Raw genomic sequence first — 97,296 nt, forward strand, 5'->3', positions numbered from 1 at the left:
ACCACCACGTCATCGCGCGGAACTGGGCGCCGGTGTCGAGGTAGCGCAGGCCGAGTGCGGTGGCGACTCCGCGGCACGTGCTCGACTTACCCGAACCCGAGGTCCCGTCGACGGCGACGACGATCGAAGACGAGACAGCACTCACGGGCGGTGAGCCTACCGGCGAGTCACCCTTCGTCGGGAACCGAGCGCGTCCGGGTGAGGTCGCGACGCAGCGCGGCTGCGCCGTGCAGATAGACGTGGGTGACATCGGCACGCGCCAGATCGCTCTCGACATGCGCCAGCATCCGCACCACCCGCGGCATCGAGCCCTCGATCTCGAGCTCGCGTGCGCAGATCAACGGCACGTCGCTGAAGCCCAGCTGCCGAGCGGCGTAGGCCGGGAACTCACTGACCAGGTCGGCGGTCGCGGTGAAGATGACGGAGATGAAGTCGTCGACGTCGAGCCCGTTGGACTCCATGGCGTCGGTCACCATCTCCGCGACCCGCTCGAGCATCTGCTCGCGGGTGTCGGACTCGAGTTGGGTCGCTCCCCTGACTGCGCGTACGGCCACAGGCCGACCCTATCGAGCGGCACGCCGATCCTCGACGGCGGTGGACGCGCCCGAGTCAGGAGCGGACGGCGTCCAGGAGTGCGCCCAGCTCGTCGGTGGTCAGGTCGCGGAGCGCGCCGTCACGCAACTCGCCGATGCGCACGGGGCCGAACTGGGTGCGGGTCAGGCGGGTCACCCGGTGCCCGACGTGATCGAGCAGACGGCGCACGATGCGGTTGCGACCCTCGTGGATCACGAGCTCGACGATCGAGCGACCACGACCGGTGCTGATGATGCGGACCTGCGACGGCTTCACCGGGCCGTCGTCGAGCTCGACGCCGTCGAGGAGACGCTGCACGGTACGACGGTCGACGACGCCGACCACCTCGGCCACGTAGGTCTTGTCCACCTCGAAGGATGGATGGGCCATCTTGTGGGCGAAGTCGCCGTCATTGGTCAGGATCAGCAGCCCGGACGTGTCGGTGTCGAGACGCCCGACGTGGAACAGCCGCCCCGCCTCGGGGGCGTTCTCCTCCAGGACGTCGCTCAGAGTGCGGCGTCCTTCCGGGTCGGCCATGGTCGAGACGACTCCACGCGGCTTGTTCAGCACCAGGTAGGCGAAGTCCGACAGCGGCGGAAGGCGGTTGCCGGAGACGCGGATGACCGCGCGGCGGGGGTCGACCTTGGTGCCCAGCCGGGTGACGACCTCGCCGTCCACCTCGACCTCGCCGTCGAGCATCAGCTCCTCGCACTTGCGCCGGGAGGCGACGCCGGACTGAGCGAGCAGCTTCTGAAGCCGGATCAGGCCGTCCTCGTCGGTCTCGATCTGCCTCACGAGGACGTGCTCTCGTCGGGTGCGGCCTGGTCCGGCGCGGCGTCAGCCGCCTCCGCGACAGATCGCTCGGGGGTGGCGCTGGTCGCGTCGCTGGTGGCCGCGGCGAACTCGGCGAGCTCATCCTCCAGATCGTCCATGTCGGGCAGGTACGGCGCGAGCTCGGGCAGGTCGTCGAGCGCGGTGACGCCGATCCGCTCCAGGAAGTACCCGGTCGTGCGATACAGCGTCGCGCCGTGCTCGCCGTCGCGCCCGGCCTCGTGGACGAGTCCGCGGGAGAGCAGCGTGCGCATCACGCCGTCGACGTTGACGCCGCGGATCGCGGAGACACGGGCCCGCGAGATCGGCTGCTTGTAGGCGACGACCGCGAGCGTCTCGAGGGCGGCCTGCGTCAGGCGGGCCTGCTGGCCCTCGAGCACGAACGCCTCGACGACCGGGGCGTACTCCTCACGGGAGTAGAAGCGCCAGCCGCCTGCCACGTTGCGCAGCTCGAAGCCTCGACCCTGCTCGTCGTACTCGCGCGCCAGTGCGTGCAGCGCCGCGGCGACGTCGGCAGGCGGATACCCGACGGCGGTGGCGAGGACGACCTCGTCGAGCGGCTGGTCGGCCACCATCAGGACCGCTTCCAGGGACGGCGCGAGCGCGGCAGCGTCCACGGCGGGGACGGCGATCTGCTCGTCCGGGACTGTCTCGCTCATCGGGGGCCTCCGTCGGCTGGGATCCCGGCTGAGGTGTCGACCGGGATATGGGTCGGGGCATCGGACGAGGTGTCCGCGGCGGACTCCGCCTCGGAGACCGCGTCCGGATCTGTGCCCGGTATCGGTGGCGCACCATCGAACTCGTCGATGTCGACGATGGACTCGGCGTCGAGATCGTCGCCGGTCCAACGCACGGTCAGCTCCCCCAGCGCCTGGACCTGTTCGAACGCCACGGCCCCCTCGCGGAACAGCTCGAGCAGCGAGAGGAAGCGGGCCACGGTCGTCAGGGTGTCCGGCGAGTCACCGCACAGTGCACGGAAGGTCATCGTGCCCTGCCGCCGCAGGCGCTCGACGACCAGCGCCGCCTGCTCCCGCACCGAGACCTGCGGAGCGTGGATGTGGTGGAGGGTGAGCTCCAGTTCCTTCTTGGGCTCCAGCGCCTTCGCCGCGAGCGACGCGAACTGCTCGAGCCCGATCCCGATCAGCACCTCGGGCAGGAGCGTGGCGAAGCGCTCCTCGAGCCCGACGGCCCGCGCATGACGACGGGACTCGTCCGCCAGACGCCCCTCCAGCACCGCCGCGACCTGCTTGAAGGCCTTGTACTGCAGCAACCGGGCGAACAGCAGGTCACGCGCCTCGAGGAGGGCGAGGTCCTCCTCGTCCTCCACGTCACCCTGCGGCAACAGTCGCGCGGCCTTGAGATCGAGCAGGGTCGCGGCGACCAGCAGGAACGACGTCGTCTGCTCCAGGTCCCAATGCTCGCCCCCGGACTTCACGTGGGCGATGAACTCGTCGGTGACCGTGGAGAGCGATACCTCGGTGATGTCCAGCTTGTGCTTGGAGATCAGCTGCAACAGCAGGTCGAAGGGACCCTCGAAGTTGTCCAGGCGCACCACGAATCCCGGCGCGCCCTCACTCGCCGACTCGCCCGGGATCTCGTCCGGGAACCGCTGAGGCGTCCCGGGACCGCCGTCGAGCGCGGGGGCGACGCCGGCCTCGGCGGGTGAGCTCATCCCTCGAGGAGACGGCGCACGAGCAGGCTGTCCTCGCCGTTCTCGTCGAAGTCAGCGAGCACCAGGTCCAGCGCCTCACGCACCAGTCGCCCGCGATCGATGCCGAGACCGTGGGTGCCACGTAGCTCCAGACGGGTGCGCTCGATGTCGAGCAGTTCCTGGGCGGTGACGTAGACCGTCATCTTCTCGTCGTGGCGGATCCGCCCGCTGGCACCCTTCTTGGACTCGTCGGGTGCGTCGGGCACCGCGCGGACGGGCGCGTTCGCAGCGGTCGACCTCGTGGTGCGCGCCTTCGGCTTCCCCTCCGTGGGTGCGCTCTGCGGTCGTGCGGCTGTGCGACCGGCACGCCGGGCCGGACTCTCCGTTCCCGACGTCTCGGCCGGTGGCGACGTCGGCCGGAACAGATCGTCCGCCGCCGGCAGGTTCACTCGTCGAGGCATCGCGCGACGACCTCCTTGGCCAGCTGGCGGTAGGCGTCGGCTCCTGCCGAGGAGGAGGCGTAGGTCGTGATCGGTTCGCCGGCGACGGTCGAGTCGGAGAACTTCACCGTGCGCCGGATGACCGTGTGGAAGACGTCGTCGCCCCAGGCCTGCACGAGTCGCTCCATCACCTCGCGGCTGTGGAGGGTGCGCCCGTCGAACATGGTGCCCAGCACGCCGTCGATCTCCAGGCGGGGGTTCAGGCGCTCTCGCACCTTGTCGATCGTCGTCTTGAGCAGAGCGACGCCTCGCAATGCGAAGTACTCGCACTCCAGCGGCACGATGACCCCGTCGGAGGCGGTCAACGCATTGACGGTCAGCAGGCCGAGCGAGGGCTGGCAGTCGATCAGGATGACGTCGTAGTGGGCCAGTGCTGGCGCCAGCACGCGCTGCAGGGTCTGCTCGCGGGCGACCTCGTGCACCAACTGCACCTCGGCGGCGGAGAGGTCGATGTTGGAGGGCAGCAGGTCCATCCCCGGGACACCGGAGGGGACCACGACCTCCTCGAGCGTGACGTCACGCTCCATGAGCAGGTTGTAGATCGTCAGCTCCAGGTCGTGCGGGTTCAGCCCGAGCCCCACCGAGAGCGAACCCTGCGGGTCGAAGTCGACGAGCAGCACCTTGCGACCGAACTCGGCCAGCGCCGCCCCGAGGTTGATCGTGGTCGTCGTCTTGCCGACGCCGCCCTTCTGGTTGCACATCGAGATCACCCGCGCGTTGCCGTGCTCGGTGATCGGCTTCGGCTCGGGCAGCACCGGCATCGGGCGTCCGGTGGGCCCGAGCGGGGCGTCGGATGCTGCGTCGACGGCCGGCCGTTCGAACGGCAACGTGCTCGCGAACTGCTCGGTCCCGACCTCGGGAATCGCCACCCGTGGTGGCTGTTCGGGCGCGCTGCTCCCACCGGAAGGAACGAATCCGTTGCTCATGCCGTTCATGGACACTGCCTCTCTCGCCGACCCGTCGCTGACGTCCAGTCTTCAATGTCGACACAGCGACTTTGGGGACGACTCGCCGGGCGACTCTAGGGGGCTGCGTCGCCGCGCGCACCGGTGGGAGAGAAACCCCCAGGCCCGAAGCACGATCTGTTGACAGAGTGTGGACGACTTACGCCCACGACTCACAGGTCGCCGGGTTATGTGGAGGAATCTGTGGACAACCTCGCGTCCGACGCACCGGTCGGGCCGTCGCGGAACTGGGTGCGGTAGAGGTCCGCGTAGAGGCCGGGTTCGTCGACCAGTTCGTCGTGTCGACCGAACTGCACGATCCGGCCCTGGTCGAGCACGAGGATCTGATCGGCGTCGCGCACCGTGGAGAGTCGATGGGCGATCACCAGTGCCGTTCGTCCGACGAGTGCGGCGTCCAGTGCACGCTGGACGGCCGCTTCCGACTCCGAGTCCAGATGTGCGGTCGCCTCGTCCAGCACCACGATCGCGGGCTGCTTGAGCAGCACGCGGGCGATCGCCAGGCGCTGGCGCTCCCCACCGGAGAGTCGATAGCCGCGATCGCCCACGATCGTCTCGAGACCGTCGGGCAGCGCGCGCACGAGACCGGCGATCTGGGCGGCCTCCAGCGCGGCCCAGATCTCGTCGTCGGTGGCGTCGGGACGCGCGTACCGCAGGTTCGCGCCGATGGTGTCGTGGAAGAGGTGGGCGTCTTGGGTGACATAGCCCACCACGGCCTCGAGCGACTCCAGCGTCACCTCGCGGACGTCGTGCCCGCCGACGCGCACCGCACCGCCGTCGACGTCGTAGAGCCGGGCGACCAGCTGCGTCACCGTGGTCTTGCCTGCCCCCGAGGGGCCGACGAGCGCGACCATCGATCCTGGCTCGGCGACGAAACCGATGTCTCGCAGCACAGGTCCGCCGGGCCGCGATTCACGGCGCGCGAGCGTCTCCAGCGAGCCGAGCGAGACATCCTCCGCGCGCGGGTAGGTGAACGACACGTGGTCGAACTCCAGGCGAGCAGCCGTGCGCGGGAGCACGTGCGCTCCGTGCTTCTGACGCACCAGGGAGGGCAGGTCCAACACCTCGAAGACCCGCTCGAAGCTGACCAGGGCGGTCATCAGGTCGACGCGGACGTTCGAGAGTCCCTGCAGCGGGCCGAGCAGCCGCAGGAGGAGGGTGGCCAGCGCCAGCAGGGTGCCGACGCTCAATGACTCCTGGATCGCCAGGTGACCGCCGACCCCATAGACCAGGGCCGTCGCCAGAGCGGGCACGGCCACCATCGCGGCAGTGAAGAGCCTGCTGATCAGTGTGATCCGCACGCCCAGGTCGCGCAGCCGCGCGGCCTTGGTCGCGAACATCGCGTCCTCCTCGGCACGGCGCCCGAAGAGACGCAGCAGCAGAGCGCCGCCGACGTTGAAGCGTTCGGTCATCACGTTGCCGAGGTCGGCGTTGCCGTCCATCTGCTCCCGCGTGAGCGCTGCCAGTCGGGCACCGACCCATCGCGAGCTGACCAGCAGGATCGGGAACAGCGCCAGGCACAGCAGCGTCACCTGCCAGCTGAGGGCGATCATCGCGATTCCGACCACGATCACTGCGATGGCGTTGGACACCGTGCTGCCGAGCGCCGAGGTGAACGCGCGCTGGGCTCCGACGACGTCGTTGTTGAGTCGGGAGACCAGGGCGCCGGTCTGAGTGCGGGTGAAGAACGCGATCGACTGACGCTGCACGTGCGCGAACACCTGGGTCCGAAGGTCGAGGATCAGTCCCTCGCCGATCCGTGCGGAGAGCCAGGACGCCACGACGCCCAACGCCGCGTTCACCAGCGCCACACCGGCCATCGCCAGCGCCAGCACCGTGACGAGCCCGCCGTTGCCGGCGACGATGCCGTCGTCCACCAGGTGCTTGATGAGCAGCGGGGTCACCACGACCATGGCGGCGTCGACCACGGTGACGGCCAGGAACCACGCGATCACCACCCGATGGGGGCGCGCGAACGCCAGGACCCGACGGATGGTCGCGCGCTCCACCCGTCCCTTGACCGTCGATCGGTCCGTCCGCAGATTGCGCCACGTGGCGCCGTTGGGGGCCAGGGAGTTCATCGACCCGCCAGGGGCGACCAGAAGTGCGTAGGCGCCGCGCGCACGCCGTCAGGAGCCCGCGAGCAGAGCGACGAGCTCGCGGAACCGGCGCACCTGGGCCTCGCGCTCAATGCGGCGCTGCGTGTCCAGGTCATGTGCGATCGCTCCCTGCAGTACGCGCTTGGTCTCCGAGACCGCTCCGGGGAGTGGCGCGGTCATGGTCGCGACCAGCTCGGCGAGCGCGTCGTCGAGTTGGTCGCCGGGCACTGCACGAGTCGCGATGCCGAGCGCGGCGGCCTCGGCGGCCGGAACCATCCGCGCGCTGACGCAGATCTCCAGTGCCCTGCTGTAGCCAACCCGCTCGACCAACGGCTTTGTTCCCGTCAGGTCCGGCACCAAGCCGAGAGCCGACTCCTTCATGCAGAACCGGGCGTCGTCTGCGGCGAGGATCAGGTCGCACGAGAGCGCCAGTTGGAAGCCCGCACCGACGGCGTAGCCGCGCACAGCGGCGATCGAGACGAAGCGCGGGTCGCGCAGCCAGGTGAAGCCCTGCTGGTAGGCGTCGATGGCGGCCGACGCCTCGTCGTCGCTGAGCGTCATCAGGTCCGCCACGGACTCCTGCCCCGCCGAGGCCGTGGGGTCGAGGACGCGACGGTCGAGTCCTGCGGAGAACGACGGCCCCTCTCCGGTCACCACCACGACGCGCACGTCGTCGGCGAGCGAGGCACCGATGCGAGCCAGGGTGCGCCACATCAGGGGCGTCTGGGAGTTGCGGGAGTCAGGACGGTCCAGTGTCACCGTCGCGACCGGGCCGGCCACCTCGAGCCGGAGGCCGGCGGCGTCGAGCTCCTCGGTGGTCAGCGGTGAAGCGGCAGGAATCTCCGACGTCGTCATGGCCGGTGAGTCTAGTGAGCCCGCCGCACCACCCCACGGTGGTTGGGGAGCCCCGCGAGGAACGAGCGGCGCGTCACGAAACCGCGACCGGCCAAGGCATACGCCCGCCTCACCCGGTCTCGAGACGGTCGCTGAGCGACCTCCTCGACCACCGTGATGAGCGATCAGGCGAGGGAGACGAGATCGGCGTACTCGTCGTTCCAGAGGTCCTCGACGCCGTCGGGGAGGATCAGCACCCGGTCGGGCTGCAGCGCGTGGACCGCGCCCTCGTCGTGGGTGACGAGCACGATCGCGCCCTCGTACTGACGGATCGCACCGAGCACCTCCTCCCGCGAGGCGGGGTCGAGGTTGTTCGTCGGCTCGTCCAGCAACAGGACGTTCGCGCTCGAGACGACCAGCGACGCCAGCGCCAACCGCGTCTTCTCCCCACCCGAGAGCACGCCGGCGGGCTTGGCGACGTCGTCGCCGGAGAAGAGGAACGAGCCGAGCACCGAGCGTGCCTCGGTGTCGGTGAGCTCGGGCGCAGCGCTCTGCATGTTCTCCAGCACGCTGCGCGAGGTGTCCAGCGTCTCGTGCTCCTGGGCGTAGTAGCCGAGCTTGAGGCCATGCCCGGGTACGACGCGACCGGTGTCGGCGTCGTCGACACCGCCCAGGATGCGCAGCAAGGTCGTCTTCCCTGCGCCGTTGAGGCCCAGGATCACGACGCGTGAGCCACGGTCGATCGCCAGGTTGACGTCGGTGAAGATCTCCAACGACCCATACGACTTCGAGAGCTCCGCCGCCGTGAGCGGCGTCTTGCCGCACGGTGCGGGCGAGGGGAACTTGATCGCCGCGACCTTGTCGGACTGACGCTCGGCCTCCACGCCGGCCATCAGCTTCTCGGCACGCTTGAGCATCGACTGCGCGGCCTGGGCCTTGGTGGCCTTGGCCCGCATCTTGTTGGCCTGGTCGGTGAGGGTCTTGGCCTTGTTCTCGGCGTTCATGCGTTCGCGCTTGCGACGCTTCTCATCAGTCTCTCGCTGCACGAGGTACTGCTTCCACCCCATGCTGTAGGCGTCGATGACGGCGCGGTTCGCGTCGAGGTGCAGCACGCGGTTCACCGTCTGCTCCAGCAGACCGGTGTCGTGGCTGATCACGACGAAGCCGCCGCTGTGCGACTTGAGGAAGTCGCGCAGCCACACGATCGAGTCGGCGTCGAGGTGGTTGGTCGGCTCGTCGAGGATCAACACCTCGGCGTCGGAGAAGAGGATCCGCGCCAGCTCGACGCGGCGGCGTTGACCACCCGACAGCGTCGAGAGCGGCTGGCCGAGCAGACGCTCCTCGATGCCGAGACTGGCGGCGATGGTCGCCGCCTCGGACTCCGCGGCGTATCCCCCGGCCGCGTGCATCTCGTCGTCGGCCCGCGCGTAGCGCTTCATCGCGCGCTCGCGGACGTTGGCGTCGTCGCTGCCCATCTGCTCCTCGGCCTCGCGCAGACGGCGGACGACGTCGTCGAGGTGGCGGGCGGACAGGATGCGCTCGCGCGCGAGCACCGACGGATCGCCGACACGCGGGTCCTGCGGCAGGTAGCCGATCTCGCCGGACCGCGTCACCTGGCCGGCGGCCGGCTGGGAATCGCCGGACAGGACCTTGGTCAGGGTCGTCTTGCCGGCGCCGTTGCGGCCGACGAGACCGACCTTGTCGCCGGGGCCGATACGGAAAGACACGTTCTCCATGAGGAGGCGAGCGCCCACACGGACTTCGAGCTGATGGGCGGTGATCATGGCGAGGCCTATTCTCGCAGCATGCGGTTCAACCCGAAGGCCCGGCTCGACTCCAGCCGCGTCAAGGACGCCGGCCGTGGCGGCGGTGGTCGTGGAGGGGGCGGGGGCCGGATCCCGATTCCCGGTGGTCTCGCCGGTGGCGGCAGCGTGATCGGCGTGGTCGTCGCGGTCGTGATCCTGCTGGTGCAGATGAACGGCGGCGGGGGCCTCGGCGGATCGTTCGGCACCGGTCTGGACGCCGGCCGCTTCAGCGACACGGGCCGCTACAGCGACTGCGAGACGGGAGCGGACGCCAACGAGAGTGCCGACTGCGCGCGAGTGGCGGTGGAGAACTCGCTGCGGGACTTCTGGGCCGACGAGCTGGGGCGCGACTTCCGACCGGCCGAGCAGATCGTCACGTTCACCGGCGGCATCCGAACCGGGTGCGGCGGAGCGACGTCCGACGTCGGGCCGTTCTACTGCCCGTCCGACGAGTCGATCTACCTCGACGACTCCTTCTTCGACGACGTGCTGGCGGGGCAGCTGCGCGGGCCCCGTGGTGCCTTCGTCGAGCCGTACGTGCTCGCGCACGAGTACGGACACCACCTCTCGAACCTGCTCGGCAACCTGGGCAGGGTCCGCGGCGACACCGGCCCCCAGAGCACCGGCGTGCGACTGGAACTGCAGGCCGACTGCTTCGCGGGGATGTGGGCCCAGCATGCGACGCAGACCGAGGACGCCCAAGGCAACGTGCTCCTCCTCGAGCTGAGCCAGCGCGACATCGACACCGCCATCGACGCCGCGAAGACGGTCGGCGACGACTACATCCAGCGCCGATCCGGCGGCGACGTGGACCAGGAGGTCTGGACCCACGGCTCCTCGGCTCAGCGCCAGGAGTGGTTCATGACCGGCTACACCCGCGGGACGCTTCAGGCCTGCGACACGTTCGGCGCTCGCGAGGTCTGACCGCTCGGTGGTCGAGCTTGTCGAGACCCCACCGCATCTCGACAAGCTCGATAACCGACCGGCCCGGTGGTCCAGCCTGTCGAGACCCCCACCACCGGGGTCGCTACCAGCCGAGCAACGCCTCGATGTTGGCGAACTGACGCTGGAGCGCGAGCAGGTGAGGTGCCACCGCGGGGTGGCGGTACTTGCCTGCGAGTGCGCCCTCCCCTCCCGCCACCCGAGCCAGTGCCCACTCGGCACGGCTCATCGCCGTGTAGACACCGGTGATCCGCGCGCCCAGCAGGACGTCGTCGCGCGCAGCGAGCCCCTCGGGGAGGCCGATCAGGTAGGAGTCGAGCAACGGCTCGAACTCCTCGCGGGCCGTGAGCGAGAGGAACCCGAGGTCGCCACCGACCGGTCCGATGCCCACCGTCGCCCAGTCGATCGCGATGCCGTCGTCACCGTCGCGGCCGGGCACGTTCGACAGGCTCGGGTCGCCGTGCTGCGGCACCTGCGGAAGACCGTCGAGCAGGTCCAGCATCGTGCTGCGCAGCCTCCACAGGTGCTCGGCGACGTCGGCGACCGTCGTACGCGCCAAGGTCGGCCACCCACCTGCGAGGCGGTCGGTGCGAGCGAGCCGCTGACGGAGGACGTCGTGGGCCAGGAACGCGGTGCGGGCGAGGTCGCTGCCCGCGAATCGACCGAGCGCATGCGCCACGAAGAGACCGCTCTGCGCGGCGTCCTCGACCCATTCGCGGGTGATCGTCATGCCCGCGGCGTCCTCCTCCACCGCCGCGGCCAGCCCGCGCAGGCCCCGAGTACGCGCCACGATGCCGGTCTCGAGGACGTCGGCCTCACGCCGCCAGTACGCCGCATGACGCGGATCGCTGAACTCGGCGGGGTCGCCGGGATCGGGTCGTGCCAGCCGCTTCACGACGATCGCACGGTCCCCGCTCGCGGCGCGCCACACTCCGATGGTCGACGGCCCGGTCCCGCCCGGGAGCGGATGCCAGCCGTCCTCGGGCTGCCACATGGCCCGAAAGTTAGCCGATGTCGCGCTGTGTGTCGTGCACATCCACACTGATCGCGCAGGAGTCGCGGATCGCCTGCTCGAGCACGCCGCGTCGTGGATCCGGCACGGGCAGCCACCGCGCGACGCGCGCCGCACTCGCCGTCGTCAGGCGCGGATCGCTCAGTGTCTCCTCGACCGCGTCGTGATCTCCGCCCGTCACGAGCGGGCCGCGGAGGTCGCCCAACACACGGACGGCGTGGTCGGCGGCCGCCTCGAATGCCTGACGGGCCTGGTTGTCACGGCGCCGGGCGAAGCGTTGCTGCGACTGCCCGCCTGCCTTGGTGCGCCCCTGGACGTGACGCTGACCGACTTTCGAACCGATCATCTCGCCACCGTGCATCAGGGCGACCGCGAATCCACCCTTGCGCACCAGCAGTACGCCCCAGTCCCCCGGCGGAGCCGCGGCATCGGCGAACCGTGCGACGTCGCCCTCGTAGGTCCGGTCGAACGGCAGGGCCGCGGTGAAGCGCGAGCCGTCGCCGCTCACGCCGTGCAGCCCGCCGTCGACCGAGGCCACCACGGTGGCGTCGTGCCGCTCGGCGAAGTTGGCGAGCCAACGCTCCCACCGATGAGCCGGCACGAGGACGACAGGCATCGGACTGCGCTCAGCGAGTCAGACGGTCGACGCGGGCCGACGCTCAGACGTTGAAGCCGAGAGCGCGCAACTGCTCGCGGCCGTCCTCGGTGATCTTGTCCGGACCCCACGGCGGCATCCAGACCCAGTTGATCGCCACGTCGTTGACCATGCCCTCCAGAGCGGCGTTGGTCTGATCCTGGATGACGTCGGTGAGCGGGCAGGCCGCGGAGGTCAACGTCATGTCGAGCACGACGTTGGTGCTCTCGTCGATGTGGACGTCGTAGACCAGACCGAGATCGACGACGTTGATGCCGAGTTCGGGGTCGACGACGTCCTTCATCGCCTCGGTGACGTCCTCGACGGTCACCGCGCCACTGGACGCCGGCGCGGGCGCACCGCTCGCCTCGGGGACGTCGGGGAGGTCGCCGTGGTCGACGGCGCTGTCGGTGCTGGGGTCGGCGGTCATGTCAGGAATCCTCCTGGGCTCGGGTCACGGCGTCCTGGTAGGCCATCCAGGACAGTAGGGCGCACTTCACGCGGGCGGAGAGACGCGCGGTGCCCTGGAAGGCCACGGCGTCCTCCAGCACGTCTTCGTCGGGCTCGTACTGGCCCTTGCCGCGCATCATCGCCAGGAACTCCTGCACGACGGTGTCGGCCTCGGACAGCGTCCGACCGATGAGCAGGTCGGTCATCACCGAGGCCGCCGACGTGGAGATGGAGCAGCCCAGCGCGTCGTAGGAGATGTCGGCGACGGTCGCGTCCGGCCCTTCGCCGTCGAGGTGGACGCGCAGCGTCACCTCGTCGCCGCAGGTCGGGTTCACATGGTGCACCTCGGCCTCGAACGGCTCACGCAGGCCGGCGTTCAACTTGCGCTTGGCGTGATCCAGGATCACGTCCTGGTACAGGCTGTCGAGATCGCTCATGCTCAGCCCACCTTGAAGTAGCTGCGGGTGTAGTTCAGCGCGTCGATGAGTGCGTCGATCTCCGCAGGCGTCGTGTACAGGTAGGACGACATCCGCGTCGAACTCTGCACGCCGAACCTGGCGTGGGCCGGCTTGGCGCAGTGGTGTCCGGCCCGGACGGCGACCCCGCGCGAGTCCAGCACCTGCGCGATGTCGTGGGGGTGCACTCCGTCGAGCTCGAAGGAGATCGCCCCTCCGCGCTCCTCGGCCACCTTCGGTCCGATCACGTGCAGTCCCGGCACACTCGCCAGGCCCTCCAACGCGTACTCGGTGATCGCGTGCTCGTGGCGACGGATGTCCTCGAGTCCGACCGCGGCGAGGTACTCCACCGCAGCGCCCAGGCCGACCGCCTCCACGATCGGCGGCGTGCCGGCCTCGAAGCGGTGCGGGATGCCAGCGTAGGTGGAGCGCTCCATCCGCACCGTCTCGATCATCTCCCCGCCACCGAGGAACGGCGGCAGCTGGGAGAGCAGGTCGCCCCGACCCCACAGCACGCCGATGCCGGTCGGGCCCACGACCTTGTGTCCGGTGAAGACCACCACGTCGGGCCGCTCCGCCTCCGGCATCGCTGCGAGGTCGATGGGAAGCTGTGGCGCTGCCTGCGAGGCGTCGACGACCACGATCGCGCCGATCTCGTGCGCCCGGCGGGTCAGCTCCGCCACCGGGTTGATCGTGCCGAGCATGTTCGAGACCCACGTGAACGCGACGACCTTCGTGCGCTCGTCGATCAGCTCGTCGACGCGCGAGAGATCGAGGTGGCCCTCGTCGGTGAGGCCGAACCAGGCGAGCTCCGCGCCCGTGCGCTGCGTGAGCAGCTGCCACGGCACGATGTTGGAGTGGTGCTCCATCTCGGTGATCACCACGCGATCACCCGGCCCGGGACGCAACGACCCCTCAGCCCAGGTGAGCACGTTGGCGACCAGGTTCAGCGCCTCGGAGGCGTTCTTCGTGAAGATCACCTCGTCGCGACTCGGTGCCCCGATGAAGGCCGCCACCTTGTCGCGGGCCTCCTCGAACGCTGCCGTCGACTCCGCGCCCAGCTGGTGCATGGCGCGGGCGATGTTGGCGTTGTGCCGCTCGAGGTGGTCGACCATCGCGTCGATCACGACCTGCGGCTTCTGCGAGGTGTTGGCGCTGTCGAGGTAGACCAGCGGGACACCGCCCGCGAGGGTGCGCTCGAGGATCGGGAAGTCCTTGCGGACCACCGCGAGGTCAGGCAAGAGACCCTGGATCACCGGGGCTCCCTTCAGAAAGATGCGTAGCGGTGCGAGAAGTGGTGCGGGGCAAGGCGGAGGAGCGAAGGCGGCCCGGGAGGCACAGCGGCCGTCGAGCGACGACAACGCCGCCCCGTGCCGCTTATCGCGCCGCGACGAGGTACTTGTCGTAGCCGTTGGCCTCGAGCTCGTCGGCGAGCTCGGCACCACCGGACTCCGCGACCCGGCCGTCGACGAACACGTGGACGTGGTCTGGCTGGATGTAGCGCAGGATCCGGGTGTAGTGCGTGATGAGCAGGACGCCCTTGCCCGGCTGCCCGCGGAAGCGGTTCACGCCCTCGGAGACGACCTTGAGCGCGTCGATGTCCAGCCCCGAGTCGGTCTCGTCGAGGATCGCGACCTTGGGGTCGAGCAGTTCGAGCTGGGCGATCTCGTGACGCTTCTTCTCGCCACCGGAGAAGCCCTCGTTGACCGAACGATGGGAGAAGGTGGCGTCCAGGTTGAGGTCGCCGAGTGCCTTGTTGACGTCCTTGACCCACGTGCGGAGCTTGGGAGCCTCGCCGTCGATGGCGGTCTTGGCGGTGCGCAGGAAGTTCGCGACCGAGACGCCGGGCACCTCGACCGGGTACTGCATGGCCAGGAAGAGACCGGCGCGGGCACGCTCGTCGACCGACATCTCCAGCACCTCCTCGCCGTCGAGGAGGACCGAGCCGCCGGTGACCTCGTACTTGGGGTGGCCGGCGACCGAGTACGCCAGCGTCGACTTACCCGAGCCGTTCGGGCCCATGATCGCGTGGGTCTCGCCGTCGGCGATCGTCAGCGTGACCCCCTTGAGGATCTGCTTGGGGCCGTCCTCGGTGGCGACCTGCACCTGCAGGTCCTTGATCTCCAGCTTGCTCATGCGGGAACTACTCCGTTCAGGGTGGTGGTGGTGTCGACGAAGACGGCGGCACCATCGGGGGTGTCGCGGACCTCGGTGCGGAAGGTCGCGACGGGCTCGGTGGCCGGCAGGCCGGTCGGCGCGCCGGTACGCAGGTCGAACTTGGAGCCGTGCAGCCAGCACTCCACGGTGCAGCGGCCGCCGACGGTCTCGACCTCGCCCTCGCTGAGGGCGACGGCTGCGTGGCTGCAGAGGTCCTGGACGGCGAACATCTCGTCGCCGTCGCGGGCGATGGCGACGGCGTAGCGACCGATCGTGACCCCGAGGGCCTCGTCGGTGGGCACGTCGTCGACAGCGCAGGCGAACTCGAAGGCCACGGGTCAGGCACCCGGGCCGGGCTCGCGCAGCACGTTCTTGGCCAGTTCGGCCTCGACGGTGACGCGCAGCTTGTCCTCGACCTCGGCGATGCCGATCCGGCGGATCAGGTCGTCGAAGAAGCCGTGCACGACCAGGCGCTGGGCCTCCTTCTCGGAGATGCCGCGCGAACGCAGGTAGAACAGCTGCTCGTCGTCGAAGCGGGCGGTGGCCGAGGCGTGACCAGCGCCGGCGATCTCGCCGGTCTCGATCTCCAGGTTCGGCACCGAGTCGGCCTGCGCCCCGTCGGAGAGGATGAGGTTGCGGTTCTCCTCGTAGGTCTCGATGCCCTCGGCGACCTTGCGGATCAGGATGTTGCCGATCCAGACCGTGTGCGCCCTCTCGCCCTGCAGCGCGCCCTTGTAGACGACGTTGCTGGAGGTCTTGGGCTGGTTGTGGTCGACGAACAGTCGGTGCTCGATGTGCTGCCCCGCGTCGGCGAAGTAGAGACCGAAGCCCTCGAACGCGCCGCCGGTGCCGGAGTAGGCCACGTTCGTGGAGGTCCGCACGACGTCGCCACCGATGGTGACCTCGAAGTGGCGCACCTCGGCGTCGCGGCCGACCAAGATGTTGGTCTGACCGGTGTGGACGGCGTCGTCGGCCCAGTCGTTGATGGTGACGAGATCGACGCGGGCGCCGTCCTCGACGATCACCTGGACGAACTCGTTGTAGTGCGCGGAGCCGGAGTTCTCGAGCAGGAGCCGCGCCGAGGCGTGCCTCCCGACCCGGATGACGGTGTGCTCGGCGACCGCGTCGGCCGTTCCGGCACCGATCGCCCGGACGCGGATCAACTCGGTCAGCTCGGTGTCGGCGGGGATGTCGAGCACGCCCACCTGAGGCGCATGCAGCGCAGCCAGGGCGCCGAGGCGGTCCAGCGGTGCGATGCCGCCGAGGGCCGCGGCCTCGTCGGCGGTCACCGTCGACCACGCCACGCCAGCGGGGACGTCGGCCTGCAGCTCGATGCGGCCGCCGGGCGCGACGTCGTCGAGCAGGCTGCCGAGACGGCGCAGCGGGGTGAAGCGCCAGATCTCCTCGCGGCCTGACGGCGTCGGGTGCGCCGCGAGGTCGAAGGTCGGCGTGGTGTGGAGGTGGCTCTCGACGTGGTCGTTGCGGACCGTCTCGAGAGCCTCGGTCACGAGGGTGGCCATCAGCCGACGGCTCCTTCCATCTGCAGTTCGATGAGGCGGTTGAGCTCGAGCGCGTACTCCATGGGCAGCTCCTTGGCGATCGGCTCGACGAAGCCGCGCACGATCATCGCCATCGCCTCGTCCTGCTCCATGCCGCGCGACATCAGGTAGAAGAGCTGGTCGTCGGAGACCTTCGAGACGCTCGCCTCGTGGCCCATGGACACGTCGTCCTCGCGGATGTCGACGTAGGGGTAGGTGTCGGAGCGGCTGATCTGGTCGACCAGGAGGGCGTCGCAGAGCACGTTCGACTTCGAGCCGTGCGCACCCTCGTTGACCTGGATCAGGCCACGGTAGGACGTGCGACCGCCTCCGCGCGCGACGGACTTGCTCAGGATCGAGGACGAGGTGTGCGGGGCGGCGTGCACCATCTTGGCGCCGGCGTCCTGGTGCTGCCCCTCGCCGGCGAACGCGATGGAGAGCGTCTCGCCCTTGGCGTGCTCCCCCATCAGGTAGACGGCGGGGTACTTCATGGTGACCTTGGAACCGATGTTGCCGTCGACCCACTCCATCGTCGCCCCGGCCTCGCACACCGCGCGCTTGGTGACGAGGTTGTAGACGTTGTTCGACCAGTTCTGGATGGTCGTGTAGCGGCAGCGGCCGCCCTTCTTCACGATGATCTCCACGACGGCGGAGTGCAGCGAGTCCGAGGAGTAGATCGGCGCGGTGCAGCCCTCGACGTAGTGCACGTAGGCGCCCTCGTCGACGATGATCAGCGTCCGCTCGAACTGACCCATGTTCTCGGTGTTGATCCGGAAGTAGGCCTGGAGCGGGATGTCGACGTGGACCCCCTTGGGCACGTAGATGAACGAGCCACCCGACCAGACCGCGGTGTTGAGCGCGGCGAACTTGTTGTCGCCGACCGGGATGACGGTGCCGAAGTACTCCTGGAACAGCTCAGGCTGCTCCTTCAGGGCCGTGTCGGTGTCGAGGAAGAGCACGCCCTGGGCCTCGAGGTCCTCCCGGATGGAGTGGTAGACGACCTCGGACTCGTACTGGGCGGCGACGCCGGCGACCAGGCGCTGCTTCTCCGCCTCGGGGATGCCGAGCTTGTCGTAGGTGTTCTTGATGTCCTCGGGCAGGTCCTCCCACGAGGTGGCCTGCTTCTCCGAGGAGCGCACGAAGTACTTGATGTTGTCGAAGTCGATGCCCGAGAGGTCCGAACCCCACGTCGGCATGGGCTTCTTGCCGAAGAGCTTCAGGCCCTTCAGGCGCAGGTCGAGCATCCACTGCGGCTCGCTCTTCTTCGCCGAGATGTCGCGGACGACGTCCTCGTTCAGACCGCGCTTGGCGTCGGCGCCGGCGACGTCGGCGTCGGCCCAGCCGAAGTCGTAGCGGCCGATCCCCTGCAGTTCAGGGTTGAGCTCTTCGATCGAGGTCACGACATGACCCCTTCCTTGGTAGACGCTGGATTCAGATGCTGGGACTGGTGGGGACGGGGATGCACGTGGTGCACACCCCGTCGCCGTGCGCGATCGTGGCGAGACGTTGCACGTGTCGATCGAGGACCCGGCTGATCGCCGCCGTCTCCTCTTCGCAGAGCTGGGGGAACTCGTGCGCGACGTGCGAGACCGGGCAGTGCTGCTGGCACAGCTGCTCGCCGACGGGCGACTCCCGAACGGCGGCCGCATAGCCCTCGTCGGTGAAGACCTTCGCCAGCACCTCGGCCGCACCGAGCTCGGGATGCTCGGCCTGGGCACCCTCGAAGCGCTCCTCGACGAAGCTCATCCGACGGCGGGCGAACTCACGCACGGCCTCCTCGCCGCCGGTCTCTGCGACGAATCGAAGAGCCTGGACCGCGAGGTCGTCGTACTGCTGGTCGAAGCCGTCACGGCCGGCGCTGGTGAGCGCGAACTCCTTGGCCGGGCGGCCCCGGCCACGACCCGCCGTCTGGCGCGGCTCGCGCGACTCGACGTGTCCGTCCTCGACGAGCTGGTCGAGGTGGCGCCGCACGGCTGCCGGCGTCAGGTCGAGCTGCTCGGCGAGCACGGCGGCGGTGGACGGCCCGTTGACCAGGATCGACCGAGCGACGCGCTGGCGCGTCGACTCGTCGGTGCCTGTCGTCACAGACCGGGAGAATTCCACAACGCCAGTGTGCCGATATTGAAGTTCACCATTCAAGCAAGGTGAGACTAACTAAGGGTCGCCTCTGTGACATGGCCCATAGGGGGCCCTCCAGGATGGTGCCGTGCCCCGCGCGATCGAACCTGCCCCACCCCTGGCGAACGACGCCGCGCTGCCGTGGCACGCGCCCGTGGACGACGCCGTCGAGGTGATCGCGGCGGCCCGAGAACGCCACGGCGACACCTTCCGCATCGAGCACACCGATGCGCACGGGAGCGACCGCTACCTCTTCACCTTCTCCCCTGTCGGCGTGGCCTCGTTCTACGCACTGCGCGAGGAGGAGGCGAGCAAGGGAGTCGCCGACTACCTGATGCTCCGCCGCAAGCTGCCCGGCGAGATCTTCGACGGGCGCCGCACGCTGCCCGGGGCGCTGTTCGGTCGCGACGACGTCGCCCGCTACCTCGCGAACCTCGACCTCGCACTCGACCGCACGGTGGAGGAGCTGGCCGAACTCAGTGCCCGCGGCACCGACGAGCACGACGTCTTCGCGCTCACGCGGCGGCTCGGCCACCGCTTGGGCCTGGCCTCCTGGGCCGGGCGCGGCGCGCTCGAGCCCGCCGTCTTCGAGCGGCTGTCGGCTGCCTTCGACGAGCTCGACGGAGCCGACGCGTTCGTCCGCCCCGAGGCGATGCGGGCCGTGGAGGCCAGCGGTCACGCCGCGGAGCGCGCAGCGCTCGACGACATCGTCGCGGTGGTCGGCGAGCTCGTGCCGACCGAGGACGACGTCCTGTTCGGGCGCATCGTCGACGCCTGGAGCGATGAGCCGCCGGCGGATCGCGCTCGGGGCGTCGGCCTCGACGTCGCGCTCGTGCACGTCGCGTCGATGTCGAACATGCACGCAGCGCTCGGCTGGATGCTCGTCGATCTCCTCGAGCATCCGGCGGCGCTCGACCGCGTGCGCAGCGGCGACGCCGCCTACGCGAGCAGCTGTGCCCTGGAGTCGACCCGTCTGGCACAACGTTCGATCATGGCGCGCACCGTGATGAGCGAGGTCGACCTGGACGTCGGCGACGCGGTCTACCGCGTGCCGCCCGGCTGGACCATCGCGACCTTGCTCCCCGTCCTCAACACCACGGCCGCGCCGGGGCTCGAGCAGTGGGACCCCGAACGCTGGCAGGGCCACCGGCTCGCGCCGACACCCGGGCTCGACGACGCGCGCCTGGTCACCGCGTTCGGACACGGTCGACACACCTGCCCGGCTCAACCGTTCTCGCTCACGGCGATGGCGCGGGCAGCCCATCGCATCACCGCGGAGTTCGACATCGCCCCAGCCTGGGACGGTCGTCCCGTCCCGCGCCCCGCCCAGATCGGCGGCGTCGCTCGTGCCTCAGCCCTCGCGCCGGTCCGGTGCGTTCCGCGCGGCGTCTGAACGGAGCCAGGCAAGACCCAGGAACGGGAGCAGGAGCGGGAGGAACCCGTACCCCTGCCCGAAGTGCGACCAGACCGTGCGATCGGGGAACAGAGCCGTGTCGAGGTAGGAGAGGGTGCCGACGCCGAGCACGCCGACCAGTTCGACCGTGCAGGCGGCAACGGCGATGCGCCGGGCGCGCTCTCCGCCCAGCAGCAGGCACGTCGTCGCGACCAGGTACACGATCGCGGCGAAGAGCGAGAGCGAGTACGCCAGGGGCGCACGCTCGGCGTCGACGCCGAGCTGCACCAACGACCGCCCGGTCGCGGCGACCGCGAACACGCCGTAGACGAAGACGAGCACCCGTCCCGGCCCCGACGAGAGTGCGACGGGCGAGCCCGGTGCGCCGTCCGCGTGCTCAGGCACCGACACCACTCCAGATCTGGTCCATCCGAACCTCCAGCGCCAACACGGTCACGACCGCCACTCCCAGGAGGATCGTGCCCCATCGGGAGCGCTCTGCGAGCGAGAGGAACGCACCGATCGGGAGCACCAGCGCCACGGCCACCAGATAGCTGACGAAGGTCACGCCGTCGACGTCCCGGTCGGTCCGAGCCAGCGCGATGGAACCCGCGATCACCTGCACCACCAGCACCGCCTCGATCACGGCGAGGAGGAGGAAGGTCCGATCCTGCGGCTCGGTGTCTCGTGCGGCCTGGACAGCCACGACCGCGGCGGCGAGCAGGCTCAGCGCCACCACCACACCCAGTAGCCAGTCGTTCACGGCCCGAACCCTAAACTCTGCACGTGCCCGCTGCTGAACCCGCCGTCGTGGTCGACGGTCTGGTGATGCGCTACGGGGACAAGGTCGCCGTCGACGGGCTCTCCCTCGACGTCGCCCCGCACACCATCACCGCAGTGCTCGGACCGAACGGAGCGGGCAAGACGACGACGTTGGAGACCTGCGAGGGCTATCGGCGCCCGCAGGGCGGGACCGTCCGCGTATTGGGCCTCGATCCCGTCCGCGACCGACGTGCGCTGCTCCCCCGGATCGGGGTGATGCTGCAGAGCGGCGGCGCCTGGAGCGGCGTCCGCGCGGTGGAGATGCTGCGGCACGTGTCGCGCCTGCACGCGCATCCTCTCGACGTCAGCATGCTCGTCGAGCGACTCGGTCTCGGTGACTGCGGCGGCACGCCGTATCGCCGCCTCTCCGGCGGACAGCAGCAGCGACTCGGCCTCGCGATGGCGCTGGTGGGACGCCCCGAGCTCGTCTTCGTCGACGAGCCGACCGCAGGCTTGGATCCGGCCGTCCGGCGCGCGGTGTGGGAGCTGCTGGAGGAGATCCGGTCCGACGGCGTCACCGTCGTGCTGACCACGCACTACATGGACGAGGCCGAGCGCCTGGCCGACCGCGTGCACATCGTGGATCGTGGCCAGCTGGTCGCCTCCGGCTCACCGCTCGAGCTCACCCGCGGCGGCACCGTCGCGACCATCCGGCTCGTCGTGACCGAGCCGTTCCCACCCGGGGCCCCGCCATCGCTGGCAGCGACCTTGGGCGAGGGCACCGAGGTCGCGCAGTTGGACGCGCTCAGCCTGCAGATCACCGGCCCGGCCGATCCCTCGACCCTCGGCAAGGTCTCGCGCTGGTGCGAGGAGTTCGGCGTCGTCCCCGAGTCGCTCACCCTGGGCCAGCGCAATCTCGAGGACGTCTTCTTGGACCTCACTCGCCGCGAGCAGCTGGCACCTCCCGCATGAGCACCTTCACTCCCGCCCCCGGAGCGGCCCCGATCACCAGGCAGGTACTCGCCCAGGCCTCGATGGAGGCGCGCCTCATGCTGCGCAACGGTGAGCAGCTCCTCCTCGCCGTCGTCATCCCCGTCATCGTGCTCGTCGGCGGCGTGCAAGGCGCCGAGCGCGTGGATCTCTCCTACGGCGTCGACACTTTCGTGCCCGGCGTCCTGGCCCTCGCCGTGATGTCGACGTCGTTCACGGCGCTCGCCATCGCGACCGGGTTCGAGCGCCGCTACGGGGTGATCAAGCGACTGGGCACCTCTCCGCTCTCGCGGACCAGCCTGCTGGCGGGCAAGGTGCTGGCGCTGCTCGTCGTCCAACTCCTGCAGGCCATGGTGATCTCCGGCGTCGGGCTGGCTCTCGGCTGGGAACCCGACGTCGCCGTGCTCGGCGTCGCCCTGGCCGTCGCGCTCGGCACGGTGGCCTTCGCCTCCCTCGGTCTGATGGTGGCCGGCGCTCTGCGCGCCGAGGCCACCCTGGCCGCGGCGAACCTGATCTACCTGCTCCTGATGGCCGGCGGGGCGGTCGTGCTCCCGGCGTCGGCCTACGGCTCGTTCGGCGACGTCGTGACCTATCTGCCTTCGGGGGCCCTGGGCGAGGCGATGCGCGCCGCCCTGATCGACGCCGCCATCGCATGGCGACACCTCGTGGTGCTCCTCGTGTGGGGCACCGGCGCGGCCCTGGTGACCGCGCGCACCTTCAAGTGGGAGTGATCGACGTGGGTTTCCCTGATCTCGGCCGATTCGTGCGCGCCTTCGGCTGGGCGACGCTGGTGGCGAACATCGGCATCGTCGTCACCGGCGGCGCTGTGAGGCTGACCGGGTCCGGGCTGGGCTGCCCGACGTGGCCCCGATGCACCGACGAGAGCTTCCGCCCGCATGGCGAGCTGGAGTTCCACAGCGCGATCGAGTTCGGCAACCGGCTGCTCACCTTCGTCCTGACGGCGATCGCGATCGCGACCTTCGTCGCTGCGTGGCAGACCGGACGACGTCGGCTTCGGGTGCTGGCGACGGTGCTCGCGCTCGGCATCCCGATGCAGGCGCTGATCGGCGGCGTCACGGTGCTCACCGACCTGAACCCGTGGGTCGTCGCGCTCCACCTCCTGCTCTCGATGGGGATGATCGCTCTCGCGGTGCTCTTCCTGCATCGCATCGACCACCCGGACGCCCAGTGGCGGAGCGGCGGTCTGCCCGCCTTCGCCTGGACGCTCTTCGGAACCTCGTGGCTCGTGCTCTACCTCGGCACCGTCGTGACGGGCTCCGGGCCGCACGCCGGCGACGAGGACTCCCCCCGCAACGGTCTCGACCCGCTCCAGATGAGCCAGCTGCACGCGGACGCGGTCTTCCTCTTCATCGGTCTCACCCTCGGACTCCTGCTCTGCCTGAAGGTCGCGGGCGTGCGCGGTCCGGCGCTGCGCGCCGTCTGGGTGCTGCTCGCCGTCGAGCTCTCCCAGAGCGTCATCGGCTTCGTGCAGTACTTCACCGACCTGCCCGAGGTGCTCGTCGGCCTGCACATGCTGGGCGCGGCACTGATCTCGGCGGCCGTGATGCACGTCGTCGTGCGGCTCGCGCTCACCGACCACGGCTGATCCCGCCGCGATCGCCACCTGTCAGGAGAGCAGCGGGTCGAGTGCGACGGCCACGAACAGCAGCGACAGGTACAGGTTGGAGTGGTGGAAGAGCCGCATCGGCTGGATGACGGAGAGGTCCTCCGTGCCGCGAGCACGCTGCCACATCCGGTGCGCCTCGAGCAGGAAGACCGCGCCGAGCACCGCCGCTGCGATCGGATACACCGGGCCGGTGCTCGCGACGGGCCACAGCGCCAACGAGGTCGCGACCATCACCCAGCTGTAGAGCACGATCTGCCGACCGACCTCTCGGGCCGGCTTGACCACCGGGAGCATCGGGACGTCGACGTTGGCGTAGTCCTCGCGGTAGCGCAACGCCAGGGCCCAGGTGTGCGGCGGCGTCCAGAAGAAGACCACCAGGAAGAGCACGATCGGAACCCAGGAGAGCTCGCCGGTGACCGCCGTCCAGCCGATCAGCGCCGGGAAGCAGCCGGCGATGCCGCCCCACACGATGTTCTGCGTCGTGCGGCGCTTGAGGAGCATCGTGTAGACGAAGACGTAGAAGGCGTTGGCGCCGACCGAGAGCACGGCGGAGAGGGTGTTGACCCACAACGCCAGCACCACGGTGGAGAGCACGCAGAGCGTGGTGGCGAAGACCAGGGCGGCACCCGGCGTGACGACGTGGCGCGGTAGGGCGCGCCGCCGGGTACGACGCATCTGCTCGTCGATGTCGCGGTCGTAGACGCAGTTGAAGGCCGAGGCGGAACCGGCGGAGAGCGCACCTCCGACGACGGTCGCGAGGACGAGACGCAGGTCCGGCACCCCACGCTCGGCGAAGAACATCACCGGGACCGTCGTCAGCAGGAGGAGCTCGATGACCCGCGGTTTGGTCAGGCCGACATAGGCCCCGACGACGTCCTTGAAGCCGGCGCGCCCCCCGTCGGGGTCGGACGCATCGTCCTGCAGGGCAGGACGGGATTCGCCGACGTACGTCACTACGTTCCTTGGGTGTCGGGTGCTGGAGACCGATCGGCCACGCGGGAGGGCGGCGGCGCGCTGACGCGGTGCCGGTCTCACACGCCCGGAGGCGGTGTGAGTCTAACCCGCGACCTCGGTAGGCTCGTGATTGCCCGCACCCCCTCTCCGGACCGTGCGCCCCGACGCCGTTCCGGAGCCCTCGAAGGAGACTCGTGACCACCACCGTGCCGCCCCTGACGCCGCTGGACCAGCCCCTCGACTGGACCGAGCTCGACGCCAAGGCGGTCGACACGGCTCGCGTGCTCGCGATGGACGCCGTGCAGAAGGTCGGCAACGGCCACCCTGGCACGGCGATGAGCCTGGCGCCGGTCGCCTACCTGCTGTTCCAGAAGGTCATGCGCCACGACCCGGCCGACCCCGACTGGATCGCGCGGGACCGGTTCGTGCTCTCGTGCGGCCACTCGAGCATCACGCTGTACACCCAGCTCTTCCTCGGCGGCTTCGGTCTCGAGCTCGACGACCTCAAGGCGCTGCGCACGTGGGGCAGCAAGACCCCGGGTCACCCCGAGTTCGGACACACCGCCGGGGTCGAGGTGACCACCGGGCCGCTCGGCCAGGGTGTCGCCAACGGCGTCGGCATGGCGATGGCGGCGCGGCGAGAGCGTGGGCTCTACGACCCTGAGCCGGCGCTGGGCGAGTCACCGTTCGATCACCAGATCTACGTGCTGTGCTCCGACGGCGACCTGCAGGAGGGCGTCAGCGCCGAGGCGAGCTCGATCGCGGGAACGCAGAACCTGGGCAACCTGACGCTCATCTACGACCGCAACAAGATCTCGATCGAGGGCGACACCGACATCGCGTTCACCGAGGACATCCCGGCGCGCTACGCCGCCTACGGCTGGCACGTGCAGGAGGTCGACTGGACCCACGGCGGCACCGAGTACCACGAGGACGTCCCCGCGCTCTACGAGGCGCTGCAGAAGGCCGCCGCCGTCACCGACCAGCCCTCGATCATCGTGCTCGACACGGTCATCGCCTGGCCTGCCCCCAACGCCCAGGGCACCGAGGCGGCCCACGGCAGTGCGCTCGGCGCCGAGGAGGTCGCGGCGACCAAGAAGATCCTCGGATGGGATCCCGAGACCCACTTCGACGTCCCCGCCGACGTGCTCACCCATACCCGCGGCCTGGTGGCGCGCGGCGCCGCGTGGGGCGCGCAGTGGGACACCGCGGTGAACGCCTGGGCCGAGAGGAATCCGGAGCGACACGCCCTGCTCCATCGCCTGAAGTCCCGGTCGTTGCCCGACGGCATCGCCGAGCACCTGCCCGCCTTCGAGGCCGACCCCAAGGGCGTCGCCACCCGTGCGGCGTCCGGCAAGGTGATCAACGCACTCGCCCCGCACCTGCCCGAGCTCTGGGGCGGCTCGGCCGACCTGGCCGGGTCGAACAACACCACGATCAAGGACGTGCCCTCGTTCGTCCCCGCCGAGCGCTCCACCCACGACTGGACCGGTGACCCGTACGCGGGCCGCGTGCTGCACTTCGGCATCCGCGAGCACGGCATGGGCGCGATCATGAACGGCATCGCCGTCCACGGCCCGACCCGCGTGTTCGGCGGGACGTTCCTGACCTTCTCCGACTACATGCGCGGGTCGGTCCGCGTCGCGGCGTTGATGGGAGCGCCCGTCACCTACGTGTGGACCCACGACTCGATCGGTCTGGGCGAGGACGGCCCGACCCACCAGCCGGTCGAGCACGTCGCCTCGCTGCGTGCGATCCCGGGTCTGGACGTCGTGCGTCCGGCCGACGCCAACGAGACCGCGGCCGCCTGGATGACCGTGCTGTCGCACACCGACCGGCCCGCCGGGCTGATCCTCTCGCGCCAGAACGTCCCGACGTTCCCGCGCGGCACCGACGACGACGGTCAGCACTGGGGCAGCACCGACGGCGTCCAGCGCGGCGGCTACGTCCTGCTCGACACCGAAGGGGTTCCCGACGTCGTGCTGGTCGCGACCGGCTCGGAGGTCCAGCTCGCGGTCGAAGCACGTCGTCAGCTCGCCGAGGACGGCGTCGCCGCGCGCGTGGTCTCGATGCCGTGCCGCGAGTGGTTCGACGCCCAGGAGCAGGCCTACCGCGACACCGTGATCCCGCCGATCGTCAAGGCGCGCGTCTCGGTCGAGGCCGGTGTCGCGCAGGGCTGGCGCGAGGTCGTCGGCGACCACGGTCGGATCGTGTCGATCGACACGTTCGGCGCGTCCGCGGACGCCGCCCGGATGTTCCGCGAGTACGGCTTCACCGCCGAGGCTGTGACGCAGGCCGCGCGGGATTCCGTGGCCGCCGCCAGCGCCTGACGTCGATCCCGGGTACCGGTCGTCGACGAACGCCGCACCACCAGACCTGTCAGCGCAGTTCGAGGAGGAACCATGAGTGACCGACTGAAGGCTCTGGCAGATGCCGGGGTTTCCATCTGGCTCGACGACCTCTCCCGCGAGCGCATCGAGACCGGCAACCTGGCCGACCTCGTCCGCACGCACTCCGTCGTCGGAGTCACCACCAACCCGACCATCTTCGCCGGGGCGATCGCCGACGGCGAGCGCTACGACAGCCAGGTCGCCGACCTGGTCGCCGACGGCGCCTCGGTCGACGAGGTGGTCTTCGCGCTCACCACCGAGGACGTGCGCAACGCCTGCGACGTACTGGCACCGGTCACCGCCTCGACCACCGACGACGGCCGCGTCTCGATCGAGGTCGAGCCCACCCTCGCTCGGGAGACGGCCGGCACGATCGCGTCCGCGCAGCAGCTCTGGCAGGCGGTCGACCGGCCGAACGCCCTGATCAAGATCCCGGCGACGCCCGAGGGTCTCCCGGCGATCACCGCCGTGATCGCTCAGGGCATCAGCGTCAACGTCACGTTGATCTTCAGCCTCGAGCGCTACCGCGAGGTCATGGACGCCTACCTCACCGGCCTGGAGCAGGCCCGGGAGGCCGGCCTCGACCTGGCCGAGATCCGCTCGGTCGCCTCGTTCTTCGTCTCCCGCGTCGACTCCGAGGTCGACGCTCGGCTGGAGAAGATCGGCGGCGACGCGCTGGGCCTGCGGGGAAAGGCCGCGCTCGCCAACGCCCGGCTGGCCTACGCCGCCTACGAGGAGGTCGTCGCCTCCGACCGCTGGCAACTGCTGGCGCAGGCCGGGGCGAACCCGCAGCGGCCCCTCTGGGCCTCCACCGGGGTCAAGAACCCGGACTACTCCGACACGCTCTACGTCACCGACCTCGTCGTCGCGGGCACCGTCAACACCATGCCCGAGAAGACGCTGGAGGCCTTCGCCGACCACGGTGAGCTCGTCGGTGACGCCGTGACGGGCACCGCCGCAGAGGCGCAGGCCGTCCTCGACGACGTCGTGGCCGCGGGTGTCGATTGGGCCGACGTGCTCGACGTCCTGGAGACCGAGGGAGTCGACAAGTTCGTCGCGTCCTGGCACGAACTCGTGGACACGGTGACCGCACAGATGGAGAAGGCCCGGGCATGAGCCGACGGCCGGTCGATCCCACCACGACGCCGGCCTGGTCACGGCTGCGCGCCCTGGCAGACACGTTCTCCCCCGACCTCCGCGGCTGGTTCGCCGCGGACCCGTCCCGGGTGGAGCGCCTCACGTTCGACATCGCCGACCTCCGGGTCGACCTGTCGAAGAATCTGATCACCGACGACGTCACCGAGCAGCTGCTCGGTCTCGCCGGCGCCGTCGGTGTCGCCGAGCGGCGCGACGCGATGCTCCGCGGCGAGCACATCAACGTCACCGAGGACCGGGCCGTCCTGCACACGGCGCTACGGCGTCCTGCCGGCGACGAGCTCCAGCTCGAGGGCAGCAACGTCGTGGACGACGTCCACGAGGTACTGGCCCGGGTCTACGCGTTCGCCGATGACGTGCGCACCGGCACCTGGACCGGCGCCACGGGCGAGCGGATCCGCACGGTCGTCAACATCGGCATCGGCGGATCCGATCTCGGTCCTGTGATGGCCTACGAGGCACTCGCACCGTTTCACCACCCCGAGATCGAGTGCCGGTTCCTCAGCAACATCGACCCGACGGACGCAGCCCAGACCCTGGCCGGGCTGGACCCCGCGTCGACGCTGTTCATCGTCTCCAGCAAGACCTTCGGCACGCTGGAGACCCTCACCAACGCCCGCCTGTGCCGCTCGTGGCTCCTCGAGGCCCTCTCGGACGCAGACGCGGACGACGCGGTGCGTCGCCATTTCGTCGCCGTCTCGACCGCGCTGGACAAGGTCGCCGACTTCGGCATCGATCCGGCGAACGCCTTCGGGTTCTGGGACTGGGTCGGCGGACGTTACTCGATCGACTCCGCGATCGGCACCTCGCTCGCCGTCGCGATCGGGCCCGAGCGGTTCGCGGAGTTCCTCGACGGCATGCATGCCGTCGACACCCACTTCGTGCACACCCCTCCCGAGCGCAACGTCCCGCTGCTGATGGGTCTGCTGAACGTCTGGTACGCCGATCTGCTCGGAGCGCAGACACACGCGGTGTTGCCCTACGCCCAGCTGCTGCACCGGTTCCCGGCCTACCTGCAGCAGCTCACGATGGAGTCGAACGGAAAGCAGGTCCGCTGGGACGGCGCGGCAGTGACGACCGAGACCGGCGAGATCTTCTGGGGCGAGCCCGGCACCAACGGCCAGCACGCCTTCTACCAGCTCATCCACCAGGGCACCCGGCTGATCCCGGCCGACTTCATCGCGATGGCGAACCCCTCGTTCGCACTGACCGACAAGGTCGACGGGCGCGAGGTCGACGTCCACGAGCTCTTCCTGGCCAACTTCCTCGCCCAGACCCGGGCGCTCGCGTTCGGCAAGACTGCCGACGAGGTCCGGGCAGAGGGCGTCGCGGACCACCAGGTCGCAGCACGGACGTTCCCCGGGAATCGTCCCTCGACGTCGATCATGGCGCCCGAGCTCACCCCGTCGGTGCTGGGCCAGCTGGTGGCGCTCTACGAGCACATCACCTTCGTGCAGGGCGTCGTGTGGGGAATCGACAGCTTCGACCAGTGGGGGGTCGAGCTCGGCAAGAAACTCGCCCAGGAACTCGTGCCCGCGCTCGGGGGCGACGAGGACGCCATCGCGGCGCAGGACGCCTCGACCCGGTCGTTGCTCGCCTACTACCGGGAGCACCGTCGATGAGCTCGCCGCGCACCGTCGTCCACGACACGCCCGAGGCGCTCGCCGCGACCGTCGCGGCCGACGTCCTCGATCTGCTCGCCGACGTCCAGGCCGCGGGCGGAATACCTCAGATCGTGCTCACCGGCGGCACGATCGCCGAGGCGATGCATCGGGAGATCGCGCGGCAGGCACCGGCGTCCGGCGTCGACTGGGGCGCAGTGATCATCTGGTTCGGCGACGAGAGGTTCGTCGCCGCTGACTCCCCCGACCGCAATGCCGGTCAGGCCCGTGCCGCGTTCCTGGACGCCGTCGGAGCGCACCGGGTGCACGAGATGCCGGCCTCGTCGTCCGTGGCGACCGCCGAGGAGTCCGCTGCGCTCTACCGCGACCTGCTCGGCGGCGAGGCCACCGGCCGCTTCGACCTCGTGATGCTCGGGATCGGGCCCGACGGACATGTGGCCTCGTTGTTCCCCGAGCACCCCGAGCTGGCGGTCGACGACGTCGCGGCGGCCGCCGTCCATGATTCGCCCAAGCCGCCCCCGGACCGGGTGACCATGACGTTCGCCAGGCTCAATGCCGCCGACCGGATCTGGCTGCTCGCCAGCGGCGAGTCGAAGGCCGAGGCGGTCGCACGAGCCCGGGCCTCGTCGGGTTCGATCGCCGAGACGCCGGCGCGGGGCATCCTCGGCTCAGCTGGCACCCAGATCGTGTGGCACCTGGACCAGGACGCCGCGCGGCCCCACGGCGATTGAGGACGAACCCCGCGAGGAACGAGCGGGGCGCCTCGAAACCCTGCCGGGCGAGGCAGGCGAGGTAGGTCAGAAGATGATCTCGCCGGACTTGCGGCGCGAGCGCAGAAGCTGGATGGCCTCGTCGAGGATGACCTCGGCCTCGGCGTCGGAGCGCCGCTCCTTCACGTAGGCGAGGTGGGTCTTGTACGGCTCGATCTTCGGAGCCGGCGGCGGGTTTTCCGAGTCCACCGACGCGGGCAGACCGCACTTGGGGCAGTCCCACGACTCCGGGACGACCGCCTCGATCGCGAACGTGATCACCGAACGGTGATCGTGAGAGCAGAAGTAGGTGATCGCCTGACGCGGAGCCGCCTCGCCGCGCTCCGCCTCACCCATCGGACCGGCGCCGACCCGACTACCTCGGATTGCGCTTCCTCCACCAGCCATGTGCGTCTATCTCCTGGGATCGTGCGTGGGGGTACCCGCGGCGGGAGCGGCCGCGGGGCTCAGCGGATGAGCTCAGTACGCCTTGAGAAGGCCGAGAGCGATGACCGTCGCGAACCAGATGACACCGGTGCCGATGGTGAACCGGTCGAGGTTGCGCTCAGCCACCGACGAACCGCCGAGAGAGCTCGAGACACCGCCGCCGAACATGTCGGACAGACCGCCGCCGCGCCCCTTGTGCAAGAGCACGAGCAGGATCATCAGCAGGCTCGTCGTGATGAGCAGGATGGTGAAGAGCAGTTCCACGGTTGGGAATCCTATGTCAGGGAGTGGCGCGGGGAAGAACCGGCTCAGATCACGGGGAGGTCGTAGTAGCGGCAGATGCCGCCGAACTCGTCGGCCTGGAGGCTCGCACCGCCCACCAGCGCGCCATCGACGTCGTCCTTGATCATGATGCCGGCGATGTTCGCCGCCTTGACCGAACCGCCGTACAGGATCCGGATCCCGTCCGCCGCAGCGTCGCCGTGCACCTCCCGGATACGTCCGCGGATGGCGGCGCACACCTCCTGGGCGTCCTCGGGGGTGGCGACCTCGCCGGTGCCGATCGCCCAGACCGGTTCGTAGGCGACGACGAGCCCGGCGACCTGCTCGGCCGTGAAGCCCTCGAGCGAGCCGTCGACCTGAGCAAGCGTGTAGGACACCTGCTCCCCGGCCTTGCGAACCTCGAGGCCCTCGCCGACGCACACGATCGGCGTCATCGAGGACTTCAACGCCTGGTGTGCCTTCGCGCTAACGACGGCGTCGGTCTCGCCGTGGTACTCGCGGCGCTCGGAGTGGCCCACGACGACGTAGGAACAGCCGAGCTTCGCCAGCATCCCCGCCGAGATCTCACCGGTGTAGGCGCCGGAGTCGTGCAGCGAGACGTCCTGGGCGCCGTACTTCACCGAGAGGCGGTCGCCGTCGACCAGCGTCTGGACCGAACGGAGATCGGTGAAGGGCGGGATCACGGCGACCTCGACCTTGGCGAAGTCGTGTCGCTTGTCCGAGAGGGTCCACGCCAGCTTCTGGACCAGCACCACCGCCTCCTGGTGGTTCAGGTTCATCTTCCAGTTGCCCGCCATGAGCGGGACCCGCGCGAGGTCGGCGTTGCGAGCCATGACTCAGTCCTCCAAGACCGTGATGCCGGGCAGTTCCTTGCCCTCCAGATACTCCAGGCTGGCGCCGCCGCCGGTCGAGATGTGGCCGAAGGCCGACTCGTCGAAGCCGAGCGCTCGCACGGCGGCGGCCGAGTCGCCGCCACCGACGACGGACAGTCCGTCGATCTGCGTCAGTGCCTGCGCCACCGCTCGCGTGCCGTCGGAGAAGGACGGCACCTCGAACACGCCCATCGGCCCGTTCCAGAACACCGTCTTCGCGTCGGCGAGCGCGGCGGCGAAGTCGGCGCCCGATGCCGGGCCGATGTCCAGCCCGAGTGCGTCAGCGGGAATGGCCGAGGCCGCGACGACGCGCGGCTCCGGGGTGCGTTCGCCCGCAGGGAACTCGGTGTCGACCACGATGTCGCCCGGCAGCAGGATCTGGACACCCGACTCCTCCGCGCGCGCCAGGTACGCACGGCAGGTGTCGAGCTGATCCTCCTCGAGCAGGCTCTTGCCGACCTCGTGGCCCTGGGCCTTGAGGAAGGTGAACACCATGCCGCCGCCGATCAGCAGCTTGTCGGCCTTGTCGAGCAGGTTGTCGATCACGCCGAGCTTGTCGGAGACCTTCGAGCCGCCGAGCACGACGACGTAGGGCCGAGTCGGCTCCACCGTGAGACGACGCAGTACGTCGATCTCGGTGGAGACGAGACCGCCCATGGCGTGCGGGAGCCGCTGGGCCACGTCGTACACGCTGGCCTGCTTGCGGTGCACGACACCGAACCCGTCGCTCACGAAGGCGTCGGCCAACGCGGCGAGCTGGTCGGCGAACGTGCCGCGCTCGACGTCGTCCTTGCTGGTCTCGCCGGCGTTGAAGCGGACGTTCTCCAGCAACGCCACCTGGCCGTCGGCCAGCCCGGCCACCGCGGCCCGAGCCGCGTCGCCGACCGTGTCGGAGGCGAAGACGACGTCCTGGCCGAGCAGCTCACCGAGCCGGACGGCGACCGGGGCGAGCGAGTACCGCTCCTCCGGCGCACCCTTGGGTCGGCCCAGGTGGGCTGTCACGACCACGCGGGCGCCGGCGTCGGCCAGTGCCTTGATGGTCGGGACGCTCGCCCGGATCCGGCCGTCGTCGGTGATGGCGGCGCCGTCGAGCGGCACGTTGAGGTCCGACCGGACGAGGACGCGCTTGCCGCTGACCTCGCCCAGCCCGGCGTACTCCCCCACCGTCAGAGGGTCTTGCCGACGTAGTCGATCAGGTCGGCGAGGCGGTTGGAGTAGCCCCACTCGTTGTCGTACCAGCCGACGACCTTGACCTGGTTGCCGATCACCTTGGTGAGCGGGGCGTCGAAGATGCACGACGCCGGGTCGGTGACGATGTCGCTGGAGACGATCGGCGCCGTGGAGTAGCGCAGGAACCGGCCGTCGGCGGCCTTCTGCACCACGGCGTTGACCTCCTCGACGCTGGTCTCGCGACCGGCCTCGAAGGTGAGGTCGGTGGCCGAGCCGGTCGGGGTGGGCACGCGCAGGGCGTACCCGTCGAGCTTGCCCTTGAGCTCGGGCAGCACCAGGCCGATGGCCTTGGCGGCACCGGTCGAGGTGGGGACGATGTTGAGGGCGGCGGCGCGGGCGCGGCGCAGATCCTTGTGGATGTTGTCCTGGAGGTTCTGGTCCGCGGTGTAGGCGTGGATGGTGGTCATCAGGCCCTTGACGATGCCGAACTCGTCGTTGAGCGCCTTCGCCATCGGCGCGAGGCAGTTGGTCGTGCACGACGCGTTCGAGATCACCGTGTGCGCGGCGGCGTCGTAGTCGGTGTGGTTCACACCCATCACGACGGTGATGTCCTCGTTGGAGGCCGGCGCGGAGATGATGACCTTCTTGGCGCCGCCCTGGTCGACGTGCGCGCGGGCCAAGGTGGCGTCGGTGAAGAAGCCGGTGGACTCCACCACGACGTCGACGCCGAGGTCGCCCCACTTCAGCGCAGCCGGGTCGCGCTCGGCGAAGGCCTTGATCTCGGCACCGCCCACGAGGATCGCGTCGTCGGTGGAGGACACGTCGGCGTCGAGACGACCCAGGATCGAGTCGTACTTCAGCAGGTGCGCGAGCACCGCGTTGTCGGTGAGGTCGTTGACCCCCACGATCTCGATGTCCAGCCCGGAGGCGCGGACCGCCCGGAAGAAGTTGCGGCCGATCCGGCCGAATCCGTTGATACCAACGCGAACGGTCACTGCGAATGCTCCTGCTGAGAGGCGTTACGGGACAGCCCGACCCTACCGGTGGCCAGGGACCGCTCCGACACGTCGTCCGGGGTACGTACGGGTAACCCCGCTCCGGACGGTCGCCTCTGTCACAGCGGCGGGCGTGTGTGCTGGTGCCGATCAGTCGTCGACGAGCATGTCGGGCGTCAGCGAGGCCTCGGTGTCGGGGATCCCCAGCTCCTCGGCGCGCTTGTCCGCCATCGCCAGCAGGCGGCGTATCCGGCCCGCGATCGCATCCTTGGTGAGCACCGGCTCGTGCAACTGGCCCAGCTCCTCCAAGGAAGCCTGCTTGTGCTCGAGGCGCAGGGTTCCGGCCATGCGGAGGTGGTCGGGAACCTCGGCACCGAGGATCTCCATCGCCCGCTCGACGCGTGCCCCTGCCGCGACGGCAGCTCGCGCCGAACGACGCAGGTTGGCGTCGTCGAAGTTCGCCAGCCGGTTCGCCGTCGCGCGGACCTCGCGCCGCATCCGACGCTCCTCCCACGCGAGCAACGTCTCGTGCGCGCCGAGCCGGGTCAGGAGCTGGCCGATGGCATCGCCGTCGCGGATCACCACGCGGTCGATCCCCCGAACCTCGCGCGCCTTGGCCTGGATACCCAGCCGACGAGCCACACCCACGAGGGCCAACGCCGCTTCCGGGCCGGGGCAGGTGATCTCCATGGCCGAGGACCGGCCGGGCTCGGTGAGCGAGCCGTGGGCGAGGAAGGCGCCGCGCCACGCGGCCACGGCGTCACAGCTACCGCCGGAGACCACCGCTGGTGGCAGACCGCGCACCGGACGCCCACGCTGATCGAGCAGACCCGTCTGGCGTGCGAGCGACTCGCCGTCGCGGACGACGCGGACCAGGTAGCGGCTGCCCTTGCGCAGGCCGCTGGCCTGGACCATCACGACCTCGGACTTGTGCCCGTAGACCTCGTCGATGTCCTTGCGCAGGCGGCGTGCGGCGGCGCCGGTGTCCAGTTCGGCCTCGACGACGACACGGCCGCTCACGATGTGCAGGCCGCCGGCGAAGCGCAGGGTCGTGGCCACTTCGGACTTACGACAGCAGGTCTTGGTGATCTGGGTGTTGGCGAGCTCCGCCTTGACCTGCGCTGTCATCGCCATGGCGGCGATCCTGCCACGCGCGTCAACAACCCTCGCGAGGTGGCGGACACCCGTGGACCGGCCGTCCCACTCAGGAGATCGGCGGCGCGGCCGCGATGATCCGCGCGTAGGCCTCGGCGAGCTTGCGAGGGTCGTGTCGCGGCGTGCCGTCGTCGGCCGCGACGTCGTCCAGGACGAGCACCGCGCTGGTCGCGCGCACGACCTCCCGGAGCTCGACGAGGTGGTCGCCGGTCAGCCGGGAGCGGTCGGCGAGTACCGCGTAGACGGGCAGGTCGGGAGCGTGCTCGAACAACACCGCCAGGTGGTCGGCAGGGCCGAAGCCGCCCGTCTCTCCGTCCTGCTCGTCGAGGTTGAGCACGACCACGATCCGACCCTGGGTCGCGGCGAGCGCCTGGCGCAGCGCAGGCACCCGCAGGTGCGGGATCACCGAGGTGAACCAGGAACCCGGCCCGAGGAAGAGCCAGTCGGCCTGCTCGATCTTCTCCACCGCCACCGGGCTCACCGGCGGGTCGGCGGGTTCGAGGTCGACGGCGGTGATCACGCCGGGCGTCGTCGCCACCTCGACCTGGCCGCGGATCGTCGTCAGGACGTCGGGATCAGGGTCGAGGCCCCGCACCTCGGCGCGGATGTCCATCGGGACCAGGGCCATCGGCAGCACGCGACCCTTGGCCCCGAGCAGACGACCGACCCAGTCGAGAGCGTCGACGTGGTCACCGAGCAGCTCCCAGAGGCCGACGATCAGCAGGTTGCCGACGACGTGACCGCGCATGTCGCCGCTCCCGGCGAACCGGTGCTGCAGGACTCGCGCCCAGGTGTCACCCCAGGTGTCGTCCCCGCACAGTGCCGCCAGTGCCATCCGTAGATCGCCCGGGGGAAGCACGTTGAACTCACCGCGCAAGCGGCCCGAGGAGCCGCCGTTGTCGGCGACGGTGACGACCGCTGCGAGGTCGTCGACCGTCAGGTCGTCCACGAGGAGTCGCAGGGCCGAGAGCGAGGCATGGAGTCCGTGACCGCCGCCCAGGGCGACGGCCGACTGAGCGCGGTCGTTCATTCGCGTCCGAGGTCCCGGTGGGTCGCTCTCGCGTCGAGCCCACCGGCAGTCAGGCGCGACACAATCTCCTCCGTCATCGCAACACTGCGGTGCTTGCCGCCGGTGCAGCCGATCGCGATCCGCATGAAGCGCTTGCCTTCCCGCAGATAGCCCTCGGCGACACCGATGAGCACCGGCACGTAGCCCTCGAGGAACGCGTCCGCACCGACCTGCGCGGTGACGAACGCTGCGACGTCGGCATCGCGGCCCGTGTGCGGCCGCAGCTCCGGCACCCAGTGCGGGTTCGGGAGGAATCGCATGTCCGCGACGAAGTCGGCGTCGACCGGGATGCCGTACTTGAACCCGAAGCTGATCACGGTGACCTTCAGACCTGTGGTTCCGGGCGTGCCGAAGGCCTGGGCGATCCGGTCGGTCAGCTGGTGGACGTTGAGCGACGAGGTGTCGATGACGAGGTCGGCGTCGCTGCGCAGGTCCGCCAGCACAGTGCGTTCGCGGACCAGACCGTCGAGCAACCGCCCCGAGGCCTGCAACGGATGCGGACGTCGCGCGGCCTCCTGACGCCGCACCAGCACGTCGTCGGCGGCGTCGAGGAAGACCAGCGTGGTGCGACGTCCGGAGAATCCTTGCGCCAGCTGTGTGTGCAGCCCGGCGAAGAAGGAGCCCGAACGGACGTCGATGACCACGGCGATCGGCTGCGTCGCTCCGTGGCTCCGGTCGACCAGGCGCACCACCTCGGGCAACAGGCTCGGCGGCAGGTTGTCCACCACGTAGTAGCCGAGGTCCTCCAACTCCTTGGCGGCCGTGCTGCGGCCGGCGCCGGTCATGCCGGTCACGACCACGATCTCGCCCTCGGCGGGCTCGGCTCTCGGTGGGGTGTTCGAGACGCTCACGTGCTCTCCTCCGCGGGAACGGTCGCCGGGCCACCATCTTGGCGGGTCGGCGTCGGCGGGGCGACCGCGGCCTTGATCGCGGCGGCGGTCTTCGGGCCGATGCCCGACACTGCGGCGATCTCGGACTCCTCGGCGGCGCGCAGTTTCTTCAGAGACCCGAAGTGCTTGAGCAGCGTGCGCCGTCGGACCTCGCCGAGCCCCGGGACGTCGTCGAGCGCGCTCTCGACCATCGACTTGGAGCGGCGCGAGCGGTGGTGGTTGATCGCGAACCGGTGCGCCTCGTCACGGACCCGCTGCAGGAGGTAGAGGCCCTCGGAGGAGCGCGCGAGGATGACCGGATCCTCCTGCTCGGGCAACCAGACCTCCTCGAGCCGCTTCGCCAGGCCACAGACCGGGATGTCGACGATCCCGAGCTCGTGCATCGCCTGATGGGCGGCCGCGACCTGCGGTGGCCCGCCGTCGACGACCACCAGGCCCGGTGCGTAAGCAAATTTGCGGGGGCGGCCCGTCTCCGGGTCGATCAGCATCGGACCGCTCGTGACACCCTCGGCACTGCCCGCGGTGGCTGCACCGTTGCCGACCGCCTCCGAGGGCGGAGCCTCGTCGAGGAGCCGTTTGAAGCGACGGGTGATCACCTCGTGCATCGAGGCGACGTCGTTCTGACCGTCCACGCCCTTGATGATGAAGCGCCGGTACTCGCTCTTGCGGGCCAGGCCGTCTTCGAAGACGACCATCGAGGCGACCACCTCGGTGCCTTGTAGGTTGGAGACGTCGTAGCACTCGATGCGCAGCGGCGCGTCGTCGAGCTCCAGAGCCTCGCGGATCTCCTCCAGCGCCCGGTTGCGGGTAGTGAGGTCGCTGGCGCGCTTGGTCTTGTGCAGGGCCAGCGCCTGCTGGGCGTTGGCGGCGACCGTCTCCTGCAGGGTGCGCTTGTCGCCGCGTTGCGGCACGCGGACCTCCACCCGGGATCCGCGCAGATCGGCCAGCAGCGTCTCCACGGTGACGAGGTCTGGCGGTGCGACAGGGACGAGCACCTCCCGCGGCACCGACTCGGGCTCACCGGCATAGAGCTGGAGCAGGAAGTCCTCGACGAGCTGGGCGGTGTCGGCCTCGGTCACCCGATCGGCGACCCAGCCACGCTGGCCCTTCACCCGTCCGCCGCGCACGTGGAAGATCTGGACGGCGACCTCGAGCGGGTCCTCCGCCAGCGCGATCACATCGACGTCGGCACCGTCGCCCAGCACGATCGCCTGCTTCTCCAGGGCCCGCTCCAGCGCGCCCAGATCGTCGCGGAGGCGACCGGCACGCTCGAACTCGAGGGCGTCGGAGGCCGCGTACATCTCTCGCTCGATCCGGCGCATCACCGGGCGGGTCTGGCCGGCCATGAAGTCGCAGAAGTCGTCGACGATCGCGCGGTGCTCCTCCTCGCTGATCTGACCGACGCACGGCGCCGAGCACTTACCGATGTAGCCCAGCAGACAGGGACGGCCGACCTGCGCGGAGCGCTTGAACACGCCGGTCGTGCACGAACGCATCGGGAACACGCGGAGGAGGATGTCGACGGTTTCGCGGATCGCCCACGCATGGCTGTACGGCCCGAAGTAACGGGTGCCCTTGCGCTTGGCTCCCCGACCGACCATCACGCGGGGGAACTCGTCCCCCACCGTCACGGCGAGCCACGGGTAGGACTTGTCGTCGCGGTACTTGACGTTGAACCGGGGATCGAACTCCTTGATCCAGGAGTACTCGAGTTGGAGCGCCTCGACCTCGGTGTTGACGACGGTCCAGTCGACCGACCGCGCCGTCGTCACCATCGTGGCGGTACGCGGATGCAGACCGGCGATGTCCTGGAAGTACGAGGAGAGACGGGAACGCAGGCTCTTGGCCTTGCCGACGTAGATCACGCGGCCGTTCGCATCGCGGAACCGGTAGACGCCGGGACGCGTGGGGATGGTGCCGGGCTCGGGCCGGTAACTCAATGGGGATGACGAGATCGGCACGGAACCACCCTACGGAGCGGTTCCGACAATCGCGGACGGTGGCGGCACCGGCCGGCAACTGCCCGATCCGCGGGATCGCCTAGGCCGCGAGGATCTCCTCGCCCTCGACCTTCACCGCGACCTCCGAGAGCGCCGTGGACGCCGGGCCCTGCGTGGCCGAGCCGTCGTCGATGGAGAAGACGCTGCCGTGCAGGGGGCAGGTGATGCCGTCGGCCGACACCGCGGTCAGGGCTGCGCCCTCGTGGGTGCAGACGGCGTTGAAGGCTTTGAACTCCCCCGCGCTGGGCTGAGTGATGACGATGCCCGCGCCCGCCAGGATCAGCCCCCCGCCGACGGGAACCTCCGAGGTCGTCGCGAGCGCCTCGCCGGCGTCCGGCTTCTCAGCCGCGGCGCCGTCCGACCCGCCGGACCCGCCGGACCCGGCGTCGCCGCCCGCACAGCCGGCCAGGGCCGCCGCGACACCGAGGAAGCCGAGGCCCTGGAAGACGATCCGGCGATTCGCCTGGATGGGTCGGCTGGAACTGGTGGGGGCACTCTCGTCGGGGCGAACGGACTGCGACATGGGGATCCTCCTGCTGGGTGGGGGATGGCACCGGGTGGTTGAACGTGACACTACCCAGCGCAGGCCCACCCTGGATGAGAGGAACGTGAGAGTCCCCCCTGAGTCCGGACCTGTCACTCACAGGCGCCGGGCTAGCCCCTCTTCGCAGCCTTCTTTGCCGCCGGGCGCTTCACGGCGGACTTCTTCGCCGCGGTCTTCTTCGCCGCGGTCTTCTCCGCCGGTGCCTTGGATGCGGCCTTCTTCGCTGCGCCACGCAACGGCACGGTGTCGACCGGCGCCGCCCGCGGCGGTCCGGGCTGCTCGGCAGAGCGGCCCTCTAGCATCGGCGCGAGGAAACGACCGGTGTGACTGGCCTCGACGGCGGCCACCTCCTCGGGAGTTCCCTCGGCCACCACCATGCCACCGCGCGACCCGCCGTCAGGCCCCATGTCGATGAGCCAGTCGGCGGTCTTGATGACGTCGAGGTTGTGCTCGATGACGAGCACCGAGTTGCCGGCGTCGACGAGTTTGCCCAGCACGAGCAGCAGCTTGCGGATGTCCTCGAAGTGCAGACCGGTCGTCGGCTCGTCGAGCACGTAGACCGTGCGCCCGGTCGATCGCTTCTGCAGTTCGGCCGCCAGCTTCACCCGCTGCGCCTCACCACCGGAGAGCGTCGTGGCCGGCTGCCCGAGTCGGACGTAGCCGAGCCCGACCTCGACGAGGGTCTTCATGTGCCGGGCGATCGCCGGGACCGCGGCGAAGAACTCCACCGCCTCCTCGATCGGCATGTCGAGCACCTCGGCGATGGTCTTGCCCTTGTAGTGGACCTCGAGCGTCTCGCGGTTGTACCGAGCGCCGTGGCAGACCTCGCACGGCACGTAGACGTCGGGCAGGAAGTTCATCTCGATCTTGATCGTGCCGTCGCCGGTGCACGCCTCGCACCGGCCGCCCTTGACGTTGAACGAGAACCGGCCCTGCAGGTAGCCCCGCATCTTGGCCTCCGGGGTGGAGGCGAAGAGCTTGCGCACGTGGTCGAAGACGCCGGTGTAGGTCGCCGGGTTCGAGCGGGGAGTGCGGCCGATCGGCGACTGGTCGACGTGGATGACCTTGTCGACGTGCTCGATTCCGGTGATCCGCTGGTGCCGCCCGGGAACCGCCCGGGAGTGGTAGATCTGCTTGGCCAGCGAGGTGTAGAGGATGTCGTTGACCAGCGTCGACTTGCCCGAGCCGGAGACGCCGGTGACGGCGACGAAGAGGCCCAGCGGGAACGTCACGTCGACGTTGCGCAGGTTGTTCTCACGGGCACCGACGACGGTGAGCTCGCGGCCCACGGTGCGCGGACGTCGTACGGCGGGCACGGGGATCTCGCGCCGGCCCGAGAGGTACTGCCCGGTCGCGGAGTCGGGGTGGGCATACAGGTCGGCCACGCTGCCGCTGTGCACGACCTGGCCGCCGTGCTCCCCCGCACCGGGGCCGATGTCGACGACCCAGTCCGCGGTGCGGATGGTGTCCTCGTCGTGCTCGACGACGATCAGGGTGTTCCCGAGGTCGCGGAGCCGGACCAAGGTCTCGATGAGCCGCTGGTTGTCGCGCTGGTGCAGACCGATGGACGGTTCGTCGAGCACGTAGAGGACGCCGACCAGGCCCGCCCCGATCTGCGTGGCGAGTCGGATGCGTTGCGCCTCGCCACCGGACAGCGAGCCCGACGGACGATCGAGGGAGAGGTAGTCCAAGCCGACGTCGAGCAGGAACTGCAGGCGCTCCTGGATCTCCTTGAGCACGCGCTCACCGATCTGACGCTCACGCGAGGTCAGGTCGAGGTCGGCGAGGAACGCCGCGGTCTCGCCGAGCGGCATGGCGCAGATGTCGGCGATGGTGCGGCCACCCACGAGCACGGCCATCGAGACCGGCTTGAGACGACTCCCCCGGCAGGCCGGGCACGGGACCTCGCGCATGAAGCCCTCGAAGCGCTCGCGACTCGTGTCGGACTCGGCCTCGCGGTGCCGACGCTCGACGTAGGTGCGCACACCCTCGAACTGCGCGGAGTAGGCGCGCTCGCGGCCGTAGCGGTTGCGGGTGACGACGTGGACCTTGGTGCGGTGGCCGTCGAGGATCGAGCGCTGCGCCGCTGCGGGGAGGTCCTCCCACGGGGTGCCGAGATCGAACCCCATCTCCTGGCCCAGCGCGTCGAGGAGCTTGAGGAAGTAGTCGGCGACGTGGGCATGGCTCCACGGCTGGATCGCGCCGTCGGCGAGGGTCGCGGTCGGATCGGGTACGACGAGCTCGGGATCGACCTCCATCCGGGTGCCCAGCCCGGTGCACTCCGGGCACGCGCCGTAGGGCGAGTTGAAGGAGAAGGAGCGCGGCTCGAGCTCGTCGGTGTCGATCGCGTGCTCGTTGGGGCACGCCATCTTCTCGCTGAACCGCAGTTCGCGCTCGGGGTCGGCGTCGGGCAGGTCGACGAAGTCGATGAGGACGAGCCCGCCGGCCAGCCCCAGCGCCGTCTCGACCGAGTCGGTCAGGCGTCGTTTGGAGGATGCCTTCACCGCGAGACGGTCGATGACGACCTCGATGGTGTGCTTCTTCTGCTTGTCGAGCTTCGGCTCGCCGGTGGCGAGGGCGTCGAGCGCGTGGGTCTCGCCGTCGACCCTCGCACGGGAGAAGCCCTGGGTCTGCAGCTGCTTGAAGAGCTCCAGGTACTCGCCCTTGCGGCCACGGATGACCGGCGCCAGCACCTGGAAGCGGCGCCCCTCCTCCAGACCCAGGATCCGGTCGACGATCTGCTGCGGCGTCTGGCGTTCGATCGGTGCACCGCACGTCGGGCAGTGCGGCCGGCCGGCCCGGGCGAAGAAGAGACGGAGGTAGTCGTAGACCTCGGTGATCGTGCCGACGGTCGAGCGCGGGTTCTTCGAGGTGGACTTCTGGTCGATCGAGACGGCGGGCGAGAGCCCCTCGATGAAGTCGACGTCGGGCTTGTCCATCTGCCCGAGGAACTGGCGCGCGTACGCGGAGAGCGACTCGACGTAGCGACGCTGACCCTCCGCGAAGATCGTGTCGAAAGCCAGCGAGGACTTGCCCGAACCGGAGAGACCGGTGAACACGATGAGCGCATCGCGAGGCAGGTCGAGCGAGACGTCCTTGAGGTTGTGCTCGCGGGCTCCGCGGATGATGAGCTGGTCGGCCACGTGCTCCCCTGGGGCTGCGGTGCGGATCGGTACAGATGTCACGGTCAGACTTCGAACACATGTTCGTTGCCCGGGCAAGCGTAGCGGGCGCGCCACGCCGTCCCCCCACCCTAGGAGCGAGCGCCGACAGTCCTGGTTTCGGGCGCGTTCCGAGAGCGCTTCGCGCCCCCGTTCCCGCAGATCTCGGACCGGACCCGCGTCCTGATCTGTGCGAGGCTGCCACCGTGACCTACACCGGAGATGTGAGCGTCGGCGACGCAGCCGACGTGCGGACGCTCGAGCACCTGACGATCGCCAAGATCGCCGTGGACCCGCAGATGAGCAACAACTGCTACCTGCTCCGCTGCACCGAGACCGGCGAGCAACTGCTCGTCGACGCCGCCGACGACGCCGCGACCGTGCTGGCCCTCGTCGGCGACTCCGGTCTCGGCACGGTCGTCACCACGCACCAGCACTGGGACCACCACCGCGCACTCGCCGACGTCGTCGCCGCGACGGATGCCGAGGTGGGCGCCGGGGCCCCCGACGCCGACGCGATCACCGAGCAAACCGGTGTCGCCGTCGGGCGCCGGGTCGAGCACGGCGACACCGTGATGGTCGGGCAGTGCCCGCTGACCGTGATCGCCATCGCCGGCCACACGCCCGGCTCGATCGCGCTCCTCTACGACGACAGCCCGCACGGGGGCCACCCACACCTGTTCACCGGCGACTCGCTCTTCCCCGGCGGCGTCGGCGCGACCTTCGGCGACGCCGAGGCGTTCGCTCAGCTCATCGACGAGGTCGAGACCAAGGTCTTCGGCACGCTCCCCGACGAGACCTGGTTCTACCCCGGCCACGGCAAGGACGGCGTCCTGGGAACCGAACGCCCTCACGTGGCGGAGTGGCGCGAGCGTGGCTGGTGACCCGGGGTTCGCACTAGCCGGGGTGAGATTCACCGGGTACCCGGTGAATCTCCTTGATGCCTGGGCGAAACGTCACGACACGCCGGCAGCCCAGCCCTTCGTCCGGGAGTTTCGTCAGTGCGTCGATCAGCGCGCGATCGACGACGGCGTCGACTCGCCGTAGAGCCCGTTGAGGCGTGCGAAGAGCTCGAGCTCGGCAGGGTCGATGGCGGTCGCGTTGGCCAGGTGATGGAGCAGACGACTCCCCTGGACCTCCGCGGCGAGCACGAGCTCCAGCGAGCCGAGGCCGTGGGTGGTGGCCCACAGCCACATCGTGAGGGGAGTGACCTGCTGGAGCTCGGCGAGCTCGACGAGGACGCGCGATCGCTCGGCATCGACCCCGTGGTCGAGCAGCATCCCGCGGATGTCGTCGGCCGTGGCGAGGGTGGGGTCGAAACCCGGGCCCTCCACGACGTCGGTGCGACGCAAGCGGCCCAACGAGACGCCCACGACCGCGGACGCCGCGACGACGACCAGACCGATGACCAGGCCGGTGACGTGTGCGCTCATGATTCCTCCCCCGTGACCCGTGGTGGTCACTCGGAAGGAACAACGACGACGAGCTGCACGGGTCACGGACCCGGGCTGTACGCCAGATCACGTGCCGAACGGCTCAGGTCGCTCCCGACCACAGGACCTCGAACCCGCGTGCACCTCAGGAGTAGGTCGCGCGCACCACGTCGGTCGTCGGGGTCGCCTGACAGGCCAGACGGATGCCGTCGCCGAGGTCGTCGTCGTCGAGGACGTCGTTGTGGGCCATCTCGACCTCGCCCTCCAGCAGTCGGACGGCGCACGCGGAGCACTCACCCTCGCGGCACGAGTAGGGCGCCTTCACACCCTTCTTCTCCAGGTGCTCCAGCATCGACGTGCCGTCGCCCCAGTCGTCGAAGACGTGGGTCTCCCCGTCGAGCTCGACCTCGAGCCGGACCGAGCCGGTGGCCGCGGGGCCTGTGGGCTCGACGGCAGCATCGTCGGAACCGTCGGCCGAACCGGCGTCCGCCTCGGCGTCGGCGATCTCCTCCGCCGCGACGTCCTCGGTGTGCGGGCCCACGACGTCGCCGAAGGGGTTGCCGCCGAGCGAGACGAACTTCTCCTGGTGCCGCAGCTCCCGCGGGATTTCCAGCTCCTTCAGAGCGCTCATCACCAGCTTCATGAACGGCGCAGGGCCGCAGGTGAAGCAGTCACGACCGGGGTGGTCGGCGGCGAAGGACCTCAGCTGCTCCTGCGTGGGTAACCCCTGGACGCTCTCCAGCCAGTGGACGACGTGCAGCCGCTCGGGGTGCGCAGCCGCCAGCTCGGTCAGCTCGCGCGCGAAGATCACCGACTGCTCGTCGCGATTGGCATAGAACACCGTGATCCGGCCCGACCCCTGCGCGAGCGCCGTGCGGGTGATGGACATGATCGGGGTGACGCCGCTGCCGCCGGCGAAGAGCAGCAGGTCGGCGTCGAGCGAGGCGGGCGTGAAGATGCCGCTCGGAGGGAGAACCCTGATCGACGACCCGGGCACGAGGTTGTCGCAGATCCAGTTCGACGCGTAGCCCTCGGCGGTGCGCTTGACCGTGATCGTCACCGTCTCGGCGTCCCCGACCGGGCTGCTGCTGAAGGAGTAGCACCGGGCGGCCACGACCGTCTGGTCGCTCGGGACGGCGAGGGTGAGGAACTGGCCCGGCTTGTACCGGAACTGCTCGGCGAGTTCGGCGGGGACGGCGAAGGTGATCGAGTGCGCGTCGGGCGTCTCCTGGACGACGTCGACGACCTCGAGCACGTGGGAGTCGGACAACGGATCCTCTTCGTTCTCGGGGGTTCGGTGCGGCGGGAAGGCTCAGTAACCGTCCTCGGCGCCGAGGGGAATCCTGCCGTCCCGTGACGCCGCCTCGATGCTGGCGACGAGTCGTGGACATCCCTCGTGGATGGCGCGGCCGTTCGGCCGGCCGTCGATCCGGTTCAGTTCGGGGCACTCGCGGCGGGCCGTCTCGCTCCACTGGATGGAGGTGTGATGCTCACTGTTCTTCTTGACCCCGACCACGGCCAGGCAGTCGAGGCACGCGACGTCGACCAGCCGTGCCTGGGTGTAGAGACGCTGGTCCTCCAGCGTCTCCTCGCTGGTCGGGACGAACGAGGCCATCAGTGGTGCGCGGGAACGCCCGCTGCCTCGTCCTCGGCCGCCTTGACGCGCAGGTTCTCGGCGACCTCGTCCTGCCAGAACTCGTTGGCCTTGGTGGTGTCGACCTCGAACTCGAAGCGATCGGTCATCTCGGCCTCGACGTCGGCGACGTCGACATAGAACTGCTCGTACCAGCGACGCAGCTGGTAGACGGGGCCGTCCTCCTCGCACAGGAGCGGGTTCTGGACCGGCACCTTGTTCTTCCAGATGTGGACGTCCTGGAGGAATCCGTCGCCGAACATGTCGGCGTACTTCTTGCCGATGAAGTTGGCGGTCGCGTCGTCCATGCCCTCGGGCTTCTTCACGACGATGCCGTACTGCAGCAGGAACGAGTCCGGGCCGGTGGGGATGTGGCAGTTGATCAGCACGACCTCGGTCTGGAAGCCGTTGTAGTCGGTGTCGAGCCAGTTGATCATGTACGAGGGGCCGTAGTAGGTCGCCTCGGACTTCAAGAAGAGCTCGGCGCTGCCGTAGCCACCCGCCATGTCGGGGCGGCCCTTGGACTCCATGAACTGGGTCGCCTGCTGGCCCTCGAACACGTTGCGGAAGCTCGTCGGGAAGGCGAAGTGCACGTAGTAGAAGTGCGCCATGTCGACGACGTTGTCGATCAGCTCGCGGCAGTTGGAGCCCTCGATGTGCTCGGCGACCCACACCCAGTCGGTGTACTCGCCCTCGGCGAGCCCGGGCAGCTGCGGCGGCAGGATGTCGTAGTCGGCGGCGGAACCCTCGACGTCGTGCCACGCCATCAGCTGGTCGTTGACGATCGCCGTCTCGAAGCGCTGGGTGCGTGCGCGCAGCGGGACCCGACGGGCATAGGGGATCTGCTTGCACTTGCCGTCGCCACCCCAGCGCCAGTCGTGGAAGGGGCAGGCGATCTCGTCGCCCTTGATCGAGCCCTGGGTCAGGTCGCCACCCATGTGACGGCAGTACCCGTTGAGCACCTGCAGCTCGCCCTGGGAGTCCTCCCAGACGACGAGCTTGGTGCCGAACGCCTCGATCGCGTGCGGCTTACCGTCACGGAACGTCGACGCCAGGCCCAGGCAGTGCCAGCCGCGCGCGAAGCGCTGCGGCGGCAGGCCCTGGTCTAGAAAGCGAGTCTCACCCATGGTCGGGCCCCCTTCTCGACGGATCACCAGCACGAGCTGGTGGCACTCAGACTACTCCGAGGCTAGCCCAAAACGAGAACACGTTCTACTCTGAGCCCATGCGGATCGCCTTGGAACCCGAGCACCTCGCACTGCGCGCCGAGCTCAAGGAGTACTTCAGTCAGTTGGTCACCCCCGAGCGTCGGGCGGGCCTCGCCTCCGCCACCGGCGAGTTCGGCGAGGCCGGTGTGTACAAGGAGGTCATCCGCCAGATCGGCTCCGACGGTTGGCTGGGCATCGGCTGGCCGACCGAGTACGGCGGTCAGAACCGCTCGATGATCGAGCAGCTCATCTTCACCGACGCCGCCGCCGTCGCCGGCGTGCCGATCCCCTACCTGACGCTCAACACCGTCGGACCGACGATCATGCGCTACGGCACCGACGAGCAGAAGGAGTACTTCCTCCCCAAGATCCTCGCCGGCGAGCTGCACTTCTCCATCGGCTACTCCGAGCCCGGCTCCGGCACCGACCTCGCCTCCCTCAAGACCAAGGCCGTGCGCGAGGGCGACGAGTGGGTGATCAACGGTCAGAAGATGTGGACGTCGCTGATCCAGTACGCCGACTGGATCTGGCTCGCCTGCCGCACCGACGCCGACCTGCCGCGCCACAAGGGTCTCTCCATGATCCTCGTGCCCGCCCAGGCCGACGGCGTCTCCTACACGCCGGTCCACACGGTCGCCGGCGTCGGCACCAGCGCCACCTACTACGAGGACGTCCGCGTGCCGGCGTCCAACCTGGTCGGCGAGCTCAACGGCGGGTGGTCGTTGATGACCAACCAGCTCAATCACGAGCGGGTCTCGCTCACCTCCTCGGCCGCGACCGAGCAGTCGCTGGAGCAGGTCCGCGCGTGGGCGCAGGAGACCAAGAACGCCGACGGCCAGCGCGTCATCGACACCGAGTGGGTGCAGATCGCGCTCGGTCGTGCGCACGCCCGCGTCGAGGCACTCGCCCTGTTCAACTGGAAACTCGCCTCCGACGCCGACCTCGGCGTCGACCTCTCCCCCCCCCCGGCCTCGGCCACCCAGGTCTACGGGTCGGAACTCAACACCGAGGTCTATCGCACGCTGATGGAGATCGTCGGGCCGCACGCCGGACTCACCGCGGACTCCCCCGGTGCCGTGCTGCGCGGTCGTTTGGAGCGCTTCTACCGCTCCTCGCTGGTGATGACGTTCGGCGGCGGCACCAACGAGATCCAGCGCGACATCATCGGCTACGTCGGTCTCGGGCTTCCGGCCGCGAAGCGCTGACGCCCCGCCGTCTCCACTGACTCCTCCCCCAGCACCAGAATAGAGACCACGATGGACTTCACCTTCACCTCCGAGCAGGACGACGCTGCAGCGCTCGCCGCTCAGATCCTCAAGGACCACGCCACCAACGAGCGGATGAAGCAGGTCGAGGCCGGCGGCGACCGCTTCGACCGCACGCTGTGGAAGGCGCTCGAGGACGCCGGCCTCATCGGCCTCGCGCTGCCCGAGGAGAACGGCGGCGCCGGGCTCGGTCTCATCGAGCTCTGCCGCGTCCTGGTCGAGGTCGGCCGCACGGTCGCGCCCGTGCCGCTCGCGGTCCACGGCCCCTCCGCGCTCCTCGTGGCCGAGGTCGGCTCCGATGAGCAGCGTGCCGAGCTCCTCGACGGCGGTCTGCTGCTCACCGCGGCGATCACCGAGGAGCGCAGCCACCTGCCGTCCCACCCGACCGTGACCGCCCACCAGGCGGATGGCGGGTGGACCTTGAGCGGTGCGAAGTCGCTCGTGCGCGCCGGCGCCGCAGCCGAGGCCTTCCTCGTCACCGCCAGCACCGACCAGGGCGTCGGCGTGTTCGTCGTCCGCGCGGACGCGCCGGGCGTGACCCGCACGGAGGGTCGCACGAGCGACCAGGACGTCGTCGTCCGGCTCGATCTGGACGGCGCCACGGCTGCGCAGCTCGGCCCGGCGGACGGCACGGCAGCCACCCGCCTGGCGAACCTGGTCGTCGTCTGCGCGGCGGCAGAGCAGCTCGGTGTCACCCAGGGTGCGCTCGCCCTCACCGCCGCCTACTCCAAGACCCGCGAGCAGTTCGGTCGCCCGATCGGCACCTTCCAGGCAGTCTCGCAGCGTCTGGCCGACGGCTTCATCGACGTCCTCGCCCAGCGCCTGACCCTGTGGCAGGCGGCGTGGCGCCTGGCCGAGGGCCTGCCGGCCGAAGTCGAGGTCGCCACCGCGAAGATGTGGGCGGCCGACGCCGGGCACAAACTCGCCCACACCACCGTGCACGTGCACGGTGGCGTCGGCATCGACCTGGACGGCGAGGCGCACCGCTACTTCACCACCGCGAAGCGCTTCGAGTTCAGTTACGGCGGAGCGACCGAGCAGGCCCTGGCGATCGGTCGCGCACTCGCGGCCGAGCCGGTCTGACGCCGGCTGACGAGCTGACCAGCGCCCGCCGATCGGTGAGTACCGAGGCTCCTCGCCCCCACGTCCGTGAGCAACTGCTCGCACGCGCCGACGACGACCACGACGGCCTGCTCTTCGCCGAGCAGCGCTGGTCGTGGCGTGAGGTCGTGGTCGCGTCGGCGACCCGCTCGGCGATCCTGAGCGAGCTCCTCCCGCCCGGAGCCCCGCCGCACGTGGGCGTCCTCCTCGACAATGTGCCCGAGTTCGCCTTCCTGCTCGGCGGCGCGGCCCTCGGCGGCCAGGTGGTCGTGGGGCTCAACAGCACTCGCCGCGGAGAGGCGCTCGCCCGCGACATCGCGCGCGCCGACGTCCAGGTCGTGCTGACCGAATCCGCGCACGCGGACCTGCTGGCCGGGCTCGACCTGCCAGTGCCGGTGATCGACGTCGAGAGCGAACAGTGGGCCGACCTCGTCGCCGCCCACGATCACGCCGCGGTGCCGGACGCCGTGGTCGGGCCGGAGTCGTTGTTCATGCTGATCTTCACCTCGGGCACATCCGGCGATCCCAAAGCCGTGCGGGTGACGCACGAGAAGGTGGCCTACCCCGGCCAGTTCCTCTCCGAGCGGTTCGGCCTGGGCCCGGACGACGTCGCCTATCTCTCGATGCCGATGTTCCACTCCAACGCCGTGATGGCCGGGTGGGGTCCCGCCCTCGCCGCCGGCACCACTGTCGCGCTGGCCCGGCGCTTCAGCGCGTCGGGGTTCCTGCCCGACGTCCGACGGTTCGGTGCTACCTACGCCAACTACGTCGGCAAGCCGCTGGCCTACGTCATGGCGACGCCGGAGTCCGACGACGACGCCGACAACCCACTGCGGCTGGTGTTCGGCAACGAGGCCAACGAAGGTGACATCGAGGCGTTCGGCCGCCGCTTCGGATGCACCGTCGTCGACTCCTACTCCTCCACCGAGAACGCCGTGATCGTGCAACGGCTGCCCGGCATGCCGCCCGGCAGCCTCGGGCGCCCGGTGGACGGCGTCGCCGTGCTGGACCCCGAGACGATGCAGCCCACCGCCGACGCCGTCTTCGACGGCGCCGGCCGGCTGCTCAACGTCGACGAGGCCACCGGAGAGCTGGTGAACACCCTCGGCGCCGGCGCGTTCGCGGGCTACTACAACGACACCGATGCCGAGGCCGAGCGGATGCGCGGCGGCATGTACTGGTCGGGCGACCTGGCCTACCGCGACGCCGAGGGCTGGGTGTACTTCGCCGGTCGCACCGCAGACTGGCTGCGGGTGGACGGCGAGAACCTCGCCGCGGCGCCGATCGAGCGGGTGCTGCTCCGGAATCCCGCGGTCTCGGAGGCCGCCGTGTACGCCGTGCCCGACCCTCAGGGCGGCGACCGGGTCGTCGCTGCTCTGCGTCTCGCCGGATCGCTCGACGTCGATGACCTCGAGCCGTTCCTCGCCGGGCAGGCGGACCTCTCGCCCAAGGCATGGCCGACCTACGTACGGATCGTCGACGACCTGCCGCGCACGGCCACCAACAAGGTCCTCAAGCGCGAGCTGACGCTGCTGGGGATCGACGACGTCGCGGGTGTGACGTGGGAGCGTGAGCCACGCGGTACGGCCTACGCCGTCCGCGCCACCGCACCCCGCTAGGCTCGGCCGGTGATCATCTCCGACGAGCACAAGCTCCTCTTCGTGCACGTGCAGAAGACCGGAGGAGTCACCCTCACCAACCTCCTCAAGTCGCAGTTGACCGACGTGCGCTCGAACGAGAAGCGACACGCTCCCCTGCGCCGGATCCTGCGCAAGGAACCGGACCTCGCCGACTACTGGATCTTCGGCTTCGTCCGCAATCCGTGGGACCGGATGGTCTCGTGGTGGTCGATGATCGAGAACTGGCGCGACTGGAGCGACCGCAAGGGGCTCGACACCGAGGAGAAGTGGAACCACTTCTGGCGCGGGTCGATGGAGTACCCCGACTTCGAGCAGTTCGTCCTGCGCGGCACCGAGGACTTCCCCCGGCTCCGCAAGCCGCAACTGGAGTACCTGCAGACGGCGAACCGCCGCGCGGACTTCATCGGACGGACCGAGCGCCTCTCCGAGGACTCCCGGTTCGCCCTCGAGCACTTCGGGCTCAGCACCGAGGGCCTCACCCACGACAACAAGTCCAAGCGCACCGGGTACCGCGACTACTACAACGCCGCGACGCGCGCGAAGGTCGCCGAGGTGTTCGACAAGGACATCCGCGCGTTCGACTACGAGTTCTGAGGCCGAGCGCCTGCCTCGGCCGGCGGTGCTGGTGGCGAGGAGGCCGGTGGGGGTGTCGTGACGCCCCGCTCGTTCCTCGTGGGGCTCCTCAACCACGGGGGGTTTCGAGGCCCTCGCCGGCGCTCGGGCACCTCAACCACCGTCGAGCTGGGGCGGATACGTCGAAGGGCCCGGCCACCGAGGCGGCCGGGCCCTTCCACTTCCCTGTACTGGGCCTACTGGGCGAGCTTGTCGAGACGGCTGACCGTCTCGGTGAACTCGCGCACCAGGTCCGCGACGACGTCCGCGACGGGACGGACCTCGTTCATCCGGCCGACGATCTGCCCGATCGGCATCGAGATGACGTCGGGGTCGTGGGCGGCGTTGATCCGGTTGTGGGCGTCGGCGACGAGCAGGTTCTGCAGCGGCATCGGCAGCGGAGCGGGAGCACCCTCCTCGGCCCAGGCCTCGGTCCACTTGGTCTTGAGCAGGCGTGCCGGCTTGCCCGTGTAGATCCGGGTGCGCACGGTGTCGGAGGACGAGGCACGCAGGAAGGCCGTCTCCCAACCCTCGTTGGAGGCCAGGTTGCGGTACTCCTCGGTGCCCAGCCAGATCGAACCGGTCCACACACCCTGCGCGCCGAGGGCGAGCGAGGCGGCGATCTGACGGCCCGAGCCGATGCCGCCGGCGCCGAGGACCGGCACGTCGGGGCCGACCGCGTCGACGATGTCCGGCGTGAGCACCATGCTGGCGATCTCACCGGTGTGGCCACCGGCCTCGTAGCCCTGGGCGATGATGATGTCGACGCCGTTGGCGACGTGGCTCTGAGCGTGCTTGGGCGCACCCGCCAGCGCGGCGACCTTCAGACCACCGGCGTGGCACTGCTCGATGACGTCGACCGGCGGCGAGCCGAGGGCGTTGGCGATCAACACGGGGCGGTGCTGCAACGCGACGTCGACGTGCGAACGCGCGACCGAGTGCAACCAGCCGAGGACGCCGTCGCGACCCTCGCCCTCGGGCAGCGGCGGGACACCGAGCTTGAGCAGCGTCTCGTCGACGAACTTCTTGTGCTCGTCGGGGATCATCGCGCCGAGGTCGAGCGAGCTGCCCTCGGTCGGGATCTTCATGGGCATGACGACGTCGACGCCGTACGGCTTGCCGTCGGTGTTCTCGTCCATCCAGGTGAGCGTCTTGTCGAGCTCGTCGGCGTCGTTGAACCGGACGCATCCGAGGACGCCGAGTCCGCCGGCGCGCGAGACCGCGGCGGCCACGTGCTCTGACGGGGTGAAGGCGAAGATCGGGTACTCGATCCCGAACTGGTCACACAGCGAGGTGCGCATCAGGCGTCTGCTCCTTGGGCAGCGAGGGCGGCTTCCTTGGCCTGGGCGTACTGAGCCTTGCCCGTGGCGTTGCGAGGAATGGTGGGAACCACGGTCAGCGACCGCGGCAGCTTGTAGCCCGAGAGGTGGTCGCGCAGGTAGGTGCGGAGGTCCTCGAGCTCGAGTTCGTGACCCTCACGCAGCTCCACGACCGCACCGACGGCCTGGCCGTAGGTGGGGTCGGGCAGGCCCACGACGAGGGAGTCGTAGACGGCCGGGTGGCGCTTGATCGCCATCTCGACCTCTTCGGGGAACACCTTCTCACCGCCGGTGTTCACGCAGTTCGAGCCGCGGCCGAGCATCGTGACGCGCGCACCCTCCTCGATGCGCGCGAAGTCACCGGGCACCGAGTAGCGCTTGCCCTCGATGTTCAGGAAGGTGGCCGCAGACTTGGCCTCGTCCTTGTAGTAGCCGACCGGGACGTGCCCGCCGCGACCCAACCGGCCGATCTTGCCGATGTCGGTGGTGACGTCGAGCGGCACGTTGTCGTCGTCCAGCACCACGACGTGCGGGCCGAGCGAGACCACAGGACCGTCGCTGCTGATCGCGTTGGCGTCCTGCACGCCGGTGCCCTGGAAACCGGTCTCGGAGGCGCCGATGGAGTCGGTGAAGATCGCGTTCGGGAACGCGGCCATCCAGCGCTCCTTGACAGCAGGGCTGAACAGAGCGCCGCTGCTGGAGATGACGAACAGGCTGTCGGTCTTGTACGGCGTACCGGCGTCGCGCTGGGCCTCGAAGGTCTCGATCAGCGGCCGAGCGATGGCGTCACCGGTGAAGAACGTGAGCTGGACGCCCTCGGCCTCGACGATCTCCCAGAAGCGCACGGGGTCGAAGCGCGGCTCGAGCACCGTGAGGTGGCCGGCGAAAAGGTGCATCAGCAGGCTGGCCTGGGCAGCACCGTGCATGAGGGGGGTCTGTGGGAAGGTGATCAACCGGCCCGGCTCGGGTGCCTGCTGCGACTGCGTGAACTCCTCCAGCGGCTCACCCGTGGTGAAGTCGATGCCCCCGCACAGAACGCGCCAGAAGTCCTCCTGACGCCACATGACGCCCTTGGGGAAGCCGGTCGTGCCACCGGTGTAGATGATGTACAGGTCGTCGGGGCTGCGCTCGGCGAAGTCCCGCTCCTCGGTCTGCGCGGCGAGAGCGTCCTCCCACAGCACGCCGTCGAAGGCGGAGATGTCGGACTGGTCGTCGGGCTCGAGAGCGTCAGGGACGATCACCACGTGACGCAGCTTGTCGTGCTTGGGGAAGCAGCGCGCGATCAGCGGAGCGTAGGTGCGCTCGGCGATCAGCGCGACGACGTCGGCGTTGTCGAAGAGATAGTCCAGCTCACCCTCGACGTAGCGGTAGTTCACGTTGATGTTGACGGCACGGATCTTGGCGATCGCCAGGATCGACACGACGTACTCCAAGGAGTTCTTGGAGTAGATCGCCACGTGATCGCCGGGCTCGATGCCCTGGGCCTGCAGGTGGTGCGCGAGCCGGTTGGCCCGGCTCTCCAGCTGGCCGAGGGTCAGTGTCTGGTCGCCGACCTTGACCGCAGGGTTGTCGGGCGCGGTGTCGACCGCGTGCTCGAAGAGGTCTGCAATATTGTGGGCCACGGCGGCGAGACTAGAACACGTTCTCGTTTTTCGCTACCGTCCGCGCCATGAGCGCAGAGACCGCAGAGACCTCCGGCACCGAGGCCCCGCACGCCCTGGTCGAACAGGACGGCCACAAGCTGATCGTCACGATGAACCGTCCCGAGCGGCGCAACGCGCTGACCGGGGAGATGCTCGAGATCATGTCGGGCGCGTGGGACCGCGTGAACGAGGATCCCGAGATCCGGGTCTGCATCCTCACCGGTGCGGGCGGCGCCTTCTGCGCCGGCGCGGACCTGAAGAACATGAACAGCAAGCCCCCCTCGGAGTCGTTCGAGGACGGCTCCTACGACCCTAGCCGGATCAAGGGCCTGCTCAAGGGCTTCCGCCTCACCAAGCCGCTCATCGCTGCCGTCGAGGGCCCTGCGATCGCGGGCGGCACGGAGATCCTCCAGGGCACCGACATCCGAGTGGCCGGCGAGTCGGCGAAGTTCGGCATCGCCGAGGCCCGCTGGAGCCTCTACCCGATGGGCGGCTCCGCGGTCCGACTCCCCCGCCAGATCCCCTACACCGTGGCGGCCGAGCTGCTGCTCACCGGTCGCCCGATCACCGCGACCGAGGCCAAGGAACTCGGCCTCATCGGCCACGTCGTCCCCGACGGCGGCGCGCTCGCGAAGGCGCATGAGCTGGCCGACATGATCGCGGCGAACGGCCCGCTCGCCGTGCAGGCGATCCTCAAGACGATGCGTGACTCCGAGGGCATGCACGAGGACGACGCGTGGAAGGGCGACGCCGCCGTCGGCCGCACCGTCTTCGCCAGCAACGACGCCAAGGAAGGCCCCCGCGCCTTCGCCGAGAAGCGGAAGCCGAACTTCACCAACTCCTAACGTAGAGCGGGTACCGAGGCCCGCGCCGGCGTTCGGGCTCCTCGCCCACCGGAGGTACTGGTGGCCGAGGAGCCCATCGCCGAGGAACGAGGCGGCGGGCGGCAGGAGACCACCGTGCCCCAGCCCACCGGGGCCTCGAGATGGTCGCAGAGCGACCTCCTCGACCTTCCTCGACCACCGGGACCGCCGGTCTCCTCAGCGGCTCAGACGACGAAGAGCGGCAGCGGTGCGCGGTGCTCGAACTCGAAGGTGGTGCCACCACTGAAGGCGGTCACCGCGACCTCGGACGACTCGGCGGCAGGCTCGGCACGGCGCGCCAGGTGCGCCGTCCAGTCGTCGTCCGTGCCGTCGATGTCGACGTCGAAGTGCGGGTCGATCTCACGCACGATGGCGTGGAGCGCCTGCGCGCGCACGGGATCCCCCGGCCCGCAGAGCGCGATCCACGCGCCGTCGGCGCTCGCGTCGCTCGGCGTGACCCGCAGCGTGGTGCCGTCCACGACGCCGCCGGTGTAGGCGACCGGATTGAGCAGCGGGTGGAGCTCGATCGCACGCATCGCGGCGGCCTCATCGGCACCGAGCGCCAAGGCGTCGCGGATCCTGCGAGCGGCGATGCCGGCCAGGCCGACGAGCTGCTTGCGACAGATCTCCTCGGCCTGCTCGGCGTCCCGCGCGCGCTTGCGGACGGCGAGGACGTAGCTGAGATTGAGCAGGTGCATCTGCACGCACACCTCGTCGGCGATGCGCACCAGCGCCGAGTGTGAGAACCGGGTGAAGTCCAGGTCGCTCAGCAACGGTCCGCTGTAGTCGTCGGCACCCTCGCCACCCGCGACGATCGGGTCGAGCTCGACCGTCGCAGCACGCGTGGCCTCGATGGCGTAGTACGGCGGCAGCGGGGAGACCGGCGTGTGCGCCGGGTCGATGATCACGGTCCAGGCGCAGTGCGGGTTGCGGTCGGCCGGTACGCGGGGCGGGCGATGGATCGGTCGCACCTGGGCCCGCGGGTTGGTGGCCACCGCCGTCGCGTCGAACGTCGGATCCTCGATGTCGTGGCACATCGCACGCACGTAGTCGGGCCCGAGCGGCTCGACGTCGAGCAGCGCGCCGCAGCGGTCGAGTCGGAACTCGCCGTGCCAGCGGTCCTTCACCTCGTACCGGAAGTCCATGAACTGCGGCGGCGCGCCGATGTCGAGCTGCAGGCCCTTGAAGATGTCGACGATGTCACCCTCGCCCGGAACCGCCGGCGCGTAGCCGAGCGCCCGCTGCATCCGACGGGTGTAGATCGGCGACGCGCCGGCCCACTCCTCGATGGCGATCTGGGCCATCTCCTCGCGCCCGAAGGCCGAGATGCACCAGGCCATACCCGATCGATCGATGAGCTGGCCGATCAACAGCAGCTCGGGCACCAGGACGGCGAGATCGTCGCGGGTGAGCGACGCGTAGCGACTGGTCACGGGCAGATCCTGCGCTGCCCGTCACGGGTTGTCAACACTGTTGACATCCGAGCGTCTCGGCTCAGCCGACGGCGCGATCGCCGGTCCAGAACTGGGCGCGCAGGGCCTTCTTGTCCGGCTTGCCGAGGCCGGTCAACGGAAGTGCGTCGACGGCGATCACCTGCTTGGGCGACTGCACCGAGCCCTTCTTCTCCTTCACCATCTCCTGGATCTCGGAGACGACGGCGTCGGTCAGGTCGTGGCCCTCACGCATGACGACGACGGCGGTCACCGACTCGCCGAACTTCTCGTGCGGCACTCCGATGACACCGACCTGGGCGACGGCGGGATGCTGGGCCACGACGTCCTCGACCTCGCGCGGAAAGACATTGAATCCGCCGGTGACGATCATGTCCTTGGTGCGGTCCACGATGTACCAGAAGCCGTCCGCGTCCTCGCGAGCGACGTCACCGGTGTGCATCCAGCCGTCGCGGAAGGTCTCGGCGGTCGCCTCGGGCAGATTCCAGTAGCCGCCGGCCAGGAGCGGTCCCGCGACGCAGATCTCGCCGGGCTCGCCGGGTGCGACGGGCTCTCCGTCCTCGCCGAGCAGCGCCGTGCGGATGAACGCCGAGGGACGACCGCACGAGGCGAGCCGCGAGGAGTCGCCGCTGACGTGGTCGTCCTTGGCCAGGTAGGTGATCACCATCGGCGCCTCGGACTGACCGTAGTACTGGGCGAAGATCGGACCGAACCGGTCGATCGCCTCCTGCAGACGGACGGGGTTGATGGCGGACGCTCCGTAGTAGACGGTCTCCAGGCTGCTGAGGTCGCGCGTCTTGGAGTCGGGGTGGTCCATCAACGCGTACAGCATCGTCGGCACGAGCATCGTGGCGGTGATCCGCTCGCGCTCGATGGTCTCGAGCACCTCGGCCGGGTCGAACTTCGACAGCACGAACAGGGAGCCGCCCTTGATCACCGTCGGCACGAAGAAGGCCGCACCTGCGTGCGAGAGCGGGGTGCACATCAAGAAGCGCGGGTTGGCCGGCCACTCCCACTCCGCAAGCTGGATCTGGCTCATCGTGTTCATCGCCTGCGCGGTGCCGACGACACCCTTGGGCTTGCCCGTGGTGCCACCGGTGTAGGTGATCGACACGATGTGGTCGGGATCGAGCAGACGGGCCTCGAGAGGCTCGGGAGCGAATTCCGCCGCAGCGGCGACCAGGTCCTTCGCCCGATCGCCGAGCCGGTCGGCCAGCGCCTGCGGCACGGGCCCGATCGTGAGCACCTGCCCGAGGTCGGGGCACTTGTCGAGAAGCTGCAGAGCACGCTCTGTGAAGTAGGGGTCGACGATCAACGTCGTGATGCCGGCATCGTTGATGACGTAGGCATGGTCGTCGGCGCTGCCGAGGGGGTGCAGCGAGGTGCGCCGGAAGCCCTGGGTCTGACCGGCGCCCAGGATGAACAGCACCTCGGGGCGGTTCAGCGCGAGCAGCGCTCCGCCGGTGCCGGTCCCCGCGCCCAGCGCCTCGAAGGCCTGGACGTACTGGCTGATCCGCGCGGCGGTCTCCCCACCGGTCAGGGTCGTCTCGCCCAGGTGCATCACGGGCTTGTCGTGGTGCCTCTTGAGGGCGGCGACCATCAGGTTGCCGTTGTGGACCGGGGTGCGCATCGCGTCCGTCATGGCGCCGAGACTAGAACGTGTTCCAGTTTCTGTCACGGAGGGAGGACGGCTCGTCCCGTACGATCGGCGCATGGACGACGGATCGCGCGCGCGGCATCAGCGCACCGCCGTCCTCGCGTCCCGTGCGGACGTGGCGAGGGCGGCCATCGCCGCGCTTCTCGCTGCGACGGTCGCGACCGCCGTCGGCCTTCTGACGCCGACGCTCGCACTCGACGTCGACGGGTCGGCGACTCTCACCGGCGCCGTCGTGGCGGTCGCCGTCGCGGCGCTGCTGCGCACAGCCCACGGCGCCGGATGGCTTACCGTGCCGGCCGCGTGGACGCAGATCCACACTCGTCGGGCAGCGCCCGTCGTGCTCGCCGCCCGGCCGACCGATCCCACCCATCACCCGCTCCGCCCCCGGGCTCCGGGAACGCGCTGATCCGCGCACGCCATTCGGCGTGCGCAGACGGTCCGTCCCCCTCGATGCACGCCCAGGAGTGCCACCATGTCCGTTCTCGATCCGCTGTCCCATGCCCTCGCCGCCATCGTGGCGGGTACCCACTCCGGCCTGACCGGCCTGGGCGTCGATCCGTCGTCCGGGCTCGCATGGTGCCTGTCGATCGCCGCGGTCGTCGTGCTGGTGCGCGCCGCCCTGGTGCCGTTGACGATCCACACCGTCCGCAACGCGCACGCCGCTTCGCGTGCCCGGCCGCAACTCCGGGCGCTCGCGGAGAAGTACCGCGGACGCACCGACCAGGAGGCGATCGCAGCCCAGCTGGCGGCACGACGGGAGATCTCCGCCGAGCACGGCATGTCTCGGCTCGGGTGTCTCCCCCTCCTCATCCAGATCCCGATCTGGATCGCGCTCTTCCACCTCCTGCGCGATGCGGCCGCCGGCAGGACCGTCGGCCTGCTCGACGCCGGCCAGGTCGACGCGTTGTCGCAGGCACGGTTCGCCGGCGTCGGGCTCACCGACCACGGCTACCTGGGCGACGGCGCGACGCACCTGGTCGTCGTCCTCGGCCTCGCGGCCACGACGGCCGTCGCCGGGTACATCACCCAGCGCTACCTGGTCTTCCCCAACGTCTCGACCGCCGACCTGCCGGAGGCCATCGCGCAGGCCCAGCGCCTGATGCCGGTGATGTCCGCGGCCGGCATCCTCCTCGCCGGGCACGTCGTGCCGTTGGCACTGGTCTTCTACTGGTTCTGCGGCGCGCTCTGGACGATGGCGCAGAGCTTCGTGATCTGGCGGTGGTTCCCCACCCCCGGCTCCCCGGCGGCGGAACGGCGCGGACCGGACTATCGGGGCTTGACCGCACGCAGTCGCGTCGACCCCGCGACGTCCTGACGTCGCCAGAGAGCGCTTGGACGGCAGGGGGGCCGGGGGGGGGGGGGCCCGGGGGCCGGGGGGGCCCCGCGTCGNGGACGGCAGCGGCCCCGGAGACGTCGTCTCCGGGGCCGCTGTGAACTCCGGTCAGGCGAGCAGCTCGGCCACCCGTCGGATCTCATCGGCGGAACGGAACGAGAGCAGCAGTGTGGTCACGCCGGTCTCCTCCCACTGCGCGACGCGCTCGACCACTTCTCCGGCCGTGCCGATGATGTGCATGTCGTCGACGAGCTCGTCGGGAATCAGCCGGGTGGCCTCGTCCTTCTTGCCCGCGAGGTAGAGCGCCTGGACCTCCCGCGAGAGGTCCTCGTAGCCCATCCGGATGAAGACCTGGTTGTGGAAGTTCATCGACTCCGCACCCATGCCGCCCATGTAGAGCGAGACGTAGGGCTTCATCCCGTCCACGACGGCCTTCTTCTCAGCCGCGTTCTCGACGATCTGGAGGTGGCACGTGGCCGCGATCTCGAAGTCGGCCCGCGTGCGCCGCGCACCGGGACGAGCGAACCCCTCGTCGAGCCACGGCTGATACATGCCGGCCGACTTGGGCGTATAGAAGATCGGGATCCAGCCGTCGGCGATCTCGGCGGTCTGGGCGACGTTCTTCGGCCCCTCGGCTCCGAGCCAGATCGGGACGTCGGCGCGCAACGGGTGCACGATCGGCTTCAGGGGCTTGCCCAGGCCGAGCGAGCCCGGTCCGTTGTAGGGCAGGGGGTAGTGCGGGCCGTCGTTCGTCACCGGCGCCTCGCGCGCGAGCACCTGCCGGATGATCGAGACCACCTCGCGGGTTCGGGCGAGCGGCTTCGCGAACGGCTGGCCGTACCAGCCCTCGACCACCTGCGGGCCGCTCACGCCCATCCCCAGGATCATCCGACCGTTGCTCAGGTGGTCCAGCGTCAGCGCGTGCATCGCGATCGAGGTCGGAGCACGCCCCGACATCTGGACGATCGAGGTGCCGAGCCGGACGCGAGAGGTGTCGCGGCCCCACCACGCGAGCGGCGTGAAGGCGTCGGAGCCCCACGCCTCGGCGGAGAAGATCGCGTCGAAGCCTGCCGACTCGGCGGCCGCCACCAGCTCGCCCGCGTTGGCCGGCGGCTGCGCCTGCCAGTAGCCCAGCTGAAGTCCCAGTTTCATGGGCGACACTCTGGCAGAGACCTTGTCACAAGGCTAGAACGTGTTCTAGTTTTCACGTCATGTCTCGCACCTTGTCGGCGCCCGTGACGGTCGCCTTCGACTACACCCGCTCAACCGGACCGGTGCTCGGCAGGTTCCTCACCGGCCTGCGCGACGGCGTCCTGATCGGTGGTCGCACCAGCGAGGGACGCGTCGTCGTCCCGCCGTCGGAGTACGACCCGGTCACCCACGAGCCGACGACCGACTTCGTCGAGGTCTCCCCCGTCGGCACGGTGACCTCGTGGACGTGGGTGCCCGAGCCCGTGAAGGGACAGCCGCTCGACCGGCCGTTCGCGTTCGCGCTCGTGCTGCTGGACGGCGCGGACGCGCCCCTGCTGCACGCGCTGGACGCCGGATCGCCCGACGCCGTCTCGACCGGTATGCGGGTCCAGGTGCGCTGGGCACCCGAGCGGGTCGGCCACATCACCGACATCGCCTGCTTCGAGCCGCTCACCGACGAGACGAGCGTCTCGCCGTCCGGCGGCGGGATCATCGAGGACCACCCGGTGACCGGAGTCATCACCCCGGTCTCGCTGGACTACATCTACGCCGCCTCGCCCGAGGAGTCGGCTTTCTACCGCGGACTCGAGCAGGGCCGCATCGTCGGTCAGCGCTGCCCCACCTGCGGCAAGGTCTACGTGCCGCCACGCAGCGCCTGCCCGTCCGACGGCACGCCGACCACCGAGGAGATCGAGCTCTCCCAGACCGGCACGGTCACGACGTTCTGCATCGTCAACGTGCCGTTCCTGGGCCAGAAGATCACCCCACCCTACGTCTCGGCCTACGTCCTGCTCGACGGCGCCGACATCGCGTTCCTCCACCTGATCCTCGACTGCCCGGCCGACGAGGTGCGGATGGGCATGCGGGTCAAGGCCGTGTGGAAGCCGCGCGAGGAGTGGGGCACCACGATCGAGAACATCAGCCACTTCGCGCCGACCGACGAGCCGGACGCGGACTACGACACCTACAAGCAGCACCTGTAGAGGGACGGAAGCAGAGAAGATGAGAGACGTTGCCGTCGTCGGGTTCGCCCAGCGACAGATGCAGGACTTCGACGGGTCCCCCACCTGTGTGGAGTTGCTCGTTCCGCTGTTCAAGGAGTGCTACGAGCAGACCGGCTGGACCCGTCAGGACGTGGGCTTCTGGTGCTCGGGGTCCTCGGACTACCTGGCCGGACGCTCCTTCTCCTTCGTCCAGGCCGTTGACGCGATCGGCGTCCTGCCGCCCGTCAACGAATCGCACGTGGAGATGGACCTGGCCTGGGCGATGTACGAGGCCTGGTTGAAGATCCAGACCGGCGAGGTCGACACCGCGCTCGTCTACGCCTTCGGCAAGTCCTCCGCCGGCCAGACCCGACGGACCCTCGCGCTCCAACTCGACCCGTACACGATGACGCCGCTGTGGCCCGACACCGTGTCGCTCGCGGGCCTGCAGGCCCGTGCCGGCATCGACGCCGGCCTGTGGGACGAGCGCGCCATGGCCGAGGTCGCCCACCGCTCGCTCACCGATGCCGAAGGCAACGAGCACTCGGTCCGCAAGGGGGGCTCCTCCGTCGAGGACCTCCTCGCCCGCCCGATGTACGCCGACCCGCTGCGCAAGCACGACTGCGCGCCGGTCACCGACGGCGCAGCCGCGATCGTGCTCGCCGCCGGCGACAAGGCCCGCGAGGTCCGGGAGAAGCCCGCCTGGATCACCGGGCTCTCGCACTTCATCGACCCCATCAGCATGGGCACTCGCGACCTGACCAGGTCGCCGTCCGCCCAGCGTGCCGGTGCGGCCGTCGACCTGAGCGGCCTCGACACCGCCGAGCTGCACGCACCGTTCTCACACCAGGAGCTGCTGCTCCGCCGCGAGCTCGGCCTGGCCGACGACGTGCGGATCAACCCCTCCGGCGGCGCACTGACGAGCAACCCGATGTTCTCCGGCGGCGGCATCCGGATCGGCGAGGCGGCCCAGCGCATCTGGGCCGGCGAGTCGAGCAAGGCGCTCGGGCACGCGACGTCCGGCCCCGCGCTGCAGCAGAACCTGGTGTGTGTGCTCGACGCTGACAAGAAGGAGCAGGGCAACTGATGGGCAAGCAGCCTGCAGCCGTGATCGGGGTCGGCCAGACCCACCACCGGGCCAAGCGCGACGACGTCTCGATGGCCGGCCTGTGCCGCGAGGCCATCGACCGCGCGCTCGAGGACGCCGGGATGACCCTCGACGAGATCGACGCGATCGTCGTCGGCAAGGCGCCCGACCTGTTCGAGGGCGTGATGATGCCCGAGCTCTTCCTCGCCGAGGCCCTGGGCGCGGCGGGCAAGCCGCTGCTGCGCGTGCACACCGCGGGTTCGGTGGGCGGCTCGACGGCGATCGTCGCGGCCTCCCTCGTGCAGTCCGGCGTCCACCGCAAGGTGCTCACCGTCGCCTACGAGAAGCAGTCGGAGTCCAACGCGATGTGGGCGCTCTCCGTGCCCGTCCCGTTCAACATGCCGGTGCACGCCGGCGCGGGCGGCTACTTCGCGCCGCACGTGCGGTCCTACATCCGCCGCTCGGGCGCACCGACCCACGTCGGTGCGATCGTGGCCGCCAAGGACCGCAACAACGCACTCAAGAACCCCTACGCCCACCTGCACAACGAGGGCACCACGGTGGAGTCCGTGTTGGCCTCCACCATGCTGTGGGACCCGATCCGCTACGACGAGACGTGCCCGTCGTCCGACGGCGCGTGCGCGCTCGTGATCGCGTCCGAGGACGTCGCGGCGTCCTCGCCGAACCCGGCGTGGATCCACGGCACCGTGATGCGGTCGGAGGCCACGACGGCCGCGGAGCGCGACCAGGTGAACCCCCAGGCCTCGCGTGACGCGGCCGCCGCGCTGTACCGCCAGGCCGGTATCACCAGCCCGATCGACGACATCGACGTCGCCGAGATCTACGTGCCGTTCTCCTGGTTCGAGCCGATGTGGCTGGAGTCGCTCGGCTTCGCGGCCCAGAACGAGGGCTGGAAGCTCACCGAGTCCGGCGCGACGGCGATGGACGGCGCGATGCCGATCAACTGCTCCGGTGGCGTGCTCTCCTCCAACCCGATCGGCGCCTCCGGCATGCTCCGGTTCGGCGAAGCTGCCCTGCAGGTGCGCGGCCAGGCCGGCGAGCACCAGGTCGACGGCGCACGGCGAGCACTGGGCCACGCCTACGGCGGCGGTTCGCAGTTCTTCGCCATGTGGATCGTGGGCTCGGAGAAGCCGGGCAACTGAGTCACGCGACCAGTCACTAGGCTCGTGACGTGATCGAATTCCGCACCCCCGCGCAGATCGAGGAGATGCGGCCGGCCGGCCGCTTCGTGGCATCGGTGATCTCCGCCTTGGCGGAGAAGGCCGACGTCGGCGTCAATCTCCTCGAGCTGGACGCGCTGGCCCACCAGATGATCCGGGACGCCGGCGCGGAGTCGTGCTACATCGACTACCACCCCTCCTTCGGGGCCTCGCCGTTCGGCAAGGTGCTGTGCACCTCGGTCAACGACGCCGTCCTGCACGGCCTGCCCTTCGACTACGTGCTGGCCGACGGCGACCTGCTCTCGGTCGACTTCGCGGCGAAACTGAACGGGTGGGTGTCCGACTCGGCGCTCTCGGTGGTCGTCGGTACGCCGCGGCCGGAGGACCTGCGCCTCATCGAAGTGACAGGCCAGGCGCTGGAGGCCGGGATCGCGGCCGCGCAGCCCGGCAACAAGCTCGGCGACATCTCCGCGGCCATCGGCGACGTCGCCCGCGCCGAGGGCCTGTCGGTGAACCTGCAGTTCGGTGGTCACGGCGTCGGACGCACGATGCACGGCGACCCGCACGTGCCCAACGATGGGCGCCCGGGCCGCGGCCTGAAGCTCAAGCCTGGCCTGGTCATCGCGATCGAGCCGTGGTTCCTGCACACCACCGACGAGATCTACACCGACCCCGACGGCTGGACGCTGCGCAGCGCCGACCGCTCACGCGGCGCCCACATGGAGCACACCGTAGCGATCACCGCCGACGGTCCGCTGATCCTGACCGCGCGCGACTGAGACCCGGCCCCGACGGCGTCCCGCCCTGTCGCGGACTCGGTCGACGACGAGACTCGCCCTGGACCGGATCCGGTCCAGGGCGAGTCTCTCGCGTCTCGGCTCAGGCGTAGCGGACCTGGAGGTCCTTGATGCCGTTGACCCACGAGTGGCGAAGCCGCTTGGGCTGCTCGAGGCGGGAGATGTCGGGCACGAGGTCTGCGAGGGCGTGGAAGATCAGCCGGATCTCCTGGCGAGCCAGGTTCGCTCCCAGGCAGTAGTGAGCACCATGTCCGCCGAAACCGACCTGCTGGTTGTTCTGGCGGGTGATGTCGAAGCGGTACGGGTCCTCGAACACCTCGGGGTCGAAGTTCGCCGCGGCGTAGAACAGGCCGACCCGCTGACCCTTACGGACGGCGACGCCGCCGACCTCGGTGTCGTTGAGGGCGGTGCGCTGGAAGACGCTGATCGGGCTGGCCCACCGCACGACCTCGTCGACCATGGTCTCGGGTCGCTCGGCCTTCCACAGCTCCCACTGGTCGGGGTTGTCGAAGAAGGCGTTCATCCCGTGGGTGATGGCGTTGCGCGTCGTCTCGTTGCCGGCGACGGCCAGCAGGATGACGAAGAAGCCGAACTCGTCGTCGGTCAGGCCGCGGTCGCCCTTGTGGGCACTGATCAGCTTGGTGATGATGTCGTCGCGCGGGTTCGCCTTGCGGTCGGCAGCCAGCATCATCGCGTAGGTCAGGATCTCCACCGACGCCGTCTCCGGGTCGCCCTCGATGTCGGGGTCGTCGGAGGCCAGCATCTGGTTCGACCAGTCGAACAGCTTGTGACGGTCCTCCTGGGGGACGCCGATCAGGTCGGCGATCGCCTGCAGCGGCAGCTCCGCGGCCACCTGCTCGACGAAGTTGCCCGATCCGGCGGCGAGCGCCTCGGAGACGATCGTGCGCGACCGCTGCTCCATGATCTCCTCGAGCTCGTTGATCGAGCGCGGAGTGAATCCACGGGAGATGATGGCGCGGTGCTGCGTGTGGTGCGGCGGGTCCTGGTTGAGCAGGATCGTGCGCTGCAGCTCGATCTGATCGCGCGTCATGCCCTCGGAGAACCGGATGATCGCTCCGTTGACCTCGGTCGACCAGTCCTTGCTGTTCTTCGACACCGCGGCCACGTCGGCGTGCCGGGTCACGGCGAAGTAGCCGTTGCCCGACTCCTCCGCCATCCCGTCGAAGGAACCGCTCTCCTGCTCGACCCAGTGCACCGGCGCCTGCTGGCGGGCCGCCCGGAACGCGTCGTGCGGGATGCCCCGCTCGAGCAGGAACGGGTCGGTGTAGTCGCTGAATCCCTCGGGCAGGACGTCGCTGGCGATCATGGTGTCTCCTCGACTCGTACGGCAGGTCTGGCGCGGCTGGTCAGCCGCGGCTGTAGCGGACGTGCATGTCCTTGACGCCGTTGAGCCACCCGCTGCGCAGACGACGCGGCTGGCTGACCAGCTCGATGTCCACCCCGGCGTCGGCGATGGCGTTGAACATCAGCTCGACCTCGAGCCGGGCGAGGTTGGCGCCGATGCAGTAGTGCGCACCGTGGCCCCCGAATGCCTGGTGCGGGTTCTTCTCACGCATCACGTTGAACGTGAACGGGTCCTCGAAGACGTCCTCGTCGAAGTTCGCACTGGCGTAGAACAGGCCGACGCGGTCGCCGGCGGCGATCTTCTGGCCCCCGATCTCGACGTCGCGCAGGGCGGTGCGCTGGAACGAGGCCACCGGCGTGGCCCAGCGGATGATCTCGTCGGCCGCGGTCGCGGGACGCTCCTTCTTGAAGAGCTCCCACTGCTCGGGGTTCTCCAGGAAGGCGTGCATGCCCCACGTGATCGCGTTGCGGGTGGTCTCGTTGCCGGCAACGGCGAGCAGCACCATGAAGAAGCCGAACTCGTCGTCGGTCAGGCCGCGGCCGTCGACGTCGGCGCTGACGAGCTTGGTGATGATGTCGTCCTGCGGGTTCTTGCGACGCTCGTCGGCCAGGGCCATCGAGTAGGCGAGGATCTCCAGGAACGCGACTGCCTGGTCTCCGTCGACGTCGGGATCGTCGTAGCTCATCATCTGGTTCGACCAGTCGAAGACCTTGCTCCGGTCCTCCTGCGGGATGCCGATGAGGTCCGCGATGGCCTGCAACGGCAGCTCGGCCGCGACGTGCTCGACGAAGTCGTGCTCGCCTGCGGCGATGGCGTCGGCGACGATCTGCTCGGCGCGCGTCTTGAGGATCTCGTGGAGGCCGACGACGGCGCGAGGCGTGAACGCGCGCGAGATGATCTGGCGCAGCTTGGTGTGGTCCTTGCCGTCCTGGTTGATCATCATGAAGCCGGTCTGCTCGCGCTCCTCCTTCGTCATGTCGGGAGCGAAGCGGATGATCACGCCGTTCTGCGCGGTGGAGAAGTCGTTGGAGTTCTTGCTCACCGCCACGACGTCCTCGTGCTTGCTGAGCACCCAGAGACCGGTGTGGTCGGGGAACCCACCGAGGGCCTCGGGCGCCTGCTTGACGTAGGTCACCGGGGCCGTGCGACGCAGCGCGAGCATCTCGTCATGCGGGAACCGCTCGACCATGACGTCCGGGTCGGTCGGGTCGAAGGTGATGGGCTCGGCGGTGACGGTCACGGGGGCTCCCTCTTGATGTGAAACACGTTCTACTTGGGCGCCAGACTACATACCGTCGGTATTTGACGAAAGGGTTTCGTCGGCGATTCTGAGATCCAGTTCACACCCGGCATGGAACCTGTCGGTTGTGGAGAACGAGAACACGTTCTACTTTGGGCCCCATGGGCAACCCAGTGATCATCGACGCCGTCCGCACCCCCCTCGGCAAGCGCAAGGGCTGGCTCGCGGGCCTGCACCCCGCGCATCTGCTCGGGCACGTGATGACCCAGGTGATCGAGCGCGCCGGCATCGACGCCGACCTCGTCGACCAGGTCGTCGGTGGCTGTGTCACGCAGGCCGGCGAGCAGTCCAACGACATGGTGCGTCGCGCCTGGCTCCACGCCGGACTCCCCCAGCACACAGCCGGCACCGCGATCGACGCGCAGTGCGGCTCAGGTCAGCAGGCCGCGCACTTCGTGCACGACATGATCGCCGCCGGCACGATCGACGTCGGCATCGCGTGCGGCGTCGAGGCGATGACGCGCATCCCCCTCGGTGGCAACGTCCCGCCCGGCCTCGGCGACCCGCGTCCGGCCGACTGGACGATCGACATGCCCAATCAGTTCGAGGCCGCCGACCGGATCGCGCGCAACCGCGGCATCACCCGCGAGGACCTCGACGCCTTCGGTCTCTCCTCGCAGCTCAAGGCCCGCGTGGCCGTCGACGAGGGTCGCTTCAAGCGCGAGATCGCTCCGATCACCGCGCCCGTGCTCGACGCCGAGGGCAACCCGACCGGCGAGACTCGCGTCGTCGAGGCCGATCAGGGCCTGCGCGAGACCACCCTCGAGGGACTGGCCGGGCTGAAGTCGGTGCTGCCCGACGGCCTCCACACCGCCGGCTCGTCGTCCCAGATCTCCGACGGCGCCTCCGCGGTGCTGATCATGGACGAGGACAAGGCCCGCGCCCTCGGCCTGACCCCACGCGCCCGGATCGCCTCGCACACGCTCGTGGGCTCCGACCCGTACTACCACCTGGACGGCCCGATCGATGCCACGAACAAGATCCTCGCGCGCACCGGTCGCTCCATCTCCGACTTCGACCTCTTCGAGGTCAACGAGGCCTTCGCCTCCGTGGTCCTCTCCTGGGCCGGCCAGCACGCCGTCGACATGGACCGAGTCAACGTCAACGGCGGCGCGATCGCCATCGGCCACCCCGTCGGCTCCACCGGCGTCCGCCTGATCACGACGGCCCTCCACGAACTCGAGCGCCGCGACCAGACCTCCGCCCTCATCTCCATGTGCGCCGGTGGCGCCATGGCGACCGGCACCGTTCTCGAGCGGGTCTGAGCTCGGCTGGGTGTCTCGGCCGACGTCCGGATTTGTCGGCCAGCCGAGAAAGCCGGACCTTGGCCGAGGGAGTTTCCTCGTCCAAGGTCCGGTTTCGTCGTCCAGGCCCCGTCGCCGAACGGCCACATCGACGTCGTACCTGCCGCGCGCCGGTGTCCTCCACAGGCTGCGCCGTCGCCCCCGCCGTCTGAGATCGGCACCGAGCAGCATCGACGAGTGATTCCCGGACTCGCCGATGCGGACGGCTTCTTCTTGCGACGTGATGTGATCGCTGCCGGTGGCACAGATCGCCACCTGCTCCGGTCTCGCAAACGCGGCGAGATCATCCGGGTGCGGCAGGGCGTCTACTGCCTGACGTCGCGATGGAGCGAGCTGAGCGCGAGCGACCGTCATGCGGCATTGTGCCGCTCGGTTCTGCCGCTCTACTCCGGCATGGTCGCTCTCTCGCACGTCAGCGCCGCGGTCGCGCACGGTGCGCCGACGTGGGGCCTGGATCTCCGTGAAGTGCACCTCACGTCGCTGGACGGCGCCGGCGAGCGGACGGTCGCGCTGGTGCGCCACCACCGTGGCGTGTGCCGGGTGGGCGACGTCACCCGACGCGACGGACGTTGGATCACCACCCCCACCCGTGCCGCGCTCGAAGTCGCCCTGGTCAGCCCACGCGATCCCGCCGTCGCGGTGCTGGACTGGTTCCTCCAGCAAAGGCTGACGACGCTCGACGCGCTCCTAGGTCTGGCCGAGCAGATGCGCCAGTGGCCGGACAGCCTGCACGTGAGCGCCGTCCTCGGGCTCGCGGACGGACGGTCGGAGTCGGTGGCCGAGACCAGGACTCGCCTGCTGATCGCCGATGCGGGTCTGCCGGACCCCGTTCCGCAACTGGAGATCCTCGACCGGCGCGGACGCGTGATCGCACGTGTGGACTTCGCTTGGCCGGAGTACGGCCTGATCGTCGAATTCGACGGCGAGATCAAGTACCGCGCGCTGCGGCGCGCTGGTGAGTCGATCGAGGACTGCGTGCTTCGCGAGAAGCGGCGCGAGGACGCCGTCCGCGAGGCGACCGGTTGGCGGGTTCTGCGACTGACGTGGCGCGACCTCGACCACCCCGCCGAGACGGCCCAGCGCATCCGCGCCGCACTCCGACGTCCGGCGGCCTGACCGAGGTCTGGGCGTACGAAACTGGACCTTGGAGGACGAAGCTTCGCCCGCCGGAGTCCGGTTTTCTCGGCCGGCCGAGAAAACCGGACACCCGGCCTCAACTCACGCGCCGTACACAGGCTCCGGGGTCGGCGAGTCGGCGATCAGGTCGCGGACGGCGGAGCCGACGGCGGTCGCGTCCCACCGGGTGCCGTTGTCGCGGGAGGCGGAGTGCCGCCAGCCCGACTCCAGGGTGATCACGGCGCCGTCGATCTCGATGACGCGACCGGTGACATCGCCGGCGTCCTCGGACGCGAGCCAGGCGACGATCGGCGAGTTGTCCTCGGGCAGCGCCATCGCGGAGGTGTCGAAGGCACCCTCGGTCATCCGGGTCTTGGCCACCGGGGCAATCGCGTTGACGGTCACGCCGTAGCGACCCATCTCCTGCGCGGCCACCAGGGTCAGCCCGGCGATGCCGGCCTTGGCCGCGGAGTAGGTGGCCTGACCGACCGAGCCCTGGAGGCCCGCGCCGGAGGAGGTGTTGATCACCCGGGCAGCCCGCTGGCGACCCTCCTTGGCCTCGGCGCGCCAGTAGGCGCCGGCGTGACGCAGAGGCGCGAAGTGGCCCTTGAGATGGACGCGGATGACGGCGTCCCACTCCTCCTCGGAGGTGTTGACGAGCATCCGGTCGCGGACGAATCCGGCGTTGTTGACCAGGATGTCGAGTCCGCCGAAGGTGTCGATGGCCTGCTGCACCATCGCGGCCGCCTGCTCGAAGTCAGCGACGTCGGCACCGTTGGCGACCGCCTCGCCACCTGCCTCACGGATGAGACCGACGACCTCGTCGGCCGGCGACTCACCGGTGCCCTCGCCCGCGAGCGAGACGCCGTAGTCGTTGACGACGACCTTCGCGCCGTGCCGCGCGAGCTCCAGCGCGTGGGCGCGGCCGATGCCGCGTCCGGCGCCCGTCACGATCGCGACACGTCCATCCAACAGTCCAGCCACAGGTCTCTCCTCAGTCTCGAGTTCGTCAGTGCAGATCGGTTCAGGTACGGAGTGGGTCGATCCGGGATCAGATGTGCAGGAACACCGGCGGTTCCCCACCGCCGTGGCAGGCCACGAGGGCGCCCGAGACATAGGAGGCGAGGTCGCTGGCCAGGAACACAGCGACGTTGCCGATCTCGCGCGGTTGCGCCATCCGACCAAGCGGGATGGTCGCCTCGATCGCGGCGACCCGCTCGTCGCCGCCGTAGTGGTCGTCGGTGTTCTCGGTGCGGCACAGCCCTACGTCGACGGAGTTGACCCGCACCCGCGGACCCCACTCCATCGCCAACGACGTCGTCAACGAGTCCAGGCCGGCCTTCGCCGCCCCGTAGGCGGCGACCGTCGGCGCGGCCCGGTGTGCGGCGACGGAGGAGATGTTGATGATCGTGCCGCCGCTCTCCTGGGTCTGCATGACGGCGTTCGCAGCCTGCGCGAGAGCCAGCGGGCTCAGCAGGTTCAGGCCCACGATCTTGGAGTGGAAGCGGGGCGAGGCCGTCGCAGCGTCGGTGGACGGCGCTCCCCCGGCGTTGTTCACCAGGACGTCGAGCCGACCGTGCCCGGCCACGATCTCGCCGATCATCGCCTGCACCGCCTCGACGTCGTTGACGTCGCACACCCGGTGCTCGGCACCGTCGACCCTCGGCTCGGCCGACCGTGCGCACGTCACCACGGTCGCACCCGCCGCCAGGAAGGCGTCGGTGATGCCGCGGCCGATGCCTTTGGCTCCCCCGGTGACGAGGACGACGCGGCCGGTCAGGTCGAGAGCGAGGGTCACGGCTGATACCCTACCAAGCAAGTGCTTGGTTGGGTTTCGACAAGCTCAACTACCGATCGACAAGCTCGACCACCGACCGACGGGCTCGACCATCGGTCCGCAAGCTCGACCACCACGAATCCGGCGCGACCCCGCGACGTCAGCTCGACCGCACCCGCCGAGTAGCCCCGCCCCGACACCTTGGAGAGCGCATGACGATCACCTCCGAACTCCGCGACGACGGCATCCGCGTCGTGACCATGGCGCACCCGCCGGTCAACGCCCTGACGGTGCAGGGTTGGTTCGACGTCGCGACCGCACTCAACGAGGCCAGCGCCGACATGGCCACGAAGGTCGTGATCCTGCGCGCCGAGGGCAAGGGCTTCAACGCCGGCGTCGACATCAAGGAGATGCAGAACACCAGCGGCTTCGACGCTCTCATCGGCGCCAACAAGGGCTGCTTCGCAGCCTTCAAGGCGGTCTACGAATGCTCGGTTCCCGTGATCGCAGCCGTCAACGGCTTCTGCGTCGGCGGCGGCGTCGGGCTCGTCGGCAATGCCGACTGCGTGATCGCCAGCGACGACGCCTTCTTCGGCGTCCCCGAAGTCAACCAGGGCGCTCTCGGCGCAGCGACCCACATGGCGCGTCTGGTGCCGCAGCACATGATGCGCACCCTGTACTTCACCGCGCGCACGATCAAGGCGACCGAGCTCGTGCAGTTCGGCTCGGTACTCGAGACCGTGCCTCGCGAGGAGCTCTTCGACGCCGCACTCAAGGTCGCCGGTGAGATCGCCAGCAAGGACACCCGGGTCATCCGCGCCGCCAAGGAGGCGCTCAACGGCATCGACCCCATCGACGTCAACAAGAGCTACCGCTTCGAGCAGGGATTCACCTTCGAGCTGAACCTGGCCGGCGTCTCCGACGAGCTTCGCGACGACTTCGCGGGCACCGAGAAGGCCGGCAAGACGAGCGCCCACCAGGAAGGCAAGGCCACCACGTGAGCAACGGCAAGCCCCGCGACAAGCGGATGAGCATCGAGGAGGTCGTCGCCGAGTTGAGCGACGGCATGACGATCGGCATCGGCGGCTGGGGGCCGAGGCGCAAGCCGATGGCCCTGGTCCGGGCGATCCTCAACTCCGACCTGAAGGACCTCACCATCGTCAGCTGGGGCGGCGCCGACGTCGGCCTCCTGGCGCGGGCGGGCAAGATCCGCAAGCTCGTCTACGCGTTCGTGTCCCTCGACACGGTCCCGCTGGAGCCGAACTTCCAGAAGGCACGTCAGGAGGGCACGATCCCGGAGGTCGTCGAGCTGGACGAGGGCATGTTCCAGACCGGGCTGAAGGCGGCTGCGGAGCGACTTCCCTTCCTGCCGATGCGCGCGGGCCTCGGCTCCGACGTATTGGTCAACAACCCCCAGATCACAACGGTGACCAGCCCCTACCCGGCGCCCGACGGCTCTTTCGAGGAGCTCACCGCCGTCCCGGCGATCAACCTCGACGTCGCGCTGGTGCACCTCAACCGCGCCGACATGCACGGCAACGCCACGTACCTCGGCCCCGACCCCTACTTCGACGACCTGTTCGCGATGGCGGCCGAGCGCACCTTCCTGAGCGTGGAGGAGATCGTCGACACCGCCGGCCTCACCGTCGACACTCCGGTGCAGCGCCTGCTGCTCAGCCGGATGATGGTCTCCGGTGTCGTCGAGACGCCGAACGGCGCGCACTTCACCGACTGTCGCCCCGACTACGCACGCGACGAGAAGTTCCAGAAGGCCTACGCCACCGCGGCTGGCGGCACCGACGCGGACTGGGCAGCCTTCGAGCAGCGCTTCCTCACCGGTGACGAAGCCGCCTACCAGGACGCCGTGAAGGCATGGCAGGAGGAGCAGCAGTGAGCAGCTCGACAACCGGGGTCACCCGCGCCGATGTCTGCGCGGCAGCCGTCGCCGACGCGTTCAAGGACGACGGCGAGATCTTCGCCAGCCCGATGGGCACCATGCCGATGCTCGGCGTCCGGCTGGCCAAGCTGACCAGCAACCCCGATCTGGTGATCTCCGACGGCGAGTCCCTCTTCCTCGGGGGCGTCCCGCCGATCTTCGCCAAGGCCGACGTCGTCGAGGGCTGGATCCCGTTCCGTCGCGTCTTCGACGTCGTGGCCTACGGCAAGCGCCACGTGATGATGGGCGCGACCCAGGTCGACCGCGACGGCAACCAGAACATCTCCGCGATCGGCTCCTTCGCCCGGCCGAAGCGGCAGCTGTTGGGCTCGCGCGGCGCCCCGGGCAACACCGTCAACAACCGGACCTCGTACTGGGTGCCGCGGCACAACCCGCGGGTGTTCGTCGAGCAGGTCGACATCGTCTCCGGCGTCGGTCCCAAGCGCGCGGCCGCGGCCGGTCCGGGCGCGACCCGCTTCAACGACATCCACCGGATCGTCAGCAACCTCGGTGTCTTCGACGTCGGTGGCCCCGACCACACCGTGCGGCTGCTCTCCGCGCACCCCGGCGTGAGCGTCGAGCAGATCCAGGAGGCCACGGGGTTCGAGCTCGACGTCGCCGGCGCGGGCGTCACCCGCGAGCCCACTCTCGAGGAGCTCGTCATCATCCGCGAGGTGCTCGACCCCAAGGGCATCCGCTTCAAGGAAGTTCCCCAGGAGGACGCGTGATCGAGCAGCTCATCGCCACCCCGTTCACCGACCTCGTCGGCGTACGGCACCCCGTCGTCCAGACCGGCATGGGTTGGGTCTCGGGGCCTCGCCTGGTCAGCGGTACGGCCAACGCGGGCGGCCTGGGCATCCTGGCGAGCGCCACGATGACGTTCGCCGAGTTGGAGCAGGCGATCGTCGAGGTCAAGGGCCGCACCGACCAGCCCTTCGGGGTCAACATGCGAGCCGACGCCGGAGACGCGGGTGACCGGTGCCAGCTGCTCATCGACCACGGCGTCAAGGTCGCCTCGTTCGCCCTCGCGCCGAAGGAGGCGCTGATCGCCAAGCTCAAGGACGCCGGAATCGTGGTGATGCCGTCGATCGGCGCCGGCAAGCACGCCGTCAAGGTCGCCTCGTGGGGTGCGGACGCCGTGATGGTGCAGGGCGGCGAGGGCGGTGGTCACACCGGCTCTGTGCCGACCAGCCTGCTCCTGCCGACCGTGCTCGACGCCCTGGCCGGCGCCGGGAGCGAGATCCCGGTCGTCGCGGCCGGCGGCTACTTCGACGGGCGCGGCCTGGCCGCGGCCCTGTCCTACGGAGCAGCAGGCATCGGCATGGGCACGCGCTTCCTGCTCACGGCCGACAGCGCTGTGCCGCAGGCCGTGAAGGAGCTGTACCTGGGTACGGACCTCAACGGCACCGTCGTCACCGCCAAGGTCGACGGCATGCCGCATCGGATGCTGCGCACGGACCTGGTCGAGTCGGTCGAGGGCGAGAGCACGATGAAGCGCCTCGGCCCGACGATGCGACGCACCGTCGCGTTCAAGAAGGACAGCGGCATGAGCTGGTGGCAGCTCGCCAAGGACGGCCGGGCGATGAAGAAGACCCAGGGACGCACCCTGGGGCAGATGGCGCTCGCCGCGAACACCCCGGTGATGCTCAAGGCCGGTCTCGTCGAGGGCGACACGGACGCGGGCGTGCTGGCCTCGGGCCAGGTCGTGGGCGTCATCGACGACCTGCCGACCTGTGAGCAGCTGATCGATCGCATCGTCACCTCGGCCGCCGACGAGCTCCGCCGGGCCTCCTCGTACGTGCGGTGAGTCACCGGCTAGAGGTCGCGCGGAGAGGGGCCGCCCGACATCTGCCCTCTCCGTGCGATCTCCTATCGTGATCGCATGACCCAGCCGACCGAGTCGGCGCCCCGCCGCGCCAAGCACCTCATCGATCCGACACAGCCGCGCAAGCAGGCGACACCGGAGGATCTGGCTCGGTTGGAGAAGGTCCAGCGACGCGTCCTGACCGCCCTCGTCGTCACCACCATCGTGCACCTGTCGGTGGGCCTGGTGATCGCCGCAGCCTACGTCTCGGACGACGAGCGGGTCGCCCAGGTAGGGCTGTGCGTGCTCGGCGGCGCTTTCGGCGTGTGCGCCGTGGCCTCGGGCTTCGCGATCCATCGCCGGTCCCCGCTGACTCCGTGGCTGCTCGTCGGGTTCCTGCCGACGGCCGTCGGCCTCGCCGTCATCCTGTCCTGAGCGGCCGTTCACTCCCGCGACCACGATCGTGGATCCTGCGCACTGTGTGTGATCACTCCGGCCATTCCCATGGCGCGACTCCGGCCGTGCCGCTCAAGCATCCCGAGCCGCACGGCGTCAGCCGCCGTTCGTTCGCTGCGGCGGGCTCGGGGTTGCTCGTCGCCGGCGCGCTGGCACCTCACGCCGGCGCGATCGCCGCTGACGCGACGTACGGGTCGCTGACGGCGCCCCGGGTCGGTGCCGCGCGCACCTCTCGTCTGACCCGCGGCACCACGTTGGTGCACGCCGACATGCACAACCACACGCTGATGTCCGACGGCGACGGAGACCCGGCCCGGGCGTTCGCGTCGATGCGCAGCGCCGGTCTCGACGTCGCGGCGCTGACCGATCACGCCACGCTTTCGGACAACCTGCTGGGTGACGTCCTCTCCGGTCTTCTGCCGCCCGAGTACCGCCAGCTCGGCGGTCTCACGCAGGGCGACTGGGCTCGTACCGGCCGGCTCGCCGACGCTGCTGATCACGACGGCCGCTTCACCGCCATCCGTGGATTCGAGTGGTCCGAGCCGCTGATCGGGCACGTGAACGTGTGGTTCACCGAGCACTACGTGGACGTCCTCCAGGCCGGGCTGATGCAGCCGCTGCTCGCCTGGCTGCGCCGAGAGCCCGGGCTCGTGCTCGACGGCGGCGCAGGTGGGCTGGCGGGCTTCAACCACCCTGGTCGCGAACCCGGTCGCTTCCAGGAGTTCCACTACGACCCCCGCGTTCGCGCGCAACTGGTGTCGTTGGAGTTGTTCAACCGCGAGGACGACTATCTCTTCGAGGGCTACGCCGACGGGCGCTCCTCCCCCGTGGTCGCCTGTCTGGGCGCCGGCTGGCGTACCGGCATCGCGGGCGTGACCGACGAGCACGGCACCGACTGGGGCTTCCCCGAGGGCAAGGGCCGCACGGGCATGTGGGTGCGCGAGCACTCCCGGCGCGGCGTCAAGGAGGCGATGAGCGCCCGCCGATTCTTCGCCACCCGGACGTCGGGACTGCGGGTGGATGCGACGGCGTCCTCGGGCGGCCGCACCCGGCGGATGGGCAGCGTGCTCCCCCACCGCCGTGGTCCGGTGCGGCTGCGCGTGGACCTGGCGCGCGACCGCTCCTGGATCGGGCGCCGACTCGAACTGCAGGTGCTGCGACCTGACAGCTCCGTCGCGGGTGCACCCGAGGTGATCGACGTCAGGTCGTTCCGCGTGGGCCCTGTCCTCGACGTGCGCGTGCCCGTCGACGCCCGTGACGATCGCCCCGGTCGCGACTGGATGCTGTTGCGGATCGCCGACCCGACCGAGCCGAACGCCACGCCCGGCCCCGAGGGGCATCCGTGCAACAACCTGGCGATCGCCTACACCAGCCCGTGGTGGTTCACGCCCTGACGGCGTCGCCTGGCTCGCAGTCGCGGCTCGCCGGCGTCTCGTGAACGGCTCCGGCCGGCACCGCGGAGGAGGATGGCGTAGAGAACCGGACCTTGGCGGGGGAAACGTCACACGCCAAGGTCCGGTTCTATCGGCCGACCGAGGAATCTGCGCCCGGCCGGACAGCCTCAGAGGCGCTCGATGGGGGTCTCGTGGGCCTGACCGCCGCCCTCGCACATGGTCTGCAGTCCGTAGCGGCCGCCGGTGCGCTCGAGCTCGTTGAGCAGCGTCGTCATCAGGCGGGTGCCGGTCGCGCCGATCGGGTGGCCCAGTGCGATGCCGCCGCCGTTGACGTTCACCTTCTCGTGCGGCGCGCCGGTCTCCTTCATCCACGCCAGGACGACGGAGGCGAACGCCTCGTTGCACTCGAACAGGTCGATGTCGTCGATGGTCATGCCGGCCTTGGCGAGCGCGTGCTTGGTGGCCTCGATCGGACCGGTGAGCATCCAGATCGGGTCGTCGCCACGCACCGAGAGGTGGTGGATACGCGCTCGCGGAGTCAGGTTGTGCTCGGCGACGGCACGCTCGGAGGCCAGCAGCATCGCGGTCGCGCCGTCGCAGATCTGGGAGGCGACCGCAGCCGTGATGCGACCACCCGGAGCCAGCGGCTGCAGGCCGGCCATCTTCTCCAGCGACGTCTCGCGCGGGCACTGGTCGGTGTCGAACACGGTGCCGTCGGCGAGCGTGACCGGTTCGATCTCGGCCTTGAACCGACCCTCGGCGATGGCAGCCCGGGCGCGGTCGTGCGAGGCGAGCGCGAACTCCTCCATCTCCTCGCGGCTGATGTCCCACTTCTCCGCGATCATCTCGGCGGAGTTGAACTGGCTGACCTCGACGTCGCCGTAGCGCGCCTGCCAGCCCGGCGACTCCGCGAACGGGGTGGTGAATCCGTACTGCTGGGCCACCAGCATCGCCGCGGAGATCGGGATGGCGCTCATGTTCTGCAGACCGCCGGCGACGACGAAGTCCTGCGTGCCCGACATGACGCCCTGCGCCGCGAAGTGCACCGCCTGCTGGGAGGACCCGCACTGGCGGTCGATCGTCACACCCGGGACATGGTCGGGAAGTCCCGCCACGAGCCATGCCGAGCGCGCGACGTCGCCGGCCTGGGAGCCGATCGTGTCGCAACAGCCCATGATGACGTCGTCCACGACGGCCGGGTCGACCCCCGAGCGTCGCATCAGAGCGCTCAGGGCGAGACCACCGAGATCGGCGGAGTGCGTGCTCGCGAGCGCTCCGCCGCGCTTGCCGACCGGCGTGCGGACGGCGTCGACGATGTAGGCCTCAGGCATGGTGATCCTCGTTCTCGAAGGGCCGGCCGGAGCCGGGGTGCGGAGTGGTGGTGATCGGCAGGGACGTCACGGGTGGGCGATCCCGTCGAGCAGGATGCGCAGGTACTGACGAGAGACCTCGTCGTGGCTGCGTTTGCCGCCCGGTCGATACCAGGCGACGGCGACCCAGACGGTGTCGCGGATGAAGCGATAGGTGAGCTCGATGTCGAGGTCGGCCCGGAGCGCGCCGGAGCGGACGCCGTCGTCGAGCAGGGTGATCCAGACCTCGCGGGACTGCCGGTTGCGCTCGGCGAGGTAGCCGAAGCGCTCGAACCCGCCCAGGTAACCCGCCTCGGCCTGGAAGATCGCCACCTCGTGCGGGTGCCGATCGATCGCCTCGAAGGAGACCTCGACCGCGCGCTCGAGCTTGGTGCGCGCGTCGTCGTCGCTGAGCAGGATCTCGTCGTACTTGCCGAAGAGCTCGTCCTGGAAGGTGCGCAGCACCTCATCGACCATCGACTCCTTGGAGTCGAAGTGGTGATACAGGCTGCCGCTCAGAATGCCGGCGGCCTCGGCGATGTCGCGGACCGTGGTGTTGCGGAAGCCCTTCTCGGCGAAGAGCCCGGCGGCGATCGCCAGCAGCTCCTGACGGCGCGACGCTCCGGCCGCGCCGGCAACAGTGCCGGACGGGGCACCTGCCGGGGTGCCGATGCTCGCCGAGGGCTCCGCGGTCATGACGATTCCTTCGGGTGGCTCTCAGGCCTGCTGGCTGGAGACGGCGACGACCTCGCCGGTCATGTACGAGGCGTAGTCGCTGGCGAGGAACACCATCACGTTCGCCACCTCCCACGGCTCGGCGGCGCGACCGAAGGCCTCTCGCTGCTTGAGCTCGGCGAGCAACTCGTCGCTGGTCACCTTCGCCAGGAACGGGTGCATCGCCAGGCTCGGGCTGACGGCGTTCACCCGGATGCCGTGCGGAGCGAGGTCGATCGCCGAGCATCGCGTCAGCGCCATCACGCCGGCCTTCGCCGCCGCGTAGTGCGCCTGGCCCTCCTGGGCACGCCAGCCGATCACCGAGGCGTTGTTGACGATGACGCCCTTCTTGCCCGAGGCGACGAAACGTTGACCCGCGGCCCGGACGCATCGGAACGTCCCGGTCAGGGTGATGTCGAGGACCCTGCTCCACGCCTCGTCGGTCATCTCCAGCACGCTGGCGGTGCCACCGAGCCCGGCGTTGTTGATCATGATGTCGACCCCACCGAACTCCTCGGCGGCGTCGAGGAGCGCGGTGACCTGGGCCTCGTCGGTGACGTCGCAGACCAGCTGGCGCACGCGGTCGGCCCCGAACTCGGCCGCGAGGGCGGTCTCGGCCTCGGCGAGACGGCGCTCGTGGGTGTCGGAGAAGACGACGGCCTTCGCGCCCTCCTCCAGCACCCGGCGCACCACCGAGGCTCCGATGCCCGCGCCGGCGGCCGCGGTGACGACGACGACCTTGCCGACGAGCAGGTCGTGGCCCGGCACGTAGTCGGGAGCAGGCTGCTCGGCGCGAGGGGTGGTGGGCGTGGACATTCAGGCTCCCTTGGGTTCGCGAGGCAGGCCGAGCACCCGCTCGGCCAGGATGTTCTTCTGGATCTCGTCGCTGCCGCCGTAGATGGTGTCGGCGCGGGAGAAGAGGAAGAGGCGCTGCAGGTCGTCGAGGTCGTAGCCCTCAGCGCTGCGCGTGGTCAGCCCGTCGGTGGCGAGGACCTGCATCGCCACTTCGCCGAGGCGGCGGTGCCAGTTTGCCCAGACCAGCTTGAAGATCGATCCCGCGCCGCCGCCGGCCGAGGAGTCCTCGCCTCCGGTGAGCAGGGAGAGCCCCCGCAGGCCCTGCGCTCGGATGACCTCGAGCTCGACCTTCAAGGCCGCGAGGCGATCGCGGAGCACGGGGTCGTCGATGGCACCGGTACGCCGTGCCGTGTCCACGACGTGCTGCAACTCGCGGGCGTAGGTCACGGTCTGGGCGAGCGTGGAGACACCGCGCTCGAAACCCAGCAGACCCATAGCCACACCCCAGCCCTGGCCCGGTTCGCCGACCACCAGGTCGGCGCTGGTGCGGGCTCCGGTGAAGAACACCTCGTTGAACTCCGACCCGCCGGTGAGCTGCTCGATGGGCCGCACGTCGACGCCGTCCTGGTCGATCGGCACGAGCAGGAAGGACAGCCCCTGGTGGCGTTGAGAACCGACCTCGGTGCGGGCGATGACGAAGACCCACTGGGAGAAGTGGGCGTTGGACGTCCAGACCTTCTGCCCGTCGATGATCCACTCGGCGCCGTTCGGGCCGCCGTCGACCAGCCGCGCCTTGGTCTGCACGTTGGCGAGGTCGGATCCCGCGTTGGGCTCGGAGTAGCCCTGCGCCCACAGCTCCTCGACCGCGAGGATCTTGGGGAGGAAACGCTCCTGCTGCGCCGGTGTGCCGAACGCGATCAGCGTCGGGCCGAGCAGCGTCTCGCCCAAGTGGTTGACGCCGTGCGGGGCGTCGGCGCGGGCGTACTCCTCGTGGAAGATCACCTGCTGCCACAGGCTCAGGCCGCGGCCGCCGTGCTCGGTGGGCCACCCGACGCAGGTCCAGCCGTGCTCGGCCAGGTGCCGGTTCCAGGCCAGCCGCTCCTCGATCGCCTCATGGTCGCGACCGGGACCACCCAGGCCTTTCAGCGCGCCCCATTCCCCGGCCAGGTGATCTCCGAGCCACTGACGGATCTCGGAACGGAACGCCCGGTCCGCCCCGGACTCGCCCAACGACGTGGGCGAGTCGGGCGTCTCGGCAGCGATGTCGGCGGAGTCCACGGGTGCTACCCTACCAAGCAATTGCTTGGTTGGTTGATGGCCAGTGTGCCGCGCGCGGAGGAGGACGTCGTCGTGACCCAGCCCGTGACCCGGCCCGTCACACTGCCCGGGCTCGTCGACGATGCGGCTGTCCGCTTCGGCGATCACCTCGCCTACGTCGGCGAGGGCCGCACGCTGAGCTATGCCGGACTCGCGGAGCGCGTGCGTTCGGTCGCGCGTGGCTACATGGCGCTCGGTGCCGAGCCGGGCTTCCGCGCGGTGATCTGGGCGCCCAACAGCATCGAGTGGGCGGTCGCCGCGCTGGCTGTGACGTACGCCGGCGGCATCGTGGTGCCGGCGAACTCGCGCTACACCGCCCATGAGGTCGCCGAGGTCATCGATCGCACGGGCGCCTCACTGGTCGTCGTCGCCGACGGCTTCCTGGGCAAGGCGCAGATCGCAGAACTCCGCGCGGCTTCGGCCCTCCCAAGCGTGCTCGAGGTGATCGACATCGTCCGCATCGTCGGCGATCTCGCCGACGTCGACCCCTCGGCGATCGGTCCGGACACCGTCGCCGCCCGTGCCGGCGCTGTGGCCGACGGCGACGTCGCCGACATCCTCTTCACCTCCGGCACCACGGGCCGCTCCAAGGGCGCGATGTCAGCGCACCGGCAGACGATCGGCGTCGCGCGCGCCTGGGCCGAGTTGGGCGGCGTCCGCGCCGAGGACCGCTACCTCGTCGTCAACCCGTTCTTCCACTCCTTCGGCTACAAGATCGGCATCGTCGTCGGGCTGCTCACCGGCGCCACCCTCTATCCGGTCGCGACCTTCGACCTGGCCGAGACGATGGGCCTGATCGAGCGCGAGCGCATCACCGTGCTCCCGGGTGCGCCGACGATCTACCAGTCGTTGCTGACCGCACCCGACCGCGGCGACTTCGACCTCTCCTCATTGCGGCTCGCCGTCACCGGCGCCGCGGTCGTGCCCGTCGTCCTGATCGAGCGGATGCGCGAGGCAGCGCCCGCCGGCCTCGGCATCGACCAGGTCGTCACCGCCTTCGGCATGACCGAGGCCGTCGTGGTCACGATGTGCCGCGAGGGCGACTCCGCCGACACGGTCGCGAGCACCTGCGGGCGGGCGATCCCCGGGATGGAGATCCGTATCGACGGAGCCGCATCGCCGGGCGACGAGGGCGAGCTCCTCGTCCGCGGGGACTTCGTCATGCTCGGCTACCTCGACGACGAGGAGGCCACCGCCGCGGCGATCGACGCCGACGGGTGGCTGCACACCGGCGACGTCGGGGTCGTCGACGAGGCGGGCAACCTCCGCATCACCGACCGCCTCAAGGACATGTACATCTCCGGCGGATTCAACGTCTATCCGGCCGAGATCGAGCAGGCCCTGATGCGCCTGGACGGCGTGGACGACGTCGCCGTCGTCGGCGTCCCCGACGAGCGGATGGGCGAGGTCGGCAAGGCGTTCGTGGTCGGCTCGGCCTCCGCGGACGACGTCATCGCCTTCGCTCGCGACCGGCTGGCCAACTTCAAGGTGCCCCGCCACGTCGCCCACGTCGACGTCCTGCCACGCAACCTCGGCGGCAAGGTGCTCAAGAACGCCCTGCGAGACGCTCACTCCGCAGCAACCGGGAAGTAGGAAATGGATCTCACGCTGTCCGCATCCGAGCTCGCCTTCCAAGCCGAGGCACGTGCCTGGCTGGCCGCGAACGTGCCGACCGAGCCTCTGCCCTCCATGGACACCTCGGAGGGTTGGGTGCTCCACCAGGAGTGGGAGGCCAAGCTCGCCGAAGCGCGCTACTCGGTCGTCTCGTGGCCCTCGCAGTACCACGGGCGCGAGGCCTCGCTCATCGAGTGGGTGATCTTCGAGGAGGAGTACTACCGCGCCGGAGCACCGGGCCGGGTCTCCCAGAACGGGATCTTCCTGCTCGCGCCGATCATCTTCGAGCACGGCACCCCCGAGCAGCAGGACCGCTTCCTGCCGACGATGGCCACCGGTGAGCGGATCTGGGCCCAGTGCTGGTCCGAGCCCGAGGCGGGCTCCGACCTCGCCTCGCTGAAGTCGACCGCGCGTCGCGACGACGAGCGCGGCGGCTGGGTGCTCAACGGCCAGAAGACCTGGTCCTCCCGCGCCGCCCTCGCCCACTGGGGGTTCGGACTGTTCCGCTCGGACCCGCAGGCCCAGAAGCACGCCGGGCTGACCTACTACCTGTTCCCGCTCGACGCCGAGGGCATCACGGTGCGCCCGATCGCCCAGCTCGACGGCGAGGCCGGCTTCGCCGAGGTCTTCTTCGACGACGTCTTCGTGCCGGACTCCGACGTGCTCGGCGCGACCGGTGACGGCTGGCGGGTGGCGATGAGCACGGCGGGCAACGAGCGGGGTCTCTCGCTGCGCTCCCCCGGACGCTTCTGCGCCGCTGTCGATCGACTCGTCGACCTCTACGCCGCGACCGAGCAGCCCCCCGCGGCCGCCGGCGACGCCGTGGTCGACGCCTGGCTGCGCGCGCAGGCCTACCGCCTCTACACCTGGGGCACCGTCACCCGGCTCGCCGACGGCGGCGAGATGGGGGCCGCCGGTTCGGTGAACAAGGTCTGGTGGTCCGAGCTGGACGTGGCACTTCACGAGACCGCGCTGGACCTGTTGGGGCCCGAGAGCGAGTTGGAGTCGCGCTGGCTCGACGGCTACACCTTCTCGCTGTCCGGTCCGATCTACGCCGGTACCAACGAGGTCCAGCGCAACATCATCGCCGAGCGCATCCTCGGCCTCCCCCGCGAACCCAAGGGAGCCCAGAAGTGAAGTTCGATCTGACCGGCGACCAGCGCGACTTCGCCGGCTCTCTGGAGTCGCTGCTCTCCGCCGCTGACACGATCGGCGCCGCGCGATCCTGGGGCGAGGGAGAGCACGCCGCAGGCCTGACGCTGTGGACCAGGCTCGCCGAGCAGGGCTTGACGATGCTCGCCACCGAGGCGACGCCGGTCGAGGTCTGCCTGGCCTTCGAGGCGCTGGGGCGGCACGCCGTCCCCGGTCCGTGGGTGGAGTCGGCCGCGTACCTGCCGATCGCCCTCGGTGCCGAGGTCGACGGCGTCGCGACGCTCGCCGTCCCCCCGCTCGTGCCGCTGGCGCTCGACGCCGATGTCGCCGACGCCGTCTACCTGGTGGAGGACGGCGCGCTGCACGTCGCCGAAGTCACCGGAGACCCGCGCCGTTCGGTCGACCTGGCGCGTCGCCTGAGCCCGGTACGCGCAGGGGCACCTGTGCCCGCCGACGGCGATCTCGACGCCGCGCACCGCCTCGCCGTCCTCGCCACGGCCGCCCAGCTGCTCGGCGCGGGCGAGCGGGTGCTCGCCGACACCGTCACCTACGTCAAGCAGCGCAAGCAGTTCGGTCGCGAGATCGGGTCGTACCAGGCGCTCAAGCACCAGCTCGCCGACGTCAAGATCGTGCTCGACTTCGCCCGCCCGCTCATCTACGGCGCGGCGCTCGACCCGACCGACCGCGACGTCTCCGCTGCCAAGATCGCCGCCTCCGAGGCCGCCTACCGCGCCTCGCGCGTGGGCCTGCAGCTCCACGGCGCCATCGGCTACACCCAGGAGTTCGACCTGAGCCTGTGGATCACCAAGATCCGGGCCCTCGTCGGCGCGTGGGGATCGCCGTCCCACCACCGTGCGGTCGTGCTGGCCGCACTGCTCGACGAGCGCGCCGGGGGTGCTGCCTGATGGAGGTCGCACTCAGCGACGAGCAGCAGGAGCTCGCCGCGATGGTGCGCTCGCTGCTCGCCAAGCGCGCCGACAGCGCCGCCGTCCGCACGGCGATCGACAGCGATCTCGGCTACGACGTCGCCCTGTGGCAGACGCTCGTGGAGCAGGTCGGAGCGGCCGCCCTCAACATCCCCGAGGAGTACGGCGGCGCGGGCTTCTCGCTGCTGGAGTCGCTCATCGTGCTCGAGGAGCTCGGCCGGTCGCTGGCGCCCGCCCCGTTGCTGTCCAGCCTCCTCGTCGCCGAAGCCCTGCTCGCCGGAGGCGACGAGGAGGCCAAGCAGCGGCTGCTGCCGCGCATCGCAGCCGGTGAGACTGCCGCCTTCCTGCCGACCGCGGATCCGCAGCTCGACGTCGACCACGCAGCGATCCTGGTGGGCGTCGGCGACGGCGGACTCGTCGAGTTCGACGGCGATACGCCCCGCGAGCGGCTCGGCACCATGGACCAGACACTGCGGCTGGGCCGCATCGACGCCCTCGCGGCGGGCCGTCGGGCCGCCGGAGCGGCTGAGCCCGCTGTGGCGCGCGCCCGGCTCGTCGGCGCCGTCGGGGCGACTGCGCTCCAGGTCGGGCTTGCCGCGCGTGCGCTCGACATGACGGTGGGCTACGCCAAGGAACGCGTCCAGTTCGGCCGCGCGATCGGCTCCTACCAGGCGCTCAAGCACCGGATGGCCGACATGCTCGTGCTCGCGGAGATGTGCCGCTCGGCGCACCTCGGCGCGGCGCACGCCGTCTCGACGGGCTCGGCGGAGGCGGCGCACCTGGCACACGTCGCGAAGAGCTACTGCTCAGATGCCCTCGACGTCATCGCCGGCGAGACCGTGCAGCTGCACGGCGGCATCGCGATCACCTGGGAGCACGACGCGCACCTGGTGTTCAAGCGCGCACACGCGCTGAGCCAGCTCTTCGGTCAGGCACACGAGCACCGCGCTCTGCTCGAGCTGTGACCCACTCGGGTGTGACCCATCCGACATCGCCGACCGTTCGCGACGACGAATCCGACCCGCCCGCCCTCACTAGGATGTGACCATGACTTCAATCGACGAGACCCAGATCGTGACGGAGAGTCTCGACACGCCCGCCGACGACGACTACCCGACTGGCATGCTCGCGAGCCCCACACGCACCCAGCTCTGACCTGCCTCGCCGAGCGCAGACACCACAGCCCCGCCGGCCTCGGGCCGACGGGGCTGTTGCGTGTCCCCGGTCATCGAGCCTGTCACGACAAGTTCGACCACCGTGGGCCCAAGGCAGCCTCAGCCGGTGGTGCGGTAGCGCCCCTTGAAGTAGAGCAGCGGTTCGGTCGCCCCCCGGGACCCCGCATCGGCGGCGTGCATCTCCAGATGCTCGACCCGTCCGATGACGACGTAGTGGTCGCCGGCCTCGTGCACCGCGTGGATGGTGCAGTCCAGGTGGGCGAGCGTGCCGGCGATCACCGGCGAGCCGGTACCGGCACCCGGCGTCCACTCGATGCCGGCGAACTTGTCGATGCCGCGTGTCGCCATCTGGCCCGAGATGTGCTCCTGGTCCGCGGCGAGGACGTTGACGCAGAACCGCCCTGCACGCTGGATCAGCGGCCAGGCGCGCGAGGTGCGCGCGGGGATGAAGGTGACCAGGGGCGGGTCGAGCGAGACGCTGGAGAACGACTGGCAGGTCATGCCGACCGGTTCGCCGTTGCTCATCGTGGTGATCACGGTGATGCCCGAGGCGAAGCAGCCGAGCACGTCGCGGAAGCGTCGTGCCGCCGCCTGGGCCTCGGGGTCGTCGGCCACGACGACGTCCTCCCCCGGACGCAGCTCGAAGTCGTAGGCGGCGTCGCCGAGCCAGGACTCGATCAGCTCCGGGCTGGGCCAGGTCTCGCGGGCATCGGGTCGCATGCCCGCCGGGACCTCCGTGGATCGCCCCGCGTCATCGGCGTAGTCGCTCACGGCGGTCATCCTTCCGGTTAGTTCTCGCCGCCGAAGTTGTGCCCCCAGTACGAGACGGCGGTCGACTCGCGCGCGACCCACCGCTCGTCCTCGACGCGCAGGCCCTCGGTGCCGAACTCGATGTCGAAGCCACCGGGCGACTTGACGTAGAAGGAGACCATCTCGTCGTTCATGTGACGACCCAACGTCGCCGACAACGGTGCCTTGTAGCGGCGCACACGCTCGAGCGCGCGACCCACGTCGTCGAGCTGCTCGACCTCGAGCATGATGTGCACGCACTTGCTCGGGTTCGGCATCGGCAGGAACGCCAGCGAGTGGTGGCGCGGGTTGACGCCGAGGAATCGGAGCCAGATCTTCGAGCCCGGCTCCTTGCCGACGAACTCACCGGGCATGCTCATCGAGTCGCGCAGGCGGAAGCCGAGCACCTCGGTGTAGAACCGCAGGGCCTCGACGTCGTCCAGCACCGGGACGACGATGTGCCCCATGCCCTGATCGGCGGTGACGAACTTCGCGGCGTACGGCGTGACGATCGGCCGGGACTCGTAGGTGATGCCGTGGAAGAGCTCGAACACGTTGTCCCACGGGTCGCTGAAGCGCACCAGCTCCTGGACGCGACGCTCGGCGAGCTCCTCCGCAGTGCCCTCCTCGAACGCGACGCCGGCCTTCTGCAGGTGCTCGCGAGCCTCCTGCAGTGCCTGATGGTCGGCCAACTCCCACCCAGTGGCCATCAGCTCGTCGCGATCGGAGGGGACGACGACCAGACGCGCCGAGACCTGGTCGATGCGCCAGTACTGGTTCTCGGCGTTCGGGCCCTTGGCCGCGGCGAGCCCGAGCACCTTGCCGGCGAAGGTCTCCCACTGGGACAGATCGGTCGACGCGACACGGACATAGCCCATCGACTTGATGTCGATCGTCACGATGCGCTCCTCTCGACGTGGCGGGCCAGGAAGGCCGTGGTGATCTCGGCGAACTCGGCGGCCGCCTCGATCTGGGCCCAGTGACCGCAGTTGGGGAAGACGTGCAGCTGCGCCTTCGGGATGGTCTTCAGGCCGACCAACGCACCGTCGAGCGGGTTGACCCGGTCTTCGCGGCCCCAGGTGAGCAGGGTGTGCTTGCGCAGCGTGTGTGCCTCACGCCAGAGCATGCCGTCCTCGGCGGTCGCGGGGTTCCAGAAGGACATGCCCATCTGGCGCATGGCGTCCTGGGCGCCGGGCGCCGTCGCGTCGGCGAACCGCTCCTCGACCAGTTCGTCGGTGACCAGTGCCTGGTTGACGACCATGGTGGAGATAAAGGCCCGCAGGGCCTCACGGCTCGGCGCGCCACTGAAGTCCATCAGCCGCTTGACGCCCTCGGTCGGGTCGGCGTGGAACAGGTTGAGCGAGAGTCCGCCGGGGCCCATCAGGACCAGGCGACCGACACGGTCGGGATAGGTCAGCGCGAGACGCATCGCCGTCCCGCCGCCGAGGCTGTTGCCGAGGAGGTGTGCCTTCTCCACGCCGAGCTCGTCCATCAGCTTCACGACGTAGTCGGCGGAGTGGCGGTAGTAGTTCCCCACGACGTCGGGCTTGTCGGACTGCCCGAAGCCGGGCTGGTCGACGAGCAGCGTGCGGAAGCTCGAGGCGAAGTGAGGCAGAGCGGGCCCGAAGTTCGACCAGGCGCTCGCGCCCGGACCGCCGCCGTGCAGCATCACCAACGGGAGACCGGCGCCGATCTCAGCGCGAGCCTCACCGGCTTCGTAGTAGTTCAGGGTGATGTCGCCGGCCTTGCCGGAGCGGCGGGTGCCCTCTTTGGAGAAGTCGCTCATCGTGGTCAGTTCTCTCGTGTTCGACTGGGGGTCGTGTCTCGTTGCTGATGACGGTGCCGGGGCTGCCGGCATCAGTACATGCCGGGGTCGATCTGGTGCCCGAACTCGTGGGCACCGAAGAGCTGGAGCGCGCGCTCGGGGTCGTTGGCCGCGTGGACCCGGCCGGCATGGGCATCGCGCCAGGCGCGCTGGAGCGGAGTCCCCACCGCCAGCGCGCGGCCACCGGAGGCCTCGAAGAGCGCATCGACGGCGTCGATGGCACGCTGGGTGCCGAGCACCTGGTCGCGTCGGACCTTGAGCCGGGTACGCAGCGGAATGGTCTCTCCGCGGGCGACGTAGCCCTGGGCCTCACGGAGGTTGGCGACCAGCAGCGCCCAGGCGGCGTCGATGTCGGAGCCGGACCGGGCGATCCGCACGGCCGCGAAGGGGTCGAGCGAGGCCTTCTCCCCCAGGTAAGCGGCGCGGACGCGCTTGCTCTGCATCTCCAGATGCTCGGCGTAGGCGCCACGCGCCATCCCGATGATCGGCACCGTGATCGTGCCGGTGAAGATCGAGTGGAACGGCAGTTTGTAGAGGTCCGCGGTGTTCTCCGCCTGACCCGGGCCACGGCACTGGCCGGTCTCACCCATGCTGAGGGTGAACGCGTGAGGCACGAAGACGTCGTCCACCACGATGTCGTTGGAGCCGGTACCGGCGAGCCCGACCATGTGCCACACATCGACGATGGTGTAGCTCTCGCGCGGCACCAGGAAGGTCTTGAAGTCGACCACCTGACCCTCGGCGTTGAACACCAGCCCGCCCAGGAGGGCCCACTGGCAGTGATCGCAACCAGAGGAGAAGCTCCACTTGCCCGACAGGAGGTAGCCACCCTCGACCTGGGTCGCCTTGCCCGTCGGGGAGTAGGAGGAGCTCAACAGGGTCGCGGTGTCGCTCCCCCACACCGCCTGCTGCGCCTCGTCGCTGAAGAGCGCGACCTGCCACGGGTGCACGCCGACGACGCTGGAGACCCACCCGGTCGAGCCGCAGGCGGACGCGATGTCGGCGACGGCGGTGTAGAAGTCGACGGGGTCGGCCTCGAGACCGTCGAAGCGGCGGGGCTGGAGCATCCGGAAGAAGCCGGTCTCCGCCAGCTCCTTGATCGAGGCCTCCGGGACCACGCGCAGCCGCTCAGCCTCGTCGGCGCGCTGACGCAGCGTCGGCAACAGATCGCGCACGCCGTCGAGCACAGCCTGGGACATCGCAAGACTCCTGTCGGATCAGAAGTCTCAAGACTAGAACACGTTCTCGTTTTGTGCGAGTACCGCCGGCGTGGTGCGGCGTCGTCGAGCGCCGAGCGTGGAGTCCCTGGGGCCGGTCCACCAGTCTCGCTCGGGCACGCGACCCGCCCCGGGGGGCTAGGCCAGTGATCGACCCCCTGCAGCCGACCTGACGACCCGCTCCACCTAGGCGGTGTCGGCGTGGATGCGCGAGGTCGCGTGAGCGCGGACATGCTCGAGGATGACGTCGGCGACCAGATCCGGCGCCTCGAACATCGGGATGTGGCCGACGTCCTCGAGCATCACATGGTCGGCGTCGGGCAGGGCGTCGACGTAGGGCTGGCCGAATCGGCTGACCGGGAGGATGTGGTCGTGCTCGCAGAGCACGAGCCTGATGGGCACCTCGCGGTCGAGGCCCGCGACGTCGACCACCTTGCCGTGGCGCAGCTCGGAGATCAGGAACGGGAAGAACGAGGCGCAGTGCGTGGAGGCACGCAGGAAGTTGTCGGCGCGTTCGGGCGAGACTCGGCCGGGTCGGTGGCTGACGATCTTCAGGGCCGCCGAGGTCACCGGCCCCAGCCGGGTGACGTGCTCACCCAGTGCGTGGCCCAGGAGCGCGAATGGGTAGATCGCGAGGAAGCGCAGGCCGATCTCGACCTGGTTGCGCGACCAGCGAGTCCACGCGCCCGCCGGTGCGATGGCGGTGACCGACCTGGCCCGGCCGCGCCGCGCCATCTCGAAAGCGAGCCAGCCGCCGATCGAGTTGCCGGCGATGTGCGCGGTCTCCCAGCCGAGCTCGTCGAGCAGCGCCTCGACGCCGTCCGCGTAGGCCGTCAGCGAGACGTCGCCGCGCGCGAGGGGGCTGCCGCCCCAGTGGCCCGGCAGCGTCGCCGCGACGACCTCGAACTCGCGCGCGAGCGTCGGCACCACCTCGGCCCAGACGTCGTGCGACGTCGTGAACGGGTGGAGCAGGAGCAGGGGCTCCCCGGATCCGACGTGCACCGTGGGAGCGGGAACCGGGAGGGCCCGGCGCGAGGCGCGCGAGCGGGCTGCTGACGACGTTGTCTGCGACACGGTGTCACGCTAGCGCCAGCAAGCGGCCCGCGCCACCCTCCGATCGGAGGAGATTTCCTCCCCCGATCGGCCCCCATTCGTCGGGGAACGCCTCGTCAGCTGTTGGCCGCGGCCTTGTCCTGCTCGGCCTTGAGCATCAGCGCGATGTCGATGAGCTGGTCCTCCTGGCCGCCGATCAGCTTGCGGTTGCCCGCCTCCAGCAGGATCTTCGCGCCCGAGACGCCGTAGCGCTCGGCGGCGTTGCCCGCGTGCTTGAGGAAGGAGGAGTAGACGCCGGCGTAGCCCATCATGAGCGTCATCCGGTCGAGCTTGCACTCCTCCGGCATCGCCGGGCGGATGACGTCCTCGGAGGCGTCGACGATCTGCAGGAAGTCCACGCCGGTCTTCCAGCCGAGCTTGTCGCACACGCCGATGAACGCCTCGAGCGGCGCGTTGCCCGCACCGGCGCCGAATCGCCGCACCGAGCCGTCGATCTGGGTCGCGCCCGCCCGGGCGGCGATGACGGTGTTGGCCACGCCGAGGCCGAGGTTCTCGTGCCCGTGGAACCCGACGTCGGCCTGGTGCCCGATCTCGGCGACGACAGCAGCGACGCGGTCGGCGGTCTGCTCGAGCACGAGCGCACCGGCGGAGTCGACGACGTAGACGCACTGGCACCCGGCGTCCACCATGATGCGCGCCTGCCGGGCGAGCACCTCGGGGCTCTGCGTGTGGCTCATCATCAGGAAGCCGACCGTCTCGAGGCCGAGCTCGCGCGCCAGACCGAAGTGCTGGATGGCGACGTCCGCCTCGGTGCAGTGCGTGGCGATCCGGCAGATCTGGCCGCCGTTGTCCTGCGCCGCGCGGATGTCCTCCTTGGTGCCGAGCCCCGGCAGCATCAGGAAGGCGATCTTGGCGCGCTTCGCGGTCTGCGCCGCGATCTTGATGAGCTCCTGCTCCGGGGTGTGGGAGAAGCCGTAGTTGAAGGACGAGCCGCCCAGGCCGTCGCCGTGGGTCACCTCGATCACCGGGACGCCGGACTCGTCGAGGGCACGGACGATGTCCTCGACCTCCTGCGCGGTGAACTGGTGCCGCTTGTGGTGCGAGCCGTCGCGCAGGCAGGTGTCGGTCAGGCGAAGGTCGATGTCGCCGAACAGGTCGGTGCCGTGCGTTCCCGCCCAGGTACGAGTGAGCGTGTTCAGGTCGGACATGTCAGTTCCCTCCCGACGCCAGCTTGGCGCGCGCGATGTTCTGGGCGACCTGGGTCGCGGCCGCGGTCATGATGTCGAGGTTGCCGGCGTACGGCGGCAGGAAGTCGCCGGCGCCCTCGACCTCGACGAAGATCGAGACCTTCAGCTGCCCCCGGGTCGCCGCCGACGGCTCGTCGAGCTGGGGCTCCTGCAGCAGCCGGTAGCCGGGCACGTACTCCTGGACGGCCTTCTCCATCGCGAAGACCGAGTTGACGATCGCATCGCGGTCCGAATCGGGTGCGGCGGCGCAGAAAATCGTGTCGCGCATGATCATCGGCGGCTCGGCCGGATTCAAGATGATGATCGCCTTGCCCTCCTTGGCCCCGCCGATCTCGGTCACGCCGCGACTCGTCGTCCGGGTGAACTCGTCGATGTTGGCGCGTGTGCCCGGTCCGGCCGAGACGCTGGAGACCGAAGCCACGATCTCGGCGTAGGAGACCTCCGCGGCCCGCGAGACCGCGGCGACCATCGGGATCGTCGCCTGGCCACCGCAGGTGATCATGTTGACGTTCGGCGCGGCCACGTGCTCCTCGCCGTTGACCGGCGGGATCACCGCGGGGCCGACGGCGGCCGGCGTGAGGTCGACGGCGACGATGCCGGCCTCGGCGTAGCGCGGCGCGTACTCGCGGTGCACGTAGGCCGAGGTCGCCTCGAAGATCAGGTCGGGCATGACGTCCTGCTTGAGCAGCCAGTCGACACCTTCGTGGCTGGCCTCCAGACCCTTCTCCCGAGCGAGCTTGAGGCCCTCGGACGTCGGGTCGACGCCGATCATCCAACGCGGCTCGATCACGTCGCTGCGCAGCAGCTTGTACATCAGGTCGGTGCCGATGTTGCCCGGCCCGACGATGGCCGCGGTGAGCTTGCCGCCGGTAGAACCAGTCGTCACGTCTACTCCTCGAACTTCACTCGGTGAAACTGACAACGAGCGGAGCGAATCCGCTGATGGATGCCTCGACCCGGTCACCCGGCGCGAACGGCACGAAGGGGCCTAGCGCCCCGGACAGGATCAGATGACCGGCACGCAGCGGATCACCGAAGCGCCAGGCCTGGACGGCGAGCCACCGCAACGCCTCGAGCGGGTCGCCCAGGCAGGCGGCGCCGTTGCCGCTCGAGCGGACCTCGCCGTTGATGCTCAACGACATCTCCACCTCCACCGGCTCGACCTCGCTGAGCGGGCGGCCCGCGGTGCCGACGACGAAGAGCCCGCTGGAGGCGTTGTCGGCCACGGTGTCGGTGAACGCGATGTCCCAGTTCTCGATCCGCGAGTCGACGATCTCCAGCGCGGGCAACGCCACGTCGACCGCGGCGCGCACGGCGTCGAGGGTGATCTCCTCCTCGGTCGCCGGTGCGATGTCGCGGGCGAGCACGAAGGCGACCTCGGCCTCGACCCGCGGCTGCACGAGCGTGCGCATCGAGATCGGCCGCCCGCCGTCCGCCTCGCCGAGCGCGCCGTAGCTGACATCCATGTCGTCGAGCAGGTAGCCGAAGTCGGGCTGGTCGACGCCGAGCTGGTCCTGCACCGCTTTCGACGTCGCGCCGATCTTGCGACCGACCACGACGGCGCCGCCGTCGAGGCGGGCTCGCACCAGACCCTGCTGGACGGCGTAGGCCGCGGGCAGGTCGTCGGTGCCGATGAGGTCGCGCACGGCGGCACACGGGACCCGGGTCTCCTGAGCCTGCGCCAACCGCTCGACGGCTGCTGAGATCGCATCCTCGGAGGTCACCTGGCCAATACTAGAACCTGTTACAGTTTCGCGCCATGACGGGTGGTTCCACGGGCGTGCTGCCCGAAGCTGTCGATGTCGTGGTCGTGGGCGCGGGCGGAGCCGGCATGTCTGCCGCTCTCGCCGCCTCCCACCAGGGCCTCGACACCGTGCTGATCGAGAAGAGCGCCTACTTCGGCGGCAACACCGCCCGCTCCGGCGGCGGAGTCTGGATCCCGGGCAACTACGCGCTCGAGGAGGCCGGCGAGGTGGCTGCCGACGACCGCGAGCAGGCCCGGCTCTACCTCGACACCATCGTGGGCGACCGCGTGCCCAAGGTGCGGCGCGACACCTACCTCGACCGTGGCCCCGAGGTGCTGGAGTTCATCAAGCAGAAGACCCCGCTGCGCTTCGTCTGGGTGCCCGAGTACGCCGACTACCTGCCCGAGCAGGCAGGAGGCCGCGCCCGCGGTCGCAGCGTGGAGGCGGTGCCGATGGATGCGCGCTTCCTCGGTGACGAGCTCGATCGGCTGCACCCGGCCTACACCAAGGCGCCCGCCAACCTGATCGTGATGCAGCGTGACTTCCGCAAGCTCAGCCTCGGCCTGCGCACGCTCGGTGGCCCGCTCACCATGATCAGGGTCCTGTTCAAGCGGATGGTCACCCTGATGCTGCGCAAGAAGATGTTCGCGATGGGCAACGCCATCGCGATCGGCCTGCGCAAGGGCCTGGTCGACGCCGGTGTTCCCGTCGCCTACGAGACCGACCTGGTCGACCTGCTCGTCGAGGACGGCCGCGTCGTCGGCGTCGTGGTCGAGCGCGACGGCGTCCGGCGCGAGATCCGGGCACGTCGCGGCGTGATCCTGGGCTCGGGCGGCTTCGAGCACAACCAGGAGCTGCGTGAGAAGTTCCTGCCGGCGCCCACCAACACGGAGTGGTCGACGGGCGCGCCGTCCAACACCGGCGGCGGCCTCGTGGCCGGCACGGCCGCAGGCGCGGCGACCGACCTGCTCGACGACGCCTGGTGGGGCCCGACCATCCCACTGCCGGGACGTGCCTGGTTCTGCCTGGCCGAGCGCAACCTGCCCGGCTCGATCATGGTCAACGGCGCCGGACAGCGGTACATGAACGAGGCGCTGCCCTACGTCGAGGCGACCCACGCCATGTACGAGGGCGAGGCCACCGGCGTCAGCCACGTGCCGTCCTACCTGGTCTTCGACCAGACCTACCGCAACCGCTACCTCTTCGCCGGAGTCGCCGGCCGCCAGCCCTTCCCCGGCCGTTGGTACAAGGAGGGAGTGGTCACCCGCGCGGACTCGCTCGCGGCGCTCGCGGAGAAGCTCGGTCTGCCCGAGGGCTCGCTGGACGCCACGGTCGAGCGGTTCAACGGCTTCGCCCGCAGCGGTGTCGATGAGGACTTCCATCGCGGCGAATCGGCCTACGACAAGTACTACTCCGACCCGACGGTGAAGCCGAACTGCTCCCTCGCCCCGATCCAGAAGGGACCGTTCTACGCCGTGAAGATCGTCGCCGGCGACCTCGGCACGAAGGGCGGACTGGTCACCGACGAGCGCGCCCGCGTGCTGCGTGAGGACGGCTCCGTGATCGAGGGTCTCTACGCCGCCGGCAACGTCTCGTCGGCCGTCATGGGCACCACCTACCCGGGCCCCGGCGGCACCATCGGTCCCGCGCTGGTCTTCGGCTACCTGGCCGCGGAGGACATCGCCCGCGCCACACCTGCCACGCCCACGCCGTCCAGCCCGATCGAGGAGACCGCCTGATGCCGATCGACCCGTCCGTCGCGATCGGGGCCCACGTCGGTACCCGGGAGTTCACCTGGAACGCCAGCGACGTGCTGCTCTACCACCTCGGCATCGGCGCCGGCTCCCGAGTCGGGGACAACCTCGCGCCGTCGGCGCTGCGCTACACCCTGGACGACGAGCGACTCCAGGTGTTGCCGTCGTTCGGCGTCGTCGTACCGACCTTCCACGAGACGGACCCGCCGCCGCTGGACCTGCCCGGCTGCGACATCAACCTCGCCCAGGTGGTGCATGGCGCACAGTCCATCTCGGTCTCGGCCCCGCTGCCGACGTCGGGCAGCGCCACCCTGACCACCACGCTCACCGACGTGTGGGACAAGGGCAAGGCTGCCGTGATCTGGCAGGAGGGCGTCGCGACGTCGCCGTCCGGCCAGGAGCTGTGGCGGGTGCGCTCCTCGATCTTCGTCAAGGGCGAGGGAGGCTGGGGCGGCGACCGCGGCACCTCGACGTCGGTGACGCTGCCCGAGCGCGAGCCCGACCTGGTGACCACCTACGACGTCACACCGCAGCAGGCGATGCTCTATCGACTCTGCGGCGACCGCAACCCGCTCCACGCCGACCCGGCATTCGCCCGCGGGGCGGGCTTCCCGGCACCGATCCTGCACGGCCTGTGCTCCTACGGCATCGTGCTGCGCGAGCTCACCGACGGTCTGCTCGACGGCGACGCCGCCGCCGTCCGCGGCTTCACGGCGCGCTTCGCCGGCGTCGTCTTCCCCGGCGAGACCATCGGCGTGCGCGCGTGGCGCGAGGACGGGCAGGTCGTGGCCTCGGCTGCGATCGTCGGTGGGGACCGCGACGGCTCCCCCGTGCTCGCCGACTGCGCCGTCACCCTCTGACGTCGCGCGCCAGGCGTTGACCCGTCTTCAACTGGAGACGGGTCAACCCCCCATGGCGCGTTGAGCCGTCTCTCGTTGAAGACGGGTCAACGCGGGGCGGCGGTGCGTGGGCCGGCGTGGACGGCG

94 protein-coding genes (1 of these 94 cut by a window edge) are annotated in these 97,296 nt (G+C 69.8%); 35 read left to right on the forward strand and 59 right to left on the reverse strand.

Annotated features, from left to right (window positions below; translation table 11 throughout):
- The 10 genes from cmk to KSO97_RS10735 all read right to left on the reverse strand — a co-directional run.
- Positions 1–145: the beginning of a (d)CMP kinase gene (gene cmk / locus KSO97_RS10690; protein WP_232678685.1), read on the reverse strand. It extends 533 nt beyond the left edge of the window; the window shows 145 of its 678 coding nt (coding positions 1–145); it begins with the start codon at positions 143–145; its stop codon lies off the left edge, out of view.
- A gap of 22 nt (positions 146–167) precedes the next feature.
- Positions 168–554, reverse strand: coding sequence for a chorismate mutase (gene aroH / locus KSO97_RS10695; RefSeq protein ID WP_232678687.1), 387 nt, complete (start codon positions 552–554; stop codon positions 168–170).
- A 55-nt stretch (positions 555–609) separates the two neighbouring features.
- A complete protein-coding gene (locus KSO97_RS10700; protein ID WP_232678689.1) occupies positions 610–1,368 on the reverse strand; it encodes a pseudouridine synthase in 759 nt (252 codons plus the stop codon).
- Positions 1,365–2,063, reverse strand: a complete 699-nt coding sequence (scpB, locus tag KSO97_RS10705) for an SMC-Scp complex subunit ScpB (protein WP_232678691.1) — start codon at positions 2,061–2,063, stop codon at positions 1,365–1,367. Before scpB ends, KSO97_RS10700 begins: the two co-directional genes overlap by 4 nt.
- Positions 2,060–3,076, reverse strand: a complete 1,017-nt coding sequence (locus tag KSO97_RS10710) for a ScpA family protein (protein WP_232678693.1) — start codon at positions 3,074–3,076, stop codon at positions 2,060–2,062. The genes scpB and KSO97_RS10710 overlap by 4 nt, the downstream gene beginning before the upstream one ends.
- On the reverse strand, positions 3,073–3,516 hold the full coding sequence (locus KSO97_RS10715) for a hypothetical protein (RefSeq protein ID WP_232678695.1): 444 nt from the start codon (positions 3,514–3,516) through the stop codon (positions 3,073–3,075). Before KSO97_RS10715 ends, KSO97_RS10710 begins: the two co-directional genes overlap by 4 nt.
- Positions 3,501–4,490, reverse strand: a complete 990-nt coding sequence (locus KSO97_RS10720; protein ID WP_374198498.1) for a ParA family protein — start codon at positions 4,488–4,490, stop codon at positions 3,501–3,503. Before KSO97_RS10720 ends, KSO97_RS10715 begins: the two co-directional genes overlap by 16 nt.
- Before the next feature lie 197 nt (positions 4,491–4,687).
- Entirely contained in the window at positions 4,688–6,598 is a 1,911-nt protein-coding gene (locus KSO97_RS10725) for an ABC transporter ATP-binding protein (RefSeq protein WP_232678697.1), read from the reverse strand.
- A 48-nt stretch (positions 6,599–6,646) separates the two neighbouring features.
- Positions 6,647–7,471, reverse strand: a complete 825-nt coding sequence (locus tag KSO97_RS10730; RefSeq protein WP_232678699.1) for an enoyl-CoA hydratase/isomerase family protein — start codon at positions 7,469–7,471, stop codon at positions 6,647–6,649.
- A 164-nt stretch (positions 7,472–7,635) separates the two neighbouring features.
- Positions 7,636–9,234: an ABC-F family ATP-binding cassette domain-containing protein gene (locus tag KSO97_RS10735; RefSeq protein ID WP_232678701.1), complete on the reverse strand. Its 1,599-nt coding sequence runs from the start codon at positions 9,232–9,234 to the stop codon at positions 7,636–7,638.
- 21 nt (positions 9,235–9,255) lie between these two features.
- Between KSO97_RS10735 and KSO97_RS10740 the strand changes: the two genes are divergently transcribed.
- A complete protein-coding gene (locus tag KSO97_RS10740) occupies positions 9,256–10,179 on the forward strand; it encodes a neutral zinc metallopeptidase (protein WP_232678703.1) in 924 nt (307 codons plus the stop codon).
- Positions 10,180–10,282: 103 nt separating this feature from the next.
- On the opposite strand, the gene KSO97_RS10745 is transcribed toward KSO97_RS10740, so the two are convergent.
- The 10 genes from KSO97_RS10745 to KSO97_RS10790 all read right to left on the reverse strand — a co-directional run bounded on the left by KSO97_RS10745 (position 10,283) and on the right by KSO97_RS10790 (position 18,528).
- Complete coding sequence (locus KSO97_RS10745) at positions 10,283–11,191, reverse strand: phosphotransferase (RefSeq protein ID WP_232678705.1); 909 nt, start codon at positions 11,189–11,191, stop codon at positions 10,283–10,285.
- A gap of 10 nt (positions 11,192–11,201) precedes the next feature.
- Positions 11,202–11,825, reverse strand: a complete 624-nt coding sequence (locus KSO97_RS10750) for an acVLRF1 family peptidyl-tRNA hydrolase (RefSeq protein WP_232678707.1) — start codon at positions 11,823–11,825, stop codon at positions 11,202–11,204.
- A gap of 43 nt (positions 11,826–11,868) precedes the next feature.
- Positions 11,869–12,273 carry a metal-sulfur cluster assembly factor gene (locus KSO97_RS10755; RefSeq protein WP_269782326.1) on the reverse strand — a complete coding sequence of 135 codons (405 nt, stop codon included), beginning with the start codon at positions 12,271–12,273 and terminating at the stop codon, positions 11,869–11,871.
- Position 12,274: 1 nt separating this feature from the next.
- Positions 12,275–12,730 carry a Fe-S cluster assembly sulfur transfer protein SufU gene (gene sufU / locus KSO97_RS10760; protein WP_232678709.1) on the reverse strand — a complete coding sequence of 152 codons (456 nt, stop codon included), beginning with the start codon at positions 12,728–12,730 and terminating at the stop codon, positions 12,275–12,277.
- A 2-nt stretch (positions 12,731–12,732) separates the two neighbouring features.
- Positions 12,733–14,001 carry a SufS family cysteine desulfurase gene (locus KSO97_RS10765; protein WP_232678847.1) on the reverse strand — a complete coding sequence of 423 codons (1,269 nt, stop codon included), beginning with the start codon at positions 13,999–14,001 and terminating at the stop codon, positions 12,733–12,735.
- Between the two features lie 124 nt (positions 14,002–14,125).
- The gene (gene sufC, locus KSO97_RS10770) at positions 14,126–14,884 is read right to left on the reverse strand and encodes a Fe-S cluster assembly ATPase SufC (protein ID WP_232678710.1); all 759 of its coding nucleotides are present in this window, start codon (positions 14,882–14,884) and stop codon (positions 14,126–14,128) included.
- The gene (locus KSO97_RS10775) at positions 14,881–15,240 is read right to left on the reverse strand and encodes a non-heme iron oxygenase ferredoxin subunit (RefSeq protein WP_232678711.1); all 360 of its coding nucleotides are present in this window, start codon (positions 15,238–15,240) and stop codon (positions 14,881–14,883) included. Before KSO97_RS10775 ends, sufC begins: the two co-directional genes overlap by 4 nt.
- Positions 15,241–15,243: 3 nt before the next feature.
- Positions 15,244–16,425, reverse strand: coding sequence for a Fe-S cluster assembly protein SufD (sufD, locus tag KSO97_RS10780; protein WP_232678712.1), 1,182 nt, complete (start codon positions 16,423–16,425; stop codon positions 15,244–15,246).
- Positions 16,425–17,843, reverse strand: a complete 1,419-nt coding sequence (sufB, locus tag KSO97_RS10785; protein WP_308188286.1) for a Fe-S cluster assembly protein SufB — start codon at positions 17,841–17,843, stop codon at positions 16,425–16,427. Before sufB ends, sufD begins: the two co-directional genes overlap by 1 nt.
- Positions 17,844–17,874: 31 nt before the next feature.
- Entirely contained in the window at positions 17,875–18,528 is a 654-nt protein-coding gene (locus tag KSO97_RS10790; protein ID WP_232678713.1) for a metalloregulator ArsR/SmtB family transcription factor, read from the reverse strand.
- 121 nt (positions 18,529–18,649) lie between these two features.
- On the opposite strand from KSO97_RS10790, the gene KSO97_RS10795 reads away from it, so the two are divergent.
- Positions 18,650–19,954 carry a cytochrome P450 gene (locus KSO97_RS10795; protein WP_232678714.1) on the forward strand — a complete coding sequence of 435 codons (1,305 nt, stop codon included), beginning with the start codon at positions 18,650–18,652 and terminating at the stop codon, positions 19,952–19,954.
- Here KSO97_RS10795 and KSO97_RS10800 read toward each other — a convergent pair.
- A complete protein-coding gene (locus KSO97_RS10800) occupies positions 19,913–20,359 on the reverse strand; it encodes a hypothetical protein (RefSeq protein WP_232678715.1) in 447 nt (148 codons plus the stop codon). The genes KSO97_RS10795 and KSO97_RS10800 overlap by 42 nt on opposite strands.
- Entirely contained in the window at positions 20,352–20,717 is a 366-nt protein-coding gene (locus KSO97_RS10805) for a hypothetical protein (RefSeq protein WP_232678716.1), read from the reverse strand. Before KSO97_RS10805 ends, KSO97_RS10800 begins: the two co-directional genes overlap by 8 nt.
- A gap of 23 nt (positions 20,718–20,740) precedes the next feature.
- Between KSO97_RS10805 and KSO97_RS10810 the strand changes: the two genes are divergently transcribed.
- The 3 genes from KSO97_RS10810 to KSO97_RS10820 are packed head-to-tail and all read left to right on the forward strand — an operon-like array spanning position 20,741 to position 23,312.
- Positions 20,741–21,688 (forward strand): ABC transporter ATP-binding protein, encoded by a 948-nt coding sequence (locus KSO97_RS10810; protein WP_232678718.1) that lies wholly within the window; start codon positions 20,741–20,743, stop codon positions 21,686–21,688.
- A complete protein-coding gene (locus KSO97_RS10815; RefSeq protein ID WP_232678720.1) occupies positions 21,685–22,437 on the forward strand; it encodes an ABC transporter permease in 753 nt (250 codons plus the stop codon). The genes KSO97_RS10810 and KSO97_RS10815 overlap by 4 nt, the downstream gene beginning before the upstream one ends.
- Before the next feature lie 5 nt (positions 22,438–22,442).
- Positions 22,443–23,312, forward strand: coding sequence for a heme A synthase (locus tag KSO97_RS10820; RefSeq protein WP_232678722.1), 870 nt, complete (start codon positions 22,443–22,445; stop codon positions 23,310–23,312).
- 21 nt (positions 23,313–23,333) lie between these two features.
- On the opposite strand, the gene KSO97_RS10825 is transcribed toward KSO97_RS10820, so the two are convergent.
- Entirely contained in the window at positions 23,334–24,287 is a 954-nt protein-coding gene (locus KSO97_RS10825; RefSeq protein ID WP_374198502.1) for a heme o synthase, read from the reverse strand.
- 290 nt (positions 24,288–24,577) lie between these two features.
- On the opposite strand from KSO97_RS10825, the gene tkt reads away from it, so the two are divergent.
- The 4 genes from tkt to pgl all read left to right on the forward strand — a co-directional run bounded on the left by tkt (position 24,578) and on the right by pgl (position 30,185).
- The gene (gene tkt, locus KSO97_RS10830) at positions 24,578–26,617 is read left to right on the forward strand and encodes a transketolase (RefSeq protein WP_232678853.1); all 2,040 of its coding nucleotides are present in this window, start codon (positions 24,578–24,580) and stop codon (positions 26,615–26,617) included.
- Positions 26,618–26,689: 72 nt separating this feature from the next.
- Positions 26,690–27,793, forward strand: a complete 1,104-nt coding sequence (gene tal / locus KSO97_RS10835; RefSeq protein WP_232678724.1) for a transaldolase — start codon at positions 26,690–26,692, stop codon at positions 27,791–27,793.
- A complete protein-coding gene (gene pgi / locus KSO97_RS10840) occupies positions 27,790–29,454 on the forward strand; it encodes a glucose-6-phosphate isomerase (RefSeq protein ID WP_232678726.1) in 1,665 nt (554 codons plus the stop codon). Before tal ends, pgi begins: the two co-directional genes overlap by 4 nt.
- Positions 29,451–30,185 (forward strand): 6-phosphogluconolactonase, encoded by a 735-nt coding sequence (gene pgl, locus KSO97_RS10845; RefSeq protein WP_232678728.1) that lies wholly within the window; start codon positions 29,451–29,453, stop codon positions 30,183–30,185. The genes pgi and pgl overlap by 4 nt, the downstream gene beginning before the upstream one ends.
- A gap of 66 nt (positions 30,186–30,251) precedes the next feature.
- On the opposite strand, the gene KSO97_RS10850 is transcribed toward pgl, so the two are convergent.
- From KSO97_RS10850 to uvrA, 11 genes are all read right to left on the reverse strand, one after another.
- Complete coding sequence (locus tag KSO97_RS10850; RefSeq protein WP_232678730.1) at positions 30,252–30,611, reverse strand: RNA polymerase-binding protein RbpA; 360 nt, start codon at positions 30,609–30,611, stop codon at positions 30,252–30,254.
- A gap of 72 nt (positions 30,612–30,683) precedes the next feature.
- Positions 30,684–30,914: a preprotein translocase subunit SecG gene (gene secG, locus KSO97_RS10855; protein ID WP_232678732.1), complete on the reverse strand. Its 231-nt coding sequence runs from the start codon at positions 30,912–30,914 to the stop codon at positions 30,684–30,686.
- 44 nt (positions 30,915–30,958) lie between these two features.
- Positions 30,959–31,765, reverse strand: coding sequence for a triose-phosphate isomerase (tpiA, locus tag KSO97_RS10860; protein WP_232678734.1), 807 nt, complete (start codon positions 31,763–31,765; stop codon positions 30,959–30,961).
- Positions 31,766–31,768: 3 nt separating this feature from the next.
- On the reverse strand, positions 31,769–32,968 hold the full coding sequence (pgk, locus tag KSO97_RS10865; protein WP_232678735.1) for a phosphoglycerate kinase: 1,200 nt from the start codon (positions 32,966–32,968) through the stop codon (positions 31,769–31,771).
- Positions 32,969–32,970: 2 nt separating this feature from the next.
- A complete protein-coding gene (gene gap, locus KSO97_RS10870; RefSeq protein ID WP_232678737.1) occupies positions 32,971–33,969 on the reverse strand; it encodes a type I glyceraldehyde-3-phosphate dehydrogenase in 999 nt (332 codons plus the stop codon).
- A 150-nt stretch (positions 33,970–34,119) separates the two neighbouring features.
- The gene (gene whiA, locus KSO97_RS10875; protein WP_232678739.1) at positions 34,120–35,103 is read right to left on the reverse strand and encodes a DNA-binding protein WhiA; all 984 of its coding nucleotides are present in this window, start codon (positions 35,101–35,103) and stop codon (positions 34,120–34,122) included.
- A 70-nt stretch (positions 35,104–35,173) separates the two neighbouring features.
- Positions 35,174–36,154 (reverse strand): uridine diphosphate-N-acetylglucosamine-binding protein YvcK, encoded by a 981-nt coding sequence (gene yvcK / locus KSO97_RS10880; protein ID WP_232678741.1) that lies wholly within the window; start codon positions 36,152–36,154, stop codon positions 35,174–35,176.
- The gene (gene rapZ / locus KSO97_RS10885; protein WP_308188288.1) at positions 36,151–37,044 is read right to left on the reverse strand and encodes an RNase adapter RapZ; all 894 of its coding nucleotides are present in this window, start codon (positions 37,042–37,044) and stop codon (positions 36,151–36,153) included. The genes yvcK and rapZ overlap by 4 nt, the downstream gene beginning before the upstream one ends.
- Positions 37,041–39,038: an excinuclease ABC subunit UvrC gene (gene uvrC / locus KSO97_RS10890; protein WP_232678858.1), complete on the reverse strand. Its 1,998-nt coding sequence runs from the start codon at positions 39,036–39,038 to the stop codon at positions 37,041–37,043. Before uvrC ends, rapZ begins: the two co-directional genes overlap by 4 nt.
- An 85-nt stretch (positions 39,039–39,123) precedes the next feature.
- Positions 39,124–39,606, reverse strand: coding sequence for a Rieske (2Fe-2S) protein (locus tag KSO97_RS10895; protein WP_232678743.1), 483 nt, complete (start codon positions 39,604–39,606; stop codon positions 39,124–39,126).
- 131 nt (positions 39,607–39,737) lie between these two features.
- The gene (gene uvrA / locus KSO97_RS10900) at positions 39,738–42,770 is read right to left on the reverse strand and encodes an excinuclease ABC subunit UvrA (RefSeq protein ID WP_232678745.1); all 3,033 of its coding nucleotides are present in this window, start codon (positions 42,768–42,770) and stop codon (positions 39,738–39,740) included.
- A gap of 224 nt (positions 42,771–42,994) precedes the next feature.
- Here uvrA and KSO97_RS10905 point away from each other — a divergent pair, with 224 nt between their 5' ends.
- Positions 42,995–43,672 carry an MBL fold metallo-hydrolase gene (locus tag KSO97_RS10905; RefSeq protein ID WP_232678747.1) on the forward strand — a complete coding sequence of 226 codons (678 nt, stop codon included), beginning with the start codon at positions 42,995–42,997 and terminating at the stop codon, positions 43,670–43,672.
- Between the two features lie 126 nt (positions 43,673–43,798).
- On the opposite strand, the gene KSO97_RS10910 is transcribed toward KSO97_RS10905, so the two are convergent.
- The 4 genes from KSO97_RS10910 to KSO97_RS10925 form a co-directional block, all read right to left on the reverse strand.
- Entirely contained in the window at positions 43,799–44,221 is a 423-nt protein-coding gene (locus KSO97_RS10910; protein ID WP_232678749.1) for a hypothetical protein, read from the reverse strand.
- Between the two features lie 145 nt (positions 44,222–44,366).
- Entirely contained in the window at positions 44,367–45,491 is a 1,125-nt protein-coding gene (locus tag KSO97_RS10915; protein ID WP_232678751.1) for a ferredoxin--NADP reductase, read from the reverse strand.
- A gap of 42 nt (positions 45,492–45,533) precedes the next feature.
- A complete protein-coding gene (locus tag KSO97_RS10920; RefSeq protein ID WP_232678753.1) occupies positions 45,534–45,836 on the reverse strand; it encodes a hypothetical protein in 303 nt (100 codons plus the stop codon).
- Entirely contained in the window at positions 45,836–46,981 is a 1,146-nt protein-coding gene (locus KSO97_RS10925; protein ID WP_232678755.1) for a Rieske 2Fe-2S domain-containing protein, read from the reverse strand. The genes KSO97_RS10920 and KSO97_RS10925 overlap by 1 nt, the downstream gene beginning before the upstream one ends.
- A gap of 98 nt (positions 46,982–47,079) precedes the next feature.
- Here KSO97_RS10925 and KSO97_RS10930 point away from each other — a divergent pair, with 98 nt between their 5' ends.
- The 4 genes from KSO97_RS10930 to KSO97_RS10945 are packed head-to-tail and all read left to right on the forward strand — an operon-like array spanning position 47,080 to position 51,662.
- The gene (locus tag KSO97_RS10930) at positions 47,080–48,267 is read left to right on the forward strand and encodes an acyl-CoA dehydrogenase family protein (RefSeq protein ID WP_232678757.1); all 1,188 of its coding nucleotides are present in this window, start codon (positions 47,080–47,082) and stop codon (positions 48,265–48,267) included.
- Positions 48,268–48,318: 51 nt separating this feature from the next.
- Complete coding sequence (locus KSO97_RS10935; protein ID WP_232678759.1) at positions 48,319–49,410, forward strand: acyl-CoA dehydrogenase family protein; 1,092 nt, start codon at positions 48,319–48,321, stop codon at positions 49,408–49,410.
- Between the two features lie 35 nt (positions 49,411–49,445).
- Positions 49,446–51,047 carry a long-chain-fatty-acid--CoA ligase gene (locus KSO97_RS10940; RefSeq protein ID WP_232678760.1) on the forward strand — a complete coding sequence of 534 codons (1,602 nt, stop codon included), beginning with the start codon at positions 49,446–49,448 and terminating at the stop codon, positions 51,045–51,047.
- A gap of 9 nt (positions 51,048–51,056) precedes the next feature.
- Positions 51,057–51,662 carry a sulfotransferase family 2 domain-containing protein gene (locus KSO97_RS10945; protein WP_232678762.1) on the forward strand — a complete coding sequence of 202 codons (606 nt, stop codon included), beginning with the start codon at positions 51,057–51,059 and terminating at the stop codon, positions 51,660–51,662.
- A 215-nt stretch (positions 51,663–51,877) separates the two neighbouring features.
- Here the strand turns inward: KSO97_RS10945 and KSO97_RS10950 are convergent, their stop codons facing one another.
- On the reverse strand, positions 51,878–52,981 hold the full coding sequence (locus KSO97_RS10950) for a nitronate monooxygenase family protein (RefSeq protein WP_232678764.1): 1,104 nt from the start codon (positions 52,979–52,981) through the stop codon (positions 51,878–51,880).
- Positions 52,981–54,621 (reverse strand): acyl-CoA synthetase, encoded by a 1,641-nt coding sequence (locus KSO97_RS10955; protein ID WP_232678766.1) that lies wholly within the window; start codon positions 54,619–54,621, stop codon positions 52,981–52,983. Before KSO97_RS10955 ends, KSO97_RS10950 begins: the two co-directional genes overlap by 1 nt.
- 47 nt (positions 54,622–54,668) lie before the next feature.
- Between KSO97_RS10955 and KSO97_RS10960 the strand changes: the two genes are divergently transcribed.
- Entirely contained in the window at positions 54,669–55,487 is an 819-nt protein-coding gene (locus tag KSO97_RS10960; RefSeq protein ID WP_232678768.1) for a crotonase/enoyl-CoA hydratase family protein, read from the forward strand.
- 203 nt (positions 55,488–55,690) lie between these two features.
- Here the strand turns inward: KSO97_RS10960 and KSO97_RS10965 are convergent, their stop codons facing one another.
- On the reverse strand, positions 55,691–56,938 hold the full coding sequence (locus KSO97_RS10965; RefSeq protein ID WP_232678770.1) for a hypothetical protein: 1,248 nt from the start codon (positions 56,936–56,938) through the stop codon (positions 55,691–55,693).
- Positions 56,939–56,999: 61 nt separating this feature from the next.
- Positions 57,000–58,598: a fatty-acid--CoA ligase FadD8 gene (gene fadD8, locus KSO97_RS10970; RefSeq protein WP_232678772.1), complete on the reverse strand. Its 1,599-nt coding sequence runs from the start codon at positions 58,596–58,598 to the stop codon at positions 57,000–57,002.
- A gap of 70 nt (positions 58,599–58,668) precedes the next feature.
- On the opposite strand from fadD8, the gene KSO97_RS10975 reads away from it, so the two are divergent.
- Positions 58,669–59,019, forward strand: a complete 351-nt coding sequence (locus KSO97_RS10975) for a hypothetical protein (RefSeq protein WP_232678774.1) — start codon at positions 58,669–58,671, stop codon at positions 59,017–59,019.
- Positions 59,020–59,085: 66 nt separating this feature from the next.
- A complete protein-coding gene (yidC, locus tag KSO97_RS10980) occupies positions 59,086–59,928 on the forward strand; it encodes a membrane protein insertase YidC (protein WP_232678776.1) in 843 nt (280 codons plus the stop codon).
- 126 nt (positions 59,929–60,054) lie between these two features.
- Here the strand turns inward: yidC and KSO97_RS10985 are convergent, their stop codons facing one another.
- On the reverse strand, positions 60,055–61,098 hold the full coding sequence (locus KSO97_RS10985; RefSeq protein WP_232678778.1) for an LLM class F420-dependent oxidoreductase: 1,044 nt from the start codon (positions 61,096–61,098) through the stop codon (positions 60,055–60,057).
- A gap of 59 nt (positions 61,099–61,157) precedes the next feature.
- Here KSO97_RS10985 and KSO97_RS10990 point away from each other — a divergent pair, with 59 nt between their 5' ends.
- Genes KSO97_RS10990 through map form a run of 4 tightly spaced genes read left to right on the forward strand, consistent with a single transcriptional unit; the run spans position 61,158 to position 65,167 of the window.
- Positions 61,158–62,120, forward strand: a complete 963-nt coding sequence (locus KSO97_RS10990) for a Zn-ribbon domain-containing OB-fold protein (protein ID WP_232678779.1) — start codon at positions 61,158–61,160, stop codon at positions 62,118–62,120.
- A 19-nt stretch (positions 62,121–62,139) separates the two neighbouring features.
- Positions 62,140–63,207 carry a thiolase domain-containing protein gene (locus KSO97_RS10995; protein ID WP_232678781.1) on the forward strand — a complete coding sequence of 356 codons (1,068 nt, stop codon included), beginning with the start codon at positions 62,140–62,142 and terminating at the stop codon, positions 63,205–63,207.
- Entirely contained in the window at positions 63,207–64,370 is a 1,164-nt protein-coding gene (locus tag KSO97_RS11000; RefSeq protein ID WP_232678784.1) for a thiolase domain-containing protein, read from the forward strand. Before KSO97_RS10995 ends, KSO97_RS11000 begins: the two co-directional genes overlap by 1 nt.
- Positions 64,371–64,399: 29 nt before the next feature.
- A complete protein-coding gene (map, locus tag KSO97_RS11005) occupies positions 64,400–65,167 on the forward strand; it encodes a type I methionyl aminopeptidase (RefSeq protein ID WP_232678786.1) in 768 nt (255 codons plus the stop codon).
- A 100-nt stretch (positions 65,168–65,267) separates the two neighbouring features.
- On the opposite strand, the gene KSO97_RS11010 is transcribed toward map, so the two are convergent.
- Together KSO97_RS11010 and KSO97_RS11015 are read right to left on the reverse strand one after the other, a co-directional pair.
- On the reverse strand, positions 65,268–66,512 hold the full coding sequence (locus KSO97_RS11010) for a cytochrome P450 (protein WP_232678788.1): 1,245 nt from the start codon (positions 66,510–66,512) through the stop codon (positions 65,268–65,270).
- A 40-nt stretch (positions 66,513–66,552) separates the two neighbouring features.
- Complete coding sequence (locus tag KSO97_RS11015) at positions 66,553–67,791, reverse strand: cytochrome P450 (RefSeq protein WP_308188289.1); 1,239 nt, start codon at positions 67,789–67,791, stop codon at positions 66,553–66,555.
- Between the two features lie 161 nt (positions 67,792–67,952).
- Between KSO97_RS11015 and KSO97_RS11020 the strand changes: the two genes are divergently transcribed.
- Both KSO97_RS11020 and KSO97_RS11025 read left to right on the forward strand, forming a co-directional pair.
- On the forward strand, positions 67,953–69,116 hold the full coding sequence (locus tag KSO97_RS11020) for a steroid 3-ketoacyl-CoA thiolase (RefSeq protein ID WP_232678790.1): 1,164 nt from the start codon (positions 67,953–67,955) through the stop codon (positions 69,114–69,116).
- Between the two features lie 216 nt (positions 69,117–69,332).
- Positions 69,333–70,271 carry a type IV toxin-antitoxin system AbiEi family antitoxin domain-containing protein gene (locus tag KSO97_RS11025; RefSeq protein WP_232678791.1) on the forward strand — a complete coding sequence of 313 codons (939 nt, stop codon included), beginning with the start codon at positions 69,333–69,335 and terminating at the stop codon, positions 70,269–70,271.
- A 102-nt stretch (positions 70,272–70,373) separates the two neighbouring features.
- On the opposite strand, the gene KSO97_RS11030 is transcribed toward KSO97_RS11025, so the two are convergent.
- The gene (locus KSO97_RS11030; protein ID WP_232678793.1) at positions 70,374–71,255 is read right to left on the reverse strand and encodes an SDR family oxidoreductase; all 882 of its coding nucleotides are present in this window, start codon (positions 71,253–71,255) and stop codon (positions 70,374–70,376) included.
- Positions 71,256–71,322: 67 nt separating this feature from the next.
- A complete protein-coding gene (locus KSO97_RS11035; RefSeq protein ID WP_232678795.1) occupies positions 71,323–72,069 on the reverse strand; it encodes an SDR family oxidoreductase in 747 nt (248 codons plus the stop codon).
- Between the two features lie 191 nt (positions 72,070–72,260).
- Between KSO97_RS11035 and KSO97_RS11040 the strand changes: the two genes are divergently transcribed.
- From KSO97_RS11040 to KSO97_RS11065, 6 genes are all read left to right on the forward strand, one after another.
- Positions 72,261–73,049, forward strand: coding sequence for an enoyl-CoA hydratase family protein (locus KSO97_RS11040; protein ID WP_232678797.1), 789 nt, complete (start codon positions 72,261–72,263; stop codon positions 73,047–73,049).
- Entirely contained in the window at positions 73,046–73,942 is an 897-nt protein-coding gene (locus tag KSO97_RS11045) for a CoA transferase subunit A (protein ID WP_232678799.1), read from the forward strand. Before KSO97_RS11040 ends, KSO97_RS11045 begins: the two co-directional genes overlap by 4 nt.
- Complete coding sequence (locus KSO97_RS18305; RefSeq protein ID WP_232678801.1) at positions 73,939–74,712, forward strand: CoA-transferase subunit beta; 774 nt, start codon at positions 73,939–73,941, stop codon at positions 74,710–74,712. The genes KSO97_RS11045 and KSO97_RS18305 overlap by 4 nt, the downstream gene beginning before the upstream one ends.
- Positions 74,709–75,791 (forward strand): nitronate monooxygenase family protein, encoded by a 1,083-nt coding sequence (locus tag KSO97_RS11055; RefSeq protein ID WP_232678802.1) that lies wholly within the window; start codon positions 74,709–74,711, stop codon positions 75,789–75,791. Before KSO97_RS18305 ends, KSO97_RS11055 begins: the two co-directional genes overlap by 4 nt.
- 75 nt (positions 75,792–75,866) lie before the next feature.
- On the forward strand, positions 75,867–76,223 hold the full coding sequence (locus KSO97_RS11060; RefSeq protein ID WP_232678804.1) for a hypothetical protein: 357 nt from the start codon (positions 75,867–75,869) through the stop codon (positions 76,221–76,223).
- Positions 76,224–76,309: 86 nt separating this feature from the next.
- The gene (locus KSO97_RS11065) at positions 76,310–77,638 is read left to right on the forward strand and encodes a hypothetical protein (protein ID WP_232678806.1); all 1,329 of its coding nucleotides are present in this window, start codon (positions 76,310–76,312) and stop codon (positions 77,636–77,638) included.
- Positions 77,639–77,805: 167 nt separating this feature from the next.
- On the opposite strand, the gene KSO97_RS11070 is transcribed toward KSO97_RS11065, so the two are convergent.
- The 4 genes from KSO97_RS11070 to KSO97_RS11085 all read right to left on the reverse strand — a co-directional run bounded on the left by KSO97_RS11070 (position 77,806) and on the right by KSO97_RS11085 (position 81,774).
- Positions 77,806–78,969 carry an acetyl-CoA C-acetyltransferase gene (locus KSO97_RS11070; protein WP_232678808.1) on the reverse strand — a complete coding sequence of 388 codons (1,164 nt, stop codon included), beginning with the start codon at positions 78,967–78,969 and terminating at the stop codon, positions 77,806–77,808.
- Between the two features lie 66 nt (positions 78,970–79,035).
- Entirely contained in the window at positions 79,036–79,683 is a 648-nt protein-coding gene (locus KSO97_RS11075) for a TetR/AcrR family transcriptional regulator (RefSeq protein ID WP_232678810.1), read from the reverse strand.
- Positions 79,684–79,704: 21 nt separating this feature from the next.
- Complete coding sequence (locus KSO97_RS11080) at positions 79,705–80,517, reverse strand: SDR family oxidoreductase (protein ID WP_232678812.1); 813 nt, start codon at positions 80,515–80,517, stop codon at positions 79,705–79,707.
- On the reverse strand, positions 80,518–81,774 hold the full coding sequence (locus KSO97_RS11085; protein WP_232678813.1) for an acyl-CoA dehydrogenase family protein: 1,257 nt from the start codon (positions 81,772–81,774) through the stop codon (positions 80,518–80,520).
- Positions 81,775–81,810: 36 nt separating this feature from the next.
- Here KSO97_RS11085 and KSO97_RS11090 point away from each other — a divergent pair, with 36 nt between their 5' ends.
- From KSO97_RS11090 to KSO97_RS11105, 4 genes are read left to right on the forward strand one after another with little or no spacing between them, the layout of a single operon-like run.
- Positions 81,811–83,406 carry a FadD3 family acyl-CoA ligase gene (locus KSO97_RS11090; RefSeq protein WP_232678815.1) on the forward strand — a complete coding sequence of 532 codons (1,596 nt, stop codon included), beginning with the start codon at positions 81,811–81,813 and terminating at the stop codon, positions 83,404–83,406.
- Positions 83,407–83,409: 3 nt separating this feature from the next.
- The gene (locus KSO97_RS11095) at positions 83,410–84,564 is read left to right on the forward strand and encodes an acyl-CoA dehydrogenase family protein (protein WP_232678817.1); all 1,155 of its coding nucleotides are present in this window, start codon (positions 83,410–83,412) and stop codon (positions 84,562–84,564) included.
- Positions 84,561–85,484, forward strand: coding sequence for an acyl-CoA dehydrogenase family protein (locus KSO97_RS11100; RefSeq protein ID WP_232678819.1), 924 nt, complete (start codon positions 84,561–84,563; stop codon positions 85,482–85,484). The genes KSO97_RS11095 and KSO97_RS11100 overlap by 4 nt, the downstream gene beginning before the upstream one ends.
- Positions 85,484–86,470: an acyl-CoA dehydrogenase family protein gene (locus KSO97_RS11105; protein WP_232678821.1), complete on the forward strand. Its 987-nt coding sequence runs from the start codon at positions 85,484–85,486 to the stop codon at positions 86,468–86,470. Before KSO97_RS11100 ends, KSO97_RS11105 begins: the two co-directional genes overlap by 1 nt.
- 309 nt (positions 86,471–86,779) lie before the next feature.
- Here KSO97_RS11105 and KSO97_RS11110 read toward each other — a convergent pair whose 3' ends face one another.
- The 8 genes from KSO97_RS11110 to KSO97_RS11145 all read right to left on the reverse strand — a co-directional run bounded on the left by KSO97_RS11110 (position 86,780) and on the right by KSO97_RS11145 (position 94,535).
- Positions 86,780–87,451 carry a flavin reductase family protein gene (locus KSO97_RS11110; RefSeq protein ID WP_232678823.1) on the reverse strand — a complete coding sequence of 224 codons (672 nt, stop codon included), beginning with the start codon at positions 87,449–87,451 and terminating at the stop codon, positions 86,780–86,782.
- A gap of 17 nt (positions 87,452–87,468) precedes the next feature.
- On the reverse strand, positions 87,469–88,368 hold the full coding sequence (gene hsaC, locus KSO97_RS11115; RefSeq protein WP_308188290.1) for an iron-dependent extradiol dioxygenase HsaC: 900 nt from the start codon (positions 88,366–88,368) through the stop codon (positions 87,469–87,471).
- Positions 88,365–89,255, reverse strand: a complete 891-nt coding sequence (gene hsaD, locus KSO97_RS11120) for a 4,5:9,10-diseco-3-hydroxy-5,9,17-trioxoandrosta-1(10),2-diene-4-oate hydrolase (RefSeq protein ID WP_232678825.1) — start codon at positions 89,253–89,255, stop codon at positions 88,365–88,367. The genes hsaC and hsaD overlap by 4 nt, the downstream gene beginning before the upstream one ends.
- A 71-nt stretch (positions 89,256–89,326) precedes the next feature.
- Positions 89,327–90,493 carry a 3-hydroxy-9,10-secoandrosta-1,3,5(10)-triene-9,17-dione monooxygenase oxygenase subunit gene (gene hsaA, locus KSO97_RS11125; protein ID WP_232678827.1) on the reverse strand — a complete coding sequence of 389 codons (1,167 nt, stop codon included), beginning with the start codon at positions 90,491–90,493 and terminating at the stop codon, positions 89,327–89,329.
- A 204-nt stretch (positions 90,494–90,697) separates the two neighbouring features.
- Positions 90,698–91,585 carry an alpha/beta fold hydrolase gene (locus KSO97_RS11130; protein WP_232678829.1) on the reverse strand — a complete coding sequence of 296 codons (888 nt, stop codon included), beginning with the start codon at positions 91,583–91,585 and terminating at the stop codon, positions 90,698–90,700.
- Positions 91,586–91,680: 95 nt separating this feature from the next.
- On the reverse strand, positions 91,681–92,772 hold the full coding sequence (dmpG, locus tag KSO97_RS11135; RefSeq protein WP_232678831.1) for a 4-hydroxy-2-oxovalerate aldolase: 1,092 nt from the start codon (positions 92,770–92,772) through the stop codon (positions 91,681–91,683).
- A gap of 1 nt (position 92,773) precedes the next feature.
- Positions 92,774–93,697 (reverse strand): acetaldehyde dehydrogenase (acetylating), encoded by a 924-nt coding sequence (locus KSO97_RS11140; RefSeq protein ID WP_308188292.1) that lies wholly within the window; start codon positions 93,695–93,697, stop codon positions 92,774–92,776.
- A 16-nt stretch (positions 93,698–93,713) separates the two neighbouring features.
- Positions 93,714–94,535, reverse strand: a complete 822-nt coding sequence (locus tag KSO97_RS11145; RefSeq protein WP_232678833.1) for a 2-keto-4-pentenoate hydratase — start codon at positions 94,533–94,535, stop codon at positions 93,714–93,716.
- 35 nt (positions 94,536–94,570) lie between these two features.
- Between KSO97_RS11145 and kstD the strand changes: the two genes are divergently transcribed.
- Positions 94,571–96,295 carry a 3-oxosteroid 1-dehydrogenase gene (gene kstD / locus KSO97_RS11150; RefSeq protein ID WP_232678835.1) on the forward strand — a complete coding sequence of 575 codons (1,725 nt, stop codon included), beginning with the start codon at positions 94,571–94,573 and terminating at the stop codon, positions 96,293–96,295.
- Positions 96,295–97,170 carry a MaoC family dehydratase gene (locus KSO97_RS11155; protein WP_232678837.1) on the forward strand — a complete coding sequence of 292 codons (876 nt, stop codon included), beginning with the start codon at positions 96,295–96,297 and terminating at the stop codon, positions 97,168–97,170. Before kstD ends, KSO97_RS11155 begins: the two co-directional genes overlap by 1 nt.
- Positions 97,171–97,296: the final 126 nt, after the last annotated feature.

This window comes from Nocardioides sp. R-C-SC26 (assembly GCF_021246465.1).
Lineage (GTDB): Bacteria > Actinomycetota > Actinomycetes > Propionibacteriales > Nocardioidaceae > Nocardioides.

Coding starts and splice junctions, on each gene's coding strand:
- pgi (WP_232678726.1), top strand. CDS start 27,790: ATGAGCCGACGGCCGGTCGATCCCACCACGACGCCGGCCTGGTCACGG.
- dmpG (WP_232678831.1), bottom strand. CDS start 92,772: ATGTCCGACCTGAACACGCTCACTCGTACCTGGGCGGGAACGCACGGC.
- sufD (WP_232678712.1), bottom strand. CDS start 16,425: ATGGCCACCCTCGTGACCGAGGCTCTCGAGACGGTCCGCAACGACCAC.
- KSO97_RS10895 (WP_232678743.1), bottom strand. CDS start 39,606: ATGTCGCAGTCCGTTCGCCCCGACGAGAGTGCCCCCACCAGTTCCAGC.
- fadD8 (WP_232678772.1), bottom strand. CDS start 58,598: ATGACGGACGCGATGCGCACCCCGGTCCACAACGGCAACCTGATGGTC.
- KSO97_RS10730 (WP_232678699.1), bottom strand. CDS start 7,471: ATGACGACGTCGGAGATTCCTGCCGCTTCACCGCTGACCACCGAGGAG.
- KSO97_RS11060 (WP_232678804.1), top strand. CDS start 75,867: ATGACCCAGCCGACCGAGTCGGCGCCCCGCCGCGCCAAGCACCTCATC.
- sufU (WP_232678709.1), bottom strand. CDS start 12,730: ATGAGCGATCTCGACAGCCTGTACCAGGACGTGATCCTGGATCACGCC.
- KSO97_RS10725 (WP_232678697.1), bottom strand. CDS start 6,598: ATGAACTCCCTGGCCCCCAACGGCGCCACGTGGCGCAATCTGCGGACG.
- whiA (WP_232678739.1), bottom strand. CDS start 35,103: ATGGCGATGACAGCGCAGGTCAAGGCGGAGCTCGCCAACACCCAGATC.
- KSO97_RS10975 (WP_232678774.1), top strand. CDS start 58,669: ATGGACGACGGATCGCGCGCGCGGCATCAGCGCACCGCCGTCCTCGCG.
- yvcK (WP_232678741.1), bottom strand. CDS start 36,154: ATGAACGACCGCGCTCAGTCGGCCGTCGCCCTGGGCGGCGGTCACGGA.
- KSO97_RS10710 (WP_232678693.1), bottom strand. CDS start 3,076: ATGAGCTCACCCGCCGAGGCCGGCGTCGCCCCCGCGCTCGACGGCGGT.
- hsaA (WP_232678827.1), bottom strand. CDS start 90,493: ATGTCCCAGGCTGTGCTCGACGGCGTGCGCGATCTGTTGCCGACGCTG.
- KSO97_RS11080 (WP_232678812.1), bottom strand. CDS start 80,517: ATGTCCACGCCCACCACCCCTCGCGCCGAGCAGCCTGCTCCCGACTAC.
- yidC (WP_232678776.1), top strand. CDS start 59,086: ATGTCCGTTCTCGATCCGCTGTCCCATGCCCTCGCCGCCATCGTGGCG.
- tkt (WP_232678853.1), top strand. CDS start 24,578: ATGGACGCCGTGCAGAAGGTCGGCAACGGCCACCCTGGCACGGCGATG.
- KSO97_RS11070 (WP_232678808.1), bottom strand. CDS start 78,969: ATGCCTGAGGCCTACATCGTCGACGCCGTCCGCACGCCGGTCGGCAAG.
- KSO97_RS11105 (WP_232678821.1), top strand. CDS start 85,484: ATGGAGGTCGCACTCAGCGACGAGCAGCAGGAGCTCGCCGCGATGGTG.
- KSO97_RS11020 (WP_232678790.1), top strand. CDS start 67,953: ATGGGCAACCCAGTGATCATCGACGCCGTCCGCACCCCCCTCGGCAAG.
- sufC (WP_232678710.1), bottom strand. CDS start 14,884: ATGAGCAAGCTGGAGATCAAGGACCTGCAGGTGCAGGTCGCCACCGAG.
- KSO97_RS10850 (WP_232678730.1), bottom strand. CDS start 30,611: ATGGCTGGTGGAGGAAGCGCAATCCGAGGTAGTCGGGTCGGCGCCGGT.
- KSO97_RS10935 (WP_232678759.1), top strand. CDS start 48,319: ATGGACTTCACCTTCACCTCCGAGCAGGACGACGCTGCAGCGCTCGCC.
- KSO97_RS11095 (WP_232678817.1), top strand. CDS start 83,410: ATGGATCTCACGCTGTCCGCATCCGAGCTCGCCTTCCAAGCCGAGGCA.
- KSO97_RS10990 (WP_232678779.1), top strand. CDS start 61,158: ATGTCTCGCACCTTGTCGGCGCCCGTGACGGTCGCCTTCGACTACACC.
- KSO97_RS10755 (WP_269782326.1), bottom strand. CDS start 12,273: ATGACCGCCGACCCCAGCACCGACAGCGCCGTCGACCACGGCGACCTC.
- KSO97_RS10925 (WP_232678755.1), bottom strand. CDS start 46,981: ATGGGTGAGACTCGCTTTCTAGACCAGGGCCTGCCGCCGCAGCGCTTC.
- KSO97_RS10985 (WP_232678778.1), bottom strand. CDS start 61,098: ATGAAACTGGGACTTCAGCTGGGCTACTGGCAGGCGCAGCCGCCGGCC.
- hsaD (WP_232678825.1), bottom strand. CDS start 89,255: ATGAGCGACTTCTCCAAAGAGGGCACCCGCCGCTCCGGCAAGGCCGGC.
- KSO97_RS10995 (WP_232678781.1), top strand. CDS start 62,140: ATGAGAGACGTTGCCGTCGTCGGGTTCGCCCAGCGACAGATGCAGGAC.
- KSO97_RS10735 (WP_232678701.1), bottom strand. CDS start 9,234: ATGATCACCGCCCATCAGCTCGAAGTCCGTGTGGGCGCTCGCCTCCTC.
- KSO97_RS10950 (WP_232678764.1), bottom strand. CDS start 52,981: ATGCGCACCTCGCTGTGTGACCAGTTCGGGATCGAGTACCCGATCTTC.
- KSO97_RS10720 (WP_374198498.1), bottom strand. CDS start 4,490: ATGAACGGCATGAGCAACGGATTCGTTCCTTCCGGTGGGAGCAGCGCG.
- KSO97_RS11010 (WP_232678788.1), bottom strand. CDS start 66,512: ATGATCGCCAGCGACGTCCTGCCCGAGGGATTCAGCGACTACACCGAC.
- KSO97_RS11000 (WP_232678784.1), top strand. CDS start 63,207: ATGGGCAAGCAGCCTGCAGCCGTGATCGGGGTCGGCCAGACCCACCAC.
- KSO97_RS10910 (WP_232678749.1), bottom strand. CDS start 44,221: ATGAGCGCACACGTCACCGGCCTGGTCATCGGTCTGGTCGTCGTCGCG.
- KSO97_RS10960 (WP_232678768.1), top strand. CDS start 54,669: ATGAGCGCAGAGACCGCAGAGACCTCCGGCACCGAGGCCCCGCACGCC.
- KSO97_RS11090 (WP_232678815.1), top strand. CDS start 81,811: ATGGCCAGTGTGCCGCGCGCGGAGGAGGACGTCGTCGTGACCCAGCCC.
- tal (WP_232678724.1), top strand. CDS start 26,690: ATGAGTGACCGACTGAAGGCTCTGGCAGATGCCGGGGTTTCCATCTGG.
- scpB (WP_232678691.1), bottom strand. CDS start 2,063: ATGAGCGAGACAGTCCCGGACGAGCAGATCGCCGTCCCCGCCGTGGAC.
- KSO97_RS11040 (WP_232678797.1), top strand. CDS start 72,261: ATGACGATCACCTCCGAACTCCGCGACGACGGCATCCGCGTCGTGACC.
- KSO97_RS10750 (WP_232678707.1), bottom strand. CDS start 11,825: ATGCCTGTCGTCCTCGTGCCGGCTCATCGGTGGGAGCGTTGGCTCGCC.
- KSO97_RS10815 (WP_232678720.1), top strand. CDS start 21,685: ATGAGCACCTTCACTCCCGCCCCCGGAGCGGCCCCGATCACCAGGCAG.
- KSO97_RS10930 (WP_232678757.1), top strand. CDS start 47,080: ATGCGGATCGCCTTGGAACCCGAGCACCTCGCACTGCGCGCCGAGCTC.
- tpiA (WP_232678734.1), bottom strand. CDS start 31,765: ATGGCTCGCAACGCCGACCTCGCGCGGGTCCCGCTCATGGCGGGCAAC.
- pgl (WP_232678728.1), top strand. CDS start 29,451: ATGAGCTCGCCGCGCACCGTCGTCCACGACACGCCCGAGGCGCTCGCC.
- kstD (WP_232678835.1), top strand. CDS start 94,571: ATGACGGGTGGTTCCACGGGCGTGCTGCCCGAAGCTGTCGATGTCGTG.
- KSO97_RS11075 (WP_232678810.1), bottom strand. CDS start 79,683: ATGACCGCGGAGCCCTCGGCGAGCATCGGCACCCCGGCAGGTGCCCCG.
- KSO97_RS10715 (WP_232678695.1), bottom strand. CDS start 3,516: ATGCCTCGACGAGTGAACCTGCCGGCGGCGGACGATCTGTTCCGGCCG.
- KSO97_RS10745 (WP_232678705.1), bottom strand. CDS start 11,191: ATGTGGCAGCCCGAGGACGGCTGGCATCCGCTCCCGGGCGGGACCGGG.
- KSO97_RS10920 (WP_232678753.1), bottom strand. CDS start 45,836: ATGGCCTCGTTCGTCCCGACCAGCGAGGAGACGCTGGAGGACCAGCGT.
- KSO97_RS10740 (WP_232678703.1), top strand. CDS start 9,256: ATGCGGTTCAACCCGAAGGCCCGGCTCGACTCCAGCCGCGTCAAGGAC.
- KSO97_RS11155 (WP_232678837.1), top strand. CDS start 96,295: ATGCCGATCGACCCGTCCGTCGCGATCGGGGCCCACGTCGGTACCCGG.